Raw genomic sequence first — 115,343 nt, forward strand, 5'->3', positions numbered from 1 at the left:
GCAAAAATAAAGGAATCAAGCGATTTAATCGCTACAGAAGAATCCATTCAGCTTTATATATATGAAGTATTTACGGAATTATTAGGAGATATATTTATATATCGCTGATTGTAAAATTAATGGATAAAAAAGCTTTATTAGAAGTGATTGAATATATTTTTGTTAAGTGAGCAACGATTAAAACCTTGTTAAGCAGCTAACAAAAATAAATAATATAACTCCTCAGCAGTTATATTATTTATACGGTTTAGAAAAAATATTTAATAAAATTAGTCATACCGAATACCAAAAGAGCTAAACACTATTAAATTAATTAAATGACTAGTCCAAAAATTCTGGCGGAATAGGGTTGCTTGTAGCCGTGCATGGGATTCAATGCGAATAACAAAACGTTAACGCTTCAGCGATTACGGTACTTTTGAGGCTTGAAAACCTTAAGACTGTGGTTTTCAAGCCTCATGGCTTCAAAAGCAAACCCGTACATTCCAAAAGAAATTGTCATCTTTAAGCAGCTTTAACATTTGATTTAGAGTCAAAATAGAAAATATATTAAATTGAAAATTGATTAAACTATTTGATAAAATTGATACAGTTTGTAAAAATAAATTTTTCGGATAAAAATTAAGAAAATTAGTAGAAATAAATCTATAAGCATGTTGGCTTAGAAAACAAATTATATTAAAATGTAGTTTAACAGTATTTTGATAACTATATATCTTACAAGCTGTGGCTTAAAAATATCAGTAATATTTATGCAAAGAACATTACAAAAAAATAAATATTAATCAAGTTATTGAGTTTGAGTTGAGATCATAATTCAATTAGTAATAATAGTTAAATTAACAACTAAAGAGAAGGAGTAGTATGTGTTACAGATCTATGCCTTTTTTATCTTTTTTCTAGTTTACATAATATATATTATACAAAGTAGATGTAAAGTAGTGTTTTAGCGTTTTTGTTCATTTCGTGTCGATTTTGGACGCTTTTAAGCTCATGTAGCATTTCTTGGTGGTTCATTGTCTGTTAATTGCTTTTAAATGATTTTTAGTTCTTATCTAATTCATTCAAATAGATTTTTAACGTTGTTTTTTTATTTGAGCACAAAAAAACCTAATTCGTGACTAGATCGTCATGAATTAGGTTTTGCTATCTTATTTTGTTAATGCTGCTGTTAATTGCGGTACAATTTGTTTCTTACGTGAAACAACACCTTTTAATAAAGCACGGTTATTTTCTAAAGTTATATTAAAAGCTTCTTCTACTGCATTGATTGGATCTCCTAATGCTAAGATCACTGAATCGCTATCTAAAATATTAGTAACGACCAATACGAATAAATTATAATTGTTAGAATGATTTTCATCTAACATCGCTTGTTCTAACTCAGACTGAATAGAAAGAACATCATCCACATCTAAAACATTGATTTGTGCGATCCGAACATTTTTATCAGCCATTGGGAAACTTTTAGCATCCATGTCTAATAATTCAGCAGCTGACTTATTGCTTAAGTCTGTTCCAGCTTTTAACATTTCAAGACCATATGAATCAATATCAACTTCAGCAATTGCTGCAAGTTCTTTTGCGATTTTGATATCTTCATCTGTACAAGTTGGTGACTTAAATAATAATGTATCTGCGATAATTGCGGATACCATCAAGCCGGCAATTTCTTTCGGAATAGCTACTTCTTTTTCTTTAAATAATTTAGCGATGATCGTATTGGTACATCCTACAGTTTCTGCACGATAATACAATGGATTAGCTGTTTCGAAATTAGAAATACGGTGATGATCAACGACAGATAAAACTTCAACATCTGCGATATCCGCTACACTCTGTTGGAATTCATTGTGGTCTACCAGCATAACTTTAGCTGTTTCGTTTGCTGCTGTTTCTATGACACGCGGTGCGTCAACTTTAAAGTGATCTAAAGCGTACTGTGTCTCCTCACCTACTTCTCCTAATGCAACGGCTTCTACTTCAAAACCTAGTTGATTTTGAAGATAAGCAAATGAAATAGCAGATGTGATTGCATCTGTATCGGGATTTTTATGACCAAAAACTAATACTTTACTCATATTATTATCTCTCCTTTTAAACTATAGCTTTCCCTAAAATTTTAGCCTAAATAAGCCTGTTTAGCTAGTGTTATCTTCTTTTTTAAAGAAATTCAGTTAAAAAGAAGCAATAATCCGGAAAGGTATCTGCTTACCCCTCCAGCTTATCGCTTCTTTTTGAGTTAAATCGTTTGGTAACCTTTGTATTCTTTTACGCGTAATATTTGATTAGCATTGTTGACTCGTTCAAGCGTAGGCGGTTCTATATCCTTTAATTTATAAGGAATATTTAGAGCTGCATACTTGTAGACACCTAATTTATGATAAGGCAATATTTCTACTTTATAAACATTCCCCAGTGATTGGATAAACTCACTCAAGCGCATCAAGTCATTATCATCGTCAGAACGTTCAGGAACTAATACATGACGAATCCAAACAGGTTTATCGATTTTTGATAAATAAGTGGCCATATTTAAAATATTTTCATTGCCATGCATAGTTAATCGCTTATGTTTTTCATTATCAATGTGTTTGATATCAAACAAAAGCAGATCCGTATACTTCATGAGCTCTTCAAAGCGGCTGAAAAATGGTTCTTCGTAAGTAAAAGGTTGACCACAAGTATCCAAAGCTGTGTGTACGCCCTCTTCTTTTGCCTTTTTAAAGTACTCGATCAGAAAGTCGATATGCAATAGTGGTTCTCCTCCACTTACAGTGATTCCACCCTTACTTCCCCAATACTCTCGGTAAGACAAGGCTTCTTCTAGTAATTCATCCGCTGTATAAGGAGTTCCGCCACCCATATTCCACGTATCAGGATTATGGCAGAACTCGCAACGCATACGGCATCCTTGCATAAAAGTTACAAAACGAATACCTGGTCCATCTACTGATCCAAAACTTTCAGTGGAATGCACGTATCCAATTGCTGGTTCAGTCATATTAGCAACTCCTCTATGGTTTATTTAGTGGTTACATGCTTTCGTGCATGGTACGATTAATAACTTCTAACTGTTGTTCACGTGTTAATTTAATAAAGTTAACGGCATAACCAGATACACGAATGGTTAATTGAGGATAGTTTTCAGGATGATCCATTGCGTCAACTAACGTTTCACGATTAAAGACGTTAACATTTAAATGGTGACCGCCTTTTTTGACATATCCGTCTAGCAAGCTAGACAAGTTTTCTTGTTGGATCTCATCTTCTTTACCTAAAGCTTTAGGTATGATAGAAAATGTATTTGATATTCCATCTAATGAATATTTGTATGGAATTTTAGCTACTGAAGTCAAGCTAGCTAAAGCGCCATGAGTATCTCTGCCGTGCATTGGGTTAGCACCAGGTGCAAATGGTTCTCCAGAACGTCGTCCATCAGGAGTATTCCCTGTCTTTTTACCATACACTACGTTAGATGTGATTGTTAAAATTGAAGTAGTATGGAGGGCGTTGCGGTAAGCTGGGTGTTTTTTAACTTTTGATATAAAGGTTTTTAGCAACCAAATTCCAATATCATCCGCACGATCATCGTTATTTCCAAATTTAGGGTAATCGCCTTCTATTTCATAATCGGTAACTAATCCAGTTTCATCGCGGATCGTTTTAACTTTTGCATATTTAATAGCAGATAATGAATCAATTGCTACTGAGAATCCAGCAATTCCAGTTGCCATTGTTCTAACAATTTCGCTATCATGTAGAGCCATTTCAACGCGTTCATAAGAATATTTATCGTGCATATAATGGATGATGTTTAACGTATTTAGATACATGCCAGCAACCCATTCCATCATGACATCATATTTTTCCATTACTTCATCATAATCCAAATACTCAGAAGTAATTGGTTGGTATTTTGGAGCAACTTGATCTTTTGTTTTTTCGTCGATCCCACCATTGATTGCATATAGAAGCGTTTTAGCTAGGTTAGCTCGTGCACCGAAAAATTGCATTTGCTTACCTATTTGCATAGCTGAAACACAGCAAGCTATTCCATAGTCATCGCCCCACTCTAAGCGCATTATATCATCATTTTCATATTGAATTGCACTTGAAACGATAGAAACTTTTGCACAGAATTTCTTGAAAGATTCTGGTAATCTGACTGACCACAATACCGTTAAGTTAGGCTCTGGAGCTGGTCCAAGATTTGATAATGTGTGTAAGAAACGATAGCTGTTTTTAGTGACCATGTGGCGGCCGTCATGCCCTACACCGGCAATAGCTTCCGTTACCCAAGTTGGGTCGCCTGAGAATAAATCATTGTATTCAGGTGTACGTGCAAATTTTACTAAACGTAATTTCATAATGAAGTGGTCCGTAATTTCTTGCGCTTCAACTTCAGTAAGGACACCACTAGCTAGGTCACGCTCAATATAGATATCTAAAAAGGTAGATGTACGTCCTAATGACATTGCCGCTCCATTTTGTTCTTTAACAGCAGCTAGATAACCTAGATATAACCATTGGAAAGCTTCTTGAGTTGTTTGAGCTGGTTGTGAAATATCGAAGCCGTAAATTCGTCCTAATTCATTTAAATCATTTAGAGCTTGGATTTGTTCACTTATTTCTTCACGGTCACGAATGATTGTGTCACTCATAGTACCGTATCCTTTATCAGCTAAATCATGTTTCTTTTCTTGGATCAAACGGTCTACACCATATAAAGCTACTCTTCTGTAATCTCCGATGATACGGCCACGACCATAAGCATCTGGCAAGCCTGTGATGATCCCGCTACGTCTGGCAGACCGGATCTCAGGTGTATATGCATCAAAAACACCTTGATTATGGGTCTTACGGTAGTCTCTAAAAATATGAGAAACTTCAGCGTCAATTTCATAACCATAGGCTTCAGCAGCTAGTTCACTCATTCGAATTCCACCAAATGGTTGCAATCCGCGTTTGAAAGGTTTTTCCGTTTGGAAACCGGCAATGCGTTCTAATTCTTTGTTTAAGTAACCGGCTTTATGAGATACGATAGTTGATACTACTTTTGTATCCATGTCTAGTATTCCGCCAGCATCACGTTCTTTTGCATCTAAATCCATCACTTGTTCCCATAATGTTTCAGTTGCTTCTGTGGGCCCTTCTAAAAATTCATCTGTTCCATCATAAGGTTTATAATTTTGTTGAATAAAGTCTCGAACATTAATTTCTTCTTGCCACGTTTTCCCTTTAAAGCCCTTCCATTCTTCCATAATCAAAATTCCTCCTTTTATTTGTTCAGTTAATCTAACAGATTCTTCTTGCTCATTATAACACGAAGTTAATAAAAATCAATTAGTTTGTAACAATAAAAGAAGAAAAAAAATTTGTAAGTGTTGATTTAAATGCGTTTTTTATTTTTTGAGAACTTTTATACTTTCTGTATATTTTTTCACAAAAAAACTGTACTACTAAAAGATTGAAACAGATAAAAAAAGTGTAGCTGATATACTACACTTTTTTTATCTGTTAATTATTTTTAGTTATTAAATTTTTCTTCACTTCGATAGGTGCGCCATCTGCAACCTCATCTAAAATAAAGGATCCATTTGAATAGCGGTCACTTATTGAATATGAATGACTAGATAGTTTGATCTCTTTTCCCTTGGACGTTAGGATCGTATACAAGTCTTCCTTGGATGCTTCAAAAGCAAACGCTACACGATGAGGATTTTTCTTCAATTCTCTTAAGAGCAATAACCCTCTCTTAGCTCTTCCAAGAGATTCAAAATCAAGAATATTCATTTTCTTGACCGAACCACGTTGAGTTAAGATCATTAGCTCTACTTTTGAAGCTTCAACATCGAGCAATACGCCGTTCACGACATAGTCACCTTCTTTAAGATTGATCGATTTCACGCCTGCTGCTTTTGAACCAACAACGGGAACTTCATCTAAAGAATAGCGCAATCCAAAGCCTCTATTAGTGACTAAGAAAACGTCTTTTAACAATGGTTTCTCTGTATAGATAATATTTATCAGTTCATCAGCCTTTGTTTTAAGTTTTATTGCTGAAAAAGATTTATTTTTATAATTGCGTCCAATAACATATTCTGAAACGGCTGTTTGCTTAATATACCCTTCTTTTGTGATAAAGGTAAATGTTGCTGGTGGCAAGTTTTTTTCTAAGCCAAAAACTTTTAACACTGTCTCGTCTGCTTCAAAAGCGATATTTTGAGATAAGTGATCCCCCATATCCTTCCATCTCAAATCAGAAATTTCATGAATTGGGCGGTAAATAATGTTCCCTTTACTGGTAAATATCAAAAGGTGATTCAACGTATTCAGCTGTTGAATGTAGATTGGGTAATCTCCTTCTTTTATGCCTATCTCGTTCGGCTTTGAAGCCCCATATGAACGCAAACTTGTTCGTTTGATGTATCCTTCTTTAGTAACAGAGACCATAACTTCTTCAGAAGCGATCAGAACTTCTGTATCGATTTTCAATTCTTCTATCTCAGCCTCTATAACAGTCAGTCGCGGAGAAGCATACTTTTTCTTCACTTCGATCAATTCTTTTTTCATGACCTTATCTAATTCTTTAGGACTAGCTAAAATACGGTTGTAAGATGAGATGTCTTTATCTAAAGAAGCAGCTTCATTTTCTAATGCTGTTATATCGGTGTTGGTTAATCGATACAGTTGCAACGAAACGATAGCTTCAGCTTGGATCTCAGTAAACGCAAAACGTTCGATCAAATTCTCTTTGGCATTTTTCTTATCTTTGCTGCTGCGAATAGCGTCAATGACTTGGTCTAAAATAGATAAAGCTTTGATCAACCCAGAAACAATGTGTTGTCTGCTTTCAGCTTTACGAAGATTATAGTTTGTTCTTCTAGTCAGCACTTCTCGTTTGTGCTCTATATAAGCCTCGATCATTCTAACAATACCTACTTGTTTAGGTCTCTTTTTATCAATAGCGACCATATTAAAATTATAAGCGACTTGTAGATCGGTATTTTTTAATAAATAGTTTAAGATACCACCTGCATTAGCCTCTTTTTTCAACTCAACAACAATTTGGAGGCCATTACGGTCAGACTCGTCACGGACTTCGGAAATGCCGTCGACCCGTTTATTTAAACGGATTTCATCCATTTTACGAACTAAAACAGCCTTGTTCACTTCATATGGTATCTCGTTGATGACGATTTGTTCCTTACCGCCTCTTACTTCCTCAATTCTTGTCTTAGAGCGGACAACGATTTTGCCTTTTCCAGTTTCATACGCTTTTTTGATGCCATCTACTCCTTGTAGAATAGCGCCAGTTGGAAAATCAGGTCCTTTAATATAGTGCATTAAATCGTCCACAGACGCATCAGGAGCATCGATCAAATGAACGGTTGCATCAATGACCTCTCCTAAATTATGCGAAGGGATATCCGTTGCGTAACCCGCTGAGATCCCAGTTGCTCCATTTACCAGTAAGTTAGGATAACTAGCAGGAAAGACTGTCGGCTCTTCATCTGTATCATCAAAGTTCAAGATGAAATCAACCGTTTCTTTATCGATATCTCTTACCAGTTCGGCCGAAATTTTTGCTAAACGCGCTTCAGTATAACGCATAGCTGCGGGGGGATCTCCATCCATACTCCCGTTATTTCCATGCATCTCAATTAGGACTTCACGTTGCTTCCAATCTTGACTTAAGCGAACCATTGCTTCATAGACACTACTATCTCCATGTGGATGATAATTCCCGATAACGTTTCCGACTGTTTTAGCTGATTTTCTAAAGCCTTTATCTGACGTATTGCCTTCTACGTTCATTGCGTATAAGATCCGGCGTTGAACGGGTTTTAAGCCATCCCGAATATCGGGTAGTGCACGTTCTTGAATAATATATTTTGAATAGCGCCCAAAACGATCTCCCATGACTTCTTCCAGGGTTAATTCCTGAATCTCCGCTCTATTCTCCATCTTCGACACTTCCTTCATCTACTGATTCTATTTGATCCATGATTTGGCTATTTTCTAAAAGACTGCCACCTTCTTCAAAAGTAAATTCTACATGGGACTCGATCCATTTACGTCTAGGTTCTACTTTATCACCCATTAAGATAGATATTCGTTTTTCAGCTTGAGCCGCATCGTCAATTTTAACGCGGATCAATGTTCGAGTGTCTGGGTTCATCGTTGTATCCCATAATTGGTCTGCATTCATTTCACCCAAACCTTTGTAGCGCTGTAAGATATAATTTTTGCCAAAGTCTTTTGTTACTTGGATCAACTCATCATCTGTCCAAGCGTAGGCGATTTTTTCTTTCTTACTGATCCCTTTGGATAATTTATATAATGGCGGCATTGCCAAGTAAACTTTTCCTGCTTCAAAAAGAGGTTTCATGTACCGATAAAAAAAGGTTAGTAAGAGCGTTTGGATATGTGCACCATCGGTATCTGCATCGGTCATGATGATGATCTTATCATAATTGCAGTCTGCGATATCAAATTCAGGCCCGACACCTGCACCGATCGTATAGATCATTGTGCTGATTTCTTCATTTTTCATAACATCTTGTAATTTAGCTTTTTCGGTATTGATCACTTTTCCACGAAGTGGCAAGATAGCCTGAAACTTACGGTCTCGACCTTGTTTTGCAGAGCCACCAGCTGAATCTCCCTCAACTAAATACAATTCATTCCGTTTAGCATTTTTACTTTGAGCGGGAGTTAATTTTCCAGACAAAAGGGTGTCATTTTTTTTGCGTTTCTTACCATTACGGCTTTCTTCACGTGCTTTTCTTGCTGCATCACGCGCTTCTCGTGCCTTGAGAGCTTTACGGATCAATTGCTGGCTTAGATCGCCATTTTCAATCAAATAATAACTCAATTGTTCACTGATTACAGTTTCTACAGCTGATCTGGCTTGAGGAGTACCCAATTTACTTTTGGTTTGTCCTTCAAATTGCAATAGATTTTCAGGGATACGAATAGAAATGACAGCTGCTAAACCTTCTCTAAAGTCAGTGCCCTCTAAATTTTTATCTTTTTCTTTTAATAAGTTCACTTTACGGGCATATTCATTGAATGTTTTCGTAATGGCCGTTTTCATCCCTGCTTCATGTGTACCGCCATCTTTGGTCCGAACGTTGTTAACAAAAGATAAAAGCGTTTCAGAGTAGCCATCGTTGTATTGGAAAGAAAATTCAACCTCGATTTCGTTGTTTTCGCCTTCAAAATAAGCTACGGGTGTTAAATGATCTTTATCTTCGTTTAAGTAGTTTACGAACTCCTTGATGCCTTCTTCATAATAAAAAACTTCTGATTGCTCATTTCGTTCATCGTTTAACGTTATGCGTAGACCCTTTAATAGAAAAGCAGATTCTCTTAAACGCTCTGCTAACACATCATACGATAGATTGATTGTCGTAAAGATGGTCGTATCAGGTTTGAAGTGAACAATAGTCCCATTCTTTTCATTACTGGTCTTTATTTTCTTTAAAGATCCTTTGGCTTTACCGCCATCTACAAATTTTTGTTGGTAATGAACACCATCGCGAATGATCGTAACAGTGAGCCACTCAGAAAGTGCATTGACCACACTTGCTCCAACGCCGTGAAGTCCGCCTGAAGTCTTATATCCTCCTTGGCCAAACTTACCACCGGCATGCAGTACAGTAAAAATAACTTGTACAGTAGGGATACCGGATGAATGAATTCCGATTGGCATCCCACGTCCGTTATCTTTAACGCTGATACTATTATCTTTATGCAAAGTCACATTGATTTCAGTTCCGAAACCAGACAAAGCTTCATCGACTGAATTATCTACTATTTCGTAGACTAAATGGTGTAAGCCGCGCGTATCGGTAGATCCAATATACATACCAGGTCTTTTTCGTACAGCTTCTAAACCTTCTAATACTTGGATCGATTCGTCATTATATTCCTTATTTAACTCTTTTGGCATACTAAAACTCCTTAAGGCTTTAAAATAAAGTGATCTATCCTTGGCTAGCTAAAAAATAATGACAGTCATTTGTTAGCTGAATATAAGAAAGTTCTTTCTTCATTTTTAAAGTTTTCCCTGGTCTCTTATTTTATTTGGCTACTAGGGTCAAGCCCATGATAGCATCGATACATTGCTTCGTTCATTGAAACACATTTTTAATCATACTCTATATTTCAAATAATTTAAAGCATAAAACGGCAACTCATACTAGGAAGGCGAAAATATGTTCCCCTTTTCAGGGTGAAAATCCATTTTCACTAGGCCATTTATTTTTTTGAAGTGCAAGCCGGAAAGAAAATACCTCTTTTAGCCGCCTTTAAACAACGTGACGAATGCGCTTTTTCTAGCCTTCCAATACGATAAGTGGTAAAATATTAGATACGATAATTCATCTATGTATACTGTAATCCAAGGAGAGAAGTTTGTTGGCTAAAATCATATTAATGTTTATTATTGCTTATTTATTAGGTTCAATCCCCTCAGGAGTTTGGATCGGAACAAAATTTTACGGAAAAGATATTCGTCAGTTTGGCAGCGGCAATTCTGGAACAACTAACACGTTTAGAGTATTAGGGAAAACAGCAGGCATTTTTGTATTGCTGGCTGACGTATTAAAAGGAACACTAGCTGCAAGTTTACCATTGCTGTTCGATCTGCCTATTAATCCTATGGTTGTCGGTCTAGGGGCAGTACTTGGCCATACGTATCCTATTTTTGCTCAATTTAAGGGCGGTAAAGCAGTTGCTACAAGTGCAGGAGCTCTTTTAGCTTATAATCCTCCCTTTTTTATCTATTGCGTGGGTGTGTTCATAATATTATTATTTCTAACCAGGATGGTAAGCCTTTCGAGTATGATCGCATTGCCAATCATTGTTCTTTCTAGTTTATTCATAGGAGATTGGATCTTGACCCTTATTGCATCGATCTTAGCTCTTTTCATTCTCTACAGACATCGAGACAATATTAAACGTATCCGCAATGGTACCGAGAACAAAGTTCCGTTTGGACTAGGCTATAAAAAAGATACTCTATAACAGAATGATCAACACAATAAAAGGATCTGAGGCAAATCTCAGATCCTTTTTCTATGCACTAATGCTGTTGGAGCAAATCAACTTAATGAGATAGTGTAGTTAGCAGAAAAAGCTTCTTTGCCTTTTAAATGTTGGATACCAAGCTTTTTATTTAATTCACCGGTAAAATCAGTTGTATCTGCTATCCCAAACCATGGTTCAATACAAACAAATGGGGCTTCTTTTTTAGGAGGAGACCAAATGCCCGTAAAAGGAAAATCTTCAAACGTTAACGAAACAGAATGAGTCGTTTTTTCCGAATGGATCGAAAAAGTATTTTTTCCTTTTGTTTCATAAATCAGAGCATCATTGTCGAATAACGTTCTTTTTAAGGCGATCTCTGTATTGGTTTGACCCAATGTCTTATTCTCTAAATCTAAATAAGAACCGACTAAAGGGATTTGTCCACGAGTTCTTCTAGGTAAAAAGCTTAAATAATAATCTTCAAATGTAGTATCACTTGTCATCGGAACGTTGAACCCAGGATGACCGCCAATTGAAAAATACAACTCTTCTGATGCATGGGTGTTCTTTACTAAGTAACTGACGTTAACGGTATTCGCTTCTAAGGTATATATCAGAGTCAATTGAAAATCAAATGGATAGTATTTTTTTGTATCAGGAGTAGAATACGTCGTTAAGCGGACCATTGTTGCGGTTTGTTCTTCAACGTGAAATTCACTATCCCTTGCAAAACCATGTTGATTTAATGGATAGGTTTTCCCTTTATAGCGATACTGATCATTTTGTAAACGTCCTACGATTGGAAATAATACTGGTGCTTTTCTACCCCAAAAAGTGGGATCTCCTTGCCATAAATATTCTATCCCCTCAGTAGGATTTTTAATACTTTGAAGTTCAGCGCCTTTTGTAGAAATGGATACTGTCAATAAGCTGTTTTCGAGTGAGATCATTTTCATTGCCCCCTTATCTACGGTTGATCATGCTTAACATTATTAAAAATGATCCTTTAATCAAAACAAACTAAAGGATCACTCTCTATGGCTAGGCGATCATTAATAAATGGATTCTTTTTCTAGCGCCTCAATAAATTTTGTGTTCTGTACTTTGATATACGTTCCTTTCATCCCTAGCGATCTTGATTCAATAATACCGCCAGATTCTAACTTACGTAATGCATTTACAATGACAGAACGAGTGATTCCCACTTTATCTGCTACATTAGAAGCTGTTATACGTCCTTCAGTACCATCTAATTCTTCAAAAATAGCCTTAATAGCCTTAAGTTCACTATAAGACAGCGTCTTGATAGCCATTTGAACAGTTGCTGTATTACGGGCTGATTCTGCGATTTGGGTAGATTTTTTATACAATATCTCGATCCCAACAACGGTAGCTGCATGTTCGCTTAAGATTAAATCAGTATCATCAAAATTCGGGTGTAAACGTGCAAGTAAGAGCGTTCCTAATCTTTCCCCTGCAACAAAAACAGGGATTATGGTCGTTAAACCTCCAACAAACATATCCCGTGCTTCGATTGGGAATATGGTATAGTCACTTTCGATGTCTATATTCGATCTTGTTTCATAAATTTCTAACATACTGCGCGTATATTTTGCTGGAAATTTCCCATCAAGCAGTATCTGTTTGACACGCTCATTATTAATTTCATGTTTTTCATGATAACCCAATAGATTTCCGGCATCATCAATTAAATAAGTGTTTGCATCAAGAACATCACCTAATACAATAGCCATATCAGTAAAAGCTAATTCTCCGTCTGTCGAAGCATCCGATTTTACGACTCCGCCTTTTGTTTGCAATAGGTGGTTGATCTTACGCATTTTTTGCAGTAAATCATTCATGAGAAGCCTCCATCATTCTTTTATAAAATGTAGCGACTTAAATCTTTGTCTTCTACAATATGTTCAATTTTTTCATTCACGTAATTTTCAGTGATGGTAATATCGGCCATTTGCATATCGGGCGCTTCAAAAAGCAAGTCTTCTAAAAGTTTTTCTAAGATCGTATGCAACCTTCTAGCTCCAATATTATCGGTTTCTTGATTGACTTTATATGCAATCTCAGCTAAACGTTCGATAGATTCATACGTAAAAGTGATCTTAACATTTTCAGTTTCTAACATGGCGATATATTGTTTTAATAATGCATTATTCGGTTCAGTTAAGATCTTGACAAAATCTTCTTTGGTCAAGTCGTCTAATTCTACACGGATCGGAAATCTTCCTTGTAATTCAGGGATCAGATCACTTGGTTTAGAAACATGGAAGGCACCAGAAGCAATAAATAAGATATGATCGGTTTGGACAGGACCATATTTGGTGCTGACTTGTGAGCCTTCGACGATCGGTAAAATATCGCGTTGGACACCTTCTCTAGATACGGTACCACTATTTTGGTTTTTAGATGTGATTTTATCAAATTCATCGATGAAAATAATACCTGCATTTTGCGCTAAATCAACAGCCATTGAATGAATATCCTCTGAGTTGACCAATTTTGCCGATTCTTCTTGAATAAAAAGATCGATCGCTTTTTTTACGGTAACGGTCCGTTTGATTTTTGATTTGGGACGTAATGCCCCTAAAGTTTCGTTTAAATCGATGCCCATTTGTTCTAAACCAGCACCCATAGGCGAATTCATCGCTTTTTTCTGACTTTCTACTTGGATGGTTAATTCTCTTTCATCTAAAACACCATTGCGAATCTGCTGTTTCATTTTTTCACGGTCTGTCGAAATCGCTTCCGTTACTTCTTCTTCTACTTCTTCATCTTGCGGAGCTAATTGATTAGGATCTACGCCCATATTTTTAAACATAGACTCAAAAGGGTTTGCAGTAGTACTTTGTTTTTTTTCTTTTTTGATACCTGGTATCAAAAGTTTAACGATCCGTTCAATGGCATTTCTTTCTGCCTGAGTATAAACATTTGAATATTGTTGTTTTTCTACAATTTGAATAGAAGCTTCTACTAAGTCACGTACCATCGATTCAACGTCTCGTCCAATATACCCAACTTCGGTAAATTTCGTTGCTTCAACTTTTATAAAAGGTGCTTGAACGATCGTTGCTAATCGGCGAGCAATTTCGGTTTTCCCAACTCCAGTTGCACCGATCATCAATAAATTTTTAGGTGTGATCTCTTTTTGCATATCTTCTGTTACTTTTAGACGTCTTTGACGATTACGCAAAGCTACAGCAACTGATTTTTTGGCCATCGTTTGACCAACAATGTATTTATCTAATTCAGCAACGATCTCTCTTGGAGTCATATCTTCTTTAGTCATCATTCTACTCACTCCTTATAATTCTTCAACGATAATGTTGTGATTCGTAAAGACACAGATATCCGCAGCAGTATTTAAGCTTTCTTTTGCAATTTCGGCTGCTGTTAAATCTTTGCCAAGTTTTTTTAAGGCTCTACCCGCTGCGAGTGCAAAGTTACCGCCTGAACCAATGGCCAAAATTCCGTCATCTGGTTGGATCACTTCGCCTCCACCAGACACCATCAACATTTCTTCTTTATTCATGACGATCAGCAATGCTTCTAGTTTCTGCATCGCGCGATCCGAACGCCATTCTTGAGCCAATTCTACAGCTGCGCGTGTTAGATTCCCTTTATACTCGTGTAACTTAGCTTCAAACTTTTCTTCTAACGTAAAGGCATCAGCGACACTTCCGGCAAAACCAACCAGCACTTCATCATTATAGATTCGACGAACTTTTCGAGCTGTGCCTTTCATGATCACTTGTTCACCCATTGTTACTTGACCATCACCAGCCATTGCACTTTTTCCGTCGTGCTGAATAGCAAATATCGTTGTTGCATGAAATTCTGTCATTGTTTTTTCCTCCAGTCAATTAGCCGATTCTTAGGCTCTTGGGTGAAATTGTCGGTAATTCTTTTGCAAATGCTCTTTGGTTACATGAGTATATATTTGAGTCGAAGATAAACTGGCATGTCCCAGTAATTCTTGAACTGTCCGCATATCCGCCCCATTATTTAATAAATGTGTTGCAAATGAATGGCGCAGCATATGCGGATGGATATCAGATGTTAAACTGCTTTTTTTGATTACTTGGTTCAATACATACTCGATTCCTGTTGCTGTAATAGGATCGCCATGATGGTTAACGAATAAAAATTCATGACTTTTTTTATATTTGGACATCAATGGAGTCCGACTCTGCTCCATGTACTCGCGCATAGCAACCGCAGCGTAGTGACCAAAAGGAACATACCGTTCTTTGTTCCCCTTACCATGGACCAATAAGACACTTAAATCAAAATCGATATCTTTCAAGTTGATCCCACTGCATTCACTTACTCGAGTACCTGTCCCATAAAGAACTTCAAGGATCGCTTCGTTTCTAAAATCTAACGGTCCATCTCCTTTGACAGCTTCAAAAAGAGCATCCATCTCTTTTTCATAAAAGAATTTAGGTAAACGAAGCATTTTCTTTTTTAAATGAATGTAAGAAAACGGATTATCTTTAACTAATTGATTTTTTAACAGAAATTGGTAGAATGCTCGTAAACTTGAAATTTTTCTTGAAACGCTATTCCGACTTAAGCCTTTTTCATTTAACTCACCTAAATAGATTCGCACATCTTGAAGAGTCACACTGCTAAAATCCGTGTCACCTGTTTGATCTAAAAATAGTTCAAAATGGGTGATATCTTCTTCATAAGCTTTTTTCGTCAGCTCAGAATAATGCCTTTCGGTAATCAAATACTGCAAAAAAGTCGCTTTAGCTGTTTGATTCACCAAAAATCATCCCTCCAATCTTACAACAAAATTACTTTATCACACAAATAATTGGATTACAATCGAATAAGATTTAAATTAATTGAATTTTAAAACAATTTAGTTATTTTTCGATAGTTGTCAACAAATACGCGTCAATTCGGGTATAGCAATTGATTTTTAACTAGAAAAAAAAGCTAAGTAAGAGCTGTTTCTCCTCATACTTAACTTTTTTTATTTTTTAGGTCAGTTTGATTTATTTTTGGACTTCTTCTTTGTAATCACAATGGCTGCATACAACTTGTTTGCTGCCTTTTGCTTTTTTCTCAACTAAATAATGATCACATTTCGGACAATTGCGTCCAACAGGTTTATCCCATGAAACAAATTCGCATGTAGGGTAACGATCGCACCCATAAAATAAACGATTTTTCTTGGATTTTCGCTCGATCACATGACCTTCGCCACAGACTGGGCAAGAGACGCCTATTTCTTTGACAATTGGTTTTGTGTTGCGACAATCAGGGAAATTACTACAAGCGTAAAATTTTCCATACCGTCCCAATTTGATCACCATCGGATGACCACACAGTTCGCAATCAAAGCCAGCAGGTTCATCTTTGATTTGAACTTTTTCCATATTTTCTTCTGCTTTCTCAACTTCAATCGCGAATGGTTTATAGAATTGATCAATAACTTTTTCCCATTCTTTATTGCCTTCTTCCACCTCATCCAAATCTTTTTCCATATCTGCAGTAAAGTGGACATCCACGATATGAGGGAAAAATTCATTGATCAGACCATTAACGATATCACCTAATTCGGTCACTTCAAATCGTTTATTTTGTAATTTAACGTAATACCTGCGTTGAATAGTTTCCAACGTTGGTGCATAAGTTGAAGGACGGCCTACACCATTTTCTTCTAGAACGCGGATCAATGTCGATTCAGAGAAGCGAGCAGGAGGTTGCGTGAAATGTTGTTTTGGTTCAATATCGATCGACTTGACTTTGTCGCCTTGTTCCATAGCGGGTAAAAGATTCTCTTTCTCTTCTTTTCCTTCATCATTTCCTTCAATATACACTTTTTGGTAACCTGGAAATTTTATTTTAGAACCATTTGCTCTAAAATAAACATCATTTTGAGCAATATCTACTTTCATTGTATCGAATACAGCTGGTGTCATTTGGCTGGCTACCAATCTCGACCAAATAAGATTATACAGTTTGTATTGATCTTTTGTCAGATACTTCTCAATTTCTTTAGGTGTCCGCATGACACTAGATGGTCGGATACCTTCATGAGCATCTTGATCGCTTTCAGCTTTTTTTCCTGTTCGCGGTTTAGAAGCCGCATATTCAGGCCCAAATTCTTTAATAATGTATTCTGCTACATCATTTTTAGCTGAAAGAGCGATCCGAGTAGAATCGGTCCGCATATATGTGATCAGACCGATAGCCCCGCCACGGCCCATTGAGATTCCTTCATAGAGCTGCTGAGCGACCATCATTGTTTTACGTGTTCTAAAATTTAATTTTCTAGCGGCTTCTTGTTGTAGACTACTTGTCTTGAATGGAAGAGCGGGATTTCTTAACCGTTCTTTTTTCGTAACAGACATGACTTCAAATTGATCGCCATCTATTTCTTTGATAATTTTTTGTACTTCTTCTGCATTGCTCAAGCTTTGTTTTTTACCTTTTAGTCCATAAAAATTCGCTTTGAATTTCTTTTTGTCTTTTTTAAAATTGGCTCCGATCGACCAATATTCTTCAGGCTTAAATTGATTGATCTCCTCTTCACGCTGACAAATCAATTTCAGTGCTACCGATTGGACTCTTCCTGCACTTAATCCTTTTTTTACTTTTTTCCATAAAATAGGACTGATAGTATATCCTACAAGGCGATCCAATATTCTTCGAGCTTGTTGTGAATTTACTAAGTCCATATTAATCGAACGCGGTTCTTTGAACGCATTTTTGACAGCCTCTTTGGTAATTTCATTAAAAACGACACGATTTTTATCTGCTACATCTAATCCTAGTAAAAAACTCAAATGCCAAGCAATAGCTTCCCCTTCTCTATCCGGGTCAGCTGCGAGAAAAACTTTTTCAGCTTTTTTTGCATGCTTTTTTAATTCCTTGATCAAAGGACCTTTTCCTCGAATAGAAATGTATTCAGGCTGGTAATTATTTTCAACATCAACAGCCATACGACTTTTAGGAAGATCGCGAATATGTCCAAGGCTGGCTACTACTTTATAATTTCGACCTAAATATTTTTCAATTGTCTTTGCCTTAGCTGGTGATTCAACAATCACTAGGTATTTATATGCCAATGAAATGCTCCTCTCAAATGAGCTTGATTTTTAATGATACAGTCGTTCTCTAATCTATAATTGAAATCGTTTATCATCTTATGCTATCTTTAGGCACTTTGTCAACCATCCTTATTTATTTTGGGATAGAAAAATAGCATATGATAGAAGAAAAAAAACGAAATTCTCCCTTGAAACCCTTTACTTTCCCATTTTTTAGCTTTTTATAGTTTCATACGAAAAAAACTTCAAAAGAACAGTTCGACTGTTTCCTCGAAGTTGCTTTTTTGAGCTTTTAACGATTCAATTCTTCTAAGATATGCTCAGCAGTCAAGACACTTTTTGCGCCATGTAAAATTAAATCATTCGTTCCTTCTGAATAAGGATTCGTAATATTTCCAGGTACTGCAAAAACTTCACGTCCTTCTTGAAGCGCTAGATTAGCTGTAATCAAACTGCCGCTGCGATACTTAGCCTCAATGACTAATGTGCCTAAGGAAAGACCTGCAATAATGCGATTTCTCATAGGGAAATGCTGTTTTAACGGTTTGGTCCCTAGAGGGTACTCTGAAATAAGCAAATGATTCTTAGCAATATCTCTTTGCAGCTTTTCATTTTCAAAAGGATAAAACTGATCTAGTCCTGTCCCTATAACAGCAATTGTTCGGCCGCCTAATTCAATTGTTTTTTTGTGGGCCTTCTGATCGATCCCTTTAGCTAAACCACTAACAGTGATGATATTGTTAGTGATCAATTCTGGTAACAAAAGTGCTAAGGCTTCTTCGCCGTATGTGCTGTTTAAGCGGGATCCTACGATTGCCAGTAAATTACCAGTTAGGAGTGTGAGATTTCCTTGATAAAACAATAATGCCGGCGGATTATAAATATGTTTTAAATATTCTGGATAAGATTTATCCAGAATCGATACCCATTTGATTTGTTTATTTTGGTACTCATCCAAACTTTCTTCTATTCTAATAGCCGCAAAACTATCTAAAAACAGTTTTTTATTTGTCGAATTTAATTGGGCACATTTAGCTAAATCGTGAGCCGTTAAGTGAGGATCATCTATCAGTGATGAGAGCATACGAATACGACTGGTGGCCCCAATTCCTTTGCATAATGTTAAGTGAAATAATAGTTGATCAAGATTTGTTGTTTGCATTTTACACTCTCCTTTATCATTGCAAAATCAGTTAGTATGCTAAAGTTAAAGTCCGCAAATTAAACAAAAAAACATTAAAAAAGGCTCTAGAAGATTAATCTTCCAGAGCCTTAAATTATTTTTTTCAATCATTGATCGATTAGATATAGAATTTTTATTAGAACTCCATTAAAGCTAAAACGTCGTAGCCCTTAATTCTGTCACGACCGTATAAATCCTTTAGTTCAACTAGAAAAGCAGTACCAACGACTTCTCCACCTAGTTTTTCGATCAATTCAATCGTTGCAGCAATCGTTCCTCCTGTTGCTAATAAATCATCACAAACAAGAACTTTTTGCCCAGGTTTTATAGCATCTTGATGGATCTGTAACGTATCTTCACCATATTCTAAACCATAAGTCACTTCGATTGTTTCACGAGGCAATTTTCCTTTTTTACGTGCAGGTGCAAATCCGATCCCTAATTCATAGGCAACGGGACAGCCCACAATAAATCCGCGTGCTTCAGGTCCAACGATCATTTCAACGCCTTTATCTTTTGCGTATTTTACTATTTCATTCGTAGCAAAGCTGTAAGCTGCTCCATCCGCCATTAAAGGCGAAATGTCACGAAAGACGATCCCCTTTTCTGGATAATCTGGGACATCAGCGATATATTTTTTTAAATCCATTGAAAATTTTCCTCCATTCAATTTTAAGATGTTGCAATTGCTTGTTGTTTCATCCAATCTTCTAACTCAGAAAAATGACTGTAAACAAAAAAATTTTCAGCTTGAATTTGTTTTAGTCGTTTTTGATAGGTTGTCGCTTGGGTCAACTCTCTTTTTTCAACATCCTTAGTAACATTCATCACACCAGCTTTCATTGTAACAAATCCTATCTCTAAAAACACTGAAATAATAAAAATCAAATTATTTTTTTTTATTTTTAAATGCGTTGCTAATAAATTCAATTTATTTCGAACATCAATATCGACATGTGCAGCTGTATATTTAAAAACTTGGCCAAATTGGTTTCGACTCGGCATCCCATTTAAATAAAGCTCTTCACGACTATAAAAACAAGCAATGATTTTTTCTGGATTTGCTCTATTTAATAAAATTTTGACCCATTCACTATCAGAAGGACAGTCTATAAAAATCAGTTGCGTTGTTTTCATTGCAAACTGAGCTAGAGCTTCATCATCCAGTAAGTGATGACTATAACTGGTATCTGGTAAAAGATGATTATATTTTTCAAAATTCAATTGGTCAAAAAAGATGAAATCAGCATTAGCTGTATTCCACAATGCTGCAGGAATATGAGTGCTTCTAGAATCAAAAACTTGAACTCCTTCAATCGCTAAATCTTCTAGCATCAACTGCGTCTTACGTGACCCATTCCACTCATTTATGGCTAATTTTCCAACGACAGAAACCTCTGAATGTGACCCTATTTCATCCGCAATAGAACCAAATTGAAAACCGATGACATCTAAAAAGGCTTTTTCTTCAATAAGTTTCATCTTTAAGTGGGTTTGATCGCCACCGATCCGGCGAATATCTTGAGCTGTCATATTTTTGAAGAGAAAAGTTGGTTTACGATTCGCTGTACCAAAAGGAGCTAATCGATTTAGTTCCTCAACGACCTCTACAGTGGCTTCTGTTAGCTTAAGTTGTCCATCTAATGGTATTTCTTCGCTCAGCTCTTCTGAAAGACCCGTTGCAGCAGCATAGTGATTCAGTTCATTTTGGATACTTTCGATATTTTCTAAAGGAATGGTTAAACCAGCAGCCATGTGGTGTCCGCCAAATGTAGTTGTGAGTTGACGAGCACTATCCAAAGCATTATATAAATGGAATGCTGGTATGCTTCTTCCAGAGCCTTTTGCCAGACCTTTAGCTTTATCGATCGTCATGACAAGAGCCGGTTTTCCAGTCTTGCCCACGATTTTACTCGCAACGATGCCTAGTACACCTTCATGCCAATCTTCTTTTGCTAAAACATACACGTCTGATTCGGCATCTAAATCCTCGATCATCTGAAAAGCTTCATTTGTTATGGCAGAAACATAAGCTTGTCGTTCAGTGTTCTTTTCTTGAACGAACTGTGCCAAGGAAAGGGCTTTATCATCATCAAAAGTGGTTAATAATTCTACAGCCGGAGCTGCGTCACCTAACCGTCCCACGGCATTCAGACGCGGTCCTATGATAAACCCGATTGTTTCTTCATCGATCTCTTCTCGTTTGATTTTTGCTAATTTAAATAAAGCCGTTAAGCCAATGCGTTGCGTATTCTTCAAAACGACTAACCCCTGCATGACTAATGCTCTATTTTCATCCGTTAACGAGACCAGATCAGCAACGGTACCTAATGCAACCAGATCCAATAATTCAACGGGTACTTCTCCTAATAAAGCCGTTGCCAACTTAAATGCGACACCAACTCCAGCTAATTCTCCAAATGGATACGAACCTTTTGGATGTCTGGGATGGATCACAGCATATGCAGCAGGTAATGTTTTTGGCAATTCATGATGATCGGTTACAATAACATCTATCCCTAGAACTTTTGCTCGTTCTATCGCAGCATGTCCAGCGACACCGTTATCACACGTTACAATAAGTTGTGTCCCTTGTTCAATCAAACGCTCAAAGGCTTTTGTATTCGGTCCATATCCATCTGTGAAACGATTAGGGATATAGTAGTTGACTTCTCCCCCTATCATTTCAATCGTTTCTTTTAAAACGGCCGTACTTGTAACACCATATAGTGATAGGTAACCTTTTGAAGTCATCTTCAGGTTTTCCCCCACTCCACACCGTGCGTGAGACTTTCACCTCACACGGCGTTCCATCGTTTTAGAATGTCCGCTATAAATAATCTGCAATAAAAAAAGTATAATTGCTGTTAAATTAGCGTAAATAACCATTCATAAACCGACTTGAGCCCCTCCCTCGACTGCTTGTTATCACAGTTTCATTGGTACTATGGCTCTACTTTCACTTAGATAAATTAGCTTATTATACTCTCACGAGCTTTTCGTCTAAACTGTTTCATCTGCCGGTAAAAGCATCCGCATTCTAAGCTTCATACGTTCCAATTAAATTATCTTGTTCTATAGATCCTTAGGTTTCTTCTATGGGCCGTTGCACTTGATCATCCCTGTAAGATAATATGGTATTTCATAACGTCAGATTTTTACTCTACCACATGCAAATAGGATCGACTTTTGGCGCGATCCTGGCGCTGCATTTCTACACCGCTTACGTATCGACTCGTACATTCGAAGATTCGTCAGTTCCTAGTTAAGGAACATTCTAACCATAGATCATTTATAAGACCCCCAGCCTATAGGAAGCAACATCCACCTCTGGACTTTTTTCGTATAAGAATCTATCTTATCTACGGCTTCTTTCAGCTGACTTCACCGAGCTTTATACTGTTGACTATTTACCTTTCAAAAGCATATCGGAGGATTAGGGAAACCGTTTCAAGACGTTACGCTCTCATTCCAGCTTTCATTTAATTAGTTCTCCCTGTCTTTGTTAAACCAAAGACGAGTGCACAAGCTTTTCACTTATGAACGTATCGCACCTGCATCATAATCGCCGTAAATAGTGATTTGTTCACCTTGCTCAACTGCTTCAGTGATACGAGATACCGCACTTTCCATATCGTACATCAAATAAGGATCATGGATCCATGTTTCATCAGGCTGCATAAAACGTTCTATTTTTTCTTTGGAATCAAGTCCTCTTTGTAGACACAGCTCAATAAACAAAGGAGATAAACTTAAAGTATTACTTAAGTCTATTACTTTTTCCTGATCAGCTATGCGTTCATTTAATTTCCATTTTGTACGTGATTTCAACAACTTTCATCACTCCTAACTGAATCATTATAGCAAAATTATACTTGTAGTTATAGTTATATTCTAATTAAGATACTCCATAAAAAGAATCAGATAAACAGCAGCATTTGCCCTTAGCGTTACAAGAACTTATTTAAACAGCAAAAAGAGATTGAAACATAAAAGTTTCAATCTCTTGATCCACTTATAAAGTCAATTTTTAATCTTCGATAATTTGAATACCGATCCCAATTAAGCCTGGGCCCGTATGAACTCCTAAAGCTGGGCTGACTTGATCTTCAAAAATTTCAACAAAATTTGGCAATGCTTTTTTAAGGTCTGCTCGTATATCATCTAATTGTGCTTCAGCTGTTTTACCACCAAATGCAATCGCTAAATGGTATTTTTTGGCATCCCCAGCAAATTCAGTTGCTAAATCGATTGCTTTTTGAATACTCTTTTTGTTTCCGCGTACTTTTGCAGCAGTATAATAGATGCCGTTTTCGTTACAAGAAATGACCGGTTTTAAATTCAAAACATTTCCTAGGATAGATGACACTAATCCGATGCGGCCGCCTTTTTGTAAATATTCTAAAGTTGGAACATGAAAAAACATTTTCGATTTTTTTACATCATCTTGTAATTTTTCTTTGATGACTTCCCAATCCAGCTCTTTTTCAACATAATCAGCCGCTTTTACAGCTAAAAGACCACTGCCGACCCCAATGTTTTTAGTATCTAAAGTAAAGACATCTAACTCTTTAACATTTTCAGCCATTAAACGTACCATGTTATTCGTACCGCTTAGTCCACTCGAAATAGTGATCGCGATTACTTTTTCATAACCTTCATTTTTAAATTCTTGCAAAAGTTCACTAATAATTTCTCCACTTGGTAAGGACGTTTTAGGAATTTCTTCATCTAGACGATCATAAACATCTTGAGCATGAATATCCACTTTATCGGTATATTCTTTATCTTTATAAATGATTTTTAAAGGGATCACTTTCATATTTGCTTTTTCAAGAATCTCTAAGGGAACATCTGATCCAGAATCAACTAAAAAGCCTATCTTTTGTTTGTTCATATTTATTCCTCCAACTTTTTGGTTTTATTTTTTTTCTTTTCTATTTCTTCTTTTTGTTTTTGAGCTATAGAAATCACTTTTTCAGTGACAATTTTTGTAGCTACTGCTATCGTAGCTGTTCGAACGATGAAGGTAGTATTGTTTGTATTATCTGGCAACAAGGGTTTTCTATCTTCCTGTTTTATATGAGAAGCAATTGCTCTTAACGCGTATTCTTGCTCAGTACAAAACAAGTCATAGGCCTCTCTAATACCGCTTATTGAAGCCTGATAAAGAATGCCTTCTTTTACTTCAGAAATCGTCACAACTTGTTTTAAAATGGAAATCGCGATCAAATACGCTAAATGCTTCTTAGTGTATTTTTTCTTTATGGGTGGAGGAATCAATCCCAATTTAACATAATTGTTGATCATAGAAGAAGTAATGATCTGTTTTTGATCACCAACTTTAAAAATAGCCAAATAGCGTTCAATTAAATTTAAAACTTGATCCATATAAAGATCAAAGTCAGGTAATTCTTCCCATCTAGGAAAAGTATATTCGCTTATCTCATTTGACCAATCTAATAAATCTTCCTCGATTTTATGCATATAATCACCTTTTTTATCTATTTTCAATCGTATATAGTTTAACACAATTATATTCACTAGACAATCTAGTTTTATAAACCAGATTGTCTAACTCATAAAATAAACGTCTCAAAAAAGAGAACGAATACATTTTGAAAGAAAAAAGAATAAACCCTGAAGTTTATTCTTTTTTCTTTCAGTCTTTTATAAGTAAAGTGACTGATAGTTATCAGTTGATTTGTTTTTATTTTAAAGAATCATTCGGCTGATTTGCAACGTTGACCGTTGGTTGAGTCATTCGATTGACTAATTCTTTTTCTAAACTACTGATTTTATCTGTTTGTTCACGGATGATAAGGTCTTTTTGAGTTAATTTTTCATCATATTCGGTTCTGATTTGTGCTAATGCTTCTTCTTTTTTATTTTCAGCATTTTCTAACTCTTTTTTTGCATTCTTTAGTTCTTTTTTATTTTTATAAGTAGTGCCCATAGAAATTAAAACTGTCGCTAAAGCTCCAACTAATAGTGAGCCTAAAATGATCATGATCAAAGGCCAAGTTACTACTCCAAAACCAAAATTAATTGGAACTGAATCAACATTGATAACAGCAAAAAAAGCTACAATTGCAATAAGAATAATTGCTAATATCGTTCCCCATTGTCTTTTCATAACTTATGAATCTCCTTTCGATATTTTTATTTTTATAACTCTATTTTAACATATTGCCACTTGTAAAAACTATGAAAGATACTCGACCCTATTATTTATTGTTAAATAGATTTCCAGCTAAATAATCTCCGATTCGAGGGAAAAGCATATAAAATTTTCCAGCGACCTCTAGAAGTGCAGGCATATTCAATTCTCTTCTAGCTGTACCCATTAATGCAACGATACGACCAGCTACAATTTCAGCATCCAATACATAATTACCCACTTTTTCTAAATAAGTTCCGCTTTCGTCAGCGATACCAAAAAAGTTGGTCTCAATAGGACCTGGATTTACAGTTGTTACAAAAATGTTCAAAGGTTTTAATTCCAAACGCAAAGCATTTGAGTAACCAATCACTGCAAATTTACTTGCAGAATAAATAGATGATTTTGGTGTTGCCATTTTTCCTGCTTGAGAAGCGATATTGATAATATGACCTTGGTGTCGCTCAGCCATTTCAACAGCTACTAATTGTGTCACGTACATCAAGCCTAAAACATTCACGCGAAACATTCTTTCAGCTATATCCATATCAAATGTCAACGCTTCTTCAAAATGTCCAAAACCGGCATTATTGACAAGGACATCTACTACACCGACCGTTTGATAAATCTCTGTGATCACTTGCTTGACTTGTTCAGGATCTGAAACGTCCATAGGAAAAGCGTAGGCTTTTTTACCTGAATACTTTTCGCATGTTGCTTTGACATGTAAAAGTAAATCTGCTCTTCTAGCACTTAGTATCACAACAGCGCCTTTTTTTGCAGCTTCATAGGCTATTTGTTCTCCTAATCCTGTTGAAGCACCTGTAATAAAAACAACTTTATCGGTAAGTGTAACTAAATTTTTTTTCATACTGAACTCCTTTTATTTGTTTTATTTATCCGTTCTAATAAGTGGGATATCGATTTCATCAAAGTCATTCACGACTTTAGTATTAGGGAATATTTTTTTAGCTTCTTTTTCTAATAAATAAATATCTCTGCCTAAATAACGAGCGCTGATATGAGTCAGCAATAGCCTGCCGACATTTGCTTCTTTAGCCACTTCAGCTGCATCTAGATTTGTGGAATGGTTATAGTCTCTTGCCATCTTACGATTCGTTCCATCAAATGTACTTTCATGAACCAAAACAGAAGCATTCTCGGCAAGTAGTATGCAATTTTTTGTTTTCTTAGTGTCGCCCAAAATTGTCACGATACGGCCTTTTTGAGTTTCTCCAATAAAATCGTTGCCATTGAATACTCGGCCATCTTCCAAAGTGATTGTTTTTCCTTGTTTTAATTTTCCGAATAACGGGCCAAATGGTAGTCCCGCCTCTTTTAACTTGTCGGCTTGCAGTGTTCCTTGATGATCGGCTTCTTCGATTCGGTAACCAAAGGATTGGATACCATGTTTTAATTTGCGACAAATCACTTTGAAGTTCTCATCTTCAAATAAAAGGCCCTCTTCTTGTATTTCATGAAAATGTAAAGAGTATTTTAAAACGGTTCCTGATATTTTTAGAGAAGTCATTACGTAGTTTTTGATCCCCACAGGACCATAAATCGTTAAAGGGCCATCTCCTCCTTGGAAAGATCGACTACTTAAAAAACCAGGTAATCCAAAAATATGATCCCCGTGTAAATGAGTAATAAAAATTTTATCTACCTTACGCGGCTTTAAAGTCGTGTGGAGTATTTGTTGTTGCGTAGCTTCACCACAATCAAAAAGCCAGATCGTATTTCGTTCTTCTAATAATTTTAAAGCAATGCTGGTTACGTTCCGTTGTTTAGCTGGGACACCTGAACCTGTCCCTAAAAATAATAATTCCATTTTATCCTGTCCTAACCATTTAAGTATCATTCATACGAGCAAAACCTCGTATGAATCTAATCTATTTATTTTAACAAATATTCACTGAATAAGCGATAATGAGTTAAAAAAACGTCCAAGCAATCTATTTGGTGATTGCTTGGACGTTTTGATTACGTTCTATTCGACAAATTCGAATTCATATTTCATGATACGGACTAAGTCTCCATCTTTAGCTCCGCGCTCACGCATTTCTTCATCTATTCCCATCGTTCTTAACTGACGAGCAAATCTTAATACTGAAGCATCATGATCAAAATTCGTCATCTTGAATAATTTCTCAAGTTTTTCTCCACTCAATACCCATGTAGCATCAGAATCTCTGGTAATTTCGTACCCTTTTTCTTCAGCAGTATGTTTATACATAACGGTTTCCTCTTCTTGATCCAATTCATATAATGGAAATTCTGAGGTCACGTCTAATACATCGGCTGTAGCGTTCAATAAGTTTTGCGTTCCTTGATGTGTTACAGCTGAGATAGCAAAAATTTGAAGATCTTCTTCATATTCATCTTTTTTAAGAGCTTTTATTTTTTCTTTGAAAGCAATCAAATTTTCTTCTGCGTCAGGCATATCCATTTTATTTGCGACAATAATTTGTGGACGCTCCATTAAACGAAGATTGTGTGTTTCCAACTCGTTATTGATAGCCATATAATCATCAAACGGATCACGGCCTTCACTACCACTCATGTCTATCACATGTAATATGACACGAGTACGTTCAATATGGCGCAAGAATTGCGTTCCTAAACCAATTCCTTGCGAAGCTCCTTCAATTAATCCTGGTAAATCAGCCATAACAAAACTACGTCCATCTGGTGATTGAACCATACCTAAATTAGGGACTAACGTTGTAAAATGGTAGGCTCCAATTTTAGGACGAGCTGCAGATACAACTGAAAGCAAAGTAGATTTTCCTACAGAAGGAAAACCAACTAATCCTACATCAGCTAAAACTTTTAATTCCATATCGATTTTATAGTCTTCTCCTGGTTCACCATTTTCGGCAATTTCTGGAGCTGGATTTCTAGGTGTAGCAAAACGGCTATTTCCACGTCCGCCACGTCCACCTTTAGCAACAACAAGTCTGTGGCCATGATGAACTAAATCACCTAAAAGCTTTCCTGTTTCTGCTTCTTTGATCGTTGTACCAGGAGGCACTTTAATAATATTGTCCCCTGCTCCTCTTCCATGCATGTTTTTACTCATACCATTTTCACCGTGTTCTGCTTTAAAATGACGATTAAAACGGAAATCCATTAATGTACGTAAACCTTCGTCTACGATAAAAACGACATCTCCACCTCTACCACCATCTCCACCAGCAGGACCACCATCTGGTACGAATTTTTCACGACGGAAAGCGACCATTCCGTTACCGCCATCGCCGGCCTTTACATTAATTGTTACTTGATCTAAGAACATTGACATTTTTATTTTCCTCCTCATTTTTTAAATGTATGAGATTTAGTTATTTTCTAGGTTACACAATGGATCTGGCGCTTCATCTCACTATTACATTTGTTCCAATGATGTAAATAAGAAAGCCAATTATCACATATCCTCTAAAAATGAAATACACATCAGTATAACCAAATTTAGTCCATTATCTATTGTACGTTTATTTTATGTGTTTGTCCATTTTTAATGAGGATATTATCACAATAATGGTCAATAAAGCAAAAAAAATTTCATCTGTACTCATTATCCCATCATTTCATTTTAACTATTTAATTCATCTCTCATTTGTAGTAAGATTTAAAAGGAACTTTTTCTATATCATTCGACTTTCATATAGAAGAGTTAATTTTTATTATTAAGCTAGTCAGTTTAACCAATATAAGGATGTGTATCATGAAGAGGAATAAAGGTTATATAATTGGGGTTACATTATTTATCGTCGTAATAGGTTTAATGGTTTTTGGAGTCCATACACTGTCAAAAAGTACCGGAGCAAGTTTCACAACGATGTTTTCTCCTGAAAGTTCGCTGACTCAAACCCCTTCGCTTGATGAAGACCAAATAGATTTGCCCCAACTCACTAAAGAAGTGAATGATAATGAAATAGAAATTAAAATCATTACAACTTTAGGGACTATTCGAGCCAAAGTATTCCCTGATTTGGCTCCAAAGGCAGTAGAAAATTTTCTTACCCATAGTGATGAAGGCTATTATGATGAGACAACTTTCCACCGCATCTTAACTAATTTTATGATCCAAGGCGGTGATCCTAGCGGAGATGGCACTGGTGGGGAAAGTATCTGGGGGGAACCATTCGAAACAGAAATCTCTTCTCAATTATTCCATCTACGTGGCGCTCTAGCTATGGCTAAAACGAATGCCCCCGTTTCAATAGGGAGCCAATTCTATATCGTTCAAAATCCATCAGATGTCAGTGCATCAGCTGATCCTTCTAAGACGCCAGATAAAATAATCAATGCTTATACTTCAGGCGGCTACCCTTCACTAGATCAACTCTATACCGTTTTTGGTCAAGTGATCGAAGGCATGGACGTCGTTGATGCAATAAGCGAAGTTGAAACGGATTCGCTCGACAAACCAGTACAAAAAGTCAAAATTGAATCTATTGAAGTAATAGATTGAGCTTTCTTAAAAAACAATTGAAAGCAGCTCACACTAGAAAAGAAATCGAAATGATTTCTTTTTTTTTTTTTGTCATTAGTTAACTGTTCAGCCATAACTTACTCTGATGTGAATTGGTATACATCAATTATCTGCTCATTGCAATTGTTTTTAAAAAAAAATGTTAAAAAACAATGAAATCGGTTTATATTTGATTGCTTTTGACTGTTTTTGGTGGTAAAGTAACGCTATTGGAGGGATGACATGCTTACCGAAGAACGTTACAACTTCATAACAGAAAAATTGGATCATTATGGAGTGATTAAGTCCCAAGAACTCATGTTAGAAATGGATTGTTCAGAGTCCACGATCCGACGCGATCTGGCTTCGCTAGAAGAACAAGGAAAACTTATACGTGTGCACGGCGGCGCTAAAAGAGTTTATACTGTGGAACAAGAACAAACGCTTAATGAGAAATCAATCAAAAACATCCAAAACAAGAAAAAAATTGCGGAATTGGCAGCCTCTTTTGTTGAAGATGGGGATACTATTTTTTTGGATGCCGGATCAACAACTTTTTTTATGGTACCTTTTTTAAAGGAAAAAAAGATACGTATTGTAACGAATGCCGTTCAGCATGCTCTTCTGCTTTCAGATCAAAACAATGACGTTTCATTAATTGGCGGAAAGTTAAAAAATACTACCCAAGCCATTATTGGAGCTGCAAGTATCGAACAATTAGCTCGCTACCGCTTTACGAAATCTTTTTTAGGTATGAATGGCGTGGATAGAGATTTTGGGTTTACCACCCCTGATCCAGAAGAAGCTTCAGTTAAACAGCAAGCTGTGATGAATAGCTCAAAAGTGTATGTTTTAGCTGACAAAACAAAATTTGATAAAGTTACTTTTGTAAAGGTTTGTAATATCGAAGATGCTTTGATTATTACAGATCATCTAACAGATAAAAATCATCAAAGTTATTTTAATAAAACAACCATATTGGAGGCAAAATCATGATATATACCGTAACACTAAATCCATCGATCGACTACATTGTTCATGTCTCTTCTGTGCAATTAGGCGCATTGAATCGGATGGATAAAGATTTAAAACTTCCCGGAGGCAAAGGAATCAATGTTTCTCGCGTCTTAAACCACATCAACCAACCGTCAACAGCTTTAGGCTTTCTAGGCGGCTTCACTGGAAATTTCATTTCTGACTGGTTAGAAAAAGAAGGCGTCCACACTCAATTCGTTTCTATTGAAGGCGATACACGTATCAATGTTAAATTAAAGTCGGATACTGAAACTGAATTAAACGCTCAAGGTCCGGTCATTGCAAAATCGGAAGCAGATCAATTAATGGATCAAATAGAGTTAATGACAGCTGAGGATATTATTATTTTTTCCGGAAACAAACCCCCTTCTTTACCTGAAGATTTTTATCAAAAAATGATTGCGAAAATTGTTTCAAAAAAAGCAAATTTTGTGATCGATACTGCAGGTACAGAATTATTGAATGCATTAGCACATAAACCGTTGTTAGTGAAACCAAACCACCATGAGTTAGCTGATCTTTTTGGTGTTTCGATCGAATCAGTTGAGGATACTGTTCCTTATGGGAAAAAACTGATTGCTTTAGGTGCCCAACATGCACTTGTCTCAATGGCTGGTGATGGAGCTTTATTCTTCACCGGGGAAAAAATTTACCGAGCAACTGTTCCTAAAGGGATCGTGAAAAATTCAGTCGGAGCTGGAGATTCTATGATTGCTGGTTTTATTGGAGCATTAGTTGATACTAAGGATCCGTTGAAGGCTTTCAAAAAAAGTGTTGCTACTGGAAGTGCCACCGCTTTTTCTGATGATCTAGCAACTCGTTCTGAAATAGAAAACTTATTAAAAGAAGTTATAGTAACAGAAATCACTTGATAAAATAGGAGGAAAAACAATGAATATTATTGACTTATTAGTTAAAGACGCTATGATATTGAATCTAAGAGCAACAACAAAAGAAGGCGTTATTGATGAAATGATTGCCAGCTTACAGGCAAATAACCGTATCAATGATGCTGCTAAATTTAAAGAAGGCATTATGCATCGCGAATCACTTACTTCTACCGGTTTAGGAGACGGAATTGCTATGCCGCATGCTAAAACAACTGCTGTAAATGAGGCGACCGTTTTATTTGCTAAAAGTACGAATGGCATTGACTATAATTCATTAGATGGCCAACCTGCTCATTTATTCTTTATGATCGCAGCTCCTGAAGGCGCAAATGATACTCATTTACAAGCACTGGCTAATCTTTCTCGCTTGCTGATTCATCCTGAGTTTGTTTCATCTTTAAAAGAAGCAAAAACAGCTGAAGAAGTCGTTTCACTCTTTGCAGCTGCTCAAGAAGTCCAAGAAAAAGAAGCTGCCGCTGAAATCAAAGCAGCTAAAGCTCCAAAATCAGAGCAAGATACAAAAAAACCGTTTGTTATCGCAGTAACAGCTTGCCCAACAGGCATTGCACATACGTATATGGCTGAAGATTCTTTAAAGAAAAAAGCAGCTGAAATGGGTGTTGAGATCAAGGTTGAAACAAATGGTTCTGATGGAATTCAAAATCGTTTGACAGCTGAGGATATTAAAAGAGCTGACGGCGTTATCATTGCAGCAGACAAAAAAGTAGAATTAGCTCGTTTTGATGGAAAACCTATGCTGCAGCGTCCAGTCAGTGATGGAATTCGCAAATCAGAAGAATTGATTACAAAAGCTATGAACAAACAAGCTCCTATTTACTCATCAGATGGTCAGAAAGATGAATCAAATGAAGAAGTATCTGGTTCATGGGCCAATAAAATTTATAAAGATTTAATGAATGGTATTTCAACCATGCTTCCTTTTGTTGTAGGTGGAGGAATATTGTTGGCTATTTCTTTCTTAGTTGAAAGAACGTTGGGTGACACGAGTTCACTATTCTTGTTCTTAAACAGTGTTGGAGGCAATGCCTTTAACTTCTTGATCCCTATCTTAGCTGGTTATATTGCATTAAGCATTGCAGATCGTCCTGGTTTGATGCCTGGTATGGTTGGTGGATTGATTGCTGTAAACAGTAATGCTGGTTTCCTTGGTGGACTTGCAGCAGGTTTCCTAGCTGGTTACACGATCCTAGCCTTGAAAAAAGGACTAAAAGGATTACCACAGTCTCTTAATGGATTAAAATCAATCCTCTTCTACCCTATTCTTGGTTTATTGATCGCTGGTGGGCTAATGTTCTTTATCGTTGGGCCAATTTTCGCAACTATCAATGTTGCAATGATCACTTTTTTAGAAAATCTTGGGACAGGTAATGCAGTACTTTTAGGGGCTTTACTTGGTGGCATGATGGCCATTGATATGGGTGGTCCTTTCAATAAAGCCGCTTATGCTTTTTCAATTGGTATTTTTACCGATACTGGTGATGGAAGTTTAATGGCTGCAGTAATGGCTGGTGGAATGATTCCACCATTAGCGATCGCTTTATCAAGTACATTCTTTAGAAATAAATTTAATGAAGATGAAAAAAAATCTGCATTGGCAAACTACGTGATGGGATTATCATTTATTACAGAAGGTGCAATTCCTTTCGCAGCTGCTGATCCTATGCGTACGATTGGTTCTTCAATTGTTGGAGCCGCTATTGCTGGTGGATTGACACAATTTTGGGACATTACGATCCCTGCTCCACATGGAGGAATTTTTGTTGTAGCACTTTCAAATCATTGGTTCTTATTTTTAGTAGCCTTAGCTATTGGATCTGCTATCTCAGCAATCATTCTTGGCCTTTGGAGAAAACCAGTTACGACTAATTAATAAACGACCTACTGAAACCCATGAATTTTTTCATGGGTTTTTTTGTACCCTACTATAAATAAATTGCTAAAAATTTTTACGTTAGGTGTACTAGTTGTTATTGTTTGATTGTTATTTTGAAAGGAAGAAATTAGTATGACGATGATAAATGATCATTAGGAAGAATTAAAACATGCTTAACGCGGTACTTTGCTCAGCATTGTAACTTATCTATTTATTGCTACCTTAAAACTGATTGTTGCCAACAATTCAGGTCCGAGCGCTTTACGAGCTGATGGATTGAATAATACAACAGATACTATTGCTTCAATAGCTGTTCTTATTGATCTAAGACTGGCTAGAAGACCTCCAGATGACAACCATCCTTATGGTCACTGGAAAGCTGAAACAGTTGCCAGCATGATTACCTCTTTCATTACACTAGCTGTTGGACTAGAGGTTCTTATTTCTGCAGTACAGCATTTTTTAACTTCTGAAAGAGCCTCTCCTGATTTAATTGCAGGCTTTGTGGGACTATTCTCAAGCATTGTTTTGATGTCTTTTTATCTATACAATAACAAATTAGCCCCCAAAAAAAAGTCAGGCCTTAAAAGATGCTTCGAAAGATACTTTTAATGATAGTTTGATCAGTTTATCAATGGCGATTGCTATTTTTATTTCACTTATTATACTAAAGACCGCCATTGAAATATTTAGAGGAAGTGTTTTTGAATTATCTGATGGATTTAATGAAGATAACCTAATAAAATTTCAGTAAACTATCCTAACGTTGCGTGAAGTTTTAGAAGTTGAATCCATTAAAGGAAGAACTTATAGAACCATTATCTATGTCGAAGTCATTATAAAAACTAATCCAGAAATAACGGTTAAAAGAAGTCACGAATTAACAGAACAAGTTGAAAATCTTTTAACAGCTGATTTTGGTGTCTTTGATACAAAGATTCATGTTGAACCAAGCGACCTGAATGATAATTAGTTTGCTCCAGAATGGTGCTTTTATGGAGCAGCAAAAGACCTGCAATGTTTTATTGCAGGTCTTTTTTTATACGATTTTAGTTCATGAAATACGCCATTACTGACTCGTTATAATATTTTAGCTAAAAAATCTTGAGTTCTTTCGTGTTGGGGATCATTAAAGATCTCTTCGGGTCGCCCCTGCTCAACAATATAACCGTCATCCATAAAAACCACACGATCAGCCACTTCTTTTGCAAATCCCATTTCATGAGTCACAACGACCATAGTCATGCCGGAATCAGCTAACTCTTGCATAACCTTCAACACTTCTCCAACCATTTCAGGATCTAACGCTGAAGTGGGTTCATCAAAAAGCATTACATCTGGATTCATAGCTAATGCACGTGCGATCGCGACCCGTTGTTGTTGTCCACCGGATAGACTTGCAGGATAAGCGTCAGCTTTATCTGATAAGCCAACTTGTTCTAATAGTTTGATGGCTGTTGCTTGTGCTTCTTCACTAGCCATTCCTTTGACTTTTATAGGTGCTACTTTTAAATTTTCTAAAACAGTCATATGGGGAAATAAATTAAAACTTTGAAATACCATGCCCATTTTTTCACGTAATTGATTCATTTTTGTTTCATTTAAACCGGTTAAAGCAGTCCCTTCAAAGATGATCTCTCCACTCGTTGGTATTTCTAACAAATTCAAGCAACGAAGTACTGTGCTTTTTCCTGATCCTGACGGGCCTATGATCACCACTACTTCTCCTTTTTTTACTTCTTGGTTGATGTCTGTTAAGACTTCATTAGCACCAAAGGCCTTTTTTAAATGATTTATTTTAATCATGATTCATCTTCCCTTCGTAATGATTTAATAGCTTAGTTAAACTGAACGTCAAAATAAAGTAAATGATCATTGTAATAACTAAAGGAGCGATCCCTCTATATGAAATAGATGTTACAACTTTCGTCTGGAAAATTAGATCACTTACACCAATAATAGAGACGATAGAGCTTTCTTTAATAACGGTAATAAATTCATTTCCTAATGCCGGCCAAATATTTTTAAGTGCTTGTGGGAAAATGATTTGACGCATCGAAATCTTTTGACTCATGCCTAAACTTCTTGCTGCTTCAGCTTGTCCTTTAGGTACCGAATTTAAACCAGAACGGATAATTTCACAAATATACGCTGCACTATTTAATGAAACAGCGATGATACCTGATGCTAAAGCCGGAATGTTTATCAGGTAACCTACTGCGAAATAGATAAACATAACTTGGATCATCATAGGTGTTCCACGAACAAATTCGACATAAGCTGTTGCTAAAAATTTTATGATTTTGTTCTTACTCGTTCTCATAAAGGATAAAATGACTCCTAATATTGAACCGAAAAAGACACTCACAACTGAAATAAGAATAGTATATCCTGTACCATTTAAAAAGTACCGCCAATAGTTGAAAATACTATTGCTGCTATCCGATTCTTCATCTGTTCCTTGTGATGCAGCTTGTAAATGAGATCCGGCTTCTTCCAGATAACTAGCAATCAATTTTTGTTCATCGATTGCTGTTAAGGAAGTATTCACAGCAGCTACTAAAGATTGCGTATCTTTTTTGAAAGCAATCGCCGATCCTTGTTCCCCTTCTTCTAAAATAAATTCTCCATCAAACGTTACTAACTGACTATCATTTTCAATGTAAGCTTCTGCACTGGGTTTTTCCATCAAGATGGCTTCAATTTTATTTGTTTTTAAAGCTAAAATCAAATCTGTCATTTTTGATAAACTCAATAGCTCGGAATCGAGCATTTGTTCTTGAGCAATCGTTTCTTGGAGAGAAGCTGTTTGAACACCCACTTTCATCCCTTTTAAATCACTCGTACTTGTGTGGACATCTTTATCTGTCTCTCTGACAACGATATTTTGTCCACCCGTATAGTAAACGTCGGAGAAATCGACACTTTTCTTACGTTCGTTGGTTGGGCTCATACCCGAAATGACCATATCGATTTTTTCTGATTCTAAAGCTGGCAAGAGGCTGTCAAAACCGATATCATCAACTTTTAATTCTACACCCAAATCAGCTGCAATCTTTTGCGCAATCGAGATATCCATCCCAACTATTGTATCTTTCCCATCTACCGCAGCATGGAATTCGTACGGTGGAAAATCAGCACTAGTACCGATAACCAACGTCCCTTTCTTTTGAATGTCCTCTAATGCTGTATCAGCAGCGGATACTGTTTCGACTGGTACAAATAACCCGAAAACAGTCATCAAACTAAGTATAATTAAATATAATGATTTCTTTTTCATCTGTTTTCCCCTTTTCTGATTTTAGTTGCTCTTGAACTTATAAATCATAATAACAGAATAAGAATATTTATACAATATTTTTTAATAATATTTACTTATTTACGCTATAATCAGCTATATATGCATATTATTATGTATATATTAGGTTTAAGTAAATTTTGTACGGAAAGTATTGTTTTAATTGAAATTTGGCGCTACTATAAGACTATACGAAAAAGGAGGCAGCATATGGGACTAATTCATAAATCAGAAACAAGCTTAGATGATTTGTTTAGTAAATTCGCTATTGACCCTGAGGAAGAGATCATTGTTCCTCAACCTGAAAAAGACGCTCTTTTCGATGAAAATAAAAAAACGATTTCTTTAGAAAAAAATGATAAAAAAAGAAACATTGGATGATGATCATCATCCAATGTTTCTTTTTTTGGTTATTCGACCCGATGACGGCTTCTTTCTTCAGAAAACCCATCCGGATAACGTTGTCTCAATTTTTCAATATTTTGTACTGCTGCTTCTTCAAAAGGAATGTCAGCCCATTCTGCAATTTGAGATAAGTACCATAAAACGTCCCCAAGTTCTTTGGTTAGTTCTTTTTTATCTAGATCATGACCATGAAAAGTATACTTTTTAACTAAATCGACTAATTCACCAGCTTCACTAGCTACTCCTAAAGCGCAATTGGTTAATACTTGTTCATTTCCATATAAAGTACGATTGGCTAATTTTTGATATTCATTAAATTCCATTTTGAAATAACTCCTTTAGTCTTTCTATTCTACATTTTTCAATATTCTAAAACTTGCCTCCATAGCATCCAAAGTTTGTTCAATGTCTTCTATAGTATGAGTAGTGGATAAAAAGATTCCTTCAAATTGAGAAGGAGGCAACAATACACCATGATTGATCATTTCTTTATAATAGTCAGCAAAAAATTGTGTATCACTTGCTTTACTTTGCGCATAATTAGTTACTGGACCTTCATTAAAAAATAATCCAATCATACTTCCTGCACGGTTGATCGTAATAGGAACATCATATAGAGCGCTTAAGGAAAGGATTCCTTTTTCTAAGACATTTCCTAGATCCTCAAAGTAAGTATAATTTTCTTCAGTTAATTGAGAAAGTGTAGCAATTCCTGCAGCCATCGCAATTGGATTGCCTGATAGCGTACCTGCTTGATAAACGCTGCCCGCTGGTGCAATATGTTCCATGATATCTTTTCTTCCGCCATAAGCTCCTACAGGAACGCCTCCACCAATAACTTTTCCTAAACAAGTTAAATCCGGCAACACATTATAGTACCCTTGAGCACTGTGGTAGCCTACTCTAAAGCCAGACATTACTTCGTCAAATATCAATAAAGCACCGTCTTTTTCGGTTAACGACCGCAAGCCTTCTAAAAAACCTTTCAATGGTGGTATAACGCCCATATTGCCCGCTACAGGCTCTATGATGACAGCTGCAATCTCACCGGGATAAGTTTGAAAAAGCTCTTCGATCGCTTCTAGATCATTATAAGGGGCAACCAGTGTATTTGATGTTGTACTTTTTGGGACCCCAGGTGAATCGGGTAAGCCTAGTGTCGCAACACCAGAGCCAACTTTTACCAATAAAGCATCATCATGACCATGATAGCTTCCTTCTAACTTAACGATTTTATCTCGATTTGTAAAACCTCTTGCCAAACGTAAAGCGCTCATTGTTGCTTCTGTTCCAGAGTTTACAAAACGAACCATTTCTACAGAGGGAACGCGTTGGATGACCAATTCAGCTAATTGGTTTTCTAAAAGAGTTGGCATCCCAAAACTTGTTCCAAGACTTGCTGTACGTTGAATTTCCTTTATGACTTGATCATTTGCATGACCTAAGATCAATGGACCCCAACCTAGAACATAATCAATGTAGTCATTTCCATCTATATCAACAACATGGCTTCCTTTACCTTTTTGAATAAATACAGGAGGCACATCTACTGATTTAAATGCTCTTACCGGACTGTTTACTCCCCCAGGCATTAAATTTAACGCCTTTTCAAAAGCTTGTTCAGATTGTTTTGTTTGTCGTCTCAACGCTGATCCCCTGACTTTCTGCCACAAGTACTTCAGCGGGCTGTTCTGTCTCTTCTGACCCGACTGAGATCCCTAATGCTTTGGCGAATAATTCTAGCTCATTTTTTGATTCTTTTGATGTATTTTTCCTGGCATACTCTTTCAATGATTCGATTGGTTTCCGTTTCATTTGATTGATCATACTGTGCATATGCTTGTTGATCAAAAGAATTTGATGTGCCGTTAATTCTGGCAATTTTCGCTCTAAACTAGTCAACGTCTTTTCTTTTAATTCTAGCATGTGCTCATTTAGTTCGTCTAAATAAGGAACAGCATTTCTTTCTTGGTACCATTGTTTAAAGGCTGCTACTTCTTCATTCAGATTCGTTGTAATTTTTCTAACGATTTTTTCTTTATCGGAATCGACTTCCTCTAAACGAAAACTAATTTGATCCATATCAAAAACTTGGATCCCTTCAATATATTGGATGCTGGGTTCAATATTTCTTGGAACAGCAAAATCCATAAATAGTTGCTTTTTCATCGTTAAACGAATAGCCGCCATCTCTTCAATTGTCTTTTCTGTTATTAAGTGATAGGGTGCTTTCGTAGCAGCGATCACACCGTCTGCAACAGCTATAGACATCGGTAAATGGTCAAAGTCAGCTGTGAAAAAATAACGGTTCAACACATCCGAATGACGTGTTGTTTGTGCCCATAAATTTAGTTCGTGTGCTAAATCATTAACTTTCTGTTCATTACGACCAGTTAGTGTTATATGAGTAGACCCTTGATAGAATAGCGTTTTTGCTGTTAATCGAACCATCTTTCCTGATCCGATCAAAAGAAATCGTTTATCTACAATACTTTCCCACTCTTCTTTATATAGTTTGACCGCAGCTGTTCCAGGGTTATAAGATAATTGATCTAAGTTCGTTTTAGTATGCATTTTTTTAGAAAAAGAAATGGCTTTATTAAATAAAGAATTTAGAATGGGGCCAGATGTCTTTTGTTCGATAGCGACAGCAAAAGCTTGTTTTACTTGGCTTAGAATTTGAGTTTCGCCAATGATCAACGAATCAAGTCCTGTAGCAACCTTAAAAAGATGTTCAGCAGCTTCATAATTAGACTTCCCATAACTTGTTGATATAACTTCAGAAATTTCATACCCTGTATGATCTGAAAGATAACGCAACATCTCTCCATGCATAAATTTAGTTTGATCAATATAAAGATAGTATTCTATCCGATTGCACGTTGACAGAATCACCGCCTCTTCAACTCCTAAAAATGATTTGATTTCAGCAAGTTGTTCAGGCAATTTTTTCTCTTCAATTGTATAGTTTTCTCTAATTTCTATTGGCGTCGTTTTATGACTGACCCCGTATAATAAGATTTTCAATAGTACCATCCTCTTATTTTTCATCATTCTAATGGATAACGCTAGAGAAGATAGAATTCTACCTTCTATCTTTTCTAGCGCTATCCTATCAATTGTTTTTGACTTGTTTACGTTACTTAGAGAAGTAATCAGCTTTTAATGTATGATTCGATTAGACTCCATGCTTTCTCTTTTCCTTCTCCTGTTTCAGAAGAAAAAAGAACGAAATCGTCTTCTTCTCTTAAATTCAACTTATCTTTAACGATTTTTATGTGTTTGTTCCATTTCCCTCTGGGGATCTTATCTGCTTTTGTAGCGACTACGATAACTGGAATAGAATGGTACTTTAAAAACTCATACATTTGCACATCATCTTCTGTTGGTGGGTGTCTTAGATCTACTATCGAAAGAGCTGCTTTTAAAGGCTCTCTTTGAGTAAAGTAAGTTTCAAGCATTTGTCCCCATTTTGCACGTTCCGTTTTAGATACTTTAGCATACCCGTATCCTGGAACATCTACGAAATAAAAACTATCTTCTATTATATAATAATTTAATGTTTGAGTTTTTCCTGGTTTTCCTGAAGTTCTAGCTAACCCTTTTCGGTTGATCAATGTATTAATGAATGACGATTTTCCAACATTTGAACGTCCGGCTAAAGCTATTTCAGGTAACCCTGTGTTTGGATATTGGGCAGGCGAAACCGCACTGATGACAATATCAGCTTTATTTACTTTCATTTTCTAATCTCCATCTCTAAATATAAATTCTTTTATCATTTTAACATATTAATGCAATCAATGACATTTTAAATTTAAATCAATCTTGACTTTGTGCATAGAATCTCACAATTTAATGAACAAATAAACAGAGCCGAGACAAAATAACTTGTCTCAGCTCTGTTTATGGTTCTTTTTGATTAGTAAAATCAGTTGATCTTTTTGCCTTCAATGTCAAAGAAATCAGGAAGACCTGAACCACTAACTGTATCTTTTGTGATCACACATTTAACGATTTCTGGGCGACTAGGTAAGTCAAACATGATTTCTAACATGATTGATTCAATAATAGACCGTAAACCACGTGCACCAGTATTGCGCTCGATAGCTTTTTTAGCGATCTCTGTTAAGGAATCATCTTCAAATTCTAGCTCAACTTCATCCAAACTTAATAATTTTTTGTATTGTTTGACAAGAGCATTTTTAGGTTTTGTTAAAATATGGACTAAATCATCTTCAGTTAATTTTTCTAACGCAGCCATTACTGGTAAACGTCCGATAAATTCTGGAATCAATCCAAATTTCAATAGATCTTCTGGGATAATTTGTTGCATAACGCTTTGGCCTTCTTCTATTTTTTTCTTAGCAGAACCAAAACCAATTACTTTTTCTCCCATACGATTTTTAACGATCGTTTCGATCCCGTCAAAAGCACCACCTACAATAAATAATATATTGCTTGTGTCTAATTGAATAAACTCTTGATGAGGGTGTTTTCTGCCGCCTTGTGGCGGAACATTTGCAACAGTACCTTCTAAAATTTTAAGCAAGGCTTGTTGCACACCTTCTCCACTTACATCACGTGTAATCGATACATTTTCACCTTTACGCGCAATTTTATCGATTTCATCAATATAAATGATCCCTTTTTGAGCTCGTTCTACATCATAATCGGCTGCTTGCATTAGTTTTAAAAGAATGTTTTCAACATCTTCACCAACATAACCGGCTTCTGTTAAACTAGTAGCATCTGCAATTGCAAATGGAACATTTAAAATACGAGCCAAACTTTGAGCAAGGAAAGTTTTTCCTGATCCCGTTGGACCAATCAAACAAATATTACTTTTTTGTAATTCTATGTCATCTTTTTCGTCTCCACCAATTTGATTTACGCGTTTATAATGGTTATAGACTGCTACAGATAATGATTTTTTAGCTTGTTCTTGTCCGATAACATAATCATTTAATATTGCTCTGATTTCATGAGGTTTAGGCACTTCTAAAAATTCCCCATATCCTGCATCACCAAATTCTTCGTCAATGATTTCTTTACACAAATCAATGCATTCATTACAAATGTATACACCTGGACCAGCAACAATTTTTTTAACTTGATCTTGTGATTTGCCACAAAATGAGCAGCTCACAGGACCTTTTATTTCTTCATCATTAAACATTCATGTCCACCTCTATTCTCATTCATCCCACTTATAATAGTAGCAGATTTGTCACCCATAATACAATGAGATTCGTTCAAATCTTAAATAGCATAGCATAATAATTTCCTTAATGCTATGATTTAACCTGCTTCTCTTTCAATCAAAAGGAAAGAACTCCAAAAGGTATTCCTTTTTGAAGTCCTTTCCTTTTAGTATTTTTGTTTATGAGTAATGAATAAGCAATTATTTTTCTTTAGCTGTTTCAGTAATTAGATCGATAGCTTTTTTCATTGAGATGTCATGTTTCAACATTTCTGGAGTCAATGCAGCACGGACAGCTTTTTCATCCATACCATATTGTTCGCCTAAGTTGTTGATTTCTGCATTAACTTCTTCTTCAGAAGTTTCAAATTTTTCTGCTTCAACAATAGCTTCTAGAACTAAGTTTGTGCGAGTTCTTAAGTCAGCGTCAGATTCCATTTGTTTGTGCAGATCTTTTTCTGTAGTACCTGTAATTTGGTAGTACATTTCAGGTTCAACACCTTGGCGTTTCATATCATTTAAGAATACATCCATTTGACGGTGAACTTCGTCATGGACCATTGCCCATGGAAGATCTTCAATTTTTGCATTGTCAACTGCTTGACGGATAGCTGCTTCTTCGATTGCTTCATCTGCAGCAGTCGTTTTAGCTTCTGTTAATTCAGTTTTAATTTTTTCTTTTAATTCTGCTAATGTTTCAACTTCTTCATCCACATCTTTAGCAAATTCATCATCTAGCTTTGGTAATTCTTTAGCTTTAACTTCGTGCACTTTTACTTTAAATGTTACAGCAGCACCTTTTAAATCTTCAGCATGGTAATCTTCAGGGAAAGTTAAATCAACATCTAATTCATCTCCAGCTTTAACGCCAACAAGTTTTTCTTCAAAACCTGGAATGAATGAGTTTGAACCTAATTCTAATGAATGATTTTCGCCTTTGCCGCCTTCAAAAACAACGCCGTCTTTAAATCCTTCATAATCAATAACGACTGTATCGCCATTAACTGCAGCATCTTCTTTCAATACTAATTCAGCTTGTGCAGCACGTTTTTCTTCAATATTTTTTTCAACATCTTCATCTGTTACTTCTCGATCTTGTTTTTCAACTGTTAAGCCTTTGTATTCACCTAATTCAACTTCAGGTTTCACAGTAACTTCAGCTTCAATAACCCAAGGCTCGCCTTTTTCCATAGATTTAACGTCGATTTTTGGTTGTGAAACTGGATCAAGGCCAGCTTCTACTACTGCAGCATCATATGCTTCTGGTAATACAGCATTCAATGCATCTTCATATAAAGCTTCTTCACCATATTGTTTGTTGAAAATTGTACGAGGAACTTTTCCTTTACGGAATCCTGGTACGCTGATTGTAGATTTTACTTTGTTAAAAGCAGTATCTAAACCTTCTTTAATTTTTTCTTCTGAAATTTCAAATGTTAAGACACCATCATTAGTGCCCTTTTTTTCCCAATTTACAGTCATATTATATTTCCCTCCGAAACACTCTATTTTTCGCAATAAAAAAGCAATTGCATACTCATTAATAGTACACTAAAGCCGGAAATTTGTAAATAAAAACAACGAATTAAGGGTAAAACAGATCTACTTATCGTTCTCGTTTTAAACTGACTACTTGAAAATCAATCAACCTAAATCTATTAATTCTTGATCGACTCTATGCATCCATTCTTCCATCTTTTTAGTATCAGAATGAGATCCACTGGCTACTAGGTAAAAATTATCATAGCGTTTTTGATACAATTCGACCCATTTTAGCGGAGAAGTGATAACTTCCTCAATGAAGGGATAAAGTATGAAGAAATGAAGAGAAGCTTCTTGAACCATAGCTTGGTACAGTGAAGGGTCATCTTGTTCGACACGTTCAGATAGCAACGACATCACTTCTTGAAAAATCACATTATTTTCAATTGATGTTAATACTGAGGGCTGGATCGTTCTTTTTTCTTTTATCCAATAAATATCAAAATGGCCCTTTACATGTTCCATAGCTAGACGTTCAATGGCAGTCGCTTTAATGATGCCATTGACGAAAGGATTTGACAATATCGGTTCTGCAGCTTCGATAAAAGGGCCTAATGGAATCTTTTCTAATTCTTTCATAATGGTGGACTGTTCCGCAAAAGATTTATTTCCCAAAGAATAAGCTTCTTTTATTAAATGTTCAATTTTCTTCTGCTTTTCAAGCTCAACTTTAGTCCGTTCTTCCTCTAACATCTCTTGGACGGCCATCCAATTTTCCTCCGTAGTGTCTTTTGAAGGATACTTTTTTTTGCGGAATAGCAGAGCCTGTTCCGCTTGAAGAAATAGGTGGCACTTTATTAAAATGGCTGTATAGAAAATAGCTAATGATTCTTCCTTTTCATAAAAAGAACATTTATCGTCTGCTATTTCTTTCGCTTTTTGGTAGTCTCCAACTTGGTATAATGCAGTTGTATAATTTGTATTTAACAATTCATCCTGTTCCAATTTATATGCCCTCTCGAAGAATGGGATAGCTTCTTCCATTCTTCCTGTTAAGAAACAGTCCATTGCTTCTTTTTTATACCATGCATAATTTTTTGGAAAAGGTACCGTTTCTCCCATATTGTCACTCTCCTGCATTTGTGTCATTTGATTGTACTTGTTGCTCTTCTTTTTTTTACTTAGTTTCATTTTAGCATACTAATGTTTGATTAAGTGATAGAAACTGGATCCTCTAAAACTTTTAGTTTTTCTAGATCAGCTGCTTAAATTTTTTTGGGGAACGCTATGTGTTAACTGACTTAAAGGAACCACAAATTTATTTTCAACTATAAAAAGGACCGAAAAGCATTCTTTCTGCTTTTTGGTCCTTTTTATGATCGAATAAAAATCAATATTTTCTAAACCTTTGGTAACGTTCTTCAACCAGTTGTTCCGGCGTTTTTGTAGAAAGTTCTTTTAAAGTTGAACTGATTTGCTCGCGCATATCTTTAAGGATATGCTCGTGAGACAGCAACTCTTCCTTATTGGTTTCTGGCAGTATAAAATCAATTACATCAAGACCTAATAAATCTTGAGCAGTTAATTTCATCAATTCAGCTGCTTCTTTCGATCTTGATGCATTTTTCCATAGTATAGAAGAAAAACCTTCAGGGGAAAGAACGGAATACATCGTATGTTCCATCATCCATACCTGATTTCCCATAGCTAAAGCTAAAGCTCCTCCGCTACCACCTTCACCAATTATAATGGAAAGAATAGGTACTTTTAATTTACTCATCTCAATCAGATTACGTGCAATAGCTTCTCCTTGCCCACGTTCTTCGGCTTCAACTCCACAGTAAGCACCAGAAGTATTGACAAAGGTTATGACAGGTCGATTAAATTTTTCGGCTTGTTTCATCAAACGCAACGCTTTTCGATAACCTTCAGGATGAGGAGATCCAAAATTACGCAAGATGTTTTCTTTTATCTCATGCCCTTTTTGATTCCCTATGACGGTTACTGGTTGTCCATTCAATGTAGCTATTCCACCGACAATTGCTTTATCATCATGAAAAGAACGATCGCCATGGAATTCAATAAAATCGTTAAAGACGGATTCCATTATTTCTAAAGCTGTTAATCGTGATGTTTTTCTTGATAGAGCAACGATTTCCATAGCTTCTTTCAACTCGTTCACCTTCTTTATAAAAATACGTACAAGAAAAATCTATTGATGGATCCGTAAAATTTGACTCAAGGTTTCTTTTAAGTCTTTTCTTAATACGATTTTATCAATAAATCCATTTTCTAAAACAGACTCTGCAAGCTGAAAATCATCGGGCAGTTCTTCGTTCATAGTTTGTTCAATAACACGTCTTCCCGCAAAACCAACTAATGCTTGAGGTTCTGATAAAATAATATCTCCCTGCATAGCAAAACTAGCCGTTACACCACCTGTTGTCGGATCAGTTAATACAGTGACATATAAAAGACCAGCATCACTATGGCGTGCAACAGATCCGCTGATTTTTGCCATTTGCATCAACGATAAGATACTCTCTTGCATCCTAGCTCCGCCAGAGGCCGTAAAGATGATCATTGGCAACTTTTCATTAGTTGCTCTTTCAAATGTCCTGGTAATTTTTTCCCCAACTACTTTTCCCATACTTCCCATTATGAAATGGGAATCCATCACACAAATAGCTGTTTCCAATCCATCGATCAATCCTTTTCCGGTCAAGACAGCTTCATGAAGATCTGTGTTCATTTGAGCTTGTTTGATTTTTTTATCATAATTCGGAAAATCCAGTGGGTTTTCGAACGGAATATCTTGATTCCATTCTTCAAAACTGCCTTCATCGAGCGTTAAATGAATCCGTTTTTGAGCCCGGATCCTAAAAGTATACCCGCATTCTGGACAGATCTTCTGCGTCCCTAAATCTTTTGTATAAATAGCTTTTTTACAACTAGGACATTGTGCAAACATACCATCTGGTACCATTGGAGCATCAATTTCTTCATCCAGTTGTGTATGTTTAGTAATTGGTATATACGCTCTTTTTTTAAATAACTGCATACTGTCACCTCTTTTATTTGCTGCTTTTTGAATGAGATGTTCTTGTTAATCCAAAACAAGTTTATTCAACACGAGGTTCCCATTCTTTCAGAAAGACATCTTGTAAAAAGCTTGTATCGTATTCTCCATTGACAAATCGTTTATCCATTAATAAATCTTCTTGGAAAAATTGATTGCTGATAATACCATCAATAACCATTTCGCCTAAAGCGCGCTGCATTTTAGCAATTGCTTCAGTACGATCCGCACCTTTTGTAATGATTTTAGCAATCATGGCATCATAATAAGGTGGGATATCGGCTCCAGCAAACATGGCACTGTCGACCCTTAATCCATTTCCTCCGCTAGGCATCATTAAGTACTGTATCGTACCAGGTGAAGGCGCAAAATTAAAAGCAGGATTTTCAGCATTGATGCGACATTCGATCGTGTGTCCGGTCAAACGGACATCACTTTGTTTGATCGATAATTCTTCCCCACTTGCAATCAATAATTGTTCTTTTACAATATCGATTTCAGTAGCCATTTCCGTTACCGGGTGTTCAACTTGGATCCGCGTATTCATTTCCATAAAATAGAACTCGCCGTTTTGATCTAGTAAAAATTCAATCGTCCCAGCATTTTTATAACCGACCGACTTTGCAGCACGAACAGCCGTTTCTCCAAGCTTCTTTCGTTGTTCTTCATTGATAGCAACAGAAGGTGACTCTTCGATCACTTTTTGATTGTTGCGTTGCAAAGAACAATCGCGTTCACCCAGATGGATCACATTTCCATAATGGTCACCTAGCAATTGTACTTCAATGTGGCGTGCATGTTCAATGATTTTTTCCATATACATCTGATTATCGCCAAAAGCTGCTTTAGCTTCGTTTTTGGCATTATTGAAGGCTGTTACTAACTCTTCGCTTCTAAGGACTTTTCGCATGCCTTTTCCGCCACCACCAGCTGCGGCTTTTACCATTACTGGATAACCTAATCGATCTGCCAGTTGTTTAGCTTCATTAGTATCGGTAATGAAACCTTCACTTCCTGGAATAACCGGTACGTTTGCTTCAATCATAAGAGCCCGCGCGTTTGCTTTATTTCCCATTTGATCAATAGTGACCGCATCTGGTCCGATGAATGTAACGTTCATCTCTTTACACATGGTCGCAAAGGTACTGTTTTCAGATAAAAAACCAAAACCTGGATGAATAGCTTGAGCGTTTGTCACAACAGCAGCACTTAAAATACTTTGCATATTCAAATAAGAATCAGTCGCTTTGGCTGGGCCAATACAAATGGCTTCGTCTGCTAACTGCATATGCAAGGCATCGCGGTCGGCTTCAGAATAAACAGCAACTGTTTGGATTCCCATCTCACGGCAAGCACGAATAATACGAACGGCGATTTCTCCTCGATTGGCGATCAATATTTTTTTAAACATGGGCTTATCTTCCAATAATGAACGTTAATTCAGCTTCACAAACTTTTTTTCCATCTACGTACGCTACAGCTTTTCCGATACCAGCGTAATCTTTCAATTTGATAATGTCGACTTGCAACATCAGTTGGTCACCAGGAACAACTTTTTTACGGAATTTAACTTTGTTCATTCCACCTAAGTAAGCTGTTTGACCCTTGAATCGGTCTAACGTCAACAATGGGATCGATCCTGCTTGAGCAAGTGATTCTAAAATGTAAACTCCTGGCAATACAGGTTCTCCAGGGAAATGACCTTGGAATATTTCTTCATTGATAGTCACATTTTTAAGAGCTAAAACATGTTCACCAGGTATCATTTCGTCAACACGGTCAATAAAGTAGATTGGGTAACGATTCGGGATCAAATCTTGGATTTCTTTAATATTCATTTTTGTCATTAGTATTTTCCTCCTAGGCAATTCTGAACAATGGTTGATTGAATTCAACAACTTGTTCATCTTCTATTAGTATTTCAGTAATTGTTCCATCTACTTCACTTTTGATTTCATTCATCAACTTCATTGCTTCAATAATGCAAAGGGTCTCTCCTATCGTCACCTTATCGCCAACTTTTTTAAAGGCAGGCTGATCTGGTGAAGGTGCCGTATAAACGATACCTACGATCGGAGAATGAATCATTGCTCCCTCGGCAACTATTTCAGCAAGGGGTTCTGAAATGGGCATTTCCTCAAAGGCGGGAGAGGTGTGTTGAATATTTTCTTTACGTACTGGTTCATTAAACCGAGTTTCTTGATCAGTAAGAACTGTTTGATTGTTTAATGGATGAGCAATTGTATTTTTACTCATGCGTAACGTTACATTATCCATTTGCAAATCAAATTCAGTTAATTCTGATTTATCAACTAATTCAAGAATTTCCTTAATTTGATCAAAATCCATGCTTACTGCCCCTCCCATTTCTTAAAGCAAGTTACAGCGTTGTGTCCGCCAAAGCCTAAAGAATTGTTTAATGTGTATTGAATAGCTGTTTTGCGTCCAATGTTAGGAATGTAATCTAAATCGCAAGCTTCATCGGGTACTTGGAATCCGATGGTCGGTGGTAAAAAGCTTTCTTGAAGAGCTTTTATACACGCTATAGCCTCAATAGCTCCAGCAGCACCTAGTAAATGACCGGTCATACTCTTTGTACTTGAAATAGCAACATTTTTTGCTTCTTCACCAAAAGCGTATTTGATCGCCATAGTTTCGGCTGAATCGTTAGCTCCTGTACTCGTTCCGTGTGCATTGATGTAACCAACGTCTGCTGGTGTAATACCGGCTTCAGCCATTGCATCTTGCATCGCACGTCCAGCTCCGCTTCCGTCTGGTGTTGGAGTAGTCATATGGTACCCGTCTCCAGTTGAACCATACCCTACGATCTCAGCATAAATGGTTGCACCGCGTTCTAACGCATGGTCTAACCGTTCCAGCATCAATACGCCAGCACCTTCGCCCATTACAAAACCATCCCGTTCTTTATCAAAAGGGATCGAAGCGCGATCTGGATCAGTACTTGTTGATAGAGCTGTTAAGGCAGCAAATCCAGAAATACCGATCTCATTGATCGTTCCTTCTGCTCCACCAGCTAAAATAACATCTGAATAGCCGTGTTTGATGTTGCGGTAAGCTTCACCGATAGAATTATTACCAGAAGCACAAGCTGTCACGATAGAGGTATTGATTCCTTTAGTACCGATTGCAATTGAAATATTGCCAGCGGCCATATTACCGATCGCCATAGGAACAAAGAAAGGCGCTACACGTTGAGGTCCTTTTGCATTCATCTTGGTGATTTGTTCTTGCATAGCATTCAATCCACCAATACCTGAACCAACAATAACACCAAAACGATTCATGTCTGTTTTTTCGCGATCAATGCCGCTTTCTTCAAATGCTTGAACAGCTGCAGCGACTCCATATCTAGAAAATTCGTCCATTCTTTTTGAAATTTTACGTTGCATATATTTTGTTGCATCGAAATCTTTCAACTCACCTGCAACCGTAATACCTGTTTCAGATGCATCAAATTTTGTAATAGGGGCAATGCCGTTTTTTCCAGCTTTTAGTCCATCCCAAAATTCATCTACCGTATTTCCTAAAGGTGTAACAGCACCCATTCCAGTAATTACTACACGATTCATAGTTGTTCTTCCTCCTTATTAACCATTCATAACCATTCCGCCATCTACATTGATAACTTGTCCAGTAATGTATTTATTCTCGCTTAGAAAAATAGCTACTCGCGCAACATCTTCTACATTACCTAAGTGTTTCAATGGAATTTGACTAACAGCTTGTTCTTTCATCTTGTCAGATAATACATCTGTCATTTCTGTATCAATAAAACCAGGAGCGATAGCATTCACGGTGATACCTCTAGCAGCTAATTCTCGAGCTGCAGATTTCGTCAATCCTACAACACCGGCTTTACTTGCAGCATAGTTTGCTTGTCCAACATTTCCAACAAGTCCGACTACACTAGCCATATTGATGATCGTCCCGCTTTTTTGTTTGAGCATAACTTTTGATGCATGACGAATCGTATTGAACGTTCCTTTTAAATTGATCGAGATCGTTTGGTCAAAATCTTTTTCCGACATCCGCATTAAAAGCATATCATGTGTAACACCGGCATTATTAACTAAAATATCGACACTTCCAAAAAATGTTTTTGTTTCATCGATCAATTGTTTGGCAAAATCAAAATCACTGACGTCCCCTAAAATAGTGTGCGTCTTTACACCGTAACTTTCTATTTCAGAGATGAGTTCTTCAGAAATTGGTTTTCTTCCATTTAAGACAATATTTGCACCAGCTTTAGCAAATTCTACAGCAACTGCTTTTCCTATGCCTCTTGAACTGCCTGTAACAATAACTGTTTGATTTTTTAAAGTCATGTACTCATCCCTTTTAATGTATTAGGCCAATGCATTTAGTTCAGCCAGTTTATCTAATGTTTTTGCTAAGGTCTTTTCATTTTCGACATTTAATATGGTCACTGTTTTATCAATTTTTTTGATGAAACTGCTTAATGTCTTTCCAGGTCCAACTTCAATAAATGTATCTACTCCTAGATCAATCATGGTTTTCACACTATCTTCCCAATACACAGGAGACATCACTTGTTTGACCATCATTTCTTTGATCTGCTCTTTGTCTTGAAAAACTTCAGCAAGCGTATTACTGACGATAGAAAGAGTTGGTTCATTCATTGAAACAGATGTAATAGCTTCTTTTAATTGGATCGAAGCAGGTTCTAGCAGTTGTGTATGGAAGGGACCGCTCACTTGCAAAGGCACAACACGTTTTGCGCCTCGTTCAAGCAATAGTTCACCGGCTTTTTCAACAGCTTCTTTGATACCGCCAATGGCGATCTGTCCAGGCATGTTGTAATTAGCTGGAGAGACGACTCCGATTTCACTTGCTTCAGCACATGTATCTTCGACCGTTTGGCGATCAAGTCCCATGACTGCACTCATAGCACCTTCACCTAAGGGAACAGCATCTGTCATATATTGGCCTCTTTTTTTTACCAATCTGACCGCGTCTTTAAATGAAAGCACATTTGCTTTAACGAAAGCACTATACTCGCCTAAACTTAAACCAGCTACAACATCCGGTTCAATGCCTTTTTCTTTTAGTAATGCATCGATTGCTAGACTAGTCGTTAGAATAGCGGGCTGAGTATAGGTCGTTTGATGCAGAAAGTCATTTTCTTCAAAGCACAATTTTGCCATGTCTAAATCTAAAAAGGCACTTGCTTGATCAAAAACTTCTCGGACTACAGGATACTTTTCATACAATTCTTGACCCATACCAAAGTATTGAGCTCCTTGTCCACTATATACAAAGGCAATTTTCATGTGGATCTCGTCTCCTTTATAACGGTAATTTGGCTATAAAAAAAATCATCCCTTTTATACATATCAATAAGAGAAATAATCGAAAAAAACTAGAAAACTATTTGAAGCAAAAAGAACTCCTTTTAGCTTTCTAGTTTTTTTCATTTAAGTTCACCTTATTTTGAAATAAGGTTGGCTTGTTCTTTAATTACTTCTTGATATTGATGCATTAATTCTTGGATGATCTCATGACAACTTTGTTCTTTAAAAACTAAACCAGCACTTTGTCCAGACATAAATGATCCAGTTTCTTTATCTCCGTCAACAACTGCCCGTCTTAAAGCACCTTTGCCAAGTTCTTCTAAACGATTAAAATCTGGTTTTTCATCACTAGTAATATCTTTTTCGACTTTTAAGTACTTACGTGTTAGTTTATTACGAAGTACACGTACTGGATGACCAGTAATTTGACCGGTAACCACAGTATCGATGTCTTTTGCTTTCAAAATAGCATCTTTAAAATTTTGATGTACTGTACTTTCGTGAGCAACAACAAAACGCGTACCTAATTGAACAGCTGAAGCGCCTAACATAAAGGCAGCTGCAACACCACGTCCATCAGCGATACCGCCTGCTGCAATGACGGGTACTGAAACAGCATCCACCACTTGCGGCACTAAGTTCATCGTTGTCGTTTTACCGATATGTCCGCCAGCTTCCATACCTTCACAAATAATTGCATCTGCACCCTCATTTTCCATTCTTCTAGCTAATGCTACTGAAGCAACAACTGGAATAACGACTGTACCAACACTTTTAAATTGATTCATGTATTTCCCTGGGCTTCCAGCACCAGTAGTTACTACTCTTACTTTTTCTTCACAGATAACTTTTACAATATCATCTACGTTTGGTGATGTTAATAGAACGTTGATACCGAAAGGTTTATCTGTTAATTTTTTCGTTTCTTTAATCAGTTCTCGCACAATTTCACCTGAAGCATATCCGCAAGCCAGTATTCCTAGACCGCCAGCATTTGAAACGGCACTCACTAAACTAGGATTAGCGACCCAAGACATTGCGCCTTGTATAATTGGGTATTTGATTCCAAGTTTTTCAATTAATTCGGACTGCATACAGGTACCTGCTTTCTTTTAAATGTTTATTTTTTTGCTAATTCAACTTCGACAAAAGTAACGATATTTTGAACAGTTATTAAACCTTCTTCAGATTCGATCTTGATATCAAATTCATCTTCGATATCATTGATGATTTGGAATAAGTCTAAGCTATCTGCTTCTAAATCTTCACGGAAATTTGTTTCTAATTGTACTTCTTCTACCTCTTTGTCTAATTGGTCCACGATGATTGCTTGAATTTTTTCGAATGTCATTTTATATTTCCTCCATTTATAGTTGTTTTTTTATTTGCTTATTTTTTTAAGCCTAAGCAGGCCGTTGTAACCTCTTTAAAGTTGAATAAGGATGGAACCCCAGGTGAGTCCTCCACCAAATCCAGTCAAAATAACTTTTTTCTCACTGCCTAAAACTAATTCCCCATTTGTCAAAAGTTCATCTAACAAAATTGGAATACTAGCCGCAGAAGTATTTCCGTATTCGGCGATATTCGTTGCAAATTTTTCAGCTGGTATTTTCAGCTTCTTAGCAATTGCTTTCAGAATGCGGTAGTTCGCTTGATGAGCAATGATACAATCAATATCTTCAGTACTGCTATTCGATGCTTCAATAACTGTTCTAATGCTTTCAGGCACACTGCGTATTGCAAAATCAAATATTGCTCTTCCATCCATTTGAAGAAAATCATTTTTTTTAGCTTGCTCCAATTGGAAGTTAGAAACGACACGTCTGCCTGCTGTAAGAGCTTCTCCGCGGCTGCCGTCAGAATGGATATCTTCTCCTAAAAAGCTGCCCTCTGTTTCTGTTGCTCCTAGCAGAACTCCGCCCGCTCCATCACCGAACAAAACGGCTGTGCTGCGGTCTTGCCAATCAATCATTTTCGACATGACTTCTCCACCAAGAACTAAGCCGTATTGATAAGCACCACTTTGGATCAGTTTTTCAGCAATTGATAATGCATAAATAAAACCAGAACATGCTGCATTTACATCAAAAGCCATTACGGGTTTCGCTCCGATATAATCTTGAACTAAACAAGCTGTTGAAGGACTTGATCCATCAGGGGTCATTGTCGCAACAATAATAAAATCAATTTCTTTAGCAGAAATGCCTGTTTTCTCAAGAATATCCAATGCTGCTTTGCCGCAAAGAATCGAGGTGTCTTCGCCATCACTGATGTGACGGTTTTCTATACCTGTACGAGTTCTGATCCATTCATCGTTGGTATCCATTATTTCTTCTAGCATAGCGTTTGAAACTTTTTTTTTCGGAATGTAACTTCCGGCACCCATGATTTTTGCCTTCATTGATTTCATCCCTGTTCTTATAAATTATTTTTTATACGGTGTAAGAAAACATGAAGATTTTCTAAGCTTTTAATCAACATTTCTGCTTCTTCTTTATTTAAGCCTTCAATCGTTTCTTTCACCATATCTCGATGAAATTTATTATGAAGACGATACAATAATCGACCTTTTTTTGTTAAGCCCAACTTGACCACTCGTCGATCATTATCGTTTCGGATGCGTTCAACATATCCTTTTTTTACTAGGTTATTAACGGAGACCGTTAAGGTTCCGACTGTGATTGCCAGTTTCTTTGAAACTTCTGTAGTTGTATGAACACCATACATCCCAATAGCTTCAATTGTGTGCATTTCTTTTATTGAAATATCCTTAAACGTGCTGTTTTGAAGAGCACCTTCTTCAATTGTCAGGACTTCATTAAAAATCGTTACTAAGTAAGAATTAATTTCAGGAATTAATTCGTCCACATCAACTCCTCCGTTCTTTCGAATTATCAAATTGGTCAATTACTTTGAACATCAAATTGTTTGACCATCAAACTATATTATTTTTTATCTAAAGTGTCAAGAATAAATATAAGTTATTTTTTAAATTTAATTTAAAATGCTTTTTTACCAATAGATACAGCACTAAAAAATAATTTGATTATCAAAGTATTTTATCGCAAAAAGCAATTTTTTATATTTTCAAGCCAAGAAAAAAAGATTGTTTTTCGAATTTTTTTTAACAATTATTTATTAATGTATGACGGTTTGTCAAATTAAGTGCAACACCTTTTCCATAAACGCTTCGTATGGTGTTTTCCAGTCCAGGCATTTTCTGGGCCGATTATTAATCAAGGAAAGAGCTTCTTCAACTTCCTCTGTGAGAATGGTATCAAAATTCGTTCGTTTTGGGAAAAACTCCCTGAAAAGGCCATTACTATTTTCATTACTTCCTCTCTGCCAAGCAGCGTACGCATCAGCGAAGTACATTGGAATGTTCAACTCTGATTCAATCACGGTATAACAGGCAAATTCTTTTCCTCTATCCGTTGTAAAGCTTTGAAAGGCTTCTCGTGGATAAAGAGCATGAAGAGTTCGAATGGCTCGCTCCATTGACTTTGCGGAACGATCCGGTATAAGAATGGCTTTATACCAACGGGTTTGACGTTCTACAAAGGTGGCAACACAGCCCTTCGCTTGACCACGACCTGAGACAACAGTATCCAACTCCCAATGACCAAAAGTCGTGCGTTTTCTGATTTCTTTTGGCCGTTTGGAAATCGGTGTGCCGACAACAAATCGACCTCTTGTTTCCTTTGGTTTTTGACGCTTCCCTTTCTGACGCAAGACCGTCAAAGGCACGTCAAGCAAACCGGCATAAATCCAGCGGTAAATGGTTTTGAAGGTCAAGGATCCTTGAAGTAAACGGCCACTAATTTGTTCTGGAGACCACGTTTGATCCAACTTTTCTTGGATAACTATTTTTAGCGAGGCTGTTAGTTTAGAATGAGCCCCGCAGGCAGCTTTCCTTTGATTATAAGATGTTTGAGCTTTTTCCGCTTGGTAGTTTGGGTTTCGTTGGCATTCTCTAGAAACGGACGAGGGAGAGCGATTTAGCTTTTTCGCAATTGTACGAATGGACATCTTAAGTTCAAGATAGACTTCTATTTTGGAACGTTCGGTTATGGTAAAATGAGTGTAGCTCATGACAACTCCTCCAATCGAATGGTAGTGTGGTAACTTCATTCTATACGAGGACGTCATGGGTTTCTTTTATTTCGTCTTGGGTGTTGCACTTAATATTACAATTCATCGAAAAAAAAAAGTTGAGACGATTTGTCCCAACTTTTTCTTGCTATTATTTAGCTTCAACGGATATAAATTCTTCTATGTCTTTAAAGTTCACAATAGTTTTACTTTCCATTATGTCTTTCATTTTATCAGAAGACTTTTCCCAATAGATTTCAACCACGGCACTATTATTCAATAATTTGATGATTGTTCCAGCCATTTTTTCATCTCTGAAAGAAAAAATGATTCTATCTCCTACATCAGGTCTAAAAGAAGCTTTTATTTCATCAATAATAATGATTGCTTCATCATACGGCACGCCTAAAAGGGTCGCAATTCTTGATTTGCTGGCACCTTTTCGAAGTTCAACCTCAACTAAAGACTGAATTTCTTCGGTAATAATTTTCCCCATGTAAATCCCCTCATCTCTTTGGTTCTTATTTGAGCGTTTTCCAATAAATTCTCTTAATGGAATCCATCATACCATATTTAAGCAAGAAAATGAAGCATAAGAAAATGAGAGTCCTTACCAGCACTCTTACAGTGAAAGCTTAGAGGGATTTTTCATAGGAGCAATTAAATAAGTTTTTTACTTAAATGAACTAGCACGATACCCTACTTTTTTTAATAATTCAATCAAAGTACTTTTTTCATCTTCACTAAGCACACTAAATAGATTTGAAATCAATTTTTCATGCTGCGGGAAAGCTTCTTGCATAAAAGCTGTACCTTTTTCAGAGATTGAAATAGTTGTCACACGGCGATCGGTAGCTGACGGAGTTCGTTTTATAAATTCCTTCTTTTCCAATTTGTCTACGACATACGTAATGCTGCTGCTGGCTAGTAATATTTTTTTACCAATATATTGAATAGGTTGATCTCCTTTACTATAAAGAAGCTCTAAAACTGAAAATTCAGTAGGGTTTACGCCATATTTTGTCATATCTTTTTTTATAACATCTTGTACACTTGAAGAAGATTTCAGTAATACTGTTAAGGTTTTTAATGCTTTAGCTGTGTCATCCATCATGTCTTATCACCTTTCCATTTGAACATATCTAAAAATCCTATTACTTTAAATAAATTTATCTTCATTTCGAGATAAATATACCATTATGAATAGATAACTGTCAAATAATCTGATACGAATCAAAGCTGCTTAAAAGATAGAGTTGGATTTAAATTACTGGTTATACGTCAAATGATGTAGATACTTCAAAATAAAATTTCTTCTGGAGTGGGCGGGGTTGCTTGAAGTTTTTGGTAAGTAATTTAAGTGATTTATCGGCACTAAAAATTGTAGGTCTCTTTAATTGATCCATATTTCAAAAAAAAGAAGAACGTTCTAGAAATCAGAACGTTCCTCTTAAAATCTAATAGCATGGGTTCTAGCAAATCCCTAACATCAACTTATTAATCGGCTGATCTCTTCGACTCTTCTATCAGCTAGAACTACATGCTACTATAATATATGAGCTCAAACATTTAGTACTTCTGATTGTGTTTCATTAATAATGGTTCGTCAATCAACTAAATGAATGAGCTTGGACAGAATAGCTTCACTCGACTATTCGTCCCAGAAGCCACTTTCACTAGCTTCTATAAAGAGCGTCATGCTCTCTTACTGTGCATGTCTCTCTCTACATACATAATATACCATGTAAGCGTAAACAAGTCAATTAATAAAGCTTTCTATTAAAATTATTTGTTTGGTACACGGTGTTCATACAATCGATCTGACTAATCAGTCTTCACTAGCCAGAATAGAACAAAAAAAAAGAGGGCCTCTTATTCTTAAAAGAGGCTCTCCCTTCATTTTGTAGCTAGTTCCTTTTTTATTTCTTGTTTTTTTCTAGCATTTTTACTTCATCTGCTAGAAGGTTATTTTACACATGAATTATATTTCTATTCATGTGCGTTTTGGATACTTCAATCTCGACTCATTCTATTTCAGGAACTTAGCCACTACATGAAGTTCAGTTAATAGTGTACTATCCCACTATCAACTTTAGAGTCGATTACGCTGACTCTAGTAAAGAAGACATTTTACCTTGTACTTCTTTACACCATTATAATACCAGTAAAATACTAAAATTTCAATTTTAAAGATTGGAAATTTACTTTTTAAAATGTCATAAGTCAGTCTCAGATTTACTCATTATTTCTTAACGGTTTTAGCACGGTTGACCACGCAATGAGTTGATCTAAAAGAGTATTTACTGAAGCTATATGCAGGTCAGCCGGTTTAAATTCATTCATATTTACAAAATCAGTGAATAAAGACATTGCAGGATGTGTACGAACATCTGCAACTTGTAATTCAGCTAAAACAACTCGTAAAGCCTCTGCAGCTCTTACCCCACCAGATGAGCCATAGCTCACAATTCCTGCTGCTTTATTATTCCATTCAGGATAAAGATAATCAATTGCATTCTTTAAAGCCGATGTAATACCATGATTGTATTCGGGAGTGATAAAGACATAGCCATCTAATTCAGCTATTTTTTCAGACCATGGAATAGCTTCTGGCGTAACATATTTTTGACTATACGCTGCTGGGATAGGTTCATTATATAAAGGCAGATTATATTCTGCAATATCGACAATTTCATATTCTGCGTCCCCACGTTTGTCAGCCAATTTTTTTACCCATTGTGCTACTTGTAAGCTGTTTCGTCCTGGACGCGTACTACCTGTAATTATTCCGATTTTCATCATATTTGTTTCTTCCTCCTCTATATGCACCTATTGACTGAATGGGTAAATAATCAAACAATAAATGGATGCGTTTTATTAAATAACTCAGATCAACTATAACGTACTGGATTTTTAGTTGCCACTAATTAACATCACCTGAAAAGTTTATTTTTACTTGTAATTATTTAGTTGTTTTAATAGTTAAAACTTGATTTTTTTTATAAATCTGAAGGAGTGATAATACCCAAAGGAGTTTCTGATACTTTGCCATTTTCCGTTATCAATAAGGCGTCCAATCGACGATCTTTTTTCAATAAGTCTGCGGCAATTTCAACGGACATACTTTTTTTGATAAATAAATAGTTACTTCTATTTTTATCTTTTAAAATAATTTCACCCACTAATGTTTTCTTTAAATAGATTGTTTCATCCTGTAACTGATTGGCTAACCACACTGTGATTCCTTTCTCAGTTAATAAACCGATCAGTTCATTATCCTTATAAATAGGAAAATGGGTAAACTTTTTTTCATTAATGGTTTTTAATACGGCTGTAAATAAATCATCAGAATTGAAGTGGACTACACCTCTCTTGAATAATGGGTAGACTTTTTGTGGGCTTTTTATTTCTTCTTCAATTTGTTCAATATGTTCGACTACTTTATCTGTCGGTTGTGCAATATAGCTATTAGGAATTAGTTTTTTGTGTACCATAACGTTTCTAAGATCTGCAAAAATTTGCAAATCATTTTTATATTTTTTTACCGCAGGATTGCGGTGTTCATTTTCATCTAATAATCGATAAAAAGGTTTTTTATGTTCCTTCTCATTTTCTGAAAAGCTTAGGTGATTGTGGATCCGATTAAAACTGGCAATAAAGCGCTCTGCGTTATTCATTCTATTCCCCTTCTCTGATTCAATACACTATTTTTGATACATTCTGAAGAACTCTCGCCCATATAATAGGAAAGACAACCCCAAGAAAAAACCTGTAATGATCATTAAGCTATTGGCAGTACTTAATTGAATAGTTGGAAAGGCTACTAAAAAAGTCATACACGCATAAAAGACTGCGGTAGCTATTTTGCCAAACCATTTAGCCCCATCGAGTTTTTTACCTTGTCGATAAAGAATAATAGCATTTATTGCCATGAATAATTCTTTGGCTATAAATAATAAAATAACGATCCACATCTTTTCATATCGTGACATCAAACAGATGATAACGGCAACTTGAGTAAGTTTATCAGCAACAGGATCAAGCAATTTACCCACCTCAGTTATTTGATTCAACTTGCGAGCAATAAGTCCATCTAATAAATCTGTCAGACCTGAAAAAACGACGATCATGCCTGCTAAATAATAATCTTTGGTTTCCGTTGCTGTAAGGTATTGGACCGTAAAAATCGGAATAAGAAGCAGCCGGATATAAGATAAGATATTGGGAATAGTAAAAAAATCTCTTATAGGAATTTTCAATTTGCATCACCTCTCAAATAGCGTTACATCTTACACTGATATCCTACCACTTTTACTGTCAATTAAATTAGGCTTACTTTTCATCCATTTTATATTCAACAAAAAACAAACTTTTGAATGCCTTATCTCTGCGTTCAAAAGTTTATTCTCATGTCTTGATCAAAAAAATTACCTCTCTTCAAAATCAAATTCATCGATCGTATAAATTAAATCATCCATATTTGACGTACTGAAGAATGCTTCTTCATTTTCAGGCTGAATTTTCAAGTACATCGGCATGGCTGTATCTGGTTCTAATACTCCAAAAGATTCTTCTGTCAGATAAAACTGTGCTTTATCTAAAATAGTGGCCCCATTAACCGTACTAAAACTGATCGTAATATTAATATTTGTCATAGCCATATCCATTCTGTTCACAATAATAAAGATTGCTTGCATATTCCCTCTTTCACCTAAATACATGCCGGTAAAGTGAATAGCCACATCATTTTCAATCCCGAGTTCTTTTGATTCTTTCATTCTAATTTCTATTTCTTGTAATACGGAATCATTTTCTAATGTCAAATTTTGGTCTAGCTCCATTTTTTGCGGTACAAGTGGGATTTCCATGTCTGAGATTAGTTCACTTGAAGCACTTGAACTTGATATAGATTCTTCTGAGCTGACCAGGCTTGATTCAGAAGAAGCAATTTCTGAACTCATCATCGTCTCGGTTGACGTAGCGCTTGAACTTGACATAGCGCTTGAATTTGATTCGCTAGAAGGCGTGGTTTCTCCCCCTCCAATTAAATCACAACCTGCCAATACAACAACTGTACCTAAAAGTATCAATATCTTTTTCATTTTGATCACCCTTTCCCTTCTCAACTAAAAATAAACCCCTATCCTTAATAGATTTCCTTTTACTCTAGTACTTCATAATCAAATTCATCAAATCCATACCAAAAACCAGCAGCTTCCATCATAATATCAGGGCAACTAAAGATAAGATAATTCAAATCCGCTGATCATCTATCCATTTCAAATTTTGGATCGATCATTTTTGGTGTTGGTAAATTGGGTAAATCGATAAGGTGAAATTTATGGAGGAATAAGGCGATTTTGTAGCCATGTAACGTGTGCAATGCGCAGAAGCACTGTCGGCTAAAACGCCTAAGTGTGTCATGTGAGAACGTAGCTAAAGCTATTATAGGCATACAAAAAGTGGACGAGGGATGTGGTTTTTTAGAACACTTTTTAGAACAAGGATCCAAGCGGTTTCTTGACTCGCCACAAGCAAACCCGTTGTTCCATCAGAAATTTATTTTTGAACTGGCAATCTTATCTGTTAATTAACCTAAATTTTAAAACTGATCGCTGTAACTTTTATAAATGTAACTTTGCAACATGGTATTCTTACTTTTATTGTAGCGTATTACTCAGTAATAATAAAAACATACACCTTTAAATAACTTTATTTTATTTAAAAAAAAGATTAAAAGATAACAATCGTGTTTAAAACACTTGATATCCTTTAATCCTTTTAGCCTTGCTAATCTTTTTTTAAATCATCGTCCAATTGACTGTCTTTGTATGCATCATTATACTGATCGTTATCTTCAGTGTGATCGATCGATTGTATAGGGTTAAACGTATCTCCATCCGTTAATGTACGGTAAAATACTTGCTGCGCAGTTATCCGGTACGGTTCAACATAAAAAGAAATCAGAATTACAAACAACATGACCACTAAAAATAATAAGACAAAGCCTACAATAATCGCGATTCCTTCATTAGTACCAGTTTCCATACTAGCACTAATGGTTCGGATGCTTCCTAATACAATCAGAGTATAGATCACAACAGGTAAAATGTACCACCAGATAAATGAAAGTTGTAATAGAAAATAATTCCATTTTTTTCCTTTCATCAATTTACGACTTTGATCTAGTGCATCCATAATGCTGATTGAAGGATCATCTTTCATTAAATTTAACGCTTGGCTGTAACTGAAAGTTTTGATGATACCCGGTATGATCAACAATAAAGACCATAACACAATTAAAATAGACGTCACAACAATCAATCCTGTTGTTTTGAAAATCCGGTCTCGTTTAAACGTTTGGAACATACCTTCTATTGATAGCTTAGCTCCATCGATCATATCTAAAATATTCCAGGCGTATCCGGCATGCAATAGGCTTGATATGAATCCTACTAAGATGCTGACGAGCGTGGTCAATAAGCTAGCTGTAACCGATGGTCCAGCTACCATCTGCGAATCACTCATATTGCCTTGTATGATCCATTCAATCATCGTAAGAGAATCACCTGTTCCCAATACAGTCAGTATAATCTGACTAGTTGCCCCTGTTAAAACAGAAATAATGATTAAATTTAAAATAGCAACTTTCCAATTCCCTTTTAAAAGCTTCTTCGCCGTACGCTTTATTTCACGTCTTTCCATTTCAATTCCTCCCCTTTGTTGTAACTTGATCTTTGCCTTATCATAACCGAAACTGGGTCTCTTAACAATTGTTATCTATTCAACAAAGGATCATGCTTGCTTCTGTTAAATTGGCTTTTAGCTAGTCAAATTAGAGCAGCTGTATGATTTTTGGTATGGCTGTAGCTAAAACAACTCAAATTTACTGCAAAAAGAAGAGCTTGATCGGAAAAATCCCAACCAAGCTCTTCTTTTCGTTTATTTAAACGGTCCATTTTTCGTAATCATCATTTTCCATCGACTCGACCATACCGAGTAAATAACCATTTCCTACTTGTGAGAAAAAATCATGGTTAGAGGTACCAGTAGAGATCCCGTTCATAACAACAGGATCAACATCATTAGCTGTATCTGGGAACAAGGGATCAAAGCCTAGATTTTGCAAGGCTTTATTTGCATTGTATCTAAGAAAAACTTTGACACGTTCTGTCCAGCCAATTTCATCATACAAATATTCCGCATATTTCACTTCATTTTGATACAATTTAAAGAGTAAATCATACGTCCAATTCTTTATTTCTTCTTTTTCATCATTTGGCAATTGATTGAACGCAATTTGAAATTTATACCCAATATACGTTCCATGAACGGATTCATCTCTTAAAATCAATTTAATGATCTCTGCTACGTTTGGCAGTTTATTATTCCCCAAATAATGTAACGGAGCAAAAAAACCTGAATAAAATAGGAACGATTCTAACATTACGCTGGCTACTTTTCGCTGTAACTCTGTTCCGTTATGGTAGATTTCATTGATTGTTGAAGCTTTCATTTGCAATAGTTCATTTGTATTTGTCCATTGAAAGATTTCATCAATTTCAACTTTGCTATTTAACGTACTAAAAATAGCACTGTAACTTTTTGCATGCATCGATTCCATAAACTGGATATTATTGTAAACAGCTTCTTCGTGTTGCGTGCGAATATAAGGTTTAAGAGCTTGTACACCATCTTGTGACTGAAGAGTATCTAATAACGTCAAGCCACCAAAAACTTTCCCTACCATATCTTTTTCGACTTTTGGAAGACGTGCCCAATCGTCTAAATCATTTGATACTGGGATACGTGTATCCGTCCAAAATTGTTCGACCAATTTTTCCCAAGTCAGCTTGTCGATCATATCTTCAATGTTGTTCCAATTGATAGCTGTATAATTCGTTGTCATTCGAGTTCTCTCCTTTTAAATGGTGCAGCTTTCACAAGCATTTGAACCAATTTCTTCTGAATTTTCAGTAAATGTACGAACATAATAAATGGATTTCACACCTTTTTTCCAAGCATAATGACGTAAGATATTTAAGTCACGTGTTGTTTGTTTTGTTGTGCGTCCATTTTTCCATTCATACAGCCCTTCAGGAATTTCAGAGCGTAAGAAGAGCGTTAAGCTCATACCTTGATCGATATGTTCTTGAGCTGCCGCATAAACATCAATGACTTTTCGCATATCCATATCGTAAGCAGAGATGTAATAAGGCATAGTTTCATTTGATAAGAAAGCCGCAGGGTAATAGGTCTTACCTGTTTTTTTCTCTTGGCGCTCTTCAATCAAACGCGTGATTGGATGTAAACTAGCAGACGTTTCATTGACGTAACTGATTGAACCCGTTGGCGCTACAGCTAAACGATTTTGATGATACAAACCATCTTTCTTAACAGCTTCGCTTAAAGCTTTCCAATCTTCTTGAGTGGGAATGTGGATCCCTTCAAATAACTGTTGAACTTTTTCGCTTTCTAAAGCAGAACTTCCATTGATATATTTTTCAAAATAAGTTCCGTCAGCATAAGTTGATTTTTCAAAGTTATAAAAAGTTGTCTTTCTTTCACGGGCCACTTTATTGCTAGAGACCAATGTATAATAATTTAATAGTTTAAAATAAATACCCGTAAATTCAACTGACTCTGGTGAGCCGTAATGGATTTGATTCAACGCTAAGAAGGTGTGCAGGCCCATTGCGCCTAATCCAATCGTATGGTACTTGTCATTTCCGTTCTTAATTGATGGAACTGCATCAATGCTTGATTGATCAGTAACCATTGTTAATGCTCGAACCATTGTATCGATCGATTGCCCAAAATCAGGTGATTTCATTAAATTCACAATATTTGTTGAGCCGAGGTTGCAACTGATATCGGTCCCTAAATGTTCATAGGTTTGATCGTTATTGATCAGTGAAGGTTCTTGGATCTGTAAAATCTCGCTGCATAAATTGCTCATCGTGATCGTACCGTAGACTGGATTTTCACGATTAGCAGTATCAACGTTAATGATATAGGGATAACCAGATTCCTGTTGCAATTTAGAAATCTCATTCTCTAACTCACGGGCGCTGATTTTCGATTTACGTATTTCTTCATTATTCACCATGTTGTCATACTCTTTAGTGATATCGATATATGCAAATGGCTCTCCATAGATGCGTTCTACATCATATGGACTAAATAAATACATTTGTTCATCATGAGCAGCTAATTCATAAAATTTATCTGGTACGACTAAACCAAGCGAAAGTGTTTTGACACGGATTTTTTCATCGGCATTTTCTTTTTTTGTTGAAAGAAATGAAACGATATCCGGATGAAAAACATTTAAATAAACTGCTCCTGCTCCATTACGTTGACCAAGCTGATTTGAATAACTGAAACTGTCTTCAAGTAATTTCATTACCGGAACGACTCCGCTAGAAGCATTTTCAATTTTCTTGATTGGATCGCCAGCAGCTCGTAAATTCGATAGATTCACTCCTACTCCACCGCCAATACGCGACAATTGTAAGGCACTATTCACGACGCGACCGATACTGTTCATATCATCTGTTGCTTGAATCAAGAAGCAAGAAACCAACTCTCCTCGTCTTTTGCGACCGGCATTCAAGAACGTTGGTGTAGCCGGCTGGTAGCGTTGATTAACAAGCTCATCCGCAATTCTGCTAGCTACTTCATTGTTACCATCTGCTAGATACAGTGCATTAAAAACGATCCGGTCTTCGTAACGTTCTAAGAACCGCTCTCCGTCATTCGTCTTCAAAGCATATTGTGTGTAAAATTTAAAGGCTGACATAAACGAACGGAATCTGAATTTCCGGCTGTAAATATCGTCAAATAATGAACGAACAAATGCTTTATCGTATTTCAGTAAAAATTCTTCTTCTAGGTACTCTTCTTTGATCAGATAATTTAATTTCTCTTCAAGTGTATAGAAAAAAACGGTATTCGGATTAACGTGTTCTAAAAAGTAAGCTCGTACTGCTTCACGGTCTTTATTTAAAGGGATCTTTCCGTCCACCGGTCTATTTAATTCATTATTTAATTTAAAATAAGTGACCTCTTTTACCTTTGAGGCTAATTTAGGTTTATCCAATATCCTTCACCGCTTTCTCTAATTGTGCAACATCTTCTTCATTACCTTGAAATTCAAAGGTATGTAATAATGGAACTTGGTAATCACGCGCTAGATCTTTTGCTGTAAAAGCGAAAAGTTGGCCAAAATTCAAATTCCCGCCACCGGCTACTCCCTTAAAATACTTTTTGTTATCAGCCGTTTCAATAAAGTCATTCAATAGATCAGTCGCTTCTTTATCATAGGTTGGTGTAACGATAATGAATGGTTCTCCTAAAGCAACATATGGATTCGTTGGCGTCAATTCCAGCGAATCCATACTTAGTTTTCTAACAAACTTTCGCGTTTGGCCAGTTAGGCTGATGTAAACAACTTTCATGCTAGTTGATCAAGAAGATCTGGACGGAATCCATTGAATGCTTCATGCCCCTCAATCGCAATAACAGGAACCGAACTGAATCCTAGTTCTTTTACTTCGTTTAACGCCTCTTCTGATTCAAAAATATCTTTAACTTCATAAGCAATACCTTTATCTTCTAGATATTTTTTTGTGAAATTGCATTGCATACAGTTTGGTTTAGAATAAACAATAATACTTTTTTTTGCCATAAGACATTCTCCTTCCAGGTCTCTTTTTAACCTGTTTTTCTCTTATTTCTCTCTTCGTATTCTACACCTATTCTCTCTAACAGGCAAACAAATAAACCACTATATATAGTGGTTTATCTCTTGACATATCTGTTTATTTCTATATGTAGTGCTCAGAAAGACTGTTTGTGAAGAATAGCGCATAAAGAAACCCTTGTATATTTGTATCTAAAAACTAGCTTCGTGTATTTTTCACATTTGAAAAAAGAAAATAAAAAAGCGAATATTTTTCAACTCTGAACTAAAAGGCTTAAGTTACGACAATAGAATATTTTTACATTTTTTTTGAATAAATTCTCAAACTATTTTTCAGCTGTTAAAACGATGATTCATTTTTCGTCATTTACAATAAAAAAACTTTTTTGTGAGAATTTTCCATAAAAAAAATTAGAAAAGCTGGATAACCAGCTTTTCTAATTTTTAAATTGATGCCTCAGGGGAGATTCGAACTCTCGACCGTCCGCTTAGAAGGCGGATGCTCTATCCAGCTGAGCTACTGAGACATGTTCTAGCAACAAAATTAATTATAGATAATAATGAATAAAAAGTCAACACTTTTTAGGAAGAAATTCATTTTTCAACAAATAATATTATTTTTATCAGTTGTGTTAAAAAAAAAGCTCGGTTTACAATGAGCATTAGAATAGCTAAGGAGGATTTGTCATGGGATTAATTAGTGGTCTTTTAGGGAATGCTGGAAACATTAGTGAAGTTGATGCTCGAAAAAAATTAGCGGGTGTCATTTTAGAGACTGAAACAATTGATTTGGCCTTTAAGTTAGTCCGCGATTTAATCATTTTTACTGATAAGCGGATAATTGTTATCAACAAACAAGGAGTTACTGGTAAGAAAACAACTTATCACTCTTTGCCGTATAAATCAGTTAGTCGCTTTTTAGTGGAAACAACTGGACATTTTGATTTAGATGCTGAATTAAAAATTTTTATTTCTAGCGCTAACGAACCAGCTATTACATTACAGTTCACGAATGATAAGCACATTTTTGCTATACAGCAAGCATTAGCATTAGCCGTACTTTAAAAAGCTAAAAAGGAATCCAACGATTTGTTTTATCGTTGGATTCCTTTTTTGTTAATACATTTTCAAGTACTGTTCTCTTTCCCATTCAGTAACTTGTTCACGGAAAGCAGACCATTCGATTTTCTTAGCATTGACAAAGTTTTCGTAAATATGTCCTCCTAAGCCATCTTTGATCGTACTATCTTTTGCTAGGTATCCCAAGGCGTCATACAAAGTTCCCGGCAGATCATAGATACCATTATTGTAACGATCTTCCTCACTCATCATATAGATATTGCGGTTGATCGGTTTAGGGGCTTGCATTTCGTTCTTGATGCCATCTAATCCTGCTTTTAATAAAACGGCCATAGCTAAGTATGGATTTGCACTAGGGTCAACACTGCGTAATTCTACACGTGTAGACATCCCTCTTGATTGTGGTACCCGAATCAATGGCGAACGGTTACAGCCGCTCCATGCAATGTATACTGGTGCTTCATAGCCAGGTACAAGGCGTTTATAGGAATTTACTGTAGGATTTACAATTGCTGTAAAAGCCTTAGCATGATTTAAGATCCCAGCTAAGAATTGGCGTGCTGTATCACTTAATTCCATATCTCCGTTTTTATCATAAAAAGCATTTCCATCTTTGGTAAATAAGGATAAGTTAAAGTGCATACCAGATCCATTTACACCGTATAAGGGTTTAGGCATAAATGTAGCATGCAAGCCATATTTACGTGCCACTGTTTTAACGATCAGTTTAAACGTTTGGATATTGTCACATGCTTCTATCGCACTAGCGTATTTCCAATCGATCTCATGTTGTCCTGGTGCTACTTCATGGTGACTGGCTTCAATTTCAAAACCAAGATCTTCTAGTTGCAGCACGATATCGCGACGGCAATTTTCACCTAAATCTGTTGGAGCTAGATCAAAATAACCTCCATGGTCATTCAATTCTAATGTTGGCTCATTTTTTTCGTCCAGTTTAAAAAGGAAAAATTCAGGTTCAGGTCCTAAGTTGAAATCAGTAAAACCTAATTCTTTCATTTCGTTTAAGATTCGTTTCAAGTTAGAACGAGGATCTCCAGCAAAAGGAGTACCATCCGGATTGTAAATATCACAGATCAATCGAGCGATTTTACCAGATTCTTTAGAAGTTTCCCACGGAAAAATCAACCATGTATCTAAATCAGGTCTTAAGTACATATCACTTTCTTCGATGCGGACAAATCCTTCTATAGAAGATCCGTCAAACATCATTTTATTTTCCATAACTTTTTCTAATTGACTAATAGGTACCTCGACATTTTTGATAACTCCTAAAATGTCAGTGAACATTAATCTCAAGAAACGGACATTTTCTTTTTTTGATGCCTCTTTTATTTCATTTGCCGTAAATTTAGCCATATCCTTTTTCGCCCCTTTTAGTAGTATTTTCATTATTAAATTTATCCTATTCGATTCTGATCAAGAAATAGATGCGGTTTTTTGGTATTCAAGCCACTAACCGCTAAAAATTCATCATGCAGTATTTTACGTACGTCATCGTCAGTCATCATTTTAGTCATTTCTTGCTCACGATTTTTTTCTTTGCTTTCTTGTAGCTTATAAATCCGTTTTACACCAGCCATATTGATTCCATCAGATAAATAATCTTTGATTTCAAGAAGAACATCAATATTAGTTAAAGAATACATGCGCCGGTTTCCTTCATTACGCATTGGAACAATCAAATCTTGCTCTTCATAATAACGAATCTGTCGAGCAGATAAATCAGTTAATTTCATAACTGTACCAATCGGAAAAACCGACATCGAACGTCTTAGCTCTTTCTCACTCATTTATGTCCTCCTTTTGATTACATTTATAGAATAGCAGTCTTTTTTTTCGATGTCAACAAAAAATACTTCGAATGTAAGGAAACCTAACATATAAAAACGAACGTCTCTTTTTTTCATTGTTCTATCGTTCCGATTATAAAAATGAAATTGAACTATACCAATTTTAAAAAAATTGCAAAAAAAAACTAGCAGATGAAAAATCCACTAGTTCTTTTTTTATTCTCAACACTTTTCAATATAATGTCAAATATTTCTCTTTCTCCCACTCAGAAACTTGTTCCCGATAAGCTGCCCATTCTATATGCTTGGCACTTACAAAACTTTTATAAATATGATTCCCTAAAGCTTCTTGCACGACCTTATCTTCTTGCAAGTATTTGACCGCATTGTGTAACGTAGTAGGAAGATCTCTAATACCTCGTTTATATCTTTCTTCTGAAGACATACGGTAAATATTGCGATCGATTGGTTTAGGAGCTATACTTTCTTTTTTCACACCATCTAATCCTGATTGCAGCAACACTGCTACTGCTAAATAAGGATTCGCACTAGGGTCGACACTGCGTAATTCGATTCGTGTAGATACACCTCTTGAACTTGGGATACGCACTAAAGGTGAACGGTTACGAGCACTCCATGCTATATAAACAGGAGCTTCATAGCCTGGAATCAATCGTTTATAAGAGTTAACAGTTGGATTACAGACAGCAGTATACCCTAAAGCATGATCCAATATACCAGCTAAGAAATGTTGGGCTGTTTTGCTTAAGCCAAGTTCATTTTCTTCGTCGCAAAAAACATTTCCCTCTTTGTTGAATAACGACATATTAAAGTGCATCCCAGAGCCGCCTACTCCATATACTGGTTTAGGCATAAAGGTTGCATGAAGTCCATGTTTACGAGCAACCGTTTTAACGATCAGTTTGAAGGTTTGGATATTGTCACACGCTTCTATTGCACCAGCATATTTCCAATCGATCTCATGTTGTCCAGGTGCCGTTTCGTGATGGCTGGCTTCAATTTCAAACCCTAAATTTTCAAGGTGCAGCACGATATCGCGACGACAATTTTCACCTAAATCTGTTGGCGCAAAATCGAAATAGCCGCCATGATCATTTACTTCAGTTGTCGGATTTCCGTTTTCATCTAATTTGAATAAGAAAAATTCCGGTTCGGGTCCTAAATTAAATTCTGTATAGCCTTCTTCTTCCATTTCTTTTAGAACGCGTTTCAAATTATTTCTAGGATCTCCAGAAAAAGGAGTTCCGTCTGGATTATAGATATCGCAAATCAAACGTGCGACTTTTCCATTAACTTCTTCCCAAGGGAATATTAACCAAGTGGATAAATCGGGGCGCAAAATCATGTCGCTTTCTTCAATTCTTACGAATCCATCAATAGATGATCCGTCAAACATCATTTTATTTTCCATAACTTTTTCTAATTGACTGATTGGCACTTCAACATTTTTTATCGTTCCATCTATATCCGTAAACATCAATCTTAAATAACGAACATTTTGTTCTTTTGCACCAATTTCGATTTCTTCTCTTGTGAAAGTTTTCATTTTAATTATTTTTTCCCCTTTTATTAACTATTTTGTATCTTATTATTTCTAATCACATACTCTATACGGTAAGAAATGCTTAAAAAAAACGTGAAGTTCCTTTTAGATTCATACCTCGTAAAGCTAAAAATTCATCTTGTAAAATTCGACGAACATCTTCATCCGTTAAAGTAGACTTTTCTTCATGCTCAATTTCTTTTTCTTTTAATTCATAAATACGCTTGATACCAGCCATATTGATTCCATCTGCTAAGTAGTCCTTTATTTCAAGGAGTACGTCTATATCATTTAAGGAATACATTCTTCTATTCCCTTCATTACGTTCAGGACAAATCAAATCTTGTTCTTCGTAATATCGAATTTGACGCGCAGATAGATCAGTCAGTGTCATTACCGTTCCAATCGGAAATACAGACATGGAACGCCTTAGCTCTTTCTCGTTCATGAGATCCTCCCGTCTGGCATAGTACTACAGTAACAATGTCTTTTTAAAATGTCAAAAATTATATCCATCTAGGTGAGAATTTTCATTGTACTGAGCTGCAGAATATTCTCTATTAGCGGAAAAACAATTCTTCAACAGCTGAACTGACTGCTAATTTAACATGCTCGTAAGTTAAACCGCCTTGGACATAAAGCGTGTAAGGCGAGCGAATCGGACCATCTGCCGTTAATTCCATACTAGAACCTTGGATAAATGTTCCTGCCGCCATAATAACATCATCTTCATATCCCGGCATGTATGCACCAATAGGAGAGACATGTGCGTTGATAGGAGAATATTTTTGGATAGTCTGTGCGAATTTAACCATTTTATCTTTATCATTCAATGAAATCATCTGGATCAAATCGGTTCGCTTGTCATCCCATTTGGGTGTACTCTCAATTCCACAGGCTTCTAAAAGTGCTGCTGTATATACAGCTCCTTTCACGGCTTCTCCAACTGTATGAGGAGCCATAAAAAAGCCTTGATACATTTCTTGTAAACTGTATAAAGAAGCACCTGCTTCTCTTCCTATGCCCGGCGTAGTTAAGCGGTACCCGCAAGCTTCGATCAAAGCTGTTTTCCCAACAATGTACCCACCTGTCTTAGCTAAGCCGCCACCTGGATTTTTGATCAATGATCCTGCCATCAAGTCTGCTCCAACTTCAATTGGTTCTTTTTCTTCGACAAATTCTCCATAGCAATTATCGACAAATACGATCACTTCCGGATCGATCCCTTTAACAAACTGGATCATCTCTTCAATTTGGCTTATAGTGAACGAAGGTCTGCTTGCATACCCTCTAGAGCGTTGAATAGCGACCATTTTTGTTTTTGAAGTCATTTTTTCTTTTACTGTATCAAAATCAACTTTCCCATTCGATAATAAATCAACTTGATCAAAACCCATTTGGTATTCCTTAAATGATCCAATACCATTTCCAGTAACACCAACGATTTCAAGTAATGTATCATAAGGAGTTCCGGAAATGTACAACAAGTCATCTCCAGGACGCATGACACCAAATAAAGCCGTTGAAATAGCATGTGTACCTGAAATGATCTGAGGCCGAACTAATCCAGCTTCAGCCCCAAAAACTTCAGCATAAACCGCTTCTAAAGTATCTCTTCCAAAGTCATCGTATCCGTAACCGGTTGTTGGATTAAAATGTTGCTCAGTAACTTTTTTATTTCTAAAGCTTTGCAAGACTTTTTGTTGATTCACTAACGCTATTTCATGGATCTGGTCATGGACCGGTTTGATTTTTTCTTCTACTACTTTAATTTTCTTGATTAATTCAGGTGCATAATGATCGTTCCAACTCATGACGTTTGATTCTCTCCATTCCATTTCGACCCTGCTTTTGCATAGCCTTTTACTACATAAACATTTTTTTCTTCATCATATTCTTCAGAATCAACAAGCGTTTCTCTTTTTAAACGGACTAATTTTTCTCCTTGGGTAACTTCAATTTCAATTCGGTAAGGAACCATCAATTCTTTCATCTTACTCATGATCTCTGACAACAGTAATTCGATATCTTCAGGATCATTAGCCGAGATAACTACATTAGGGAAAAGCGATGGATAAAATGGATCTTCAACTAAATCTTTTTTGTTATAAATAGTGATCATAGGGATCGTTTCCATACCCAATTCTTTTAATAGTTGGATAACGGTCTTTTCATGTCCAGCCATATTTTCAGCAGACGCATCTACTACATGTAACAATAGATCAACATTTTTTGTTTCTTCTAAAGTTGATTTAAAAGACTCGATCAATTGTGTCGGCAAATCTTGAATAAAACCAACTGTATCGGTAAGTGTGACCATCATGCCACTTGGCAAGAGCAATTTACGTGTCAACGGATCCAAGGTCGCAAATAATTGGTTTTCTTCATACGTATCTGCTTGAGTCAATTTATTCAACAACGTTGATTTCCCAGCATTAGTATAACCCATCAAACCAATTTGAAACGTTCCGCTTTCCTTGCGTTGTTCTCGAGCACGACTACGGTGTTTTTCCGTTTCAGCTAGATCACGCTTGATGTCGGTAATTTGGTCGCGAATGTGTCGGCGGTCAGTTTCTAATTTTGTTTCACCTGGGCCACGTGTCCCAATTCCTCCACCTAATCGAGATAAATTGACGCCTTGCCCAGCTAGTCGAGGCATTAAGTATTGTAGTTGAGCTAACTCAACTTGTAATTTACCTTCTCTGCTTTTAGCCCGCATGGCAAAAATATCCAAGATCAATTGGATACGATCAATCACTTTCACTTCATCCAATAAAATCTTTTGGATATTTTTCGTTTGACCAGGTGTTAAACCTTGATTAAAGATAACGGTATCTACTTCTAGTTCGTCAACTAGCGAAACCAATTCTTCCATTTTTCCTTTACCTAAAAAAGTACGCGAATCTGCTCGATCTCTTTTTTGGGTAAGTTCTCCTACTACTTCTCCATTAGCTGTTTCGGTCAATTGTGCCAATTCTTTTAACGAATATTGAAAATCTTGATTAGTTTCATTTGTTTGTACACCTACAAGAATAACGCGTTCTACTGTTTCAGCGGTTTCTTTCGTTTCCATTCCGTTCACCTTCTATTCTAGTATTTTGAACAAAGTATCCATGCTTATTTTATCAGAAATTTTTTCACTTCATTTTTTAATTCTTCTTCATTTTCAGGGAATGCCACTAAGTCCCACCACTCAACATTTTCTAATCGATTTCTAAACCAAGTCAGTTGACGCTTGGCATATCTTCTCGAATTTTGTTGGATGGCTTCTTTGGCTTCTTGCAAATCCGTCTTTTCTTCAAAGTAAGGAACCAATTCTTTATATCCGATTCCCCTTGAAGCTTGTGCATCTGGTAAATTTTGCTGATAGAGCCATTTGGCTTCTTCGATCAATCCTGCTTCGAACATTTGCTCTACACGAAGATCGATGCGCTTATACAGTTCTTCGCGTTCAGTCATTAAGCCTATAATTTTAACTTCATAAAGGGGCTCTTTTTCTTTACGTTCACTTTGATAGCTCGAAAAAGGCTGTCCTGTTACGTGATACACTTCAAGCGCTCGAATGATCCGCCGGCGATTGTTAAAGTGGATCCTATCAGCAGCAGTAGGATCTACATTAGCTAATTGTTCCCATAAATAAAGATTTCCTTTTTCTACAGCAATCTTTTCTTGAGCTTCTCGAAAGGCTGTATCATTTTTGCCGCTTCCACCAAAAGTAACATCATAGATCAAAGATTCGATATATAATCCTGTACCCCCGACAATGATCGGTACTTTTCCTCTTGCAGTGATATCTTCAATTAAAAAACGGGCTCGTTTTTGAAAATCAGATACAGCATAGCTCGTTGTAACATCCACTTCATCGATCAAATAATGTGGGATCCCTTTTTGCTCAGCCTTAGTTACTTTAGCTGTTCCGATAGTAAGATTGCGGTAGATTTGCATAGAATCGCCACTGATTATCTCTCCATTGACTGCCTTAGCTAAAGACAGACTTAAACTTGTTTTCCCAACAGCTGTTGGTCCTACGATGATAATGATTTTTTTCTTTTCCACGCTATTCTCCTTCATTTTGCCATTTATCTCTCATTTCAAGAGCTTTCTGAGGATAATCCGTGATGACACCTGCTACTTGTTTGCGAAAGCAAAATTGAAGGTCCTCACTTTTATTGATCGTCCACACGCGTACCGGTAATTCAGGCACTTGAAAAGGGCTGATGCTTTTAAACCAGCTCAATTTAGGGTGCCACATGTTAACGGGAATATTCAGGTTTAAAAAGGTCTTATTTTCTCCATGCTCTTTAAATAATAGCGCTATTTTACAAGTATCATCCAAAATTTTTAGTTGGATCAACGTTTGATAATTAAAACTGGAATATTCTACAGTGAACGGCCAATTTTTTTCAGCTACAAACGCTACCACTTTCTCTTCGATCCCTGGATAAGAAAATTTATCTGTTTTCAGTTCAATATTGACTAACCCTTTATAATCGACCTTTTCGAGAAAACAAAAAATCTCTTGCAAAGTTGGGATCCGGCAATTGCTGTATTCAGGTGAGTACCAGCTGCCTGCATCAAATTGTTTTAATTCGGCTAAGGTCAAATTTTGAATACTGCCTTTTCCATTTGTAGTGCGATCGATCGTTTCATCGTGAATAACAATCAGTTCTTTATCTAAACTTAAGTGAACATCTATTTCGATACCATCGCTTCGAACTCGAACGGCTTCTTTGACCGCTTCTAAGGTGTTCTCTGGATGTGTTCCTTTACTTCCTCTATGAGCAATAATTTTTGTTTGGTCCATAACTGATGCCCTCCATTGCTGAGTTCTTAGTAATTATAGCATATTTCTATTCTATGCCCTATAGATAGCTTTTTTTCCATCGTATGAAATAGTCGTTTTTTTCTCTAAATTGACGTACAATAGAATCTCTACAAAGGAGGAAGGCACATGTATTTAACTATTGAAGAAACAGCTGATTATCTAGAACTTTCTATAACTGATATTATGCGACTTATTCGTGAAAAGCAAATTCGTACCTTGTCAGATGGAGAAACTATTTTAATTTACAAGGAACAATTCAACTTGTATTTACGAGAAATCGAAAAGTATAAAAAAGAATTACAAGATTATTTAGATGAACCTATTCCAGAAGATATTGATATAAAAGATGAAGATTAAGCTGCCCGAAGCATAGGGCTATCTTCTACCTCAGTCTATGAACAAAAATCCAGTCTTTATGGTCAGGCTAGCTTATTTACATCGACCAAAAAGACACACCCACATTTGAGGTATGTCTTTTTCATGGGCTTTCTATAGCCCTATTTAATTTATCAATAAGAAGTTTTTGTTTTTCCAGTCCAATCACGGTAGCCGCCTTTAAGATGGTGGATATTGGTGTGGCCTTGTTTGCGTAAACGAAGAGCTGCTCGTAAACTTAAAGCCTTGTTATGATCGTAAAGATAAACAGGTTGATCTGTTCTTATCTCAACGCTGCGTGTTTTAAACGTTGAATAAGGAACGTTTCTAGCTCCTAATATATGTCCTGCATCAAAATCTTTCTTTTCGCGGACATCAATTAATTGAACTTTTCGCATATCCTTTTTAAATTCTTCTTCTGTTAATTCAATAGACGCATTTTTGCGTTTGAAATAACTGTAGCCTTCATAACCAGCCCATACTATTATGATGAGCCATAAAACAATATTAATAATTTGACCTGTATCCAATTCTTGTGTACCCCTTTCAACTCGTTCTACAGGGATAATTGTACACAAGAATCGGCTATTTTACTAGCTTTTTTTATTACAATCGTTTTTGTGAAATTTCAGCTGTATCTAATTCGGCATATCGATAAATGAATAAATTGTTTTTTCTTCAATATCTATAATACTTTCGTATCGCCAGCCATACAAACTGTATTTGCCATTTTCCGCCATCGAAATAGGAGCATTGTCCGGCAGATCCAAAATAGGCTCGATGGTCTTTTTGTCAAAATCCAACTGCCCAAATTCAAAATCACCCGTTTCAAGTTCCAACTCCACCGCTTCTTTTGCAAAGACACCATAAACAGGGGTATTTCTTGCGGCTTGACTTAAATAAGGAAAAACTAGGCGCTCGTTCATCGTTACTTTAGGAATAGTCATAAATGACTGATCAACCATAAAAGGGTATTGGTAATTTAATAATAATTCATCATCTGCAAAATCGGAAGGTGTATAGGTTATAAATGTATCTTCATGTACAAAAAAATCGGACACCTGACTTTTCAATCTCAGCATATCATTTGTACGAATATCTCCCATATAAAGATCACCCGTTTCAAGCGAAAAGTCATCTTTATTATCTACATATAAATACAGATTAGCCGAATACCATATCGGAACCATTGAAGCTGAAGGTACCGATACGACCTCATTGGTTTCGATGTTCCAATTGTCTACAGCTATTTCTGTATCTGATTGGTAGTAAGAAATAAAAATATAATTTTGATTTGCAGGGTTCCAATTCACATTAACAAAACCATTTGTTTCCAATGGCAAAGTTTGGATAACGGACCCTTCTCTATCGATCACTCTTAATTCTCCGCCGTCTTCACTGACAACTTGAATCAATAATTTTTGTTTATCCTCCGAAATAATAGCTGTTAAAATAATCGAACTCGCTTCATAGATAGGCACAATTTCTCCAGTAAAAATATTGAATAGGGACAACGTGTCATTATTCATTTCACCAGTATGGACTAAAACTTCTTCGTCAGACATCCAACCGATCACTTTTCTAAAATTTTCATAGTCAATTGGAATTTCTTTGTACGCTAATGCTATTTTTTCTGGATCAGGGACTTTGGTTGCTTGTTTTTTAGTGCAACTTATTAAAAATAAGGTCACGGAAAAAAGTAAAATAACTAAGTAGAAAATCATATATTCTTTCTTTTTCCTTCTCATTTTAATCACCTTATTTTTTTATTTATTTACATAATTTTATTGTATCCTTTTTCCCAAAAACTTTCTCATTGAATTATAACATACGCTATCATCTTTAACACTTTATTAGGTTAGATCATAGACCGTAGATAGACAAGATCCTGCTAGTTATGGTGCAAGAAAAACTTAAGAAGATGGCTTCGGCAGTTCACCGAACTCATCTTCTTAATACAACACTTGATTTTTTATTTTTCAATACCTAAAATAAAAGATTTACAAAGTACCATTTTTTTGTTTTTTAACCAATGAACTTGCTCCGATCACGCCGGCATCATTTCCTAATTGGGCCAATCGGATTCTTGTTGTTCTACGAATTGTTGGGTAAGTGAACAGATCAAAATACGTTTGGATTTGATTTATTAAAAATACTCCTGCTTGGGAAACTCCCCCACCGACCACAATAGCTGATGGATTCAAAATATTCGCAACACTTCCACAAGCTAAGCCTAAGTAGTAAGCAACTTTATCTATCACTCGAATCGCTAATTCATCTTCTTCTTTTGCAAGATCAAAAACATCTTTAGCGGTTATCAATTGACCATCATCAATGATCGTTTTCAATTTTGAGTCGCCAGCGTACTCTTCTGAAAAATCTCTAGCTAGACGAACAACTCCTGTGGCACTCGAAACTGTCTCAAGACAGCCTTTATTACCACACGTGCATTCGTAACCACCTGGTTCTACTGTGATATGGCCTATTTCTCCTGCAGCACCGGCAACACCGTGGATCAAACGTCCCCCAGCAATAATTCCGCCGCCAACACCTGTTCCTAGCGTTACAAATACTATATCTTCTTCATTTTTTCCAGCACCCTTCCAACGTTCACCAAGAGCCGCCACGTTCGCGTCATTGTCGATAGCAAAAGAGATGCCTGTTCCTTCTTCAATCAATTGTTTGACCGGTTGACTTGTATCCCAATTTAAATTGTAAGCGCCAATAACAGTTCCTTCCTCACGATCGACCGTACCAGGAGACCCCATTCCAATGCCAATAAAGTCGCTAGGCGATAATTGATATCTTTCAAGCTGCTCATTGATCGACTCAACAATAGCTGGCACAATATGTGAACCATCATCTGTGATATCCGTTATAATGCTCCATTTTTGTTGGATCTCTCCTTCGCTTGTTAAGATAGCAAATTTTACAGTTGTTCCACCTAAGTCGATCCCGATAATTTTATTTTTCATAAAAATTCCTCCAATTTTAACTTTTTTGCTCTTTTTCTTCTTCTTTGCGATGTTCTTGTTTTAAAATAAGTATAGCGGGCAGGTACTCATCATCTAATATCAATCCATTATCATGTAATTTTTTCAACTCAACCATCATTATTTCAATGTCCCATAACCGTTTCCCGATATATACGTAAATGCCAAACCGCTTCAACAGCTGCTGGACGTCATACAAATTTATCATTGCTTCACTTCCTAAGGTTCAAAAAATGTAATAGGTGTATTCAGGTAACCAATGTAGGCTAAGGCGATAACCATGATGACAAAAAAACTGCCATAGATCAGACGCTTATTTAACAAATGGACTACTGGATTAGGCACGCTGATAGCCGTTGCTAGCAGAAATCCTCCTAATAAGCCTCCCAGATGTCCCGCTAGATCGATTGAGGAACTAAATATACCAAAGACTACATTAATAATAATCAATATGCCAAAACTTTTAGCCATCTGTTGGATCGCTGGGTTGTATTTAAAAGTTTGACCAAGCATAATAGTTGATCCAAATAATCCGAACAAAGCCGTACTAGCGCCTGCAGAGAGTGCATCACTAAAAGCAAAGCTTGCAAGATTTCCAGCTATGCCACTTAGTAAGTAAATACCAGCAAAACGCAAATGACCAAAAATCCCTTCTAATTGTTCACCTAAATAATAGAGGATCACTGAATTCATCAATAAATGAATGAATCCAATGTGTAGGAACATTGGCGTGATCAATCTCCACCATTCTCCAAGAACGATATAAGGATTAAATTTCGCTCCATACTTTAATAAAGTAGCAATGTTCGTACTCCCACCATCAAAAGTCATGAAAACGAATGCTATAATTTGAATAACCAACAGTGCATATGTCACAACTGGTTTTTTAAAAAAACGTTTTATTTTCATTTGAGTTCTATACTCCAAACTGTCAACTCCATTCAACTGATTTTACACATTAAGTAATCTTTACTAGTTATTATAGCATAAAGACACCTGTTCTTGACAAAAATACTCAAGTTACTAGTTTAAAATTACACATAAAAAAATAGGCTCACTATGATTTGAAATCGGCAGATCGGTTAAATCGATTTTGCTGGATTTCTAAAGGAATAGAAGCTGCTTTTCACCATCTGATTTGTCAAATTAAGCTAGACAAAATATCTTCACTCATGTAACTCAAAAATACTTCCAATGGCGTTTGATACTTCAATGATTTTCTTGGAATATTATTTCTCTTGTCTGCAACGGAGGAAACAAACGATTGGTCGACTTGATTAAAGTCCATTTCTTTTGGCAAACCGTCTTTTCGGAGGAGACCGTTAGAATTTTCGTTTAAAGCGCGTTGTGATGGTGTTCCAGGATCCGCAAAATAAATAGCGATATCGTGGCGGTTGCACAATGATTTCCAGTTAGAAAATTCTTTCCCACAATCAAACGTGATAGAGCGGAATAAGTTTCTTGGAATGACTTGAAACCAATGATTCATAGCTGTTTCAATGTCGCTGGCCTTACGTCCATCAGGTTTCAAGGTAATAATGACTTTCGACAGACGTTCCACTAACGTTATAATGGCGCTTTTATGCTGGACACCTACAATGGTGTCGCCTTCTATATGGCCAAATTCTTGAGTGAATTGAGGGTAATCTTTCTCTCTTTCTGCGATATTCCGCTTGAAAGCCTGTTTTCCCCGACGTTCTTTATGACCATTTGGCTTTCTTTTCCCTTTCATTGGGAGCGTGGTTTCATCAAAGATTTTTTCTTTGAATTGGCGGTAAAGGGTACGAACAGAACACTTAATGGACTCTTCCGCCCGACCAATAATGACATCAGGGGTCCAACCTTGAGCGACTTTATCTTTAATGTAGGCCTGTTGTTTCTTTGGGAGAACGATTCTGTGACGTCCGCAACGCCTTTTATTTTCCTTGTACTGTTGGTAATACTCAAGGGCTGTATGGCCTTCTTTTAAGAAGTTAATGACGGTATAAATGGGTGTACGGGTTCGGTTTAAATAGATGGCTATTTTGGCAACTGAGATATTTCTGTGGTAATAAGATTCTATCATCACTAGCTCATCCGTGGTAAGATGTGTGTAGGTCATTCGTGATCACTCCTATGTCTTCTTTTGTCGGAAATACATTTTGAGTGTACCACGAATGGCTTTTTTATTTGTCTAGCTTAATTTTACAATCGGCGCCATATAAATAATTCAGACAGTCTCATAACTTTAAAAAAAAAAATTTAGGTCGTTGAACTAACAGCATTTGTTATGCAACCAAAAAAGCTGTAGAGATCTAGCTCATGCACCTAAATTTACATAGTAATTTCTTATTGTAATAAACGTATAACGGAGAGCTCTATTCCATATTTTCAATGTCTTTACTCAAAGTCTTTATAGCAGCCAAATTTTCTTTTGAGCGCTCTTCCTCATGACTGATCTTAGTTTCATCTACACCCTTATTTACATTAAGTCCAGAAAATGAAACGGTTACAACTTGAACTGGATTTAAGTAACAAGAAGTTCCTGTTTCATCTTCTAATAAAACAAAACTTTCTAGCGGCTCTCCGTCTTCATCTGTTATTTTATTTAGTAACTGTTCAGTAGAACTATTTACTACCAACGATTTCCCATTACTTAAAAAAACTTCACATTTGTCCATCCTAAAAACCACCTTCTCTTTTAGTATGATCAGTATAACAAATGCCAATCACTGGACCTAATCCTTTGCTTTTCAAATTGATTTTTTGAACATAAAAAAAAAGGCTGAAAGAAATTCTCTCAACCTTTTCTATGTGTATCTCATTTTTTGCAAATTAAAACAACAAAAATGTTATTTTGTTTCACGATGTAATGTTACGACACGTTCGCGCGGGCAGTATTTTTTGAATTCAACACGGTCCGGACTGTTACGTTTATTTTTCTTTGAGATGTAATTACGTTCTTTACATTCTGTACATTCCAATGTGATGTTTACACGCATGATTTTCCCTCCAAGCATTAAACAGTATTTATTTGAAGACATATTTCTTTATCTTCTGACTTAAATATCATATCACTTTTTGCATAAACATGCTAGTATTTTTTTAGAGGTTGTAAAGTTTTTTTACTTTACGCTCTTGTTTCGTTTCTTATTCAGCTTAATTATTATCCATCAATACCTTAGCCAATTGATTGTAATCCATATCACTTGATACTTCATAAGAACCTGGGCGAATAAGCGCAGCATAATTATTATCTTCTAAAAATCCATCAAAATCTAAGGCATCTTCAATCAGCCCTTGCCCTTTTAGCTGTTGACTGGCAACACTGCTTGGATCACCATCATTGATAATGACCGTGATTTCTTTCACACTAGATTCCGAAGCCTTTGATTCAGTATTTTCTGCTGCTTCACTTGTTTCAGTCTCTTCAACAATTTCAGGTTCACTTGTCACTGCTTCTTTTTCTAAATCAGCGATTTCAGTTTCAGCTAGCAAGGCTTCATATTTTTCCTTGTAGGACGATTCTTCTTTAGTCACTGCAGTCTCTTCAGTTGATTTATCTTCAGAAGCTACAGTTGCTGGATCGTAAAGGAAAAGTCGATAGCCTACAAGAACAATAGCGGAGATTAGAAATCCTAATGCTAAGTAACGTAATGCGGGTTTACTCATTCTATTATTCTCCTTCATCAGTCATCAATTATTTTTTTACATACTCATCGATAACAACTTTTATTGTTGCTTCAGATAAACGTGTTTGCATAACAATATCTTCCATTGCTACACCTTGGGTATACAAACTAACCACATGTTTCTTCAAAACATCATGGATCTTAGCTGAAGTGGGTGTTTCCTTTGTCTCGATATTCAGTTTATCTTCTAAAGTTGAAACACGTTTTTTCAAACTATAAATATCTTGCATTAGCTGTAAAGACAATTCTTCGAATTCTTCTTTAATTTTCTCGCCATTATCTTTCTTGTAAAATGACCAGCCTATCAATGCAATTGCAATGACTAACAAGATAATCACTATTATCCATAAGTCCATTAAATTCACCTCTTCTTTCTATTCTCAAAATCTATTTTAACATACCTCCGTTTAAAAAAGTACTTTGTAAAATAAACTTAATAATGTAATGTTTCATAAAAGAAAACAGCATAAATAACTCGTAATAAAGGTTCTATAATTTTTAGTGTTGAAAGCTTTGATCCAACTACTCACCCAAAATTTCTTGAGGAATAGGGTTGCTTGTAGCCGTGTAAAGGATTCAGGTGTTCCCATGGAACCACAATAAATACCTGTTTTTTACACAAAAAAAGATTTTGCCATAAACTTAGACAAAATCTTTTTGGTTGTATTGCTTATTCTTCTGTTGTTGCTTCATTTTCTTCAGCAATGTCATTTGAAAGATCAGCGTAATCTCCTACTTGGAAATAAGCGTCAAGAACCTTACGAGCTACAACGGTATTTTCATGATTGCTATTTGAATTTGGCAGATACGGAACAATCACGAATACCGCAATTTCGGGATCATCATAAGGTGCATACCCAATAAATGTTCGGTTGGTGACACTCTCTCCTTTTTTGCTTTTAATGTCCCCGTCATAATAAGCTTCAGCCGTTCCTGTTTTACCCGCAGCTGTATATTCAATACCTCCAAAATAACTGGTAGCCGAACCGTTAGCTCCGTTAACCACTTCATACATTCCTTGTTGAACACGGCTTATCTCTTCTTCTCCAACATCAAGAATATTCAACACATCTGATTCCAGTTGCGTTTGGATAGCCCCTAAGTTTCCTTCAGCATTAGTTTCTCTAATTTCATCAATCAGACGAGGCGCGATCCGTTTCCCGCCATTTGCAACGGTCGACACATATTGCAGCATTTGGATGGGCGTATACGTATCATACTGACCAAATGCAAAGGTTAATGCTAATCCAGGATTTTCAGCTGTGCCTATAAAACCAGAACCTTCACCGGGTAAATCGATTCCCGTCTTTACACCTAAGCCAAATTGGGCATAGTAGTTTCTTAATCTTTTGATTACATTTTTGTAATCGATGTTTAGCGCCATATTTTGATAGTAATCGTATTCTCCGCCCATTCGCATGGCCAATTTTGCCATGTAGACGTTGGAAGAACGTTCTAGTGCAGTAATATCATTCACCGCAACGCTACCTGAACGGTTGAAAACTGAACTGATCTTTTGACCGGCAAGTGTTAGTGGTTCATCAATCAACGTGTTATCCGCTAGTGTGATAGCCCCATCCATGTACCCTGCTAATACGGTTGCTGGTTTTACGACCGATCCCATTTGATAAGTATTCGTGATGATACCTAGTGTATCATCTTTTATTTCTCCGTTTGTTTCTCTTTTTTGACCGGTCATTGCTAAAATTTCGCCGTTGTTTGGATCAGCAGCGACGACATATATTCTGTCATTTAACCCTTCACTTTCATTAACTAATGATTCCTTTGCAAGATCTTGAACGATCGTTTGAAAATCCATATCGATCGTTAGAACAAGATTATCGCCTTTTTCACCTGTATAACTTTGGATCGTATTGACGACATCGCCATTCTGATTGGTCTCGGTTTCTGATTGTGATTTTGAACCACTCAAAACTTGTTCATACTCCAATTCTAAATAACTTTCTCCCACACGGTCATTACGTGCGTAGCCTTGTGCCAAATAAGTAGCTGCTTTGTTCTTTGGCAGTCCTTTAGACTCACTGGTGACGTTACCTAAGATAGTTTTCAGCATATCTTTTTCTGGATAAGTTCTGACCCAATCCGTGCCTGTATCGATTCCTGGTAAATCCAAAAGATTTTCACTAACTTTTGCGATTTCATCATTGGACACATCTTCACCTTTAATATTGATCGTTGATAAGGCATAGGCACCATTCATTCTTTTAAAGATAGCGGCTGCTTCTTGTTCTTCTTTTGAGAACTGAATGTCTTCATCTGTCACTTTGTCTACTTGAAGTTGGTAAAGTTCTGATCCGTTTAATGAATCTTTTTGTTTATCACTTATGCGGTCATTAACTTTATCTTCATTCATAGAGATCCAAAAATCTTTTAAGTCTCTTTTAGATAAATCAAAATCACTATCTTGTTCAAATTCAGTAATATTTGGCATCTCGATGTACGCTGCTAGATTTACAGCAATAGTTGCCATATCCTCACTAGAAACACCTGTACCTCTTGTATACGTGATCGCTTGAAGTGCCTCATTGCCAACTAATTTACGTTGCTGGTTATCGTAAATTTCGCCTCGAGGAACGGTTCCAGTTGCTAAAGTGGTTTCTGTCCGCTGAACTTCTGTTTCGAACTCTTCACCTTTTACAATTTGCAAGTAGCCTAATCGAAGGATCAACATGGCGAATAACAGAAAGACTGTAAAGAACAAAAAGTTCAACCGAAATGGAATATGTGATTTTTTCTTCTTATTATGATTTTTTTTATTTGTTTTCAAAAAGGGCACCTTCCTGTTCAAATTACTTGTCTCATTGTATCAAATTTGTTTTGAATTAACTACTGATTAAAGAAAACTTTAATTATTTCATTGCGTTCTGTGCTATTCTAATACTTGTAAGAATTACAAGTTCGTTGATGGAGTTGAACCTTATGCAAAAAATAATGCAGACTTTTATACAAAAACAATGGCCCTTATTGTTAGCTTTTTTCGTCCCGTTCCTTACTTTATCGACTATTTATATTTTCCAAGGCGTTTATCCTTTTGGAAATGATTCTCTTCTAACCGTCGACTTGGGACAACAGTATATTGATTTTTTTGCTTATTATAGACAAACTTTTTTTGAAGATCCCAGTACATTCTTTTATTCTTTTTCTAAAGCTATTGGTGGGGATATGTTGGGGTTATGGGCTTATTATCTGACTAGCCCGTTTAACCTGCTGTTTCTGTTGTTTCCACATACTCAAATAACTTTAGCCGTAACTTGCTTGACCTTATTAAAAATCAGTTTAAGCGGACTAAGTTTTGGTTACTTATTAAAAAAAGCTTTCAATGGAACAGGCTTTATCTTAGCTGCTTTTTCTATCAGTTATGCGCTAATGGGATACACGATCGTTAATCAGTTAAATATTATGTGGCTGGATGGCCTCATTTTCTTGCCGCTTATTGTTTTAGGTCTTGAACGATTGATCGATAAAAAAGCCGGATTGCTCTACTCTATTTTTTTGGGCATCATGTTATTCGCAAATTATTACATCGCTTATATGATCTGTTTATTTTTGATTTGCTATTTCATTTTTCGTTTAGTCAGCGTTTCTTATCCAAAGGAGACGCCGTGGAAAATGAAATTTAAAGAGACCCTAGTTTCGATTGGCTTATTTATTTGGCATTCTGTATTAGGAGCTGGTCTAGCAGGTATTTTACTGCTTCCAACTTTTCATGCTCTTATGGAAAGTAAAGCCAGCTATACAAAATTCGAGTTCGATTGGGAATTAGCCTATCCTTTCTCTGAGATGTTATCAAAACTTTTTATTGGGGCTTTTAATTTTGAACAAATGCCTTCGGGTTACCCTAACTTGTTTATTGGCAGTTTAGCACTTGTTTCATTCTTATGTTATTTCTTTAACCAGTCTTTCTCAAAAAGAGAACGGCTAGCAGCTTTAGCTGTAATGATCCTGTTTGTTGTTTCCCTTAATCTAGAAGCATTCAATAAAATTTGGCATGCTATGCAGTACCCTATTTGGTATCCATATCGTTTTTCATTTGTAGTGTGCTTCTTCATGCTAGTGAACGGTTTTCGCAGTTTCATGCATTACGAGGGCATGAGACCCATTAGTACTTTTGTCAGCATGGTCTTGACCGCTTTAGTTAGTTTTTATGTGTACAATGGCGAATTTGATTTTATTTACACCGAACAAATTATTTTGACGATCCTATTTACCTTTATGGTCATCTTTTTACTCATTATCAAACCACAAAAATATACTTGGCTGCCTGTTGTTTTTTTTATTCTGACCACAATAGAAATGGGGTTAAATGCGCAAATTGATTTATCGCGCTTAAGCTATGTCGATCAAGATAATTTCACTGTTTACCAGACAGAACTGGATGCAAATATTGACGCTGTTCAAGATATGGACGGTACCTTCTACCGAATCGAAAAAACCTTTTTACGAACAAAAAATGACAGTTTCCAAGCTAATTACCCTAGTATTACTCATTTCAGTTCAACATTTGAACGTACTATCCCGGCTTTATTCGGTAGTCTTGGGTTTCCAGTGGGTGATGGTTTTCTAGCCTACTCTAATGGGACGTTGTTAACCGATGCCTTATTCAATATCCAGTACTATATGAGCGAGAAAGATGCGCCTTATCTTGTAGAAAATAATAATTCCTTAGAAACGAAAAATGCAGGATTAAAGAAAACTCTTGCTTATGCTGCAAAACCGCCTTCATTGATCGATGCATTAGTGACACCCACTGTTTCAGATGAAAAAAAAGCAGCATTTGAATTGAGTATCATGCAGACAAAACCTGATCTGCGTTCTTATAAACAAATCGGCGAAACCGATAGAATATTCATTTATGAAAATCAAAATGCCTTACCTCTTGCTTTTGGTAGTTCGAGTGCTATCTTAGATGTCTCTTTACTGGAAGATCAGCCTATCCAGCTGCAAGAGACTATCTTGCACTCTTTGACCGGGAATCAACTAGCAGCTGACTATTTTGTTCCATCTGAATTTGACAGTACCGTTTATCAAAACGTGACTCTATCTGATGCACTTAACGAGACGACCTATCAGAAACAAGTTTTGAATAATGATGCTTCAGTCAGTTTTCAATTTACACCCGAGACTGATGATTCTTTCTATTTGACCCTTAGTCCAAATATCAAAGATGAAGATGTAGAATTATTTTTAAATGGTGAGCCTTTTACTCAATATAAAACGTATCGTGATCAACTGATTTTAAATCTTGCTAGTCAAAATAAAGGAGACACGATAACTTTTAAAATCAGCTTAAAAGAATCGACTATCCGTTTAAAAGATTTCCAATTGTACCGTTTAGATTCGATTGCGTTCGACAAAGCCATTCAATCTTTGAAAACTGGCGGTATGACGATTGAAGAATACGGCAACACCTCGTTTAAAGGCACCGTAAATATCCAAAAAGGGCAAGATATCTTAATGACGACTATTCCCTATAGTGAAGGATGGGCTGTTAAGATCGATGGTGTTCCTGTACAAACGAAGCAAGCTTTAGAGAGCCTATTAGTTGTTCCAATCGATGAAGGCAAACATGTTATCGAATTAGACTATACCGTACCTCTATTTTTCGAAGGAACGATTTTAACACTTCTTTCAGCAGCACTGCTTCTCCTGACAGCTCTTTTGTTTGAAAAAACCATTAAAGGTGGACATTTATGAATTCGTTGATAAAAATTGCTCAACCAAGAATACCCATTCAACTAACTACAGCTAACTTTGATGAGATCGATCATGAATCTTATTATACAAATTGTCAATTTAAGGACTGTACCCTTTCCAATACGCGGCTAGAGAGTGTTTGCTTTCAACACGTTGTTTTTATTAATGTTACTTTTGACAATTGCCAATTTATTCGTTTTGAATGTTTAGATGTTACCTTCGAAGGATGCAATATCAGTAATAATGAGTGGATCGGGGGCACTTTCCACCGCATTGCTTTTAAAGACACAAAATTGCTTGGCACTAATTTTGCTGAATCTTCGATCGTTGATACTCACTTTGATCATTGCATTGGAAATTACAGCTCTTTTAACTATGCTTCAATGAAGCTAGTCCGTTTCCAAGATAGTTCACTTATCGAAAGTGAATTTTTTGAAGTGAAATGGAAAAAATTAGATTTTGTAACGTGTCAATTAGATCGGATGTCTATTATGAGAACGAACCTTAATGGCTTAAATTTAAGCGATTCAGAATTCGAAAGTCTGGCAGTATCGATTAATTTAGTCAAAGGCTGTAAATTAAATGCCGGACAGGCTTTAATTATTGCGCATAGCCTAGGTATTCTGATTGTATAATGGCAACTTATTAAGGCATAAACAAGCCTTTCCATCAAAAAAATTGAAACCGATAATGATTCGATAAATCACAAAATGACACTATTCTTTTTCAAGGGAATAGTGTCATTTTTATGGCTGTATAATTTTTGGTGTTGATAGACTTAATCTAATTTTTTAAAATAATTAGTCTGAAAATCTTATTTGACCCAAAAGAATGATCACACCAAAATAAACTCCCACTTATCTCACTAATTAATTTAAATGGGAATCTATTCTTTTTTAACTTTCACTTCATTATTAACGTCTCGTTGTATCTCTATCTGAATCTGAATCTGGATCTATCCAAGGCTGATTAGTTAAAGTACCACTGAATCTTGGGCTGCTGATATTACTATTAGCTGAACCGGAGTCAACAAAATCAGATTGATGATTAAACTCTCTATTTCCTTCAAGATCGGTAACAGGTTGACCTAATCGTTTTTTTGGGTACCAATAATCAATATCAGTAGCTTCACCTAACAGTAATACATAGTTCAGTTCAGCCATTGCTTGATTATACTGATTTCTTTCCTCTGTTTTTGTCAAGCCGTATTTTTCTAGAGAAAAAATATCATCAGATTCTGCATGACGGACCACCCAAGTTATTTTTTCCAAGAGAATAGGATCATTTGCATAAAGTGAGGCAATAGTTTCGAATTCATGCAGCACATCTGCTTTTTCTTTATTTGTAACAATTGTTATTTGGTCGACCATTTGGCTGTTTCTTAACAGTTGAGCTACTTTTTCTACTACTACTTCTATAGACTGATAGACACCTTCAAATCGTTTATCCAATCTCACCACTCCTAACTGATTAATAAGCTTATACTTCTATTCTACAAATTAATTTTACCATAAAAGAAATCGTTTACATAATATCAAGGCAGCTATATTTCATCTGATTATTCAAAAAAAGAAAGCAAACCTAAAAATAGGTTTGCTTTCTTTATAGCTAATAAGATTATTTTGCTGATTCGTAACGTTTTGCTACTTCTGCCCAATTAACAATATTCCATACTGCTTTTAAGTAAGCAGGACGTTTATTTTGATATTTCAAGTAGTAAGCATGTTCCCAAACATCTACTCCAAAAATCGGTGTTTTTCCATCTGTTAATGGAGAATCTTGGTTAGCTGTTGAAGTTACTTCTAATTTACCGTTGTTAAGAACTAACCAAGCCCAACCTGAACCAAATTGGCCAGCTCCTGCTGTTTCAATTGCTTCTTTTAATTTATCAAAGCTGCCAAAAGTAGCATCGATAGCTTCTTTTAAAGCTCCGGTTGGTTCTCCGCCACCAGCTGGTGAAAGAATTTCCCAGAAGAAGCTGTGGTTAGCATGTCCACCACCGTTATTACGGATAGCTGTACGGATTTCTTCAGGAACTGAATTTAATTCTGTTACCAATTCTTCAATTGATTTTTTAGCTAACTCAGGATATTTCTCAAGAGCAGCGTTTGTTTTTTCGACATATGCTGCATGATGTTTGTCGTGATGGAACTCCATAGTTGCTTGATCAATGTGTGGTTCTAATGCATCATATGCATATGGTAATTTTGGTAATTCGTATGCCATAATTAATTCCTCCATTTAACTTTTTTTAATTTCTAGATAATAAATGTAACACCTTTCAATAAAAAACACAAAGTATTCAACTATCTTTATTTTCAAAAAACAATATATTTATTTTTTTATAGCTAGCTTAACCTATTGAGTTTATTAAACTTAACCGCTACAATTAAATATAGTCATTTATACTTATTATCCATTTCAAAAAAAGTTATTTTATCAAGTCAGGAGAGATCATTATCCAATTAATACATTTATTTAAAGACTCATTGATTCATCCAGAAAAACTTGTTCAAGTGATCACTTTAAAGAAAGGCAAAGTATTTCTTTATTTTTTATTTATCGCTTTTATTACTACCATCCCGCTTTGGATCCAAAGCAACCAGACGATAGATGATTTTAGCCGTGATGGGCAAATTATTGCAGAGAGTATCCCATCATTTAAAATAGAAAACAATCAGCTTGTTACAGACGAGCCCGTAAAGAGTTATATTTACCAAACGGATTCGATTATTTTTACCTTTGATCCAAATGGAGAAAGAACTCTCGATGATGTAGAGCAAGACTTGATCGGAAACTTAATAGGTATTGCTTTTTTAGAAGACGGCCTTTATTTTAGCCTTCCCGACTATCCGATCAATTTCTCTTATACTCAATTAAATGGCTTAACGAGTGCCTCTTTTATCGACCTTATACTTAGTGTCGATTCGTTTGGCGGAATTTTACAAATAATTACCTTTACTATACTATGGTTGGTTTCTCTACTTCTTACTTTCTTATATACTGTATTGTCTACTTTATTTGCAAATATTCTTTCTATGATTACAGGGAAGCAGTTAAATTTTGGCGAAAGTTTTAAACTTGTTTTATTTGCTTCTACGTTACCGAATTTATTTATTGCCTTTTTGAATAGTTTCGGTCTGATTCCTTCTTTTCAAGTAGAAATCAAAACAATAGTGACGCTGTTCATTTATTATTTAGCCATTCGAACTATTCCTAAGCCTAAAAAGCAATCTTAAAAAATAAATCAAAATAAAAGAGTTGGGAAATTTCCTAACTCTTTTTTTGGTTCTACGTCAAATAGTGTGGATGCTTCAAAATGAAATTTTTTTGGAATAGATGGGTTTGCTTATAAAGAGCCACGAGACAAACTTAAGGGTAGCTAAATTTCACTCGATTTAAAAGATAAAAATCGACTAATCTAAATCAGTTAAAGCGGTCGAAGTAAAAACAAACTTTATTTATTCAGATACAGCCATACATGAATCCATCAGTATCCTGCCAAATAACCATTTCTAGAACTTTTGATACTAAATTTTAATTAGTTTTAAAACAAAAAAAGCAGTACGAGAAAGTTCTCTCGCACTACTTAAACTAGACTTTATATTTCACCTAATTTAGCTTAGCCCCACCATTTGGCGTAAAGCCTTTTTTTTCATAACTTTTTATTCAGTTATTTTTTCTTATTTGCTTTTTTAATCACATTTGCTTGACTACGACGTTCAACTCGACGTTGCTTCAAACCGCTTTCTTTGATAGCACGTGACATTTTTTTCTTATAGCCTGGTTTAACTTTTTTCTTAGTTTTGTTGATCATACTTTTTAATTTAGGATCAATTTTATCAGTGGCACTATTTTCACGAGTCGTACGGCGCTTACGGTCATACGTATCGACTATTTCACCCTTTTGAATTGATTTCGGTTCAAAAGTAATACCCAATTTTTCGATATCTACGATTAAATTTTCATCGCTTGGAGAGTAAAGCGTGATAGCTGTTCCTTTAAGATTGTTTCTTCCTGTTCTACCGACACGGTGAATAAAGAAACTAAGGTCTCTTGGGATTTCAGCGTTGATCACATGTGACACACCTTCAATATCGATACCGCGTGCAGCTAAATCAGTTGCAACAACAAATTGATATTCAAGATTTTGTACTTGTTTCATCACACGTTTTCTTTCACGTGGGGGAATATCGCCATGGATTTTGGCTACTTTTACTCCTCTAGATTTAAGACCATCAGCTAATTCATCAACTTTAGATTTAGTATTTGCAAAAATCATTACTAAATAAGGTTGGCCAATTGTTAATAGCTCATAAATTACATCTATTCTATCTTTCCCTTTTGTAGAAATCAGCCAATTTTCAATTGTTGGGGAAATGATTTCTTTAGGCTGAATATGTTCAAATAATGGATTGGACATATACTTTTTCAAAAATGGTTGTAATTTTATCGGTATAGTAGCTGAAAAAACTAACATTTGTAATTTTTCTGGTAATTTACTTGCAATCTGATCAACATCCGTTAGAAAGCCCATGTCTAAAGTCATATCAGCTTCATCAATAACCAATACTGGAGCTGTATAGATCAATAATGATTTTTCAGTGACCAAATCTAAAATTCTACCTGGCGTTCCAATAACAATATGTGGTTGTGTTCCTACTAGTTTAGCCATTTGTCGTTTTTTGTCTGTTCCACCTACAAAGTTTTGTACAATAATTTTAGTAGGAGCTTTTTCAACTAGTTGAAGTGCTGCTTGATAAATTTGTTCTGCCAATTCTCTACTTGGTGTAGTGATCACCACTTGTACTTCATTACGTGATGGATCAATTTTATTTATTAATGGAAGTAAAAATGTATGAGTTTTTCCCGAACCCGTTTGTGATTGACCAATAACACTTTTCCCGTTTTGAATAGCCGGTATAAGTTTTTGTTGTACTTCAGTTGGTTGTGTAAAACCAATTTCATTTATTGCGTCAATTAAAAAAGGTTGTAACCCAAACTTTTCAAAGGTATGTTCCATTTTATCGCCTCATTTCTCTTGATACTCTTTTGCATCTTATACATTATATCATAAAATAGTGTGATTCGTTACCTAAATATGTAACACCTTTAAAACATGATCAATTGAACAACTAAGTTGGTCTTACATTTAACTCAATCAAGGCCTTGTAAGAATAAATTAATTGTAACTAACTTAATTTTTTAGGGATATTACTTGTAATTATTGCAAAAAAGCCTTTTATTTATAAAACATGAGCTAAATAACGGATATTTTTCAAGTAACGTTGTACACTGTTAATTGAACGAATCAGAAATAAACGCTTAAATCTCTTACTTTTTAAAAGAAAGAATCAACGAATGATTGATTCTAAAAGCAGAAAACAGTACAATAGTTTTAGAAAAGATGAACGTCTTTGTTCTAGAAGAGGGGTATCAAGATAGATGACAACTGAACAGAATGTCTTATTTACGATCTTTGGAGGGACCGGAGATTTAGCAAAAAGAAAATTGTATCCCTCTCTTTATCGCTTATATAAAAAAGGGATCATAAAAGAACAATTTGCTGTAATTGGAACTGCTAGAAGAGAATGGACGGACGATCATTATCGTGAAATAATCATCGAAACAATCAAAGACTTGATTGTTTCGGAAGAAGACGCGATTGAATTTGCTAGCCATTTCTACTACCAATCACACAATGTGAATGATTCAGAACACTATGTCAGTTTAAAAGTTCTGGCCGAAAAATTGGAGGCTCGCTACCATATTAAGGGCAATCGTTTACATTATTTGGCTATGTCCCCTGACTTTTTTGGTACGATCACTCAACAATTGAACGAACAAGGTTTAGTATCAGATACTGGATTTAACCGCCTGATCATTGAGAAGCCTTTTGGTCATGACTATGAGACTGCTAATATATTAAATGAGCAAATCCGAGAAGTCTTTGATGAAAATCAAATTTTCCGTATCGATCATTACCTTGGAAAAGAAATGGTGCAAAATATTTCTACTGTACGTTTTGCCAATAATATGATCGAATCAATGTGGAATAATCGCTACATTGATAACATTCAAATTACATTGAGTGAAGCTCTTGGAGTAGAAGAGCGTGGCGGTTATTATGATAAAAGCGGTGCCTTAAGGGATATGGTACAAAATCATATTTTGCAAGTAGTGTCTCTTTTAGCAATGGAACCTCCTGCAAAACTATCAGACATAGATATTCGCAATGAAAAAATAAAAGCTTTACGAGCTGTTCGAGTTTTCACCCCTGAAGAGGTGAAAGAAAATTTTGTTCGCGCACAATATGATGTAGGCTCTAACGATGATATTTTATTAAACAAGTATCAAAATGAACTGAATGTTGCAGAAGACTCACTAACAGAAACATTTGTTGCAGGAAAAATTTTAATTGATACATTCCGTTGGAAAGGCGTTCCCTTTTATATTCGTACTGGTAAACGTTTATCCGAGAAAGGCACACAAATCAATATTGTCTTTAAGAATGTTCCATTGAATTTATTCAGTGAAGATGCCGAAGAAAAACTGCCATCAAATGTATTAACTATTTTTATTCAGCCGACTGAAGGTATTTCTCTCCAGATCAATACAAAGAAAACCGGGATCGATTTAGAAACAGAAACATTTGATCTTATGCACCAACACTCAGCTGAAACGCTCGCAAATAGTCCAGAAGCCTATGAAAAGCTGATTTTTGACTGTTTGAATGGCGATGCAACGAACTTTACCCATTGGGATGAAGTAGCTTCCTCTTGGAGATTTGTTGATGCTATACGCAAAGTATGGGATCAAGATAAAACGAATCTTCCTAGTTATCCAAGTGGTTCTATGGGACCCGCAGAAAGTGATGCTTTATTGGCTAAAGACGGTTTTTACTGGTATTGGAATCCAATTTCTCCTGATGAAAATGAAAAAAAATAAAAATTTAAAAGAGGCTGGGACTTATGTCCTAGCCTCTTTGCCTGTCCAACTATTGATTCTAAAAGTACTGCTAAAATTGAGCCTCATCGATAGAAAAGGAACCAGCAATAACTTTGATATTAATAGATCAGTTTGATCATTTACCTGAAATTTGTGGCGAAAAAGAAGTTGCTTGTAGCCTAAAATGAAGCACTGTGGGAAAATAACGTCCAAGTGTATCATGTTTGCAAGCTGCTAAAGCAGAAACAACCATGAAAACTCTTCTTTTAGGTCTCAGGCGCTTCTATGGATCTCCGCAAGTAAACCCGTTATTCCAGAAGAAATTTCTTTTAAGGCACTAACCCATTTTATTGAACAATCAATATGAGACTATAATTTTTGATGTTCATAGATCAGTTTGATCACTCACCTGAAATTTCTGTCGGAATAGGGTTTGCTTGTAGCCATGTAAAGAATTCAATGTGAATTATAGGCTGTATAATTTTTGGTGTGGATGAAGAAATTCATTCGCACCTATTTTTTTATAAAAAAATAGAAACAAATGAATTTTCCAGTTAGAATAAAGTCACGACAACCCACTAGAAAGGAAAATTCATATGTCTCATAATAATTGTATCCGAACTGCACTTGATTTAAAAGATAAAAATATCTTTTTTGATGAAAAATTTTGCGAGGAGAAACGAATCAAAGGGTTCAGATCAAAAGTTTTCTATGCCACTTTAACGTACAAACCCACTCACTGTGAGTGTTGTGGGATGAAGAACCACGCCTACTCTATTGTAAAGAATGGGTATTTAACCTCTAGGGTTAAATGGGTCAGTTCGACTCATTATGCAACGTCTATTCGATTAAAGAAGCAGCGGTTTCTTTGTAGAGCATGCGGTGTTACCTTTGTTGCACGTTCTCCTGAAATTGAAGAAGGTTGCTTCATCGCTAAACGGGTCAAACAGTCTATCGCGGTTGAATTAGCCGACACTATTTCTATAAAAGACCTGTCTAAACGGCATTTTGTTTCTCCTACCACTGTAGACAGAGTCTTGAAACAACTCAATCAGTCTGTTAAAAATACCTTCAAATCCTTGCCGCAACACCTCTCTTTCGATGAATTTCAATCCGTTAAAAACGTCGAAGGAAAAATGAGCTTTATTTATTCGAATGCAGACACACATGAACCAATCGATATCTTGCCAACTCGGCTGCTACTAGCTTTACGCCGTCACTTTCTTCGCTATCCCTATAAGACGAGGATGAACGTAAAAACGATTGTCGTAGACATGAACGCGGCCTACTTTACATTAGTTAAAGATCTCTTTCCTAATGCTAAAGTGATCATTGACCGTTTCCATATCGTTCAGTTGATATCACGCTCGTTGAATCAAACCAGAGTTCAAACAATGAAACAATTCCATACCTCTAATTCAGAAGATTTAAAGAATTACAGAAAATTTAAAAGGTACTGGCAACTCCTGTTAAAGGATTCAGACGACTTAAATTTTAAGGATTACCGCTATCAACGACTCTTTAAAAAACCTTTACCGAATACAGAAATCATCGACTACCTACTTACGCTCGACGAGACTCTTAAAGCGACGTATGATTTGTATCAAAATCTTCTTTATTATTCTAAAAAAAATGACTATAAAGGGTTTAAAAACCTTGTACTTAAGGCTTCTCCTAAAGAGTTATCTCCTTTTATGCAGACTGCCCTTAAAACCCTGCGTAAACACTTGCCTAGGATAAAACATACTTTTATGTATCCCTATTCTAACGGTGCTTTAGAAGGGTCAATCAATAAAATAAAAGTCATCAAACGGGTTGCTTATGGTTATCGGAATTTTCAGAACTTTAGATGTCGTATTTTGATTAGTTTTAAAGCAAAAAAAAGCAGCGCGAGAAGATTCTCTCACGCTGCTTAAACAAGACGTTATTTCCAACTAAATTTAGCTCATCCACACCATTTGACGTAGAGCCGAATTATAAAGCTTTAACGCTTCAGCGATTAAGCTTTATTTGAAGCTTGAAAGCCTGAGAACTTTTTTAGGCCTCAGGCGCTTCCATGGCTCTCCACAAGCAAAACCGTTATTCCAGAAGAAATTTCTTTTAGAATACCAACACACTTTAATGAAGAATCAATATACATAGAAAAAAGGGTCCGTTCATCAGTTTCCTGATGACCAGATCCTTTTGCTTATTCTCAGCTGAATATATCCCAGCCTCTTTTATTCTCTATACAGGTCTGATCAACGTTTGTTGGATTCTTTCTTGATTATCAGGATCACTGCCATATCTTGTTCCTGTTTCCAATGTATCAATTTGTTGGATCTCCTCTTTAGTTAAAGAGAAATCAAAAACATTGCTATTTTCTAATATACGATTTTCATGGGTCGATTTAGGAATAACGACTTCTCCTCTATCTAAATGCCAGCGAATAATTACTTGTGCAGGAGTTTTAAAATATTTTTTCCCAATCTCCGTTAATATCGGATGATTCAACAGCTCAGATTTCCCTTGACCCAAAGGACCCCACGCTTCATGAATAATGCCATTTTCTTTCATGTATTCGTGCAATTCATTTTGCGGAAGTTCAGGATGTGTTTCGATTTGATTGATCATTGGCTGCATCAATCCTTGGTTTTTAAGCTCTTCAAGATGATGGATCTGGAAGTTTGAAACACCGATTGCTTTAATTTTTCCTTCTTCATATAATTCTACAATAGCTTTCCATGTTTCAACATATTTTGGAGTAGCCCAGTGAATTAAATATAAATCTAGATAATCAGTTTCTAACAGATTTAAACTTTCTTGAAAGGCTGCTTTTGTTGGCTCATATCCTTCGTCGTAATTCCAAACTTTTGATGTAATAAAGACATCTTCTCTTTTAATTCCTGCTTCCTTTAAACCACGAGCTAAATATGCTTCATTTCCATAAATTTTAGCTGTATCAAAATGACGGTACCCTACTTCAACTGCATATTTAACCGCATTTACTAATTCAGCTTCATCTTTCATCAGAAATAATCCAAGACCTAATTTAGGTATCTTAACTCCATTATACAATTCAATACTTTCGACTAACGGTTCGCCCATTTTGAAACACTTCCTTCAATTCATTTTGACCTCTATTAGTCTAAACCATTTGATTTGGTTTCTACAAGCGAGACGAATCTAAATCTGTTTGATCATGAAAAAAAGTTTTGAGTCTTTCTCTTAATATCTTTATTGAACCTTCTTGGTCGCTTTCAAGATTTAAAACAAGTAGGGGCTCATGTAGACTCATTCTTAGCAACATCCAACCTGTACCATACTTTCCAGCAGTATTCACGCGGACGCCCTCTAAATTAGCTGGCTCAACTGACAAATCAGACTCTTTTTCGATAAATGATTGGAACGATTCCATCACTTTAGCACCTGTTGTCCGAATATCCTCAGGTAAGATTTTAAACCGCACTTCATCTGTTTCAACAGGTTGGTTTAAAGAAGTGATCAAATCTGAAAAACTTTTTCCTTCTTTTTGCAAATCAGCATCTGCCATAAGTATTTTTGCTACTAGATACGCTCCATCATCTAAGAAATAATTTTCTTTTAATGCTGCATGCCCACTTGTCTCAATCGCTAAACTAGTCGGGATGCCTTCTTTATTCAATTGGATCGCACGGTTGATCACATTTCGATAACCTGTAATGTAGCGGTCCTGCTTGCCTCCTAGAGATGTGATAAAGGTTTTTAAATGTTCAGAAGTTGCTGAACTCGTAACAATCGTCGTCCCTGGATTTTCTTTGATCAAAATGGCTGAAATAACGCCAATCAGATTGTTTCGATTCAGGGGTTCGCCTTTGCTGTCTACTAGTGCAGAACGGTCCACATCAGTATCAAAAATGACACCGATATCTGCTTTGTTTTTCAAAACGGCTTCTTGGATACTTTTCATGGCTTCTTTATTATCAGGATTTGGAATATGGTTAGGAAAATTCCCATCCGGTTCTAAATATTGGCTTCCTTGGATATTGGAACCTAATGGGACCAGTACTTTTTCAGCAAAAAAGCCTCCTGCGCCATTACCTGCATCGACAACAATATGCCTGCCGGTCAACGGTTTTTCATAGTGGTCTTTATGATTGATCCCCACACGGATCTTATCGACTAAATCTTTTGCATATTCATTCAATAGTGAACGAGCAGAAACTTTTCCTTGATTATTTTCCCACATGATATTTTTACGATCTGCGTGCTGTAAAATAAAATCAATGTCTTCATGTTCTGCTCCACCATCTTTTGTAAAGAACTTCAATCCATTGTATTCAAATGGCAAATGACTTGCAGTCACCATTACGGCTCCATCACATGCGTAAGAATCATATTTAGTAGACATAAACATAGCTGGAGTAGTAGAAAGTCCCACGTCTATCACATTTATCCCCGCATTAGTCAATCCTCTTGTAAAGGCCGTTTTTATACGCTCAGCTGACAACCGGCTATCATGTCCTACAGAAACTTTCAGCGGTTTATTTTCATCTTCTGTTGCTAGTTTCTTTACTTCTTTCAACCAGACAGCAAAACCATAAGCTATTTTTTCGACTCTTTCATCTGTCAAAGTTATTTCGTGCTCTGGCGTTCTTATTGCTATACCACGGATATCCGATCCATTTTGTAATGAGGTTAAATTAAATTCAGCCATAGCAGATCTATTTCCTCCTTTTGAAACGTCTCATTTTTATAGTTCGATCCATTTTTTTAAGTAATCATACATTTTTTTTGCATCTTCTTCATTTTTCGAAATAATTAAACAAGTATCATTGCCGCCTACAGTACCAACCATTTCTGGAAAATCAATGGCATCTAACAATGCCGCTACAACATGAGCATTACCAGGTATAGTCATCAAAACATTTGTAAACTGTACTTGCGTCAGTCTGATCACAACGTTCCCTAATGTAGATTGTAACTTTTCTTCATTAGACATTCGATTATTTTGGAATATCGTATACTTGACATTCCCACTAGATGAGGTTGTTTTCACTAAATGCATCTCTTTGATATCTCTAGAAATGGTTGCTTGTGTAGCTTCAACCCCTTCTTGCTTAAGATAATGCAATAACTCTTCTTGTGTAGCAATATCGTGATTCGTAATGATTTGTTTGATTGCTAATTGTCGATTTGATTTTTTCATACTGTAAAGCCTCCTTCTAATTAAACGATTCTTCTTTTTTAGTATACCAAACAAATGATGTATACGCTTATATTTTGTGATATTTTTACAAAATAATGAATAAAAATTCTATTCTTCAAAAACAATGGCATTCTCTTAACCAATTTGATATAATGAATGAAGTTAAATAATATATGATCTTTGATGAAGAGAGTACTGATAGAGAGCATTTTAAGCGAGTTGGGATGGTGTAAGCCAACAATGTGACCTTTTAGGAACCGCACTTTGGAGAGAATAAAATTGGGTTATCATTCAGTTCAACTGTATGGATTACTCAGCTTATCCGGTTTTGTTTGCCGTTATCTAAAAACAAGTGGTTTCGTCAATTGACAAAACAACAAGAGTGGTACCGCGGGAAAACCTCGTCTCTTTTTTGATTAGCATAGAATCAAAAAAGAGACGAGGTTTTTTATGTATAAACTATTATATAGTAAATTTTGAACGCAAAAGTCGTTCGCATAGGAGGAAAAAGAATGGATTATGAATTAATGGTTGCACAAGCTATAAAAGAACAAATTGGTGATGCACTACCCATTGAAAAAATTGTCAACTTATTAGAAAACCCAAAATCTGTAGAACATGGTGATATTGCTTTCCCTGCTTTCGCTTTAGCAAAAGCTTATCGTAAGGCTCCACAACAGATTGCTGCTGAATTAGGTGAATCGGTCAACTCCCCTATTGTAGAGAAAATAGAAGTTGTTGGACCTTATCTCAACTTCTTTTTAAATAGAAAAGAAGTGAGTGCTGCAGTATTAAATGAAGTTCTAGTGAAAAGTGGCCATTATGGCGATGCAGAAATTGGTGGAAATAGAAATGTACCCATCGATATGTCATCACCAAATATTGCCAAACCGATTTCAATGGGGCATTTGCGTTCAACCGTTATCGGGAATTCTTTAGCAAACATCTTAAAAAAAGTCGGTTTTAACCCTATTAAAATCAATCACCTCGGCGACTGGGGAACCCAATTCGGTAAACTGATCGTAGGGTATAAACTTTGGGGCAGCGAAGAAGCTGTCAAAAAAGATCCGATTGGTGAACTTTTAAACTTATATGTTAAATTCCATAAAGAAGCTGAAGAAAATCCTGAATTAGATAATGATGCTCGTGAGTGGTTCAAGAAATTAGAAGACGGCGACGAGGAAGCCCAAGAACTTTGGAGATGGTTCCGAGAAGAGTCTTTAAAAGAATTTAATTATATCTATGAGCGTTTAGACATCACTTTTGATTCTTTCAACGGCGAGGCTTTCTATAACGATAAGATGCAAGAAGTTATTGATTTGCTTGAAGAAAAAAATGTGTTGACCGTGAATGAAGGAGCTACTATTGTAGATTTAGAAAAATACAATCTAAATCCTGCATTGATCAAAAAATCCGATGGTGCGACTCTTTACATCACCCGTGACTTAGCAGCAGCGATCTACCGTAAACGGACATATGATTTTGCTTTATCTTTATATGCTGTCGGCAATGAACAAAGCAATCACTTTAACCAGTTAAAAGCTATCTTAAAAGAGATGGATTATGATTGGGCTGATGATATGCACCATATCCCATTTGGTTTGATCACACAAGGCGGTAAAAAGTTATCTACTCGTCAAGGGAAAATTGTTTTACTTGAAGAAGTTCTGGATGATGCCGTCGCTTCTGCACTTGAACAAATCGAAGAAAAGAATGCTGATTTACCAAACAAGGAACTGATTGCTGACCAAGTTGGGATCGGCGCTGTTATTTTCCACGATTTAAAAAATGATCGCTTAAATAATTTTGACTTCACCATTGAAGAAGTTGTTCGTTTCGAAGGAGAAACAGGTCCTTACGTTCAATATACAAGAGCTCGTGCAATGAGTATCTTAAAAAAATCTGGTTTAGCTGGTATCGATACGACAGTCAACTATCCTTTAGATGACGCTTATAGTTGGGAAATCATCAAATTGTTACAAGACTACCCATCTGTTGTCAAACGTGCTTATGAGAAATTTGAACCATCAGTTATCGCTAAACATGCGATTCATTTAGCTCAAGCTTTTAACAGATACTATGCAAACAGCAAAGTGCTTACAGATGATGCTCAAAAACCTGCTCGTTTAGCATTAGTTCAATCTGTCGCAACTATTTTAAAAGAAGATCTAAGATTATTAGGTGTACAATCTCCAGATCAAATGTAATATTCCAGAAGAAATTCCTTTTTAAACACCGACATCATTTTTTAAGTAATCAATATATATAACAAAAATAGGGTCTGTTCATCAATTTTCTGATGAGCAGACCCTTCTTCTTATTCTTAGCTAGTTATCCCGGTCTCTTTTTCATTCACGATTCGGATACGCAAAAAAGGAACTGAGACAATTAAATTGTTCCAGTTCCTTTTTTTATTCGTTTTCAAGCTTCATCTATCCAAGAATTCGTCAACGTAATTTTTCGAGCAAATTGTTTATTGAATTCTCTTTTAGCAAATCGGTTCATTTTGCGTTCTTCATACCCACTACAGACAAATTTTTCTTCATCTGTTTCAGGTTCGATCAGCGGAACAACAGCTTTACTTTTATCTGTATTAAAAGCCACAAAAGTTAAAAAGGCTGTGACTGCTAGATATTGTTCTCCGGTTAGTAAGTTTTCTCCAATAACTTTGCAAAATACTTCTACAGATGATTTACCAACACCAGAAACATAGGTTTCAATAGTGATGGCATCATTCCGCTGGATAGGATGCAAGAAATCTACAGAATCAGTCGAAGCAGTCACCGATTGTGTACGGATATGTCTCGTTACGGCTATCGAAGCTGCTATATCAAGCATACTCATAAGTTCCCCACCAAATAACGTTCCATGATTATTTAATTGATTTGGAAGAATACTATGTGTTTGAACCACTAATGATTCACGACAGTGTTTTATAGCTCTTTTCTCATTCATCAGTTAACAAATCCATTCTCTACTAATAATGCGATCCCTTGACCACCACCAATGCAAGCAGATGCGATAGCATATTTTTTTTCAGGGTGATTTTTAAATTCATAACAAATTGATGTAAGGATACGTGCTCCAGACATTCCTAAAGGATGCCCTAATGAGATCGCTCCACCATTTGGATTTAAGCGACCGTATAATTCTGAATCTTTTTTGATTCCTAATTCTTTCATACAACCTAACGTCTGAGCTGCAAAAGCTTCATTGATTTCTAAAATCGCAATATCTTCAAGAGTTAGATCGTTTTGTTCTAAAACTTTATTGATTGCATAAACAGGACCTAAACCCATTACATTCGGGTCACATCCAACTACCGCAAAATCAACGATTTTAGCCATTACATCTAATCCGCGCTCTTTTGCAACAGATAACTTAGTGAAAATTTCGAAAGCAGCCCCATCATTTAGCCCAGATGAGTTTCCAGCAGTGATCGTTCCTTTTCCATCTTTACGAAAAGCCGGCTTTAATCTGGCTAAGCCTTCCATATTTGTCCCTGGTCTAGGATGTTCATCTGTGTCAACTACTGTTACGTTGCCTTTTCGATCTTTCACTTCAACCGAGACGATTTCTTGAGCAAGTCGACCACTATCCATAGCGTGAGCTGTTTTACTTTGGCTATCCACTGCAAATGCATCTTGCTCTTCTCTAGTGATCGAATATCTTTCAGCAATCTTTTCTGCAGTGTCTCCCATATGGTGGATTTCAGTATAATCATCACTCGGTTGAGTATTTACATGAAGCGCTAAATTTGCATCAATGACATTGAAGTTACCTACTTTAAAGCCTTCCCATCTTGCTTCTAATGGCAAATAATATTCTGAACGTGACAAGCTTTCAACTCCGCCCGCTGCAATAAATTCCATATCCATCGTCATCAGTTCTTGTACGGCTGAAATAGCTGATTGGATCCCAGAACCGCATACGCGATTAACGGTCATTCCAGTAGACTGCTGCCTTAAACCTGCCTTCAATCCGATGACTCGACCAATATTGCTTTCCTCTTGTGTTCCCATTGCTTGACCTGCAATAACTTCTTCTATCTCTTCATTTGCTAAACCAGCTCGTTTAATGGCCTCTTTTAACGCAATGGCTCCTAGTTCACTTACAGGAACGGTCTTCAATCCTCCTAAATAAGCCCCAATCGGGGTACGGGCTGCACCAACAATTACAATTGGATCATCAGTTTTTAATCTTGGCATAAATTAGATCTCTCCTTAACGTATCGGGATGTATTCTTATTGATTATAATTCTTGTAAATAAGATAATCAAATGACATTGGCTTATTTTAAGCAATATTAAGAAAAGCTTTACCTTTAAAATAATGGCAGTCATTTATTGATTTAATAAAAAAACAAACCAGCTTTGATCTAGCGCTAGTTTGTCTTTATAACGGTCTATAATTTTTATCAATTAAATTACTCACCTAAGTTTTATGGAAGAATCGGGTTTCTTATAGCCGTGTAAAGGATTCAATGAGATTGTTAAAACGTTAACGCTTCAAACAAACCCGTCCATTTCAAAAGAAATTTCATTTCAAAGTATCCACACTATCCGAAGTAGAACCCTTTATACTTAATCAAGTTTATCGTTTTCGTAGTGGTGCATTAATTCCAGTCCTTTAAAATCTTGCTGACGAAGAGCTTCATAAATTAAAATAGCTGCTGTATTTGATAAATTCAACGAGCGAACATGTTCGTCATTCATCGGGATACGTAAGCAATCCTCTTCATGTTCACGCATAAATTCTTCCGGCAAACCAGTCGTTTCTTTCCCAAAAAGGAAATAATGGTCCTCTTTACTTGCAGCATAATCAATATCGCTATAATTCCGATGACCAAATTTAGTGATCAAATGTAGTTGTCCATTTTGTGCAACTTCCATGAAGGCTGCTAGATTTTTATGATACGTAATATGAACTTGATTCCAATAATCTAGACCAGCTCGTTTTAAATGCTTGTCATCTGTTTGAAATCCTAATGGTTCAATTAAATGCAAGTGAGTATTAGTTGCTGCACACGTACGAGCTATATTCCCTGTATTTGCTGGGATTTGTGGTTCAAATAGAGCAATATGATTTGTCATGTTAATTAAGATCCTCCTAAAATAATTCAATTAATGAATCAGCTTTTTTTCTCTCTTTTATGTTGGATCACTTCAATTGCTTGATCGATCTCATGATAGGCTTCTTTGTCTGTTTCTTTCGCTAAAGCCTCTTTTAAAAAATCGATTATCATCTTATCTCTAGCTGAAACGATTTTTGCTATAGACCATGCCGCAGTTCCCCTGATAATGGGCCTGACATCTTCTTCGATACAGCGCATCAAATCTGGTAAAGCCGATTTATCACGGTAGTTGCCTAAAGCAATAATAGCATTACGTTGCAACGGTTTCTTCCCACGCCAAGAACCAGACATATGACCAAACTGTTCTTTGAAATCACGATTACTGATCGTCAGCAATGGTTTTAGTTTGGGCATGATACTTTCAGGTTCAGGCTCCATCTCCGGATGAAAATGAGCATTTTTCCCCTTGTTATAAGGACAAACGACCTGACAAATGTCGCATCCATAAATAACGTGACCCATTTTCCGTCTGAATTTTTCTTCCATCATCCCTTTGGTCTGGGTCTGGTAAGATAAGCATTGTATGGCATTGATCTGCCCATCTCCAAGCAAAGCTCCAGTAGGGCAAGCATCCACGCAGCGAGTACAGTCACCGCAACCAAAAGGAACGATCCTATCCGCTGGGAAATCAAGATTTGTAATGATTTCGCCTAAATATACATAAGATCCAAATTCTTCAGTGATGAGCAAGCCGTTTCTGCCGATAAACCCTATTCCTGCTCGCTGTGCTACTGCTACATCAATTAGTTCTCCAGTGTCCACCATCGGCTTATAAGTTATCGTCTCTCCAGCTTCATGACGGATGTACTCGATCAATCGATTCATTTTATCTCGTAAAATATCATGATAATCGATTCCCCAAGATGCTCGTGCAAATTCACCGCGACGTTCCCCTTTCACCCTAGGTGGTGGATCATCGATTTTAGTTGGATAAGCTAACGCGATCGAAATAATAGAGCGCGGATTTTCAAAAATCAGTTTGGGATAAATACGTTCCTCAATTACTTTATGCTCAAATCCAGAATGATGCCCTAATTCTTGCTGTTTTCTTAGTTTATCTTCTAATTCATCAAATGGATCAGCCGTTGTAAATCCAATTTTATCGATGCCAATACGCTTACTTTCTTCAATGATTTTTTCTTTTAATGAAGTTGCTTCTCCAACCATAAGCTTCACTCCTATAAAATTACTTTTCATATTCATTTTATCGTATTTTCATATTAAAAACAAAAGATCTTTATGATCCATTCTACCGCTAAAAAAGAGCGCAAAAAAAACGCATCGCTTCGGTGTCCAGCACTGCGAAACGATACGTTAGTTAAGCCTATGACAGTTCACTAACTTTTATCAAAATCTGATGGATTCCTGATAAAAACGAATGACGTTTAAGAACTTATGGGTAATATAACATCGCTGTGGCATAGTTGCAAGGGTATTAGATAATGATTTTCCGTGAAACCGGTACATAATAACGAAAAGTTCACATTTTGTTCACAAATCAGTTTTATTTTTGTCCAATTAACACACAAACATCAATCGTTACTTTATTCAATGGATGCGTTAGAGCATATTCTTTAGACTCAGGACTAGCACCCCAACTTAATGGTGTCATTTTCATTAGATCTTCAAACAATGCTGGCGTTAGTTCAAATGAATATTTAACGTGCTTGATTTCTAACGTTGGAAAATGCTCTTTAAATTTCGCGATCACTACCTCATTTGAGTACGTTTGTTTATCTTCTTGATCACGATAAAATAATTGCCTCAATTCAATTAAATAGTCTTTCTCGGGAACGACTTTGATCACTTGACCATCTTTTTTTAATAGGCGATCAAACTCTTTGTAATTTGAAGGCGAAAAAATATTTAAAATCGTATCATACTGCTGCGAAGCAAAAGGCGATTGGGCTAAATCAGCCACACACCAAAAGGCATTTGAAAAATGCGTAGCTGCTAATTGGATAGCATCCTTTGAAATATCGAAACCAATTTTTTGACCACTTAAACCTAATGATGCTAAATAATCAAGTTGAGAACCCTCTCCGCAACCAACATCTAGTGTATGACCATCCTCTTTTTTTGCAATACTTTTATAAAGTTCATCTAGTAAAGGATGAAATAGACCAGCCGTTGCAATATTGAATCTTGAAGACAACATCTCCTTATCGTATTCATTTTTTGTTCCTTTTAATAGAAAATAAAGGGTACCCTTTTTTGAAATATCAAAAAGATGTCCATTTTTACAACTCAAACTATTTCCCTCGATTTGATCAAATGCATCTTTGCAAATAGGACATTGAAACAATTCACTATTTTCTTGCACGAATAATGCAGCTTTTGCTATTTTTTTCATATATACCCTCTTTTCATTCAAAATATTTGATTATATATCGTGTACTATTTTTCCTTACCCGTCTAATAATATACCATTTTTCATCGATTATTTCATAGATTCAATCAAAATGGCAGCTGTAATTATTTTATTTATTTTTTTCTGACTGCAATAAGAATGGCATTACATGTTTAATCTAAAATTTAGATAGCATATGCGTTGTAAACCATTGAAAGTATTTTCAAGTCTTATGTGTGAAGACGTTCCGTCTAAATTGATTTAAGAAATCAGACTTAAAAAAAGAAGACTCACTCCAAAAAAAATAAAGTGTTCAGAACGAGAATCTTGTCCTGAGCACTTTATTTTTGCACTTAAAAGTTAGTAACGGAACTATTTTCAGCCTTTGTTTCGTCGATTTCCATTTTTGCTTCATCAATAACTGCTAATGAAATATCTTTCGCTTCTGAAGTTGTTTGACTCACTTGTTCTTTTAAACTTGCAGCTGTGTATTTCACCTCAGTTGCGGCATCCATTAAGTTAGCCTTTAAATTTTCTTTGCTGCCGGGAACGCCATCTTTAACATCTTTTAAGTCAGATTTCAAGATTTGAGAATCCATTTTAATTTGTTCTGCTAATTGTTTTGAAACCAATTGTATATCTGTTTTCAGTTCAATCGCAGCATCTGTTGCAATAGCTTTGAAATCTCCGCCACGTTCTTTAGCAATAGACAGATAATCGCTAGATGATTCTTTCATCATTTCCGCTTTATCTTTCAGCTCTCTTTGGTACTCTTCTCCGGATTTAGGTGCAAATAAGAAAGCTGCCGCATAAGCTGCTGCTCCTCCGATTGCTGCTCCAAATAAAAATGTTCCTTTTGACATCTGTTCATCTTCTTCTCTGTAATAAGTGCTAGAAGCAACATTGGTAAGTAATGGTTTATTCTAACACTAGTTTAAAGCTGCTTTTGCTTTTGCTTCTGCTCTTAATTTACACTTTATTGATCCACACTAACAAAAATTATCCCTTACGTTTTATAAAGATAATCGTTTTTGGACACTAACGTATTCAATACATAAGCAGATAGCATCCATTGCTGCATCTAGATCAACTAGCGAAACCGGAGTTGGTGCTAAGCGTATGCTGTTATCCATTGGGTTATTGCCATAGGGATAGGTAGCACCTGCTTCTGTTACGGCAACACCTATTTTAGCTAATGCCTCAACGATTTCCGTTGCACAACCCTTTTCCGTAGTCAGATGAACAAAATATCCGCCTTTAGGCTCTGTCCATGTTAACCCCTCTTTACCAGCAAAATAATCCGTTAATTTCTGATTGATCAACTCAAATTTTGGTTTCAGAATAATCGCATGTTTTTCCATATGTTGAGCTACCTGTTTTTTATCTTTTAAAAATTTTACATGCTGCATCTGATTAATTTTATCAAACCCAATTGTCTGGTATGAAAGTTCTTTTGCTACTAAAGCAATATTTTTTTTGCTTGCTCCTAAAGCAGCGACACCTGCTCCTGGAAATGTGATTTTTGATGTTGAACAAAACATCCAAGCTCGATCAGGATTTCCAGCTGCTTTACAAGCCGTCAATAAATTTTTAGCCGCATGCTTATCATTAGTCAAATGATGAACCAGATAGGCATTATCCCAAAGAATCATGAAATCAGCGTCTTTTGTTTCCATGCTGGCTAATTGATCGACCACTTCATCCGAATAAGTGATACCGGTTGGATTGCTATAAGTCGGCACACACCAGATCCCTTTTATAGTTGGATCATTTGCAACTAATTTTTTCACTTCATCCATATCGGGACCATTCTCGGTCAATGCGATCGGGATCATTTCGATTCCTAAGTTCTCAGTCATCGCAAAGTGACGATCATATCCTGGACTTGGACATAAAAATTTAATAGGTTCCTTAAAAGAGCTGCCCATTTTTCTGGTGAATAATTTTGAAAGGATGACCAGATACATCAAACTCAAACTAGAATTTCCACCAATCAAGACTTCGTCTATCTCAGTTTCTAAAAGTTCTGAAAACAGTTTTCTAGCTTCGTAAAAACCGGTCAATTCGCCATAATTTCGGATATCCACCGTACCTTGGCTCAAAAAATCTTCTGGTGAAGAAAGTAAACCAAGCATTGGTACAGACAAATCTAATTGTTCTTTACTCGGTATTCCTCTTTTTATATTTAAGTTCAAAGGATGAGCGGTATACTCATCGTATTTCGTTTTTAACTGCTGATAGCGATCCTTCAATTCTTCTGCTGTTTTTGTCATTTCTTTAACTCCTTTCGCTATACTCTTCTCAAAAAAGTATAGCGAAGAACAATTAAGAAAGCAAAACAAACTTATTGATTATTCATTTTGCTGTTTGCTTGTCCTAATTTTTTTCAGAAAACCATTTAACTAGACCGGTACAAGCTAAGAAAAGAATGCCTAATACAATGAAAATGCCCAACATACCATATCCCATCAGTTCCAGACCTTGCTGAAAAGCTTTATAATCGATATCAAACATCTTTTCACCACTTTCTTCTTCATAGATCAAGCAAAATAGCCAAGTAATAAGCCACCAGCGATCACTGAAGCAATCTGACCAGAAACATTTGCCCCAGCCGCGTACATCAAGACAAAGTTTTCTTTATCTTCTTCTTGAGCCATTTTTTGGATCACTCGAGCAGACATTGGAAATGCAGAAATACCAGCTGCACCGATCATAGGATTGATTTTTTCTTTACGAAAAAGATTGATAAATTTTGCAAATAATACTCCACCAACCGTATCCATAATAAACGCAATCAAACCAAATCCAATAATCAATAGAGAATCTAAGGTCAAAAATAATTCAGCAGTCATTTTCACAGAAATAGTCAGACCTAATAAAATACTGATAATATTGACCAGCTCATTTTGAGCGGTATGACTTAACCGATCTAAGACACCACATTCTCTCAACAAATTACCAAACATTAAAAACCCAACTAAAGGTAAAGAAACAGGTGCTATAAATCCAGCTACTATAATGACGATGATCGGAAAAAGAATGCGAACTTCTTTTGAGATCATTATTGATGTATACGGCATGCGAATCAATCTTTCTTTTCTTGTTGTTACAGCCCTGATAGCTATAGGTTGTATGATTGGGACCAAAGCCATATAGGAATACGCGGCTACGGTAATAGGACCTAATAAATGCGGAGCTAGTTGTAAGGCTACAAAAATAGACGTTGGTCCATCTGCGGCTCCTATAATGCCGATCGAAGATGCTTCTAAAATATCAAATCCAAAAATGACTGCAACCAATATGGTGAAAAAGATACCAAATTGAGCAGAAGCTCCATATAATAAAAGAATTGGGTTTTGCAGTAATGGACCAAAATCGATCATCGCACCGATCCCAATAAAAATCAGCAATGGAAACAATTCCGTGGCAATCCCAAAATCAAATAAAACATTTAAGATGCCCTCTTGCTCCTGGTTATTTACAACTTGACTAACTAGGCCAGATTGCGGGAAATTCACTAATAATGTCCCAAGGCCCATAGGAACAAGTAAGGTTGGTTCATATTTTTTTTTAATGCCCAAATAAATCAGCGTTCCGCCAATTGCCATCATGACAATTTGTCCAAGTGAAATCGATAATAAACCAGTAAAAAAAGTACTCAAAAAATCTCCTCCCTTACGATGGATCATCCGGCACTACCGTAAAAGAAATGTTAACTTGGAACAATGATCATCAAAGGCTCTCCCGCTTCTACTTCTTGACTATTTTGTACCTTTATCTTAAGCACAATGCCGCTAACAGGTGCGACAATTTCATTTTCCATTTTCATCGCTTCAAGTAAACACACCGTTTCTCCAGCTTTTACAGATTGATTTTCTTTTACCTTTACAGATAGTATTCTTCCTTGCATGGGTGCTGCGATCGTTACACCTTCTTGAGGCGTTGTGTTTGATTGGTTCGCACCCACACTTCCGATATCATTGGTTTTATTCATTTGAGAAGACTCTTGGCTGAACTCGCCTTCTATTTCCTTCACTGAAACTTGGTAGCTTTTACCGTTTACGGTTATCTCATAATTTTTCATTAGCGCACGTCCTTACCGAATTCGTTCGATTTTTGTGATCTGATAGCTTTTATCTTGCTGATCCTCATTAGCTAAAATCAACGCCGTCAAAACAGCGACCATTTTTGTCTCATCATCTTCAGCCATTGCTGAAGAATCTTGTTTCTTCTGAACAAGCACATCAGTTTTTCTATTCATTTTAGCCGATTTTGAGCCTAATAGAATCAGTTGACGAATCAATTGCCAGCTGATAAGCACTAAAAAAATAACCAGTAGTCCAACAACGGCAATCACCACTATATCCAGATAAGAAAAACGTTCCATTTAGTCACCTCATTTTATATAGCCTGCTATTCTGATTGTTTGTTCCCAGTCTGATTTCGCTTCTTTTTGCGATACTTCTTGAATTGCATATTTTTTCAGTAGAAATTCTTTTCCAATTTGTGGAAATAGTGCATATGTCAAAACATCTTCATCCGTTTTTGCTAATGTTCCTAATTCTTTTTTTAAACGTTCAAATTCTGGATGGATATGGTCAGCCGGTCGATTTGTAATAACTGGCTCATTATAAATGATCTGCTTTCTGAAATCATCACTGATAGGCATCGGCGGACGTCCATATGAACCATGTAAATAGTCTTTGATCTCATTTGGGACCATCTTGTAGCGTTCGCCAGTTAATACGTTAAAGACGGCTTGTGTTCCGACCATTTGACTCATAGGCGTCACCAACGGTGGGAAGCCTAAATCTTTTCGAACCTGTGGAACCTCTTTCAAAACAGCCTCATATTTTTCAGTAGCATTGGCTTGCTTTAATTGTGCATATAAATTTGATAACATCCCTCCAGGAACTTGATACAAAAGAGCTTTTGGATCCACACCCATCATCTTCGGATCCAATAGCTGATTTGCCAAATATTTATCCCGAATAGGCTTAAAGTAATCAGCAATTTCTTCTAACAATTTAAGATTCAATTTTGTTGTAATTGTCCCTTCATTTAATGCGATAGCCATCGATTCAGTCGGAGGTTGACTCGTTCCTTCTGAAAATGGAGAAATGGCTGTATCGATCATATCCACTCCTGCCTCTACGGCCAATAGATACGTCATTTGTGAGACGCCGCTCGTGGCGTGTGTATGAAGACTAAGTGGGATCGTTAAACTTTTCTTTAACGATCCAACAAGTTCTTTCGCGACATAAGGTGTCAGAATGCCGGCCATATCTTTGATGCAAATAGAATCAGCACCCATTTCTTCTAATTCTTTAGCTAGTTTGGTGTAATAATCGATGGTGTGGACTTCACTTATTGTGTAACAAATAACCAATTGAGCATGCTTATTATATTTTTTGACTGCTCTTAAAGAAGCAATTAAATTTCTAGGATCATTCAACGCATCAAAGATCCTAAAGATATCTATTCCATTTTCACTCGCTTTTTGAACAAATTTTTCTACGATATCATCTGCATAATGGCGATAGCCAAGCAAATTTTGCCCTCTCAACAGCATTTGCAATTTTGTATGCGGAGCACGCTCTTTTATGGCTCTTAGCCTTTCCCAAGGATCTTCATTTAAAAAGCGGATCGCTGCGTCAAATGTTGCTCCTCCCCAACATTCTAGTGAATAATATCCGACTTGATCCATTTTCTCGATAATAGGCAGCATCTCTTGTGTTGACATTCTTGTCGCCATCAAGCTTTGATGAGCATCTCTAAGAACGGTTTCCGTTATTTCAACTTGATGTTCTTTCATTTTCTTATGCCCCTCCTTAGTGAATAAAAGAGTTATTTATAAAGCCAACTTTGCTCTTATTTAGTAGCATCTTTAGTCAATAAGTTTTTGCATCGCTTCCAAGGCTTCATCAGGTAAAACATTCATTTTATTTTTTTCTTGCTCTTCTTGAATATAAGCTATCCGCATTTGCAACCGTTCTTGGACCAATTGACGATACCCCTGATCAGCAAAATTTGGTTCATAGTCTTCTAACGCAAGATAACTTAGCTCATTGAACGTCCCGAATGGTTTAAAATCAGCTGTACCCTCAACGATCGATTCAATACTGCTTAATGTAACCGCAGGAGTAACTTTTTCATCTAAAAAATAACCTGTATTTAAAATGTAGCAGTCGATATTTCGATCAGTAAATAAAGTTTTAAAATGATCAAAATCCTCTTTGAGCGGATAAATGCGGAATGGATTTGCATAAGGCTCGATCACCAATTTATTTACATCGATCCCTTTTTTTAATCGTTCAGCCGTTGAGCGTTTTGTAGCCAAGGTAGCTCCAAAT

The 115,343-nt window shown here is 36.1% G+C and carries 108 protein-coding genes, 1 tRNA gene and 1 other annotated feature (1 of these 110 running past the window's edge); of the genes, 16 read left to right on the forward strand and 93 right to left on the reverse strand.

Annotated features, from left to right (window positions below; translation table 11 throughout):
• Positions 1-1,151 precede the first annotated feature (1,151 nt).
• The 5 genes from BR50_RS11450 to parE all read right to left on the reverse strand — a co-directional run bounded on the left by BR50_RS11450 (position 1,152) and on the right by parE (position 9,961).
• Positions 1,152-2,081 (reverse strand): manganese-dependent inorganic pyrophosphatase, encoded by a 930-nt coding sequence (locus BR50_RS11450; protein WP_034548718.1) that lies wholly within the window; start codon positions 2,079-2,081, stop codon positions 1,152-1,154.
• Positions 2,082-2,242: 161 nt separating this feature from the next.
• Entirely contained in the window at positions 2,243-3,004 is a 762-nt protein-coding gene (gene pflA, locus BR50_RS11455) for a pyruvate formate-lyase-activating protein (RefSeq protein WP_034548719.1), read from the reverse strand.
• A 31-nt stretch (positions 3,005-3,035) separates the two neighbouring features.
• Positions 3,036-5,264: a formate C-acetyltransferase gene (gene pflB, locus BR50_RS11460; RefSeq protein ID WP_034548720.1), complete on the reverse strand. Its 2,229-nt coding sequence runs from the start codon at positions 5,262-5,264 to the stop codon at positions 3,036-3,038.
• Positions 5,265-5,520: 256 nt separating this feature from the next.
• Complete coding sequence (parC, locus tag BR50_RS11465) at positions 5,521-7,971, reverse strand: DNA topoisomerase IV subunit A (RefSeq protein WP_034548721.1); 2,451 nt, start codon at positions 7,969-7,971, stop codon at positions 5,521-5,523.
• The gene (gene parE, locus BR50_RS11470; protein ID WP_034548722.1) at positions 7,961-9,961 is read right to left on the reverse strand and encodes a DNA topoisomerase IV subunit B; all 2,001 of its coding nucleotides are present in this window, start codon (positions 9,959-9,961) and stop codon (positions 7,961-7,963) included. The genes parC and parE overlap by 11 nt, the downstream gene beginning before the upstream one ends.
• Before the next feature lie 485 nt (positions 9,962-10,446).
• Between parE and plsY the strand changes: the two genes are divergently transcribed.
• Positions 10,447-11,037 carry a glycerol-3-phosphate 1-O-acyltransferase PlsY gene (gene plsY / locus BR50_RS11475; RefSeq protein WP_034549191.1) on the forward strand — a complete coding sequence of 197 codons (591 nt, stop codon included), beginning with the start codon at positions 10,447-10,449 and terminating at the stop codon, positions 11,035-11,037.
• 77 nt (positions 11,038-11,114) lie between these two features.
• Here plsY and BR50_RS11480 read toward each other — a convergent pair whose 3' ends face one another.
• The 16 genes from BR50_RS11480 to obgE all read right to left on the reverse strand — a co-directional run bounded on the left by BR50_RS11480 (position 11,115) and on the right by obgE (position 28,763).
• Positions 11,115-11,990, reverse strand: coding sequence for an aldose 1-epimerase family protein (locus BR50_RS11480; protein ID WP_425429669.1), 876 nt, complete (start codon positions 11,988-11,990; stop codon positions 11,115-11,117).
• 102 nt (positions 11,991-12,092) lie between these two features.
• Positions 12,093-12,902, reverse strand: coding sequence for a GTP-sensing pleiotropic transcriptional regulator CodY (gene codY, locus BR50_RS11485; protein ID WP_034548725.1), 810 nt, complete (start codon positions 12,900-12,902; stop codon positions 12,093-12,095).
• A gap of 20 nt (positions 12,903-12,922) precedes the next feature.
• A complete protein-coding gene (gene hslU / locus BR50_RS11490) occupies positions 12,923-14,344 on the reverse strand; it encodes an ATP-dependent protease ATPase subunit HslU (RefSeq protein ID WP_034549193.1) in 1,422 nt (473 codons plus the stop codon).
• A gap of 15 nt (positions 14,345-14,359) precedes the next feature.
• Positions 14,360-14,899: an ATP-dependent protease subunit HslV gene (hslV, locus tag BR50_RS11495; protein ID WP_034548726.1), complete on the reverse strand. Its 540-nt coding sequence runs from the start codon at positions 14,897-14,899 to the stop codon at positions 14,360-14,362.
• A gap of 30 nt (positions 14,900-14,929) precedes the next feature.
• Positions 14,930-15,829: a tyrosine recombinase XerC gene (gene xerC / locus BR50_RS11500; RefSeq protein WP_034548727.1), complete on the reverse strand. Its 900-nt coding sequence runs from the start codon at positions 15,827-15,829 to the stop codon at positions 14,930-14,932.
• A gap of 232 nt (positions 15,830-16,061) precedes the next feature.
• Entirely contained in the window at positions 16,062-18,140 is a 2,079-nt protein-coding gene (gene topA / locus BR50_RS11505) for a type I DNA topoisomerase (RefSeq protein WP_034548728.1), read from the reverse strand.
• 274 nt (positions 18,141-18,414) lie between these two features.
• The gene (dprA, locus tag BR50_RS11510) at positions 18,415-19,284 is read right to left on the reverse strand and encodes a DNA-processing protein DprA (RefSeq protein WP_034548729.1); all 870 of its coding nucleotides are present in this window, start codon (positions 19,282-19,284) and stop codon (positions 18,415-18,417) included.
• A 157-nt stretch (positions 19,285-19,441) separates the two neighbouring features.
• A complete protein-coding gene (locus tag BR50_RS11515) occupies positions 19,442-19,954 on the reverse strand; it encodes an adenine phosphoribosyltransferase (protein WP_034548730.1) in 513 nt (170 codons plus the stop codon).
• Between the two features lie 23 nt (positions 19,955-19,977).
• On the reverse strand, positions 19,978-22,059 hold the full coding sequence (recJ, locus tag BR50_RS11520; RefSeq protein WP_156097509.1) for a single-stranded-DNA-specific exonuclease RecJ: 2,082 nt from the start codon (positions 22,057-22,059) through the stop codon (positions 19,978-19,980).
• Between the two features lie 783 nt (positions 22,060-22,842).
• The gene (locus tag BR50_RS11525) at positions 22,843-23,139 is read right to left on the reverse strand and encodes a hypothetical protein (RefSeq protein WP_034548733.1); all 297 of its coding nucleotides are present in this window, start codon (positions 23,137-23,139) and stop codon (positions 22,843-22,845) included.
• A 196-nt stretch (positions 23,140-23,335) separates the two neighbouring features.
• Complete coding sequence (locus BR50_RS11530) at positions 23,336-24,202, reverse strand: DegV family protein (RefSeq protein ID WP_034548735.1); 867 nt, start codon at positions 24,200-24,202, stop codon at positions 23,336-23,338.
• A 2-nt stretch (positions 24,203-24,204) separates the two neighbouring features.
• A complete protein-coding gene (locus tag BR50_RS11535) occupies positions 24,205-24,792 on the reverse strand; it encodes a DUF1836 domain-containing protein (protein WP_034548736.1) in 588 nt (195 codons plus the stop codon).
• Between the two features lie 223 nt (positions 24,793-25,015).
• Positions 25,016-25,441: a LapA family protein gene (locus BR50_RS11540; RefSeq protein WP_034548737.1), complete on the reverse strand. Its 426-nt coding sequence runs from the start codon at positions 25,439-25,441 to the stop codon at positions 25,016-25,018.
• A gap of 91 nt (positions 25,442-25,532) precedes the next feature.
• Positions 25,533-26,336, reverse strand: coding sequence for an SDR family NAD(P)-dependent oxidoreductase (locus tag BR50_RS11545; RefSeq protein ID WP_034548738.1), 804 nt, complete (start codon positions 26,334-26,336; stop codon positions 25,533-25,535).
• Positions 26,337-26,357: 21 nt separating this feature from the next.
• Positions 26,358-27,296: a ribonuclease Z gene (gene rnz / locus BR50_RS11550; protein WP_034548740.1), complete on the reverse strand. Its 939-nt coding sequence runs from the start codon at positions 27,294-27,296 to the stop codon at positions 26,358-26,360.
• A 159-nt stretch (positions 27,297-27,455) separates the two neighbouring features.
• Positions 27,456-28,763: a GTPase ObgE gene (obgE, locus tag BR50_RS11555; RefSeq protein ID WP_034549196.1), complete on the reverse strand. Its 1,308-nt coding sequence runs from the start codon at positions 28,761-28,763 to the stop codon at positions 27,456-27,458.
• A 429-nt stretch (positions 28,764-29,192) separates the two neighbouring features.
• Between obgE and BR50_RS11560 the strand changes: the two genes are divergently transcribed.
• From BR50_RS11560 to BR50_RS12930, 6 genes are all read left to right on the forward strand, one after another.
• A complete protein-coding gene (locus BR50_RS11560; protein WP_034548741.1) occupies positions 29,193-29,942 on the forward strand; it encodes a peptidylprolyl isomerase in 750 nt (249 codons plus the stop codon).
• A gap of 243 nt (positions 29,943-30,185) precedes the next feature.
• Positions 30,186-30,938, forward strand: coding sequence for a DeoR/GlpR family DNA-binding transcription regulator (locus BR50_RS11565; RefSeq protein WP_034548742.1), 753 nt, complete (start codon positions 30,186-30,188; stop codon positions 30,936-30,938).
• Complete coding sequence (gene pfkB / locus BR50_RS11570; protein ID WP_034548743.1) at positions 30,935-31,849, forward strand: 1-phosphofructokinase; 915 nt, start codon at positions 30,935-30,937, stop codon at positions 31,847-31,849. Before BR50_RS11565 ends, pfkB begins: the two co-directional genes overlap by 4 nt.
• Positions 31,850-31,868: 19 nt before the next feature.
• Positions 31,869-33,758, forward strand: coding sequence for a PTS fructose transporter subunit IIABC (locus BR50_RS11575; RefSeq protein ID WP_034548744.1), 1,890 nt, complete (start codon positions 31,869-31,871; stop codon positions 33,756-33,758).
• A gap of 189 nt (positions 33,759-33,947) precedes the next feature.
• Positions 33,948-34,373 carry a cation diffusion facilitator family transporter gene (locus BR50_RS12925; RefSeq protein ID WP_245792790.1) on the forward strand — a complete coding sequence of 142 codons (426 nt, stop codon included), beginning with the start codon at positions 33,948-33,950 and terminating at the stop codon, positions 34,371-34,373.
• 154 nt (positions 34,374-34,527) lie between these two features.
• A complete protein-coding gene (locus BR50_RS12930; RefSeq protein WP_178377451.1) occupies positions 34,528-34,734 on the forward strand; it encodes a cation transporter dimerization domain-containing protein in 207 nt (68 codons plus the stop codon).
• 107 nt (positions 34,735-34,841) lie between these two features.
• On the opposite strand, the gene BR50_RS11585 is transcribed toward BR50_RS12930, so the two are convergent.
• Together BR50_RS11585 and BR50_RS11590 are read right to left on the reverse strand one after the other, a co-directional pair.
• Positions 34,842-35,567, reverse strand: a complete 726-nt coding sequence (locus BR50_RS11585) for an amino acid ABC transporter ATP-binding protein (RefSeq protein ID WP_034548745.1) — start codon at positions 35,565-35,567, stop codon at positions 34,842-34,844.
• Positions 35,560-37,041: an ABC transporter substrate-binding protein/permease gene (locus BR50_RS11590; protein WP_034548746.1), complete on the reverse strand. Its 1,482-nt coding sequence runs from the start codon at positions 37,039-37,041 to the stop codon at positions 35,560-35,562. The genes BR50_RS11585 and BR50_RS11590 overlap by 8 nt, the downstream gene beginning before the upstream one ends.
• 228 nt (positions 37,042-37,269) lie before the next feature.
• Here BR50_RS11590 and BR50_RS12875 point away from each other — a divergent pair, with 228 nt between their 5' ends.
• Positions 37,270-37,440 carry an SPJ_0845 family protein gene (locus BR50_RS12875; protein ID WP_170206182.1) on the forward strand — a complete coding sequence of 57 codons (171 nt, stop codon included), beginning with the start codon at positions 37,270-37,272 and terminating at the stop codon, positions 37,438-37,440.
• Between the two features lie 29 nt (positions 37,441-37,469).
• On the opposite strand, the gene BR50_RS11595 is transcribed toward BR50_RS12875, so the two are convergent.
• From BR50_RS11595 to BR50_RS11755, 32 genes are all read right to left on the reverse strand, one after another.
• Positions 37,470-37,787 carry a nucleoside triphosphate pyrophosphohydrolase family protein gene (locus BR50_RS11595; protein ID WP_034548747.1) on the reverse strand — a complete coding sequence of 106 codons (318 nt, stop codon included), beginning with the start codon at positions 37,785-37,787 and terminating at the stop codon, positions 37,470-37,472.
• A 24-nt stretch (positions 37,788-37,811) separates the two neighbouring features.
• On the reverse strand, positions 37,812-39,056 hold the full coding sequence (gene hemL, locus BR50_RS11600) for a glutamate-1-semialdehyde 2,1-aminomutase (RefSeq protein WP_051905844.1): 1,245 nt from the start codon (positions 39,054-39,056) through the stop codon (positions 37,812-37,814).
• A 28-nt stretch (positions 39,057-39,084) separates the two neighbouring features.
• The gene (hemA, locus tag BR50_RS11605) at positions 39,085-40,500 is read right to left on the reverse strand and encodes a glutamyl-tRNA reductase (protein WP_081884503.1); all 1,416 of its coding nucleotides are present in this window, start codon (positions 40,498-40,500) and stop codon (positions 39,085-39,087) included.
• 119 nt (positions 40,501-40,619) lie between these two features.
• Positions 40,620-41,207, reverse strand: coding sequence for a ribosome biogenesis GTP-binding protein YihA/YsxC (gene yihA, locus BR50_RS11610; protein ID WP_034548750.1), 588 nt, complete (start codon positions 41,205-41,207; stop codon positions 40,620-40,622).
• Positions 41,208-41,395: 188 nt separating this feature from the next.
• Complete coding sequence (gene clpX / locus BR50_RS11615) at positions 41,396-42,643, reverse strand: ATP-dependent protease ATP-binding subunit ClpX (protein WP_034548751.1); 1,248 nt, start codon at positions 42,641-42,643, stop codon at positions 41,396-41,398.
• Between the two features lie 225 nt (positions 42,644-42,868).
• Positions 42,869-44,149 (reverse strand): trigger factor, encoded by a 1,281-nt coding sequence (tig, locus tag BR50_RS11620; RefSeq protein ID WP_034548752.1) that lies wholly within the window; start codon positions 44,147-44,149, stop codon positions 42,869-42,871.
• Positions 44,150-44,311: 162 nt separating this feature from the next.
• Positions 44,312-45,271, reverse strand: coding sequence for a tetratricopeptide repeat protein (locus BR50_RS11625; RefSeq protein ID WP_034548753.1), 960 nt, complete (start codon positions 45,269-45,271; stop codon positions 44,312-44,314).
• Positions 45,272-45,539: 268 nt separating this feature from the next.
• Positions 45,540-46,310, reverse strand: coding sequence for an acetyl-CoA carboxylase carboxyl transferase subunit alpha (locus BR50_RS11630; RefSeq protein WP_034549199.1), 771 nt, complete (start codon positions 46,308-46,310; stop codon positions 45,540-45,542).
• A 51-nt stretch (positions 46,311-46,361) separates the two neighbouring features.
• Entirely contained in the window at positions 46,362-47,210 is an 849-nt protein-coding gene (accD, locus tag BR50_RS11635; RefSeq protein WP_034548754.1) for an acetyl-CoA carboxylase, carboxyltransferase subunit beta, read from the reverse strand.
• Between the two features lie 61 nt (positions 47,211-47,271).
• A complete protein-coding gene (locus tag BR50_RS11640) occupies positions 47,272-48,639 on the reverse strand; it encodes an acetyl-CoA carboxylase biotin carboxylase subunit (RefSeq protein WP_034548755.1) in 1,368 nt (455 codons plus the stop codon).
• A 4-nt stretch (positions 48,640-48,643) separates the two neighbouring features.
• A complete protein-coding gene (fabZ, locus tag BR50_RS11645; protein ID WP_034548756.1) occupies positions 48,644-49,075 on the reverse strand; it encodes a 3-hydroxyacyl-ACP dehydratase FabZ in 432 nt (143 codons plus the stop codon).
• Between the two features lie 13 nt (positions 49,076-49,088).
• The gene (accB, locus tag BR50_RS11650) at positions 49,089-49,577 is read right to left on the reverse strand and encodes an acetyl-CoA carboxylase biotin carboxyl carrier protein (protein WP_034548757.1); all 489 of its coding nucleotides are present in this window, start codon (positions 49,575-49,577) and stop codon (positions 49,089-49,091) included.
• A 2-nt stretch (positions 49,578-49,579) separates the two neighbouring features.
• Complete coding sequence (fabF, locus tag BR50_RS11655) at positions 49,580-50,818, reverse strand: beta-ketoacyl-ACP synthase II (protein ID WP_034548758.1); 1,239 nt, start codon at positions 50,816-50,818, stop codon at positions 49,580-49,582.
• An 18-nt stretch (positions 50,819-50,836) separates the two neighbouring features.
• On the reverse strand, positions 50,837-51,574 hold the full coding sequence (gene fabG / locus BR50_RS11660) for a 3-oxoacyl-[acyl-carrier-protein] reductase (RefSeq protein ID WP_034548759.1): 738 nt from the start codon (positions 51,572-51,574) through the stop codon (positions 50,837-50,839).
• Positions 51,575-51,595: 21 nt separating this feature from the next.
• The gene (gene fabD / locus BR50_RS11665; protein WP_034548760.1) at positions 51,596-52,540 is read right to left on the reverse strand and encodes an ACP S-malonyltransferase; all 945 of its coding nucleotides are present in this window, start codon (positions 52,538-52,540) and stop codon (positions 51,596-51,598) included.
• Positions 52,541-52,695: 155 nt separating this feature from the next.
• Positions 52,696-53,655, reverse strand: coding sequence for an enoyl-[acyl-carrier-protein] reductase FabK (gene fabK, locus BR50_RS11670; protein ID WP_034548761.1), 960 nt, complete (start codon positions 53,653-53,655; stop codon positions 52,696-52,698).
• 26 nt (positions 53,656-53,681) lie between these two features.
• Positions 53,682-53,912, reverse strand: a complete 231-nt coding sequence (locus BR50_RS11675; protein WP_034548762.1) for an acyl carrier protein — start codon at positions 53,910-53,912, stop codon at positions 53,682-53,684.
• Between the two features lie 75 nt (positions 53,913-53,987).
• On the reverse strand, positions 53,988-54,962 hold the full coding sequence (locus BR50_RS11680; protein WP_034548763.1) for a beta-ketoacyl-ACP synthase III: 975 nt from the start codon (positions 54,960-54,962) through the stop codon (positions 53,988-53,990).
• Positions 54,963-54,979: 17 nt separating this feature from the next.
• On the reverse strand, positions 54,980-55,429 hold the full coding sequence (gene fabT, locus BR50_RS11685; protein WP_034548764.1) for a fatty acid biosynthesis transcriptional regulator FabT: 450 nt from the start codon (positions 55,427-55,429) through the stop codon (positions 54,980-54,982).
• A gap of 288 nt (positions 55,430-55,717) precedes the next feature.
• Positions 55,718-56,653, reverse strand: coding sequence for an IS30 family transposase (locus BR50_RS11690; protein ID WP_034546361.1), 936 nt, complete (start codon positions 56,651-56,653; stop codon positions 55,718-55,720).
• A gap of 151 nt (positions 56,654-56,804) precedes the next feature.
• Complete coding sequence (locus BR50_RS11695) at positions 56,805-57,149, reverse strand: DUF2187 domain-containing protein (protein WP_034548765.1); 345 nt, start codon at positions 57,147-57,149, stop codon at positions 56,805-56,807.
• A 177-nt stretch (positions 57,150-57,326) separates the two neighbouring features.
• Entirely contained in the window at positions 57,327-57,767 is a 441-nt protein-coding gene (locus tag BR50_RS11700) for a MarR family winged helix-turn-helix transcriptional regulator (RefSeq protein WP_245792792.1), read from the reverse strand.
• 1,121 nt (positions 57,768-58,888) lie between these two features.
• On the reverse strand, positions 58,889-59,452 hold the full coding sequence (locus tag BR50_RS11705; RefSeq protein ID WP_211249850.1) for an NADPH-dependent FMN reductase: 564 nt from the start codon (positions 59,450-59,452) through the stop codon (positions 58,889-58,891).
• Between the two features lie 200 nt (positions 59,453-59,652).
• Entirely contained in the window at positions 59,653-60,330 is a 678-nt protein-coding gene (locus BR50_RS11710; protein WP_034548767.1) for a CBS domain-containing protein, read from the reverse strand.
• A 27-nt stretch (positions 60,331-60,357) separates the two neighbouring features.
• On the reverse strand, positions 60,358-60,912 hold the full coding sequence (locus tag BR50_RS11715; RefSeq protein WP_034548768.1) for a CDP-alcohol phosphatidyltransferase family protein: 555 nt from the start codon (positions 60,910-60,912) through the stop codon (positions 60,358-60,360).
• A gap of 168 nt (positions 60,913-61,080) precedes the next feature.
• Positions 61,081-61,755, reverse strand: coding sequence for a lipoprotein (locus BR50_RS11720; protein ID WP_034549205.1), 675 nt, complete (start codon positions 61,753-61,755; stop codon positions 61,081-61,083).
• Between the two features lie 688 nt (positions 61,756-62,443).
• Positions 62,444-63,358, reverse strand: a complete 915-nt coding sequence (locus BR50_RS11730; protein WP_034548770.1) for a DUF975 family protein — start codon at positions 63,356-63,358, stop codon at positions 62,444-62,446.
• Positions 63,359-63,599: 241 nt separating this feature from the next.
• Positions 63,600-64,562: a class 1b ribonucleoside-diphosphate reductase subunit beta gene (gene nrdF / locus BR50_RS11735; RefSeq protein WP_034548771.1), complete on the reverse strand. Its 963-nt coding sequence runs from the start codon at positions 64,560-64,562 to the stop codon at positions 63,600-63,602.
• 15 nt (positions 64,563-64,577) lie between these two features.
• Entirely contained in the window at positions 64,578-66,755 is a 2,178-nt protein-coding gene (nrdE, locus tag BR50_RS11740; protein ID WP_034548772.1) for a class 1b ribonucleoside-diphosphate reductase subunit alpha, read from the reverse strand.
• The gene (nrdI, locus tag BR50_RS11745) at positions 66,748-67,113 is read right to left on the reverse strand and encodes a class Ib ribonucleoside-diphosphate reductase assembly flavoprotein NrdI (RefSeq protein ID WP_034548773.1); all 366 of its coding nucleotides are present in this window, start codon (positions 67,111-67,113) and stop codon (positions 66,748-66,750) included. The genes nrdE and nrdI overlap by 8 nt, the downstream gene beginning before the upstream one ends.
• Positions 67,110-67,343, reverse strand: coding sequence for a glutaredoxin-like protein NrdH (gene nrdH, locus BR50_RS11750; RefSeq protein WP_034548774.1), 234 nt, complete (start codon positions 67,341-67,343; stop codon positions 67,110-67,112). The genes nrdI and nrdH overlap by 4 nt, the downstream gene beginning before the upstream one ends.
• A gap of 468 nt (positions 67,344-67,811) precedes the next feature.
• Positions 67,812-67,885: transfer RNA gene (locus tag BR50_RS11755), tRNA-Arg, on the reverse strand.
• Positions 67,886-68,045: 160 nt separating this feature from the next.
• On the opposite strand from BR50_RS11755, the gene BR50_RS11760 reads away from it, so the two are divergent.
• Positions 68,046-68,423 (forward strand): PH domain-containing protein, encoded by a 378-nt coding sequence (locus tag BR50_RS11760; protein ID WP_034548776.1) that lies wholly within the window; start codon positions 68,046-68,048, stop codon positions 68,421-68,423.
• Between the two features lie 51 nt (positions 68,424-68,474).
• Here BR50_RS11760 and glnA (BR50_RS11765) read toward each other — a convergent pair whose 3' ends face one another.
• From glnA (BR50_RS11765) to BR50_RS11800, 8 genes are all read right to left on the reverse strand, one after another.
• A complete protein-coding gene (glnA, locus tag BR50_RS11765) occupies positions 68,475-69,815 on the reverse strand; it encodes a type I glutamate--ammonia ligase (protein WP_034548777.1) in 1,341 nt (446 codons plus the stop codon).
• 41 nt (positions 69,816-69,856) lie between these two features.
• On the reverse strand, positions 69,857-70,249 hold the full coding sequence (locus tag BR50_RS11770; RefSeq protein WP_034548778.1) for a MerR family transcriptional regulator: 393 nt from the start codon (positions 70,247-70,249) through the stop codon (positions 69,857-69,859).
• 232 nt (positions 70,250-70,481) lie between these two features.
• Complete coding sequence (gene glnA, locus BR50_RS11775) at positions 70,482-71,816, reverse strand: type I glutamate--ammonia ligase (protein ID WP_034548779.1); 1,335 nt, start codon at positions 71,814-71,816, stop codon at positions 70,482-70,484.
• Positions 71,817-71,895: 79 nt separating this feature from the next.
• Positions 71,896-72,261, reverse strand: coding sequence for a MerR family transcriptional regulator (locus tag BR50_RS11780; protein ID WP_034548781.1), 366 nt, complete (start codon positions 72,259-72,261; stop codon positions 71,896-71,898).
• Positions 72,262-72,373: 112 nt separating this feature from the next.
• Complete coding sequence (locus tag BR50_RS11785; RefSeq protein ID WP_034548783.1) at positions 72,374-73,627, reverse strand: methionine gamma-lyase family protein; 1,254 nt, start codon at positions 73,625-73,627, stop codon at positions 72,374-72,376.
• Positions 73,624-74,886 (reverse strand): GTPase HflX, encoded by a 1,263-nt coding sequence (gene hflX, locus BR50_RS11790; protein WP_034548784.1) that lies wholly within the window; start codon positions 74,884-74,886, stop codon positions 73,624-73,626. The genes BR50_RS11785 and hflX overlap by 4 nt, the downstream gene beginning before the upstream one ends.
• Positions 74,887-74,930: 44 nt before the next feature.
• Positions 74,931-75,884 (reverse strand): tRNA (adenosine(37)-N6)-dimethylallyltransferase MiaA, encoded by a 954-nt coding sequence (gene miaA, locus BR50_RS11795; RefSeq protein ID WP_034548786.1) that lies wholly within the window; start codon positions 75,882-75,884, stop codon positions 74,931-74,933.
• Positions 75,871-76,617 (reverse strand): glycerophosphodiester phosphodiesterase, encoded by a 747-nt coding sequence (locus BR50_RS11800; protein ID WP_034548788.1) that lies wholly within the window; start codon positions 76,615-76,617, stop codon positions 75,871-75,873. Before BR50_RS11800 ends, miaA begins: the two co-directional genes overlap by 14 nt.
• 147 nt (positions 76,618-76,764) lie before the next feature.
• Between BR50_RS11800 and BR50_RS11805 the strand changes: the two genes are divergently transcribed.
• Positions 76,765-76,995, forward strand: coding sequence for an excisionase family DNA-binding protein (locus BR50_RS11805; RefSeq protein ID WP_034548789.1), 231 nt, complete (start codon positions 76,765-76,767; stop codon positions 76,993-76,995).
• Positions 76,996-77,147: 152 nt separating this feature from the next.
• On the opposite strand, the gene BR50_RS11810 is transcribed toward BR50_RS11805, so the two are convergent.
• The 11 genes from BR50_RS11810 to BR50_RS11860 all read right to left on the reverse strand — a co-directional run bounded on the left by BR50_RS11810 (position 77,148) and on the right by BR50_RS11860 (position 86,474).
• Positions 77,148-77,543 carry a rhodanese-like domain-containing protein gene (locus BR50_RS11810; RefSeq protein ID WP_034548791.1) on the reverse strand — a complete coding sequence of 132 codons (396 nt, stop codon included), beginning with the start codon at positions 77,541-77,543 and terminating at the stop codon, positions 77,148-77,150.
• Between the two features lie 108 nt (positions 77,544-77,651).
• The gene (locus tag BR50_RS11815) at positions 77,652-78,761 is read right to left on the reverse strand and encodes a YqgU-like beta propeller domain-containing protein (RefSeq protein ID WP_034548793.1); all 1,110 of its coding nucleotides are present in this window, start codon (positions 78,759-78,761) and stop codon (positions 77,652-77,654) included.
• A 252-nt stretch (positions 78,762-79,013) separates the two neighbouring features.
• A complete protein-coding gene (locus BR50_RS11820; protein WP_034548795.1) occupies positions 79,014-79,988 on the reverse strand; it encodes an ROK family glucokinase in 975 nt (324 codons plus the stop codon).
• 16 nt (positions 79,989-80,004) lie between these two features.
• Entirely contained in the window at positions 80,005-80,214 is a 210-nt protein-coding gene (locus tag BR50_RS11825) for a YqgQ family protein (RefSeq protein ID WP_034548797.1), read from the reverse strand.
• 11 nt (positions 80,215-80,225) lie between these two features.
• Positions 80,226-80,915 (reverse strand): rhomboid family intramembrane serine protease, encoded by a 690-nt coding sequence (locus tag BR50_RS11830; protein WP_051905795.1) that lies wholly within the window; start codon positions 80,913-80,915, stop codon positions 80,226-80,228.
• A gap of 232 nt (positions 80,916-81,147) precedes the next feature.
• Entirely contained in the window at positions 81,148-82,107 is a 960-nt protein-coding gene (locus tag BR50_RS11835; RefSeq protein ID WP_034548799.1) for an IS30 family transposase, read from the reverse strand.
• A gap of 256 nt (positions 82,108-82,363) precedes the next feature.
• Positions 82,364-82,666, reverse strand: a complete 303-nt coding sequence (locus tag BR50_RS11840) for a hypothetical protein (protein ID WP_034548800.1) — start codon at positions 82,664-82,666, stop codon at positions 82,364-82,366.
• 171 nt (positions 82,667-82,837) lie between these two features.
• Positions 82,838-82,987: a 50S ribosomal protein L33 gene (gene rpmG / locus BR50_RS11845; RefSeq protein ID WP_007724164.1), complete on the reverse strand. Its 150-nt coding sequence runs from the start codon at positions 82,985-82,987 to the stop codon at positions 82,838-82,840.
• A gap of 157 nt (positions 82,988-83,144) precedes the next feature.
• Entirely contained in the window at positions 83,145-83,657 is a 513-nt protein-coding gene (locus BR50_RS11850) for a hypothetical protein (RefSeq protein ID WP_034548801.1), read from the reverse strand.
• A gap of 28 nt (positions 83,658-83,685) precedes the next feature.
• Positions 83,686-84,033, reverse strand: a complete 348-nt coding sequence (locus BR50_RS11855; protein ID WP_034548803.1) for a hypothetical protein — start codon at positions 84,031-84,033, stop codon at positions 83,686-83,688.
• A gap of 314 nt (positions 84,034-84,347) precedes the next feature.
• Positions 84,348-86,474, reverse strand: a complete 2,127-nt coding sequence (locus tag BR50_RS11860; protein WP_425429675.1) for a peptidoglycan D,D-transpeptidase FtsI family protein — start codon at positions 86,472-86,474, stop codon at positions 84,348-84,350.
• Positions 86,475-86,617: 143 nt separating this feature from the next.
• On the opposite strand from BR50_RS11860, the gene BR50_RS11865 reads away from it, so the two are divergent.
• Positions 86,618-89,392, forward strand: coding sequence for a YfhO family protein (locus tag BR50_RS11865; RefSeq protein ID WP_245792794.1), 2,775 nt, complete (start codon positions 86,618-86,620; stop codon positions 89,390-89,392).
• Positions 89,389-90,027, forward strand: a complete 639-nt coding sequence (locus BR50_RS11870) for a pentapeptide repeat-containing protein (RefSeq protein WP_034548806.1) — start codon at positions 89,389-89,391, stop codon at positions 90,025-90,027. Before BR50_RS11865 ends, BR50_RS11870 begins: the two co-directional genes overlap by 4 nt.
• Positions 90,028-90,306: 279 nt before the next feature.
• Here the strand turns inward: BR50_RS11870 and BR50_RS11875 are convergent, their stop codons facing one another.
• Both BR50_RS11875 and BR50_RS11880 read right to left on the reverse strand, forming a co-directional pair.
• Positions 90,307-90,843, reverse strand: a complete 537-nt coding sequence (locus BR50_RS11875) for a hypothetical protein (protein ID WP_034548808.1) — start codon at positions 90,841-90,843, stop codon at positions 90,307-90,309.
• A 166-nt stretch (positions 90,844-91,009) separates the two neighbouring features.
• Complete coding sequence (locus BR50_RS11880; RefSeq protein WP_034548809.1) at positions 91,010-91,618, reverse strand: superoxide dismutase; 609 nt, start codon at positions 91,616-91,618, stop codon at positions 91,010-91,012.
• A 242-nt stretch (positions 91,619-91,860) separates the two neighbouring features.
• On the opposite strand from BR50_RS11880, the gene BR50_RS11885 reads away from it, so the two are divergent.
• Complete coding sequence (locus BR50_RS11885; protein WP_281247051.1) at positions 91,861-92,631, forward strand: DUF1189 domain-containing protein; 771 nt, start codon at positions 91,861-91,863, stop codon at positions 92,629-92,631.
• A gap of 434 nt (positions 92,632-93,065) precedes the next feature.
• Here BR50_RS11885 and BR50_RS11890 read toward each other — a convergent pair whose 3' ends face one another.
• Entirely contained in the window at positions 93,066-94,415 is a 1,350-nt protein-coding gene (locus BR50_RS11890; RefSeq protein WP_034548811.1) for a DEAD/DEAH box helicase, read from the reverse strand.
• 422 nt (positions 94,416-94,837) lie between these two features.
• On the opposite strand from BR50_RS11890, the gene zwf reads away from it, so the two are divergent.
• Both zwf and BR50_RS11900 read left to right on the forward strand, forming a co-directional pair.
• Entirely contained in the window at positions 94,838-96,340 is a 1,503-nt protein-coding gene (zwf, locus tag BR50_RS11895) for a glucose-6-phosphate dehydrogenase (RefSeq protein WP_034548813.1), read from the forward strand.
• A 596-nt stretch (positions 96,341-96,936) separates the two neighbouring features.
• Positions 96,937-98,256, forward strand: coding sequence for an ISL3 family transposase (locus BR50_RS11900; RefSeq protein WP_034546213.1), 1,320 nt, complete (start codon positions 96,937-96,939; stop codon positions 98,254-98,256).
• Positions 98,257-98,566: 310 nt separating this feature from the next.
• Here BR50_RS11900 and BR50_RS11905 read toward each other — a convergent pair whose 3' ends face one another.
• The 3 genes from BR50_RS11905 to argR all read right to left on the reverse strand — a co-directional run bounded on the left by BR50_RS11905 (position 98,567) and on the right by argR (position 101,507).
• Positions 98,567-99,427, reverse strand: coding sequence for an aldo/keto reductase (locus tag BR50_RS11905; protein ID WP_034548815.1), 861 nt, complete (start codon positions 99,425-99,427; stop codon positions 98,567-98,569).
• Between the two features lie 61 nt (positions 99,428-99,488).
• Positions 99,489-101,015, reverse strand: coding sequence for a phosphohexomutase domain-containing protein (locus BR50_RS11910; protein WP_034548816.1), 1,527 nt, complete (start codon positions 101,013-101,015; stop codon positions 99,489-99,491).
• Positions 101,016-101,051: 36 nt separating this feature from the next.
• Positions 101,052-101,507 (reverse strand): arginine repressor, encoded by a 456-nt coding sequence (argR, locus tag BR50_RS11915; RefSeq protein WP_034548817.1) that lies wholly within the window; start codon positions 101,505-101,507, stop codon positions 101,052-101,054.
• Between the two features lie 171 nt (positions 101,508-101,678).
• Positions 101,679-101,919, forward strand: a binding site (T-box leader).
• A 100-nt stretch (positions 101,920-102,019) separates the two neighbouring features.
• Here argR and argS point away from each other — a divergent pair.
• Entirely contained in the window at positions 102,020-103,714 is a 1,695-nt protein-coding gene (gene argS, locus BR50_RS11920) for an arginine--tRNA ligase (protein WP_034548818.1), read from the forward strand.
• A gap of 214 nt (positions 103,715-103,928) precedes the next feature.
• On the opposite strand, the gene BR50_RS11925 is transcribed toward argS, so the two are convergent.
• The 13 genes from BR50_RS11925 to BR50_RS11980 form a co-directional block, all read right to left on the reverse strand.
• Positions 103,929-104,462: an acyl-CoA thioesterase gene (locus BR50_RS11925; protein WP_034548819.1), complete on the reverse strand. Its 534-nt coding sequence runs from the start codon at positions 104,460-104,462 to the stop codon at positions 103,929-103,931.
• The gene (locus tag BR50_RS11930) at positions 104,462-105,715 is read right to left on the reverse strand and encodes a thiolase family protein (protein ID WP_034548821.1); all 1,254 of its coding nucleotides are present in this window, start codon (positions 105,713-105,715) and stop codon (positions 104,462-104,464) included. The genes BR50_RS11925 and BR50_RS11930 overlap by 1 nt, the downstream gene beginning before the upstream one ends.
• A gap of 374 nt (positions 105,716-106,089) precedes the next feature.
• Positions 106,090-106,599, reverse strand: a complete 510-nt coding sequence (gene trmL, locus BR50_RS11935) for a tRNA (uridine(34)/cytosine(34)/5-carboxymethylaminomethyluridine(34)-2'-O)-methyltransferase TrmL (protein ID WP_034548823.1) — start codon at positions 106,597-106,599, stop codon at positions 106,090-106,092.
• A 38-nt stretch (positions 106,600-106,637) separates the two neighbouring features.
• The gene (gene queG, locus BR50_RS11940) at positions 106,638-107,807 is read right to left on the reverse strand and encodes a tRNA epoxyqueuosine(34) reductase QueG (RefSeq protein WP_034548825.1); all 1,170 of its coding nucleotides are present in this window, start codon (positions 107,805-107,807) and stop codon (positions 106,638-106,640) included.
• Positions 107,808-108,144: 337 nt separating this feature from the next.
• Entirely contained in the window at positions 108,145-108,993 is an 849-nt protein-coding gene (locus BR50_RS11945; RefSeq protein WP_034548827.1) for a methyltransferase domain-containing protein, read from the reverse strand.
• A gap of 350 nt (positions 108,994-109,343) precedes the next feature.
• Positions 109,344-109,853, reverse strand: coding sequence for a YtxH domain-containing protein (locus BR50_RS11950; RefSeq protein WP_034548829.1), 510 nt, complete (start codon positions 109,851-109,853; stop codon positions 109,344-109,346).
• Between the two features lie 150 nt (positions 109,854-110,003).
• Entirely contained in the window at positions 110,004-111,263 is a 1,260-nt protein-coding gene (locus BR50_RS11955; protein ID WP_034548830.1) for an aspartate aminotransferase type Ic, read from the reverse strand.
• A gap of 103 nt (positions 111,264-111,366) precedes the next feature.
• The gene (locus tag BR50_RS12880) at positions 111,367-111,504 is read right to left on the reverse strand and encodes an OadG-related small transporter subunit (protein WP_170206183.1); all 138 of its coding nucleotides are present in this window, start codon (positions 111,502-111,504) and stop codon (positions 111,367-111,369) included.
• Positions 111,505-111,530: 26 nt separating this feature from the next.
• Positions 111,531-112,601: a sodium ion-translocating decarboxylase subunit beta gene (locus BR50_RS11960; protein WP_425429676.1), complete on the reverse strand. Its 1,071-nt coding sequence runs from the start codon at positions 112,599-112,601 to the stop codon at positions 111,531-111,533.
• Positions 112,602-112,702: 101 nt separating this feature from the next.
• A complete protein-coding gene (locus BR50_RS13055) occupies positions 112,703-113,074 on the reverse strand; it encodes a biotin/lipoyl-containing protein (RefSeq protein WP_034548832.1) in 372 nt (123 codons plus the stop codon).
• Between the two features lie 12 nt (positions 113,075-113,086).
• Positions 113,087-113,377 carry a hypothetical protein gene (locus tag BR50_RS11970; RefSeq protein WP_034548833.1) on the reverse strand — a complete coding sequence of 97 codons (291 nt, stop codon included), beginning with the start codon at positions 113,375-113,377 and terminating at the stop codon, positions 113,087-113,089.
• Positions 113,378-113,386: 9 nt separating this feature from the next.
• Positions 113,387-114,805, reverse strand: a complete 1,419-nt coding sequence (locus tag BR50_RS11975) for an oxaloacetate decarboxylase subunit alpha (protein WP_034548835.1) — start codon at positions 114,803-114,805, stop codon at positions 113,387-113,389.
• Between the two features lie 72 nt (positions 114,806-114,877).
• Positions 114,878-115,343, reverse strand: partial view of a phosphoenolpyruvate carboxykinase (ATP) gene (locus BR50_RS11980; protein ID WP_034548836.1) — the 3' portion only. Its footprint extends 1,175 nt past the window's final position; only the last 466 of its 1,641 coding nucleotides appear in the window; the start codon falls outside the window, past its right edge — the gene reads right to left on this strand; its stop codon occupies positions 114,878-114,880.

It is taken from the genome of Carnobacterium alterfunditum DSM 5972 (assembly GCF_000744115.1).
Classification (GTDB): domain Bacteria; phylum Bacillota; class Bacilli; order Lactobacillales; family Carnobacteriaceae; genus Carnobacterium_B; species Carnobacterium_B alterfunditum.

What these genes read in the sequence shown, in the direction of transcription:
- accD (WP_034548754.1), bottom strand. Translation starts at nt 47,210, where the DNA reads ATGCAGTTATTTAAAAAAAGAGCGTATATACCAATTACTAAACATACA.
- BR50_RS11575 (WP_034548744.1), top strand. Translation starts at nt 31,869, where the DNA reads ATGAATATTATTGACTTATTAGTTAAAGACGCTATGATATTGAATCTA.
- pflA (WP_034548719.1), bottom strand. Translation starts at nt 3,004, where the DNA reads ATGACTGAACCAGCAATTGGATACGTGCATTCCACTGAAAGTTTTGGA.
- BR50_RS11720 (WP_034549205.1), bottom strand. Translation starts at nt 61,755, where the DNA reads ATGAAAAAGATATTGATACTTTTAGGTACAGTTGTTGTATTGGCAGGT.
- BR50_RS11705 (WP_211249850.1), bottom strand. Translation starts at nt 59,452, where the DNA reads ATGAAAATCGGAATAATTACAGGTAGTACGCGTCCAGGACGAAACAGC.
- hflX (WP_034548784.1), bottom strand. Translation starts at nt 74,886, where the DNA reads ATGGAAACGAAAGAAACCGCTGAAACAGTAGAACGCGTTATTCTTGTA.
- BR50_RS11760 (WP_034548776.1), top strand. Translation starts at nt 68,046, where the DNA reads ATGGGATTAATTAGTGGTCTTTTAGGGAATGCTGGAAACATTAGTGAA.
- fabD (WP_034548760.1), bottom strand. Translation starts at nt 52,540, where the DNA reads ATGAAAATTGCCTTTGTATATAGTGGACAAGGAGCTCAATACTTTGGT.
- BR50_RS12875 (WP_170206182.1), top strand. Translation starts at nt 37,270, where the DNA reads ATGGGACTAATTCATAAATCAGAAACAAGCTTAGATGATTTGTTTAGT.
- BR50_RS11955 (WP_034548830.1), bottom strand. Translation starts at nt 111,263, where the DNA reads ATGACAAAAACAGCAGAAGAATTGAAGGATCGCTATCAGCAGTTAAAA.
- BR50_RS11880 (WP_034548809.1), bottom strand. Translation starts at nt 91,618, where the DNA reads ATGGCATACGAATTACCAAAATTACCATATGCATATGATGCATTAGAA.
- BR50_RS11850 (WP_034548801.1), bottom strand. Translation starts at nt 83,657, where the DNA reads ATGAGTAAACCCGCATTACGTTACTTAGCATTAGGATTTCTAATCTCC.
- BR50_RS11945 (WP_034548827.1), bottom strand. Translation starts at nt 108,993, where the DNA reads ATGAAAAAAATAGCAAAAGCTGCATTATTCGTGCAAGAAAATAGTGAA.
- fabZ (WP_034548756.1), bottom strand. Translation starts at nt 49,075, where the DNA reads ATGACAAAAATGAATATTAAAGAAATCCAAGATTTGATCCCGAATCGT.
- BR50_RS11565 (WP_034548742.1), top strand. Translation starts at nt 30,186, where the DNA reads ATGCTTACCGAAGAACGTTACAACTTCATAACAGAAAAATTGGATCAT.
- BR50_RS11975 (WP_034548835.1), bottom strand. Translation starts at nt 114,805, where the DNA reads ATGAAAGAACATCAAGTTGAAATAACGGAAACCGTTCTTAGAGATGCT.
- BR50_RS11770 (WP_034548778.1), bottom strand. Translation starts at nt 70,249, where the DNA reads ATGAGTGAGAAAGAGCTAAGACGTTCGATGTCGGTTTTTCCGATTGGT.
- BR50_RS11560 (WP_034548741.1), top strand. Translation starts at nt 29,193, where the DNA reads ATGAAGAGGAATAAAGGTTATATAATTGGGGTTACATTATTTATCGTC.
- BR50_RS12880 (WP_170206183.1), bottom strand. Translation starts at nt 111,504, where the DNA reads ATGTTTGATATCGATTATAAAGCTTTTCAGCAAGGTCTGGAACTGATG.
- tig (WP_034548752.1), bottom strand. Translation starts at nt 44,149, where the DNA reads ATGACTGTAAATTGGGAAAAAAAGGGCACTAATGATGGTGTCTTAACA.
- BR50_RS11585 (WP_034548745.1), bottom strand. Translation starts at nt 35,567, where the DNA reads ATGATTAAAATAAATCATTTAAAAAAGGCCTTTGGTGCTAATGAAGTC.
- plsY (WP_034549191.1), top strand. Translation starts at nt 10,447, where the DNA reads ATGTTTATTATTGCTTATTTATTAGGTTCAATCCCCTCAGGAGTTTGG.
- queG (WP_034548825.1), bottom strand. Translation starts at nt 107,807, where the DNA reads ATGGTTGGAGAAGCAACTTCATTAAAAGAAAAAATCATTGAAGAAAGT.
- glnA (WP_034548779.1), bottom strand. Translation starts at nt 71,816, where the DNA reads ATGAAAACTTTCACAAGAGAAGAAATCGAAATTGGTGCAAAAGAACAA.
- BR50_RS11890 (WP_034548811.1), bottom strand. Translation starts at nt 94,415, where the DNA reads ATGGAACATACCTTTGAAAAGTTTGGGTTACAACCTTTTTTAATTGAC.
- hslV (WP_034548726.1), bottom strand. Translation starts at nt 14,899, where the DNA reads ATGACAGAATTTCATGCAACAACGATATTTGCTATTCAGCACGACGGA.
- BR50_RS11675 (WP_034548762.1), bottom strand. Translation starts at nt 53,912, where the DNA reads ATGACATTCGAAAAAATTCAAGCAATCATCGTGGACCAATTAGACAAA.
- pflB (WP_034548720.1), bottom strand. Translation starts at nt 5,264, where the DNA reads ATGGAAGAATGGAAGGGCTTTAAAGGGAAAACGTGGCAAGAAGAAATT.
- clpX (WP_034548751.1), bottom strand. Translation starts at nt 42,643, where the DNA reads ATGTTTAATGATGAAGAAATAAAAGGTCCTGTGAGCTGCTCATTTTGT.
- BR50_RS11960 (WP_425429676.1), bottom strand. Translation starts at nt 112,601, where the DNA reads ATGATGGCAATTGGCGGAACGCTGATTTATTTGGGCATTAAAAAAAAA.
- argS (WP_034548818.1), top strand. Translation starts at nt 102,020, where the DNA reads ATGGATTATGAATTAATGGTTGCACAAGCTATAAAAGAACAAATTGGT.
- BR50_RS11820 (WP_034548795.1), bottom strand. Translation starts at nt 79,988, where the DNA reads ATGAAAAATAAAATTATCGGGATCGACTTAGGTGGAACAACTGTAAAA.
- BR50_RS11590 (WP_034548746.1), bottom strand. Translation starts at nt 37,041, where the DNA reads ATGAAAAAGAAATCATTATATTTAATTATACTTAGTTTGATGACTGTT.
- BR50_RS11730 (WP_034548770.1), bottom strand. Translation starts at nt 63,358, where the DNA reads ATGGAAAGACGTGAAATAAAGCGTACGGCGAAGAAGCTTTTAAAAGGG.
- argR (WP_034548817.1), bottom strand. Translation starts at nt 101,507, where the DNA reads ATGAAAAAATCAAATCGACAATTAGCAATCAAACAAATCATTACGAAT.
- fabG (WP_034548759.1), bottom strand. Translation starts at nt 51,574, where the DNA reads ATGACTTTAAAAAATCAAACAGTTATTGTTACAGGCAGTTCAAGAGGC.
- BR50_RS11805 (WP_034548789.1), top strand. Translation starts at nt 76,765, where the DNA reads ATGTATTTAACTATTGAAGAAACAGCTGATTATCTAGAACTTTCTATA.
- BR50_RS11695 (WP_034548765.1), bottom strand. Translation starts at nt 57,149, where the DNA reads ATGGGGAAAATTATTACCGAAGAAATTCAGTCTTTAGTTGAGGTTGAA.
- BR50_RS11970 (WP_034548833.1), bottom strand. Translation starts at nt 113,377, where the DNA reads ATGGAACGTTTTTCTTATCTGGATATAGTGGTGATTGCCGTTGTTGGA.
- hemA (WP_081884503.1), bottom strand. Translation starts at nt 40,500, where the DNA reads ATGGTACTATTGAAAATCTTATTATACGGGGTCAGTCATAAAACGACG.
- BR50_RS11925 (WP_034548819.1), bottom strand. Translation starts at nt 104,462, where the DNA reads ATGAATGAGAAAAGAGCTATAAAACACTGTCGTGAATCATTAGTGGTT.
- nrdF (WP_034548771.1), bottom strand. Translation starts at nt 64,562, where the DNA reads ATGACAACGAATTATACAGCTATCAATTGGAACAACATTGAAGATATG.
- BR50_RS11780 (WP_034548781.1), bottom strand. Translation starts at nt 72,261, where the DNA reads ATGAACGAGAAAGAGCTAAGGCGTTCCATGTCTGTATTTCCGATTGGA.
- BR50_RS11545 (WP_034548738.1), bottom strand. Translation starts at nt 26,336, where the DNA reads ATGAAAAAAAATTTAGTTACACTTACCGATAAAGTTGTTTTTATTACA.
- BR50_RS11835 (WP_034548799.1), bottom strand. Translation starts at nt 82,107, where the DNA reads ATGACCTACACACATCTTACCACGGATGAGCTAGTGATGATAGAATCT.
- recJ (WP_156097509.1), bottom strand. Translation starts at nt 22,059, where the DNA reads ATGACTTCAAAAGGTTACCTATCACTATATGGTGTTACAAGTACGGCC.
- zwf (WP_034548813.1), top strand. Translation starts at nt 94,838, where the DNA reads ATGACAACTGAACAGAATGTCTTATTTACGATCTTTGGAGGGACCGGA.
- obgE (WP_034549196.1), bottom strand. Translation starts at nt 28,763, where the DNA reads ATGTTCTTAGATCAAGTAACAATTAATGTAAAGGCCGGCGATGGCGGT.
- dprA (WP_034548729.1), bottom strand. Translation starts at nt 19,284, where the DNA reads ATGCAAACAACAAATCTTGATCAACTATTATTTCACTTAACATTATGC.
- BR50_RS11900 (WP_034546213.1), top strand. Translation starts at nt 96,937, where the DNA reads ATGTCTCATAATAATTGTATCCGAACTGCACTTGATTTAAAAGATAAA.
- BR50_RS11855 (WP_034548803.1), bottom strand. Translation starts at nt 84,033, where the DNA reads ATGGACTTATGGATAATAGTGATTATCTTGTTAGTCATTGCAATTGCA.
- BR50_RS13055 (WP_034548832.1), bottom strand. Translation starts at nt 113,074, where the DNA reads ATGAAAAATTATGAGATAACCGTAAACGGTAAAAGCTACCAAGTTTCA.
- accB (WP_034548757.1), bottom strand. Translation starts at nt 49,577, where the DNA reads ATGGATTTTGATCAAATTAAGGAAATTCTTGAATTAGTTGATAAATCA.
- nrdH (WP_034548774.1), bottom strand. Translation starts at nt 67,343, where the DNA reads ATGGCAAAAAAAAGTATTATTGTTTATTCTAAACCAAACTGTATGCAA.
- parC (WP_034548721.1), bottom strand. Translation starts at nt 7,971, where the DNA reads ATGGAGAATAGAGCGGAGATTCAGGAATTAACCCTGGAAGAAGTCATG.
- yihA (WP_034548750.1), bottom strand. Translation starts at nt 41,207, where the DNA reads ATGAAAGTAAATAAAGCTGATATTGTCATCAGTGCGGTTTCGCCTGCC.
- BR50_RS11450 (WP_034548718.1), bottom strand. Translation starts at nt 2,081, where the DNA reads ATGAGTAAAGTATTAGTTTTTGGTCATAAAAATCCCGATACAGATGCA.
- BR50_RS11950 (WP_034548829.1), bottom strand. Translation starts at nt 109,853, where the DNA reads ATGTCAAAAGGAACATTTTTATTTGGAGCAGCAATCGGAGGAGCAGCA.
- codY (WP_034548725.1), bottom strand. Translation starts at nt 12,902, where the DNA reads ATGAATGATTTACTGCAAAAAATGCGTAAGATCAACCACCTATTGCAA.
- BR50_RS11530 (WP_034548735.1), bottom strand. Translation starts at nt 24,202, where the DNA reads ATGAACAAACAAAAGATAGGCTTTTTAGTTGATTCTGGATCAGATGTT.
- BR50_RS11710 (WP_034548767.1), bottom strand. Translation starts at nt 60,330, where the DNA reads ATGAATAACGCAGAGCGCTTTATTGCCAGTTTTAATCGGATCCACAAT.
- BR50_RS11680 (WP_034548763.1), bottom strand. Translation starts at nt 54,962, where the DNA reads ATGAAGGCAAAAATCATGGGTGCCGGAAGTTACATTCCGAAAAAAAAA.
- BR50_RS11865 (WP_245792794.1), top strand. Translation starts at nt 86,618, where the DNA reads ATGCAAAAAATAATGCAGACTTTTATACAAAAACAATGGCCCTTATTG.
- BR50_RS11515 (WP_034548730.1), bottom strand. Translation starts at nt 19,954, where the DNA reads ATGGATTTAAAAAAATATATCGCTGATGTCCCAGATTATCCAGAAAAG.
- glnA (WP_034548777.1), bottom strand. Translation starts at nt 69,815, where the DNA reads ATGGCTAAATTTACGGCAAATGAAATAAAAGAGGCATCAAAAAAAGAA.
- BR50_RS11785 (WP_034548783.1), bottom strand. Translation starts at nt 73,627, where the DNA reads ATGAGTTGGAACGATCATTATGCACCTGAATTAATCAAGAAAATTAAA.
- BR50_RS11625 (WP_034548753.1), bottom strand. Translation starts at nt 45,271, where the DNA reads ATGGGAGAAACGGTACCTTTTCCAAAAAATTATGCATGGTATAAAAAA.
- BR50_RS11930 (WP_034548821.1), bottom strand. Translation starts at nt 105,715, where the DNA reads ATGCCAAGATTAAAAACTGATGATCCAATTGTAATTGTTGGTGCAGCC.
- fabK (WP_034548761.1), bottom strand. Translation starts at nt 53,655, where the DNA reads ATGCAGTCCGAATTAATTGAAAAACTTGGAATCAAATACCCAATTATA.
- rnz (WP_034548740.1), bottom strand. Translation starts at nt 27,296, where the DNA reads ATGGAATTATTATTTTTAGGGACAGGTTCAGGTGTCCCAGCTAAACAA.
- BR50_RS11825 (WP_034548797.1), bottom strand. Translation starts at nt 80,214, where the DNA reads ATGATAAATTTGTATGACGTCCAGCAGCTGTTGAAGCGGTTTGGCATT.
- BR50_RS11910 (WP_034548816.1), bottom strand. Translation starts at nt 101,015, where the DNA reads ATGGCTGAATTTAATTTAACCTCATTACAAAATGGATCGGATATCCGT.
- rpmG (WP_007724164.1), bottom strand. Translation starts at nt 82,987, where the DNA reads ATGCGTGTAAACATCACATTGGAATGTACAGAATGTAAAGAACGTAAT.
- parE (WP_034548722.1), bottom strand. Translation starts at nt 9,961, where the DNA reads ATGCCAAAAGAGTTAAATAAGGAATATAATGACGAATCGATCCAAGTA.
- BR50_RS11905 (WP_034548815.1), bottom strand. Translation starts at nt 99,427, where the DNA reads ATGGGCGAACCGTTAGTCGAAAGTATTGAATTGTATAATGGAGTTAAG.
- trmL (WP_034548823.1), bottom strand. Translation starts at nt 106,599, where the DNA reads ATGACAAATCATATTGCTCTATTTGAACCACAAATCCCAGCAAATACA.
- BR50_RS11840 (WP_034548800.1), bottom strand. Translation starts at nt 82,666, where the DNA reads ATGGACAAATGTGAAGTTTTTTTAAGTAATGGGAAATCGTTGGTAGTA.
- pfkB (WP_034548743.1), top strand. Translation starts at nt 30,935, where the DNA reads ATGATATATACCGTAACACTAAATCCATCGATCGACTACATTGTTCAT.
- BR50_RS11870 (WP_034548806.1), top strand. Translation starts at nt 89,389, where the DNA reads ATGAATTCGTTGATAAAAATTGCTCAACCAAGAATACCCATTCAACTA.
- BR50_RS11480 (WP_425429669.1), bottom strand. Translation starts at nt 11,990, where the DNA reads ATGATCTCACTCGAAAACAGCTTATTGACAGTATCCATTTCTACAAAA.
- BR50_RS11800 (WP_034548788.1), bottom strand. Translation starts at nt 76,617, where the DNA reads ATGGACCAAACAAAAATTATTGCTCATAGAGGAAGTAAAGGAACACAT.
- fabF (WP_034548758.1), bottom strand. Translation starts at nt 50,818, where the DNA reads ATGAATCGTGTAGTAATTACTGGAATGGGTGCTGTTACACCTTTAGGA.
- BR50_RS11830 (WP_051905795.1), bottom strand. Translation starts at nt 80,915, where the DNA reads ATGAAAATAAAACGTTTTTTTAAAAAACCAGTTGTGACATATGCACTG.
- BR50_RS11535 (WP_034548736.1), bottom strand. Translation starts at nt 24,792, where the DNA reads ATGCATAAAATCGAGGAAGATTTATTAGATTGGTCAAATGAGATAAGC.
- hemL (WP_051905844.1), bottom strand. Translation starts at nt 39,056, where the DNA reads ATGCCTGGGGGAGTAAACAGTCCGGTAAGAGCATTTAAATCAGTAGAT.
- nrdI (WP_034548773.1), bottom strand. Translation starts at nt 67,113, where the DNA reads ATGAAAGTTGTTTACATCAGCCTAACTGGCCAAACGCGAAAGTTTGTT.
- miaA (WP_034548786.1), bottom strand. Translation starts at nt 75,884, where the DNA reads ATGAAGGAGAATAGCGTGGAAAAGAAAAAAATCATTATCATCGTAGGA.
- BR50_RS11815 (WP_034548793.1), bottom strand. Translation starts at nt 78,761, where the DNA reads ATGAGAAGGAAAAAGAAAGAATATATGATTTTCTACTTAGTTATTTTA.
- hslU (WP_034549193.1), bottom strand. Translation starts at nt 14,344, where the DNA reads ATGACTAAAGAAGATATGACTCCAAGAGAGATCGTTGCTGAATTAGAT.
- BR50_RS11700 (WP_245792792.1), bottom strand. Translation starts at nt 57,767, where the DNA reads ATGATGGATGACACAGCTAAAGCATTAAAAACCTTAACAGTATTACTG.
- BR50_RS11540 (WP_034548737.1), bottom strand. Translation starts at nt 25,441, where the DNA reads ATGAAAAGACAATGGGGAACGATATTAGCAATTATTCTTATTGCAATT.
- BR50_RS11595 (WP_034548747.1), bottom strand. Translation starts at nt 37,787, where the DNA reads ATGGAATTTAATGAATATCAAAAATTAGCCAATCGTACTTTATATGGA.
- BR50_RS11690 (WP_034546361.1), bottom strand. Translation starts at nt 56,653, where the DNA reads ATGAGCTACACTCATTTTACCATAACCGAACGTTCCAAAATAGAAGTC.
- BR50_RS11630 (WP_034549199.1), bottom strand. Translation starts at nt 46,310, where the DNA reads ATGGAAATCGTTGCTCTATCAAGAAAAACATCACGATTAACAGCTTTA.
- BR50_RS11640 (WP_034548755.1), bottom strand. Translation starts at nt 48,639, where the DNA reads ATGTTTAAAAAAATATTGATCGCCAATCGAGGAGAAATCGCCGTTCGT.